The 115343-nt window shown below is 46.0% G+C and carries 110 protein-coding genes (2 of these 110 cut by a window edge); 42 read left to right on the top strand and 68 right to left on the bottom strand.

What is annotated here, in order from left to right; all coding sequences use genetic code 11:
* A protein-coding gene (locus AZI85_RS07555) for a L,D-transpeptidase family protein (protein WP_063243510.1) crosses the window boundary here: on the top strand, positions 1–472 show its 3' portion. The gene continues 530 nt to the left of window position 1, outside the view; the window shows 472 of its 1002 coding nt (coding positions 531–1002); its start codon lies beyond the left edge, outside the window; the stop codon is at positions 470–472.
* On the opposite strand, the gene AZI85_RS07550 is transcribed toward AZI85_RS07555, so the two are convergent.
* Entirely contained in the window at positions 473–1747 is a 1275-nt protein-coding gene (locus AZI85_RS07550) for an acetyl-CoA hydrolase/transferase family protein (RefSeq protein ID WP_063243509.1), read from the bottom strand.
* A 226-nt stretch (positions 1748–1973) separates the two neighbouring features.
* Here AZI85_RS07550 and AZI85_RS07545 point away from each other — a divergent pair, with 226 nt between their 5' ends.
* The 3 genes from AZI85_RS07545 to AZI85_RS07535 all read left to right on the top strand — a co-directional run bounded on the left by AZI85_RS07545 (position 1974) and on the right by AZI85_RS07535 (position 5745).
* Entirely contained in the window at positions 1974–3806 is a 1833-nt protein-coding gene (locus AZI85_RS07545; protein ID WP_063243508.1) for an NHL repeat-containing protein, read from the top strand.
* Positions 3807–3978: 172 nt separating this feature from the next.
* Entirely contained in the window at positions 3979–4773 is a 795-nt protein-coding gene (locus AZI85_RS07540) for a hypothetical protein (RefSeq protein WP_063243507.1), read from the top strand.
* A 6-nt stretch (positions 4774–4779) separates the two neighbouring features.
* The gene (locus AZI85_RS07535; protein WP_063243506.1) at positions 4780–5745 is read left to right on the top strand and encodes a hypothetical protein; all 966 of its coding nucleotides are present in this window, start codon (positions 4780–4782) and stop codon (positions 5743–5745) included.
* A 57-nt stretch (positions 5746–5802) separates the two neighbouring features.
* Here the strand turns inward: AZI85_RS07535 and AZI85_RS07530 are convergent, their stop codons facing one another.
* The 5 genes from AZI85_RS07530 to AZI85_RS07510 form a co-directional block, all read right to left on the bottom strand.
* A complete protein-coding gene (locus AZI85_RS07530; protein WP_063208920.1) occupies positions 5803–5991 on the bottom strand; it encodes a hypothetical protein in 189 nt (62 codons plus the stop codon).
* 90 nt (positions 5992–6081) lie between these two features.
* Positions 6082–6816 carry a rhomboid family intramembrane serine protease gene (locus AZI85_RS07525; RefSeq protein ID WP_063243596.1) on the bottom strand — a complete coding sequence of 245 codons (735 nt, stop codon included), beginning with the start codon at positions 6814–6816 and terminating at the stop codon, positions 6082–6084.
* A gap of 4 nt (positions 6817–6820) precedes the next feature.
* Positions 6821–7420, bottom strand: coding sequence for an HIT family protein (locus tag AZI85_RS07520; protein ID WP_063243505.1), 600 nt, complete (start codon positions 7418–7420; stop codon positions 6821–6823).
* A 3-nt stretch (positions 7421–7423) separates the two neighbouring features.
* Positions 7424–8392 carry a signal peptide peptidase SppA gene (sppA, locus tag AZI85_RS07515; protein WP_063243504.1) on the bottom strand — a complete coding sequence of 323 codons (969 nt, stop codon included), beginning with the start codon at positions 8390–8392 and terminating at the stop codon, positions 7424–7426.
* 99 nt (positions 8393–8491) lie between these two features.
* Positions 8492–10288 carry a 30S ribosomal protein S1 gene (locus tag AZI85_RS07510; protein ID WP_172795317.1) on the bottom strand — a complete coding sequence of 599 codons (1797 nt, stop codon included), beginning with the start codon at positions 10286–10288 and terminating at the stop codon, positions 8492–8494.
* 392 nt (positions 10289–10680) lie between these two features.
* On the opposite strand from AZI85_RS07510, the gene AZI85_RS07505 reads away from it, so the two are divergent.
* The 4 genes from AZI85_RS07505 to nrdD all read left to right on the top strand — a co-directional run bounded on the left by AZI85_RS07505 (position 10681) and on the right by nrdD (position 15116).
* Positions 10681–11970 carry a prenyltransferase/squalene oxidase repeat-containing protein gene (locus tag AZI85_RS07505; protein ID WP_253720897.1) on the top strand — a complete coding sequence of 430 codons (1290 nt, stop codon included), beginning with the start codon at positions 10681–10683 and terminating at the stop codon, positions 11968–11970.
* 114 nt (positions 11971–12084) lie between these two features.
* Positions 12085–12720, top strand: coding sequence for a Crp/Fnr family transcriptional regulator (locus tag AZI85_RS07500; protein WP_063243503.1), 636 nt, complete (start codon positions 12085–12087; stop codon positions 12718–12720).
* A 94-nt stretch (positions 12721–12814) separates the two neighbouring features.
* On the top strand, positions 12815–13261 hold the full coding sequence (gene nrdG, locus AZI85_RS07495) for an anaerobic ribonucleoside-triphosphate reductase activating protein (RefSeq protein ID WP_063243502.1): 447 nt from the start codon (positions 12815–12817) through the stop codon (positions 13259–13261).
* A 16-nt stretch (positions 13262–13277) separates the two neighbouring features.
* Entirely contained in the window at positions 13278–15116 is a 1839-nt protein-coding gene (nrdD, locus tag AZI85_RS07490; protein WP_063243501.1) for an anaerobic ribonucleoside-triphosphate reductase, read from the top strand.
* Here nrdD and AZI85_RS07485 read toward each other — a convergent pair.
* A complete protein-coding gene (locus tag AZI85_RS07485) occupies positions 15028–16179 on the bottom strand; it encodes an NnrS family protein (RefSeq protein ID WP_063243500.1) in 1152 nt (383 codons plus the stop codon). The genes nrdD and AZI85_RS07485 overlap by 89 nt on opposite strands.
* Before the next feature lie 134 nt (positions 16180–16313).
* On the opposite strand from AZI85_RS07485, the gene AZI85_RS07480 reads away from it, so the two are divergent.
* Complete coding sequence (locus AZI85_RS07480; protein ID WP_063243499.1) at positions 16314–17048, top strand: Crp/Fnr family transcriptional regulator; 735 nt, start codon at positions 16314–16316, stop codon at positions 17046–17048.
* Entirely contained in the window at positions 16987–17502 is a 516-nt protein-coding gene (locus AZI85_RS07475; protein ID WP_253720896.1) for a hypothetical protein, read from the top strand. The genes AZI85_RS07480 and AZI85_RS07475 overlap by 62 nt, the downstream gene beginning before the upstream one ends.
* On the opposite strand, the gene AZI85_RS07470 is transcribed toward AZI85_RS07475, so the two are convergent.
* From AZI85_RS07470 to nirK, 4 genes are all read right to left on the bottom strand, one after another.
* Positions 17499–17759: a DUF2249 domain-containing protein gene (locus tag AZI85_RS07470; protein WP_063243497.1), complete on the bottom strand. Its 261-nt coding sequence runs from the start codon at positions 17757–17759 to the stop codon at positions 17499–17501. The two genes, AZI85_RS07475 and AZI85_RS07470, sit on opposite strands and share 4 nt — an antisense overlap.
* 67 nt (positions 17760–17826) lie before the next feature.
* On the bottom strand, positions 17827–18366 hold the full coding sequence (locus tag AZI85_RS07465) for an SCO family protein (protein WP_063243496.1): 540 nt from the start codon (positions 18364–18366) through the stop codon (positions 17827–17829).
* Positions 18363–19124 (bottom strand): formylglycine-generating enzyme family protein, encoded by a 762-nt coding sequence (locus tag AZI85_RS07460; protein ID WP_063243495.1) that lies wholly within the window; start codon positions 19122–19124, stop codon positions 18363–18365. Before AZI85_RS07460 ends, AZI85_RS07465 begins: the two co-directional genes overlap by 4 nt.
* Before the next feature lie 7 nt (positions 19125–19131).
* The gene (gene nirK, locus AZI85_RS07455; RefSeq protein ID WP_063243494.1) at positions 19132–20541 is read right to left on the bottom strand and encodes a copper-containing nitrite reductase; all 1410 of its coding nucleotides are present in this window, start codon (positions 20539–20541) and stop codon (positions 19132–19134) included.
* 193 nt (positions 20542–20734) lie between these two features.
* Here nirK and AZI85_RS07450 point away from each other — a divergent pair, with 193 nt between their 5' ends.
* Positions 20735–23116 (top strand): MHYT domain-containing protein, encoded by a 2382-nt coding sequence (locus tag AZI85_RS07450; RefSeq protein ID WP_063243493.1) that lies wholly within the window; start codon positions 20735–20737, stop codon positions 23114–23116.
* On the opposite strand, the gene AZI85_RS07445 is transcribed toward AZI85_RS07450, so the two are convergent.
* Positions 23091–23777: an HAD family hydrolase gene (locus AZI85_RS07445; protein WP_063243492.1), complete on the bottom strand. Its 687-nt coding sequence runs from the start codon at positions 23775–23777 to the stop codon at positions 23091–23093. The two genes, AZI85_RS07450 and AZI85_RS07445, sit on opposite strands and share 26 nt — an antisense overlap.
* 195 nt (positions 23778–23972) lie before the next feature.
* Here AZI85_RS07445 and AZI85_RS07440 point away from each other — a divergent pair, with 195 nt between their 5' ends.
* A complete protein-coding gene (locus AZI85_RS07440; protein ID WP_063243491.1) occupies positions 23973–24344 on the top strand; it encodes a hypothetical protein in 372 nt (123 codons plus the stop codon).
* Positions 24345–24387: 43 nt separating this feature from the next.
* Here the strand turns inward: AZI85_RS07440 and cmk are convergent, their stop codons facing one another.
* Positions 24388–25041 (bottom strand): (d)CMP kinase, encoded by a 654-nt coding sequence (gene cmk / locus AZI85_RS07435; RefSeq protein WP_063243490.1) that lies wholly within the window; start codon positions 25039–25041, stop codon positions 24388–24390.
* 24 nt (positions 25042–25065) lie between these two features.
* Positions 25066–26187: a histidinol-phosphate transaminase gene (hisC, locus tag AZI85_RS07430; protein ID WP_063243489.1), complete on the bottom strand. Its 1122-nt coding sequence runs from the start codon at positions 26185–26187 to the stop codon at positions 25066–25068.
* A 93-nt stretch (positions 26188–26280) separates the two neighbouring features.
* Between hisC and AZI85_RS07425 the strand changes: the two genes are divergently transcribed.
* From AZI85_RS07425 to AZI85_RS07410, 4 genes are all read left to right on the top strand, one after another.
* The gene (locus AZI85_RS07425; RefSeq protein ID WP_063243488.1) at positions 26281–27648 is read left to right on the top strand and encodes a hydantoinase/oxoprolinase N-terminal domain-containing protein; all 1368 of its coding nucleotides are present in this window, start codon (positions 26281–26283) and stop codon (positions 27646–27648) included.
* Positions 27645–29042, top strand: a complete 1398-nt coding sequence (locus AZI85_RS07420) for a hydantoinase B/oxoprolinase family protein (protein ID WP_063243487.1) — start codon at positions 27645–27647, stop codon at positions 29040–29042. The genes AZI85_RS07425 and AZI85_RS07420 overlap by 4 nt, the downstream gene beginning before the upstream one ends.
* Before the next feature lie 53 nt (positions 29043–29095).
* The gene (gene msrA / locus AZI85_RS07415; RefSeq protein WP_081110947.1) at positions 29096–29674 is read left to right on the top strand and encodes a peptide-methionine (S)-S-oxide reductase MsrA; all 579 of its coding nucleotides are present in this window, start codon (positions 29096–29098) and stop codon (positions 29672–29674) included.
* A 95-nt stretch (positions 29675–29769) separates the two neighbouring features.
* Positions 29770–30636 carry a substrate-binding periplasmic protein gene (locus AZI85_RS07410; RefSeq protein ID WP_063243485.1) on the top strand — a complete coding sequence of 289 codons (867 nt, stop codon included), beginning with the start codon at positions 29770–29772 and terminating at the stop codon, positions 30634–30636.
* Here the strand turns inward: AZI85_RS07410 and ilvA are convergent.
* On the bottom strand, positions 30553–31767 hold the full coding sequence (gene ilvA, locus AZI85_RS07405) for a threonine ammonia-lyase (RefSeq protein WP_063243484.1): 1215 nt from the start codon (positions 31765–31767) through the stop codon (positions 30553–30555). The two genes, AZI85_RS07410 and ilvA, sit on opposite strands and share 84 nt — an antisense overlap.
* Positions 31768–32257: 490 nt before the next feature.
* Between ilvA and asnS the strand changes: the two genes are divergently transcribed.
* From asnS to AZI85_RS07390, 3 genes are all read left to right on the top strand, one after another.
* Entirely contained in the window at positions 32258–33649 is a 1392-nt protein-coding gene (gene asnS, locus AZI85_RS07400) for an asparagine--tRNA ligase (RefSeq protein ID WP_063243483.1), read from the top strand.
* 129 nt (positions 33650–33778) lie between these two features.
* A complete protein-coding gene (locus AZI85_RS07395) occupies positions 33779–34885 on the top strand; it encodes a hypothetical protein (RefSeq protein ID WP_063243482.1) in 1107 nt (368 codons plus the stop codon).
* A complete protein-coding gene (locus AZI85_RS07390; protein WP_063243481.1) occupies positions 34882–35307 on the top strand; it encodes a hypothetical protein in 426 nt (141 codons plus the stop codon). The genes AZI85_RS07395 and AZI85_RS07390 overlap by 4 nt, the downstream gene beginning before the upstream one ends.
* A gap of 2 nt (positions 35308–35309) precedes the next feature.
* On the opposite strand, the gene tpiA is transcribed toward AZI85_RS07390, so the two are convergent.
* The 8 genes from tpiA to tpx form a co-directional block, all read right to left on the bottom strand.
* On the bottom strand, positions 35310–36035 hold the full coding sequence (tpiA, locus tag AZI85_RS07385; protein WP_063243480.1) for a triose-phosphate isomerase: 726 nt from the start codon (positions 36033–36035) through the stop codon (positions 35310–35312).
* Between the two features lie 9 nt (positions 36036–36044).
* Entirely contained in the window at positions 36045–36449 is a 405-nt protein-coding gene (locus AZI85_RS07380) for an MAPEG family protein (RefSeq protein ID WP_063243479.1), read from the bottom strand.
* A gap of 2 nt (positions 36450–36451) precedes the next feature.
* A complete protein-coding gene (locus AZI85_RS07375; RefSeq protein WP_063243478.1) occupies positions 36452–37654 on the bottom strand; it encodes a phosphoglycerate kinase in 1203 nt (400 codons plus the stop codon).
* Positions 37655–37719: 65 nt separating this feature from the next.
* Positions 37720–38727 (bottom strand): type I glyceraldehyde-3-phosphate dehydrogenase, encoded by a 1008-nt coding sequence (gap, locus tag AZI85_RS07370; protein ID WP_063243477.1) that lies wholly within the window; start codon positions 38725–38727, stop codon positions 37720–37722.
* Positions 38728–38843: 116 nt separating this feature from the next.
* Positions 38844–39827, bottom strand: coding sequence for a beta-sandwich domain-containing protein (locus tag AZI85_RS07365; RefSeq protein ID WP_063243476.1), 984 nt, complete (start codon positions 39825–39827; stop codon positions 38844–38846).
* A gap of 48 nt (positions 39828–39875) precedes the next feature.
* Complete coding sequence (locus AZI85_RS07360) at positions 39876–41300, bottom strand: beta-sandwich domain-containing protein (protein WP_063243475.1); 1425 nt, start codon at positions 41298–41300, stop codon at positions 39876–39878.
* A 219-nt stretch (positions 41301–41519) separates the two neighbouring features.
* Positions 41520–43016, bottom strand: a complete 1497-nt coding sequence (locus AZI85_RS07355) for a beta-sandwich domain-containing protein (protein WP_063243474.1) — start codon at positions 43014–43016, stop codon at positions 41520–41522.
* 378 nt (positions 43017–43394) lie between these two features.
* Entirely contained in the window at positions 43395–43895 is a 501-nt protein-coding gene (tpx, locus tag AZI85_RS07350) for a thiol peroxidase (RefSeq protein WP_063208860.1), read from the bottom strand.
* Between the two features lie 345 nt (positions 43896–44240).
* Here tpx and AZI85_RS07345 point away from each other — a divergent pair, with 345 nt between their 5' ends.
* Complete coding sequence (locus AZI85_RS07345; RefSeq protein WP_172795316.1) at positions 44241–45095, top strand: S1 family peptidase; 855 nt, start codon at positions 44241–44243, stop codon at positions 45093–45095.
* Here the strand turns inward: AZI85_RS07345 and AZI85_RS07340 are convergent, their stop codons facing one another.
* The 5 genes from AZI85_RS07340 to AZI85_RS07320 form a co-directional block, all read right to left on the bottom strand.
* Positions 45096–45866, bottom strand: coding sequence for a TatD family hydrolase (locus tag AZI85_RS07340; protein ID WP_063208856.1), 771 nt, complete (start codon positions 45864–45866; stop codon positions 45096–45098). It abuts the gene before it with no gap.
* 14 nt (positions 45867–45880) lie between these two features.
* Positions 45881–46825, bottom strand: a complete 945-nt coding sequence (locus AZI85_RS07335) for an ATP-binding protein (protein WP_063243594.1) — start codon at positions 46823–46825, stop codon at positions 45881–45883.
* Between the two features lie 7 nt (positions 46826–46832).
* Complete coding sequence (gene tmk, locus AZI85_RS07330; RefSeq protein WP_063243472.1) at positions 46833–47468, bottom strand: dTMP kinase; 636 nt, start codon at positions 47466–47468, stop codon at positions 46833–46835.
* 12 nt (positions 47469–47480) lie between these two features.
* Positions 47481–48644: a hypothetical protein gene (locus AZI85_RS07325; protein WP_063243471.1), complete on the bottom strand. Its 1164-nt coding sequence runs from the start codon at positions 48642–48644 to the stop codon at positions 47481–47483.
* A 123-nt stretch (positions 48645–48767) separates the two neighbouring features.
* Positions 48768–49559, bottom strand: coding sequence for a metallophosphoesterase family protein (locus AZI85_RS07320; protein ID WP_063243470.1), 792 nt, complete (start codon positions 49557–49559; stop codon positions 48768–48770).
* On the opposite strand from AZI85_RS07320, the gene AZI85_RS07315 reads away from it, so the two are divergent.
* The 3 genes from AZI85_RS07315 (at position 49542) to AZI85_RS07305 (ending at position 51560) form a co-directional block, all read left to right on the top strand.
* A complete protein-coding gene (locus tag AZI85_RS07315; protein WP_063243469.1) occupies positions 49542–50453 on the top strand; it encodes a diacylglycerol/lipid kinase family protein in 912 nt (303 codons plus the stop codon). The two genes, AZI85_RS07320 and AZI85_RS07315, sit on opposite strands and share 18 nt — an antisense overlap.
* 97 nt (positions 50454–50550) lie before the next feature.
* Positions 50551–50772 (top strand): hypothetical protein, encoded by a 222-nt coding sequence (locus tag AZI85_RS07310; protein ID WP_063243468.1) that lies wholly within the window; start codon positions 50551–50553, stop codon positions 50770–50772.
* Positions 50773–50834: 62 nt separating this feature from the next.
* Positions 50835–51560 (top strand): hypothetical protein, encoded by a 726-nt coding sequence (locus AZI85_RS07305; RefSeq protein WP_063243467.1) that lies wholly within the window; start codon positions 50835–50837, stop codon positions 51558–51560.
* On the opposite strand, the gene AZI85_RS07300 is transcribed toward AZI85_RS07305, so the two are convergent.
* Complete coding sequence (locus AZI85_RS07300; RefSeq protein ID WP_155723959.1) at positions 51557–52021, bottom strand: hypothetical protein; 465 nt, start codon at positions 52019–52021, stop codon at positions 51557–51559. The genes AZI85_RS07305 and AZI85_RS07300 overlap by 4 nt on opposite strands.
* A gap of 143 nt (positions 52022–52164) precedes the next feature.
* Between AZI85_RS07300 and secG the strand changes: the two genes are divergently transcribed.
* Positions 52165–52554 carry a preprotein translocase subunit SecG gene (gene secG / locus AZI85_RS07295; protein WP_063243465.1) on the top strand — a complete coding sequence of 130 codons (390 nt, stop codon included), beginning with the start codon at positions 52165–52167 and terminating at the stop codon, positions 52552–52554.
* Positions 52555–52595: 41 nt separating this feature from the next.
* The gene (locus AZI85_RS07290; protein ID WP_063243464.1) at positions 52596–53402 is read left to right on the top strand and encodes a TonB family protein; all 807 of its coding nucleotides are present in this window, start codon (positions 52596–52598) and stop codon (positions 53400–53402) included.
* A 275-nt stretch (positions 53403–53677) separates the two neighbouring features.
* On the opposite strand, the gene AZI85_RS07285 is transcribed toward AZI85_RS07290, so the two are convergent.
* The 3 genes from AZI85_RS07285 to AZI85_RS07275 all read right to left on the bottom strand — a co-directional run bounded on the left by AZI85_RS07285 (position 53678) and on the right by AZI85_RS07275 (position 57271).
* Positions 53678–54685 carry a phosphatase domain-containing protein gene (locus tag AZI85_RS07285; RefSeq protein WP_253720895.1) on the bottom strand — a complete coding sequence of 336 codons (1008 nt, stop codon included), beginning with the start codon at positions 54683–54685 and terminating at the stop codon, positions 53678–53680.
* A 100-nt stretch (positions 54686–54785) separates the two neighbouring features.
* Positions 54786–56357, bottom strand: coding sequence for a penicillin-insensitive murein endopeptidase (locus AZI85_RS07280; protein WP_063243462.1), 1572 nt, complete (start codon positions 56355–56357; stop codon positions 54786–54788).
* Positions 56358–56413: 56 nt separating this feature from the next.
* Complete coding sequence (locus AZI85_RS07275; RefSeq protein ID WP_063243461.1) at positions 56414–57271, bottom strand: alpha/beta hydrolase; 858 nt, start codon at positions 57269–57271, stop codon at positions 56414–56416.
* 9 nt (positions 57272–57280) lie between these two features.
* On the opposite strand from AZI85_RS07275, the gene AZI85_RS07270 reads away from it, so the two are divergent.
* Positions 57281–58207, top strand: coding sequence for a CorA family divalent cation transporter (locus AZI85_RS07270; protein ID WP_063243460.1), 927 nt, complete (start codon positions 57281–57283; stop codon positions 58205–58207).
* Here AZI85_RS07270 and AZI85_RS07265 read toward each other — a convergent pair.
* The 10 genes from AZI85_RS07265 to AZI85_RS07220 form a co-directional block, all read right to left on the bottom strand.
* On the bottom strand, positions 58204–59025 hold the full coding sequence (locus AZI85_RS07265) for a class I SAM-dependent methyltransferase (RefSeq protein WP_063243459.1): 822 nt from the start codon (positions 59023–59025) through the stop codon (positions 58204–58206). The two genes, AZI85_RS07270 and AZI85_RS07265, sit on opposite strands and share 4 nt — an antisense overlap.
* A 38-nt stretch (positions 59026–59063) precedes the next feature.
* Positions 59064–60989 carry an Lnb N-terminal periplasmic domain-containing protein gene (locus tag AZI85_RS07260; RefSeq protein ID WP_063243458.1) on the bottom strand — a complete coding sequence of 642 codons (1926 nt, stop codon included), beginning with the start codon at positions 60987–60989 and terminating at the stop codon, positions 59064–59066.
* A 152-nt stretch (positions 60990–61141) separates the two neighbouring features.
* Positions 61142–61633 (bottom strand): DUF3015 family protein, encoded by a 492-nt coding sequence (locus AZI85_RS07255; protein WP_155723958.1) that lies wholly within the window; start codon positions 61631–61633, stop codon positions 61142–61144.
* Between the two features lie 121 nt (positions 61634–61754).
* On the bottom strand, positions 61755–62699 hold the full coding sequence (locus tag AZI85_RS07250) for a DUF429 domain-containing protein (RefSeq protein ID WP_063243593.1): 945 nt from the start codon (positions 62697–62699) through the stop codon (positions 61755–61757).
* Positions 62645–63637, bottom strand: coding sequence for a GHMP family kinase ATP-binding protein (locus AZI85_RS07245; RefSeq protein WP_063243457.1), 993 nt, complete (start codon positions 63635–63637; stop codon positions 62645–62647). The genes AZI85_RS07250 and AZI85_RS07245 overlap by 55 nt, the downstream gene beginning before the upstream one ends.
* Positions 63637–64629, bottom strand: a complete 993-nt coding sequence (locus AZI85_RS07240; protein ID WP_063243456.1) for a DUF4340 domain-containing protein — start codon at positions 64627–64629, stop codon at positions 63637–63639. Before AZI85_RS07240 ends, AZI85_RS07245 begins: the two co-directional genes overlap by 1 nt.
* On the bottom strand, positions 64629–66167 hold the full coding sequence (locus tag AZI85_RS07235) for a GldG family protein (RefSeq protein WP_063243455.1): 1539 nt from the start codon (positions 66165–66167) through the stop codon (positions 64629–64631). The genes AZI85_RS07240 and AZI85_RS07235 overlap by 1 nt, the downstream gene beginning before the upstream one ends.
* Positions 66168–66169: 2 nt before the next feature.
* Positions 66170–66943 carry an ABC transporter permease gene (locus AZI85_RS07230; protein WP_063208815.1) on the bottom strand — a complete coding sequence of 258 codons (774 nt, stop codon included), beginning with the start codon at positions 66941–66943 and terminating at the stop codon, positions 66170–66172.
* Entirely contained in the window at positions 66940–67881 is a 942-nt protein-coding gene (locus AZI85_RS07225) for an ABC transporter ATP-binding protein (RefSeq protein WP_063243454.1), read from the bottom strand. Before AZI85_RS07225 ends, AZI85_RS07230 begins: the two co-directional genes overlap by 4 nt.
* Positions 67882–68055: 174 nt before the next feature.
* Complete coding sequence (locus tag AZI85_RS07220) at positions 68056–69318, bottom strand: DUF814 domain-containing protein (RefSeq protein ID WP_063243453.1); 1263 nt, start codon at positions 69316–69318, stop codon at positions 68056–68058.
* A gap of 81 nt (positions 69319–69399) precedes the next feature.
* Here AZI85_RS07220 and AZI85_RS07215 point away from each other — a divergent pair, with 81 nt between their 5' ends.
* Complete coding sequence (locus AZI85_RS07215) at positions 69400–69669, top strand: DUF936 domain-containing protein (RefSeq protein ID WP_253696888.1); 270 nt, start codon at positions 69400–69402, stop codon at positions 69667–69669.
* Here AZI85_RS07215 and AZI85_RS07210 read toward each other — a convergent pair.
* From AZI85_RS07210 to AZI85_RS07190, 5 genes are all read right to left on the bottom strand, one after another.
* The gene (locus tag AZI85_RS07210) at positions 69666–70544 is read right to left on the bottom strand and encodes an RsmB/NOP family class I SAM-dependent RNA methyltransferase (protein ID WP_063243452.1); all 879 of its coding nucleotides are present in this window, start codon (positions 70542–70544) and stop codon (positions 69666–69668) included. The genes AZI85_RS07215 and AZI85_RS07210 overlap by 4 nt on opposite strands.
* A gap of 56 nt (positions 70545–70600) precedes the next feature.
* Positions 70601–72028: a sensor histidine kinase gene (locus AZI85_RS07205; RefSeq protein ID WP_063243451.1), complete on the bottom strand. Its 1428-nt coding sequence runs from the start codon at positions 72026–72028 to the stop codon at positions 70601–70603.
* A complete protein-coding gene (locus tag AZI85_RS07200; protein ID WP_253720894.1) occupies positions 72025–72726 on the bottom strand; it encodes a response regulator transcription factor in 702 nt (233 codons plus the stop codon). The genes AZI85_RS07205 and AZI85_RS07200 overlap by 4 nt, the downstream gene beginning before the upstream one ends.
* On the bottom strand, positions 72719–73384 hold the full coding sequence (phoU, locus tag AZI85_RS07195; RefSeq protein ID WP_063243450.1) for a phosphate signaling complex protein PhoU: 666 nt from the start codon (positions 73382–73384) through the stop codon (positions 72719–72721). The genes AZI85_RS07200 and phoU overlap by 8 nt, the downstream gene beginning before the upstream one ends.
* A 167-nt stretch (positions 73385–73551) precedes the next feature.
* Positions 73552–74607 carry a hypothetical protein gene (locus AZI85_RS07190; protein ID WP_063243449.1) on the bottom strand — a complete coding sequence of 352 codons (1056 nt, stop codon included), beginning with the start codon at positions 74605–74607 and terminating at the stop codon, positions 73552–73554.
* Positions 74608–74660: 53 nt separating this feature from the next.
* Here AZI85_RS07190 and AZI85_RS07185 point away from each other — a divergent pair, with 53 nt between their 5' ends.
* On the top strand, positions 74661–75581 hold the full coding sequence (locus AZI85_RS07185) for a Ppx/GppA phosphatase family protein (protein WP_063243448.1): 921 nt from the start codon (positions 74661–74663) through the stop codon (positions 75579–75581).
* Here the strand turns inward: AZI85_RS07185 and sixA are convergent.
* Positions 75578–76084: a phosphohistidine phosphatase SixA gene (gene sixA / locus AZI85_RS07180; protein WP_063243447.1), complete on the bottom strand. Its 507-nt coding sequence runs from the start codon at positions 76082–76084 to the stop codon at positions 75578–75580. The two genes, AZI85_RS07185 and sixA, sit on opposite strands and share 4 nt — an antisense overlap.
* A gap of 1 nt (position 76085) precedes the next feature.
* Positions 76086–78248: a polyphosphate kinase 1 gene (ppk1, locus tag AZI85_RS07175; RefSeq protein ID WP_063243446.1), complete on the bottom strand. Its 2163-nt coding sequence runs from the start codon at positions 78246–78248 to the stop codon at positions 76086–76088.
* A 77-nt stretch (positions 78249–78325) separates the two neighbouring features.
* On the opposite strand from ppk1, the gene thiL reads away from it, so the two are divergent.
* Positions 78326–79276: a thiamine-phosphate kinase gene (gene thiL, locus AZI85_RS07170; RefSeq protein WP_063243591.1), complete on the top strand. Its 951-nt coding sequence runs from the start codon at positions 78326–78328 to the stop codon at positions 79274–79276.
* Positions 79277–79357: 81 nt separating this feature from the next.
* Complete coding sequence (locus AZI85_RS07165; protein WP_063243590.1) at positions 79358–79897, top strand: PilZ domain-containing protein; 540 nt, start codon at positions 79358–79360, stop codon at positions 79895–79897.
* Here the strand turns inward: AZI85_RS07165 and AZI85_RS07160 are convergent.
* Complete coding sequence (locus tag AZI85_RS07160) at positions 79894–80793, bottom strand: LysR family transcriptional regulator (RefSeq protein WP_063243445.1); 900 nt, start codon at positions 80791–80793, stop codon at positions 79894–79896. The two genes, AZI85_RS07165 and AZI85_RS07160, sit on opposite strands and share 4 nt — an antisense overlap.
* A gap of 99 nt (positions 80794–80892) precedes the next feature.
* Between AZI85_RS07160 and AZI85_RS07155 the strand changes: the two genes are divergently transcribed.
* Complete coding sequence (locus AZI85_RS07155; protein WP_063243444.1) at positions 80893–81492, top strand: YceI family protein; 600 nt, start codon at positions 80893–80895, stop codon at positions 81490–81492.
* A 66-nt stretch (positions 81493–81558) separates the two neighbouring features.
* Here AZI85_RS07155 and AZI85_RS07150 read toward each other — a convergent pair whose 3' ends face one another.
* Positions 81559–84711: an efflux RND transporter permease subunit gene (locus AZI85_RS07150; RefSeq protein WP_063243443.1), complete on the bottom strand. Its 3153-nt coding sequence runs from the start codon at positions 84709–84711 to the stop codon at positions 81559–81561.
* Positions 84712–84919: 208 nt separating this feature from the next.
* Between AZI85_RS07150 and AZI85_RS07145 the strand changes: the two genes are divergently transcribed.
* Genes AZI85_RS07145 through AZI85_RS07135 form a run of 3 tightly spaced genes read left to right on the top strand, consistent with a single transcriptional unit; the run spans position 84920 to position 88053 of the window.
* On the top strand, positions 84920–85693 hold the full coding sequence (locus tag AZI85_RS07145; protein WP_253720893.1) for a hypothetical protein: 774 nt from the start codon (positions 84920–84922) through the stop codon (positions 85691–85693).
* On the top strand, positions 85687–87147 hold the full coding sequence (locus tag AZI85_RS07140) for a TolC family protein (RefSeq protein WP_063243442.1): 1461 nt from the start codon (positions 85687–85689) through the stop codon (positions 87145–87147). The genes AZI85_RS07145 and AZI85_RS07140 overlap by 7 nt, the downstream gene beginning before the upstream one ends.
* A 15-nt stretch (positions 87148–87162) precedes the next feature.
* Positions 87163–88053, top strand: a complete 891-nt coding sequence (locus AZI85_RS07135; RefSeq protein WP_063243441.1) for a hypothetical protein — start codon at positions 87163–87165, stop codon at positions 88051–88053.
* A 38-nt stretch (positions 88054–88091) separates the two neighbouring features.
* On the opposite strand, the gene abc-f is transcribed toward AZI85_RS07135, so the two are convergent.
* The 6 genes from abc-f to AZI85_RS07105 all read right to left on the bottom strand — a co-directional run bounded on the left by abc-f (position 88092) and on the right by AZI85_RS07105 (position 95789).
* On the bottom strand, positions 88092–89903 hold the full coding sequence (gene abc-f / locus AZI85_RS07130) for a ribosomal protection-like ABC-F family protein (RefSeq protein ID WP_063243440.1): 1812 nt from the start codon (positions 89901–89903) through the stop codon (positions 88092–88094).
* Positions 89904–89918: 15 nt separating this feature from the next.
* On the bottom strand, positions 89919–90779 hold the full coding sequence (locus AZI85_RS07125; RefSeq protein ID WP_063243439.1) for a trypsin-like serine peptidase: 861 nt from the start codon (positions 90777–90779) through the stop codon (positions 89919–89921).
* Positions 90779–92425 (bottom strand): hypothetical protein, encoded by a 1647-nt coding sequence (locus AZI85_RS07120; RefSeq protein ID WP_063243438.1) that lies wholly within the window; start codon positions 92423–92425, stop codon positions 90779–90781. The genes AZI85_RS07125 and AZI85_RS07120 overlap by 1 nt, the downstream gene beginning before the upstream one ends.
* Positions 92426–92583: 158 nt before the next feature.
* Complete coding sequence (gene aat / locus AZI85_RS07115) at positions 92584–93243, bottom strand: leucyl/phenylalanyl-tRNA--protein transferase (protein ID WP_063243437.1); 660 nt, start codon at positions 93241–93243, stop codon at positions 92584–92586.
* 6 nt (positions 93244–93249) lie between these two features.
* On the bottom strand, positions 93250–94320 hold the full coding sequence (locus AZI85_RS07110) for a PQQ-dependent sugar dehydrogenase (protein WP_063243436.1): 1071 nt from the start codon (positions 94318–94320) through the stop codon (positions 93250–93252).
* Between the two features lie 20 nt (positions 94321–94340).
* A complete protein-coding gene (locus AZI85_RS07105; protein WP_063243435.1) occupies positions 94341–95789 on the bottom strand; it encodes a RecQ family ATP-dependent DNA helicase in 1449 nt (482 codons plus the stop codon).
* Between the two features lie 225 nt (positions 95790–96014).
* Here AZI85_RS07105 and fusA point away from each other — a divergent pair, with 225 nt between their 5' ends.
* Positions 96015–98123: an elongation factor G gene (gene fusA / locus AZI85_RS07100; protein ID WP_063243434.1), complete on the top strand. Its 2109-nt coding sequence runs from the start codon at positions 96015–96017 to the stop codon at positions 98121–98123.
* A 428-nt stretch (positions 98124–98551) separates the two neighbouring features.
* Here the strand turns inward: fusA and AZI85_RS07095 are convergent, their stop codons facing one another.
* Positions 98552–98992: a pseudoazurin gene (locus AZI85_RS07095; RefSeq protein ID WP_253720892.1), complete on the bottom strand. Its 441-nt coding sequence runs from the start codon at positions 98990–98992 to the stop codon at positions 98552–98554.
* A gap of 206 nt (positions 98993–99198) precedes the next feature.
* On the opposite strand from AZI85_RS07095, the gene AZI85_RS07090 reads away from it, so the two are divergent.
* Positions 99199–99567 carry a fluoride efflux transporter FluC gene (locus AZI85_RS07090; RefSeq protein WP_063243433.1) on the top strand — a complete coding sequence of 123 codons (369 nt, stop codon included), beginning with the start codon at positions 99199–99201 and terminating at the stop codon, positions 99565–99567.
* 61 nt (positions 99568–99628) lie between these two features.
* Here the strand turns inward: AZI85_RS07090 and AZI85_RS07085 are convergent, their stop codons facing one another.
* Entirely contained in the window at positions 99629–100408 is a 780-nt protein-coding gene (locus AZI85_RS07085) for a S1 family serine peptidase (protein WP_063243432.1), read from the bottom strand.
* A gap of 175 nt (positions 100409–100583) precedes the next feature.
* Here AZI85_RS07085 and AZI85_RS07080 point away from each other — a divergent pair, with 175 nt between their 5' ends.
* Together AZI85_RS07080 and AZI85_RS07075 are read left to right on the top strand one after the other, a co-directional pair.
* Positions 100584–100814: a DUF883 family protein gene (locus tag AZI85_RS07080; protein ID WP_063208773.1), complete on the top strand. Its 231-nt coding sequence runs from the start codon at positions 100584–100586 to the stop codon at positions 100812–100814.
* Between the two features lies 1 nt (position 100815).
* Positions 100816–101265: a hypothetical protein gene (locus AZI85_RS07075; protein WP_253720891.1), complete on the top strand. Its 450-nt coding sequence runs from the start codon at positions 100816–100818 to the stop codon at positions 101263–101265.
* A gap of 73 nt (positions 101266–101338) precedes the next feature.
* Here AZI85_RS07075 and AZI85_RS07070 read toward each other — a convergent pair whose 3' ends face one another.
* On the bottom strand, positions 101339–101818 hold the full coding sequence (locus AZI85_RS07070; protein WP_063243431.1) for a hypothetical protein: 480 nt from the start codon (positions 101816–101818) through the stop codon (positions 101339–101341).
* A 96-nt stretch (positions 101819–101914) separates the two neighbouring features.
* Positions 101915–102709, bottom strand: a complete 795-nt coding sequence (locus AZI85_RS07065) for a dienelactone hydrolase family protein (RefSeq protein ID WP_063243430.1) — start codon at positions 102707–102709, stop codon at positions 101915–101917.
* Positions 102710–102934: 225 nt separating this feature from the next.
* Between AZI85_RS07065 and AZI85_RS07060 the strand changes: the two genes are divergently transcribed.
* Genes AZI85_RS07060 through AZI85_RS07045 form a run of 4 tightly spaced genes read left to right on the top strand, consistent with a single transcriptional unit; the run spans position 102935 to position 105843 of the window.
* A complete protein-coding gene (locus AZI85_RS07060) occupies positions 102935–103975 on the top strand; it encodes a CNNM domain-containing protein (RefSeq protein WP_063243429.1) in 1041 nt (346 codons plus the stop codon).
* A 2-nt stretch (positions 103976–103977) separates the two neighbouring features.
* Positions 103978–104292: a divalent-cation tolerance protein CutA gene (gene cutA, locus AZI85_RS07055; protein WP_063243428.1), complete on the top strand. Its 315-nt coding sequence runs from the start codon at positions 103978–103980 to the stop codon at positions 104290–104292.
* A gap of 33 nt (positions 104293–104325) precedes the next feature.
* A complete protein-coding gene (locus tag AZI85_RS07050; protein WP_063243427.1) occupies positions 104326–104841 on the top strand; it encodes an orotate phosphoribosyltransferase in 516 nt (171 codons plus the stop codon).
* A gap of 39 nt (positions 104842–104880) precedes the next feature.
* Positions 104881–105843, top strand: coding sequence for a hypothetical protein (locus AZI85_RS07045; protein WP_063243426.1), 963 nt, complete (start codon positions 104881–104883; stop codon positions 105841–105843).
* A gap of 46 nt (positions 105844–105889) precedes the next feature.
* Here AZI85_RS07045 and AZI85_RS07040 read toward each other — a convergent pair whose 3' ends face one another.
* The 7 genes from AZI85_RS07040 to topA form a co-directional block, all read right to left on the bottom strand.
* A complete protein-coding gene (locus AZI85_RS07040; RefSeq protein WP_063243425.1) occupies positions 105890–106687 on the bottom strand; it encodes a phosphatase domain-containing protein in 798 nt (265 codons plus the stop codon).
* Between the two features lie 200 nt (positions 106688–106887).
* On the bottom strand, positions 106888–107730 hold the full coding sequence (locus AZI85_RS07035; RefSeq protein ID WP_063243424.1) for a class I SAM-dependent methyltransferase: 843 nt from the start codon (positions 107728–107730) through the stop codon (positions 106888–106890).
* Positions 107730–108785, bottom strand: a complete 1056-nt coding sequence (locus AZI85_RS07030) for an alpha-ketoacid dehydrogenase subunit beta (RefSeq protein WP_063243423.1) — start codon at positions 108783–108785, stop codon at positions 107730–107732. Before AZI85_RS07030 ends, AZI85_RS07035 begins: the two co-directional genes overlap by 1 nt.
* Positions 108785–109894 (bottom strand): thiamine pyrophosphate-dependent dehydrogenase E1 component subunit alpha, encoded by a 1110-nt coding sequence (locus AZI85_RS07025; RefSeq protein WP_081110944.1) that lies wholly within the window; start codon positions 109892–109894, stop codon positions 108785–108787. Before AZI85_RS07025 ends, AZI85_RS07030 begins: the two co-directional genes overlap by 1 nt.
* Positions 109895–110370: 476 nt before the next feature.
* Positions 110371–112389, bottom strand: a complete 2019-nt coding sequence (locus tag AZI85_RS07015) for a S41 family peptidase (RefSeq protein WP_063243421.1) — start codon at positions 112387–112389, stop codon at positions 110371–110373.
* 122 nt (positions 112390–112511) lie between these two features.
* Positions 112512–113411 carry a hypothetical protein gene (locus AZI85_RS07010; protein ID WP_063243420.1) on the bottom strand — a complete coding sequence of 300 codons (900 nt, stop codon included), beginning with the start codon at positions 113409–113411 and terminating at the stop codon, positions 112512–112514.
* 79 nt (positions 113412–113490) lie between these two features.
* A protein-coding gene (topA, locus tag AZI85_RS07005; protein WP_063243419.1) for a type I DNA topoisomerase crosses the window boundary here: on the bottom strand, positions 113491–115343 show its 3' portion. The gene runs 868 nt beyond the window's last position; the window shows 1853 of its 2721 coding nt (coding positions 869–2721); its start codon lies off the right edge, out of view; it ends in the stop codon at positions 113491–113493.

The raw sequence follows: 115343 nt of genomic DNA, 5'->3' as shown, positions 1-115343 counted from the left end.
CGAAACACCTATCTTGATTTTTGATCACGTCAACTACCTTCCAAAAAGTGAACACGAAAAACGTCGTACGGAGTTGAGCGCATTCGTGGAAGAGTGGCGCAAGTCTTGGGAGAACCAGGACATTGAAAAATACATGAGCTTTTATGATCAAGATTTTAAAGCTCCGGGTTTTAACTTCAACACTTGGAAAAACCATAAAGCCAACTTGAAGTCGAAGTATGAATACATCAAAGTTCACCTTTCACAACCTTACATCGTTCAGCACAACGATCAGTTGTTAGTGAAAACTTTGCAGCGCTATGAATCTGACAAGCACGTCGATTACGGCGTAAAAACTATTTACGCGTTGAAATCTGGCGACTCTTACAAAATCATTCGTGAAGAGTGGGCTCCGTTCAGCCAAGAAAAAGTGGCTGCAGCGATTGCTCGCGACAACTCGATGACGGCGCAAGCCAACCAAGTTCAGCAGTAATTAATTGAATCCCAAAACTTTTCGTCCCTGAATTTCCAAAGTTTCGCGAAACTCGGGGGCGGCAATTGCGATCAAAGCTTTCACTCGTTCCTTCAATGTTTTTCCGTGCAAATAAGCGACACCGTATTCAGTGACGATGTAGTGAACATGAGCTCGCGTCGTGGTAACTCCCGCCCCTTCTTTTAGAAAGACGGAAATCTTACTTTGTCCTTTCGCTGTTTTCGATGGCAGCGCAATGATCGGCTTTCCGCCCGGCGAAAGTGCGGCGCCTCGCATAAAGTCCATCTGCCCGCCAATCCCTGAATAAATTCGTGAACCAATTGAATCCGCGCACACCTGTCCAGTGAGATCCACTTCGATAGCACTGTTGATCGCGATGACTTTCGGATTCTGACGAATAATATGGGTGTCATTGGTGTAAGTCGCGTCCATCATAACCACCATGGGATTGTTATCAATAAAGTCGTAGGTCTTCCGCGAACCCAGCGCAAAACTACTTACGATCTTTTCACGCAGGCGCGATTTAAATTTATTAGTGACTGCTCCTGTCTTATACAAATCCACTAAACCATCGGAAAACATTTCCGTGTGCACGCCTAGATCTTTATGACCCGTTAAAGCCCTCAAGGTGGCGTCTGGAATCGCACCAATACCCATCTGAAGGGTGGCACCGTCCTCAATCAATCCGGCGACGTTTCTGCCGATTTGCAATTCTGTGGAAGTCGGCTCGACCGGTTTCTTGATATAAAGCTCTTCTTCCACTTCTACGGCGAAGTGAACTTTAGAAAATTCAAACTGCGCATCCCCAAAGGTTCGTGGCATTTTCGGGTTCACTTGCGCAATCACTGTCTTTGCAGAACGAACCGCGGCGATGGAAACATCCACCGAAGGCCCCAAACTGCACATGCCATGCTGATCTGGCGGTGACACCTGAATCAGAGCCACATCGAGCGGCACGATCTGGTTATAAAACAAAGAGGGTATTTCACTTAAAAAAATCGGCACAAACGAAGGATTGATATTCCCTCTTGTCTTTCTGAGGTTGCCACCATTAAAAAAGCTATGTATCTGAAAACTTTTTTCGTGTTGAGGATCTGCATAAGAACAATCCCCTTCGGTGTGGATGGAGTACACCTTCACTCCTTGAAGCTCGGACGCTCTTAAAGTCAGCTGCTTTACTAATTGTTGCGGGGTCGCCGCCGCCGTGTGAATAAAAACATTGTCGTTGGATTTCACGACTTTAAGGGCTTCTTCTGCAGAGACAAACTGAGTCATAGGTGCACTTCCTTCACTTTGAATGTCGCACAAAACAGAATCCGTGAATATGATTTCGCTCAGGTTTGTCATAACTGAAAGCTACGAGCACAACACTGCGCAACACTTGTCTTGGTTTATGCGATCAAACAAATGGTTTCACAATGAGACATACCCAAAACCAACGGTAAATTTTAGGTGGAAAAAAAGACTCCGAAAAGAAATATGAACGCTTTTCAGGAGACTCATGCACGTCATTGGAAGTTTTATTGCTCTTTTCTTCATGGCCGCTCTTTTAGGTGGATGTTCACTCGATGTGACATTGCGTTCTTCTATCATGGCCCAACTTGATAGCGGGTCTGAACTTCCACCTTATGTACCGGCAGGAATTTTTCCCATTCAAAAAGAGAAATTTAATTTCGGTCAACCTTTAGATATCGGATTTACTTCTAGTGGCGAGCTTGTCGTCGGCACTTACAACAACATCGAAGCCGGAATTCAAAAATTCGATATGGGTACTGGAAAACGCACACTGAAGTTCGGTCCCCTGGGCACTATGAATGACAGCCAAATTTCGGGAGCCCGCCGCGTGCACGTGGATTCGTCAGATAACATCTGGGTTATGGATGCAAATCCCTCTATCCGCATTTTTAGTCCTTCAGGAACATTGATTCGCAAAATCGGCTCACAGGGAACAGGCCCGACACAATTTAGTGGTGCACTCGACTTTGTCTTAGACAAAAATGGCACCGTCTACGTCGCTGACACTTGGAATCATCGCATTCAAGTCTATGCAAACGACGGCACACACTTACGTTCCATTGGATTAGGGCAAGGTGCAGGAGATGGTCAAATGAATCAGCCTTATTCGGTGGACGTTGACCAAAATCTCAATGTCTATGTCGTCGACCACTTGAATCACCGAATTCAGAAGTTTGATTCTTCGGGCAATTTCGTTTCTAAATTTGGCAGTCATGGCACGGGACCTGGGCAGTTCCAATCGGCCATGCGCATTCGCATCAGCACCTCAGGAGATATCTTCGTGCCCGACTCCATACAGGGAATTCTTAAATTCGATTCCACTGGAGCCTACCAAACGACGTGGCTGGGCGTGGCACCGGGACACGCGGCGTTTGATTCACCCATGAATATCACCCTTGCTCCCGATGGAAAAATCTATGTCGTAGATCTCATCGATATGATGGAGTATCGCTTGGAAGTCCTAGATGCGACAGGTGCTTGGCAAGAAACTCTTACCAACTATAGCGACGCCGAAAAATTTTTCACGGCGCCGACGTCTTTGTGGATTGATAAAGATGATAATATCTTCGTTGCTGATTCTTACGATGGAACGAAGGACCAACGAATTGTAAAATTCGACAAGCTCGGAAATCACATCATAAACATCGGCTCTTTGGGTACTGGTCCCGGACAATTCACGAAGTGTGATGGTGTCGCGACCGATAGCGAAGGCCATATTTACGGTGTGGATTCCGGTGGCAATAAGATTAATAAATATTCTGCTGATGGAACTTATTTGACCAGCATCGGATCTCTTGGATCCGGCGACGGTCAGCTCAATCTTCCGATGGCTATTTTTGTCGATAAGAATGATGTTATTTATGTCGCGGATCAAGCGAACTCCCGCATTCAAAAATTCAGCTCAGCAGGTACTTACCTCGGCCAATTTGGGAACTCCGGTTCGCCTGTTCTTACGCAACCACAAGGGCTTTATGTCGATGAAGCCGGCACGGCGTACGTCATTGATATTGGAGTGAGTAAAGTTTTTGTTTTTGACTCAAGCGGAAACTATCTCCGCAATTTCAGCGTACCCACTAACACCCCCCACATCTATGTTGATAAGTCTGGAAAGATTTATATAACGGAACTCGTGGGCAGCTTTATCGAAGTGTATTCCAATGCAGGTGTCTTACAGAGCAAGCTAGGTGGAAAAGGCTGGGTACCCGGAAAATTCTATTATCCCTGGGGGATCGGCGCTGATTCGCATGGGAATCTTTTTATCAGCGATCTCTTCACTCGCCAAATCCAGCGGATCTCTCCGACAGGCATTCCTCTTTAATAAAGGTCTCATCTTGCTATTTCATATCGTAAGCCTGTCTAACTTTTAAAATCCCCTTGCCGCTCTTTGTTTCAAACCTAGATGCTGTCTCAGCCTGAGACAACGAATTCAAATATATCTCATTTAATTCGGTACACCCCTTGCTCCTTAGGAACCCAAAAGGAGAGACCCCATGTCATCTAAAATTATTTCGTTAACTGTTGCTGGTATTATCGGCCTGCAAAGCGCGGCTATGGCGCAAGATCGCACGGCAGGTATTGGTGATGAACAAATCCGTATCGCTCAAGAAAATGTAAGAGCTTTGAAAGCGGAAATCCAAAGCTTGGATAAAGCTTTAGGCGAAGCGCAAGCGGCGATTGAAAAACGTGAATCGCGCGGCACTTTTGCTAATGGCACGGCCATCGCCGGCGCTGCTGTGGGCTTAGGCCTTTCAGCTATTGCGGCTTTGACTATAAAAAAAGGAACTGGCGGTCAGGCTTTGAATGGGTACTTAACGGGAGCCTTGTCGGCAGTGATCTCTTTATCTTCCGCAGGATTGGGTGTGATCGGTCAAGCGCGCAAAACAGACGTAGATACTAAAGCTTTAGAAGAACAGCTAAAACTTGCAGAGACTCAAGTACAATCTGCGATCACTGTTGCCGACAAACAAACTTCAGCAGTTCTTAAACAGCTCAACTCTTCTTTAACAACGGTTCGTCAGTCATTGAATGAATACACGAACAGTGAAGATTCTATTTCTCAAAACAAATTGATTTCCCAAATCGCGCAAGCTTCCGGTGTGGCGATCACGGTTTACGGTATGACTCAAAGAGAATCAAAAGCTCTTTTAGTCGGACCTCTTGTGATGAGCGCCGGTAACTTGGGTCAGGTTCTTGGCGGTCTTTCAGATTCAGAAGCAGAAAAAGTAATCGCTGAAATCAAAGCGACTCGTCTTTCTTTGATGGCTGCGGCTGTCAACTTGGAGTAGTCAAGAATGTCTTTGATAACTCGCTTCTTAAGCGTGGTGATTTTTCTTGGCCTGAGCTGGGGCAACCTGGCCCAGGCAGCTCCTCGTTGCGAGTCTGTATTTCTTCCTACCGTCTTAGAAGTCATTCAACAGGTCGACTTCGCTAATAATAACTTTCTGACAAAAGGCTCTCACTCCGTTGAAGAAATCGGAAAAGATTTCTCGTGGCTTCGTCGTCGCAAATTGCGCAAACTCGTTAACAATACGGATCTGCAAAACTTTGCTTCAGACAAAGCTTTGGAAAGATATGCGATCGAACTGGGCACTGTCCTTTTCGGAAAAAAAGATGTCGTCGATCGTTGGATTCGTCAAAACAAAGATCAGCGCTTAGAAGAATCCACCGTCATGCTGATCAAAGAAAAACTTTTGCAAGAGGGCTTATTAAAGACCTGGCTTGAAGTTCGCGACCCGCGTGACGTCGGTATCGCCCGCAAAAGCTTAGATAAACTTTGGACTTTGCTTCAACATCGCGTTTTCGAATGGCTGCGTATTCCCTTGGCCCTGCCCTCAATGAAGAATGCGGAAGTGCCGCCTGAACTGATGTATAAAATCATCCGCGATGGTTTTAAGACTCATGCCGAAGAGGCCCGCGTCGCTTTACGCGCGCAAAGTCACATCGACGCCTACAATACTTTTAAGAAGGTTTACGGCCGCGTGATCTTCGGCGTCCTTTTCGCGCTCAACGCGCATAATGGCTACGAGCAGATACAAGACTATCACAATCGTCACGTCGATCAGACGATTCAACAAATTCAGGAAATAGGTCGACAGGCAGAAAACGCCGTGACTCAAATCAAGCGTGAACAATTCGATCAAGCTTACAAAAGTGCTGAAGCCGAATTCATCAAGAAATGGGGCGAAGAACCCACGCCGGCTGAAAAAGAAATCTTACGAAACAAAATCGCTGTCGCTTTGAATATGACGGCCCCTTAAAATTAAAAAGCCCCGCATTTAGCGAGGCTTTTTGAGTTCTAAGTCTTTAAAAAGATCTTAGTGAGATTCGTCAGAAGACGATGTGTTCTTACCGTCGATTGTGAATTTCTCTACGTTGTGTGCAAGATCAGGAAGAGACTCTAGGTGCTTTTGCAATTCTTCTTTCGACATCTCACCAACGTTCAAGTTTCTTTCAGTCAATCGTTTGTCGAACTTCAAATTTTTATTAGCTTGAGCCAATGACATTGCGTACCCCTTTTTGTGCGAAAACCTTTTATAGCGCACTTCAATCGACGAGTCCAGCCTCGGAAAATGGTACCAGGTACCTTTTTCCCGTTAATTCCAATATTTGGGCGGCTTATCGTTCTTTTCGTTATCCACCACCAGGCGCAGGTTGCGGCCCTTGGCTTTGGACTTCTTTTTCCACTCGTTACGGTCAAACCAGCCCTTGAATTTAAGGCATAGATAACCCGAAACCAAACCACCTAAATGCGCTAGGTAAGCGACCTCTCCCCCGCTGACACTTGAAGTCATCATGGAGGCTAACTGAACAAGACCCATCAAGGCCACGAAGTAGCGAGTCTTCATCGGAAAGAGCATAAAGAAGTAAACAATGCGCTCACCAAAGATAATCCCTTGAGCCAACAAGAGCCCAAAGACCGCACCCGAAGCCCCCACAACCGGCACAATCAAGCCCGTTTGAGAACCCGTCGCCAAAGCGTAGATCCAGATACCCAAGCAATAAAGAATCGCGGCCCCGATGCCCGAAGTGAAATAATAAATCAGGAAGAACTTCGTGCCCCAGCGTTGCTCAAGCTCGGCACCGAAGAACCAAAGCATCAGCATATTGAAAAGGATGTGCGTCACCTGCAAAGAGTGCAGGAACATATAAGTACCTAATTGCCAGATCTGGAATTCAAACAGAACCTTGCCCGGGAAAAGACCGAACAAAGAAGTGAACGGAACGCGCAAGAAGCCTTCCATAATCACTTGGAAAACAAACCAGATAGCCACATTGATGATCAGCAACCACTTCACTGCAGGAGTTAAGGGAGCTGTTTGAAAGGTCACGCCTCTATTCATATTTTCTTAAAATACCCGAAAGCTTATCGTAGGTCTGCTCCAGACTTTCAACCAAGACTTTGGTCTCTGCGATGAGCGGAAAGAAATTAAGATCCCCGGCCCAACGCGGGATCAAATGATAATGAAGATGTTCAGGAATTCCCGCACCGGCCACAGCCCCGTGATTCAAACCCAAGTTTATTCCACCCGGTTCGTAAGCATCGTTCAGCGCTTTCATGGCCAAACGAATGGTGTCTTGCAAATCGCGAAACTCTGCTTCTGACAATTGCAGAAGATCCCCGCAATGACGGCGAGGCAAAACCAAAAGATGCCCACTGTTGTAGGGGAATTTGTTAAGCACCACCATGGAATGCTCGGTTTGATAAACACAAAGAGTGTCAAAAGAGGGATCGTCTTTTGCGGCTTTACAGAAAACACAACCTTCCGGTTTGATCAGCTTACGCACGTACTTCATGCGATCAGGACGGAAAAGAACGTCGCGCTCTAAAGGCCAAACGTCCTTACCGATTTGCATTTTACCGGTCGCTGCCTTTGCGGTCTTCTTGCCGACCTTGGTTTTTGCCGATGCTTTCTTTTTTGCCTTTTTTGCCACCGATTACTCCCAGTAACCAGGCATCAATAACAACGGTTGATTCAAATATTTCGCGCGCAAGATGTATTTCATTGCGCCTTCCATATCTGGGCCGAAGGATTTTCCTTTAAGAAGATCGGTGTATTCAGAAAGACTGTTTAAGTCGTCTTCAGAGTCACCGCCACCAAGATCAAAAATGCTCATACGTTTTTTAGGAATTTCGAAAACATCAAAGTCATCACCTAGCTTCGCTGTTTCCGCCGCCAATTTAACGGCGTCTTCAAAGAAACCTACTTGATCGGCAAAACCCATTTTCACCGCAGTGGCACCGGTGAACACCCGACCATCCGCATATTCGCTGACAACCTCTTCTTTTAGATTGCGCTCTTTAGCCACCGTCGCTTTGAACTGACCATAGACTTCATCAATCATGCTTTGGAAAAGAGCTCTTTCGTCTTCACGCATAGCTCTGTACTCTGCACCGGAGTCTTTAAACTTTCCCGAAGTGATAGAGTAACGAGAAATCTTCGCCCAGTCGTAAAGCTTTTCGATGTTCGCAAACTCCATGATCACGCCGATGGAACCAATCAAAGCCCCTGGAGCCACCACGATTTTGTCACAGGCTACGGCAGAGTAATAAGCGCCACTGGCCATCACACCCGTTGTCACACAGATGACGGGTTTTTTAAGTTCTTCACGCGCGCGTTTGATCTCAGCAAAGATTTCTTGAGAAGGACCGACAGATCCACCCGGTGAATTGATAGAGATCAAGATCGCTTTTACTTTGTCGTCGTCTTTATATTTCTTAAGATTTTTAAGGAACTTTTTCCCATTCAGAATCACACCGTTCATTTCAAGGTGAAGAATGGAATTTTGGGAAAGGACTTTCTTTTCGGATTCGCCGAAAGAATCCATGCTCATTTTTAGTAGAGCTCCGATACCGACAAAAACTAGAAAAATGATAACAAGCTTTTTAAAGAAACTGCCCTTCATGATGCGCTCCCGTTCCGACGTCCCGAAAAAGAAAGAGGGACCTGTTTAGGGTCCCTCTTTATGACTTTTTAGTCAACGCCTCGGCGGTATGCGCCCAGACTATTGCTTGTCAGTTTTTACGTTTTTCAACTGGTCAGCAAACAAGTCACCGAAAGTAGACTTAGATGTTGCAGTCGCTTTTTTAACGTAATCGTCAACGTCCGCTTTTGCTTCGCGAAGTTTAACAAGCTTAGCTGACAAACCGATCTTACGAGCATCTTTGTCGATAGAGATCACTTCAGCTTTTACAGTTTGACCTGGCTTAATGAAGTCTTCAACTGAGTTGATTTTGTCAGTTGTAAGTTCAGAAATGTGGATCAAACCTTCGATATCAGACTCAAGCTCAACGAAAGCACCAAAATCAGCTGTTTTAGTTACTTTAACGTCGTGTTGTGTACCGATAGCGTATTTGTTCTCGATGTTAGACCAAGGGTCAGACTCAAGTTGTTTGATACCCAAAGAGAATCTTTCGTTCTCGATGTCTACACCTAGAACAACCGCGCGTACTTTTTGACCTTTAGTGAACATCTCACTTGGGTGATTTACGCGTTTAGTCCAAGAGAAGTCAGAGATATGAACTAGACCGTCAATACCTTCTTCAATACCGATGAAGATACCGAAGTCAGTTACAGACTTAACTTCACCCTCGATGATTGTTCCTGGAGGATAAGATTCCTTCATTTCAACCCAAGGATTAGTTTGAAGCTGTTTCATACCCAAGCTGATGCGGCGGTTTTCAGTGTCGACTTCAAGTACGACAACTTCAACTTCGTCACCAACGTTTACGATTTGAGAAGGATGTTTCACACGTTTAGTCCAAGACATTTCAGAAACGTGGATCAAACCTTCGATACCTTCGCCAAGCTCAACGAATGCACCGTATTCAGCCAAAGATACAACTTTTCCTTTAAGCTTAGTGCCTGGAGGATAAGAAGCTTTAACAGATTCCCAAGGATCAGAAGTCAATTGCTTCATGCCCAAAGAAACGCGTTCTTTTTCTTTGTCGTATTTAAGAACTTTAACTTGGATTTCGTCGCCAACATTCAACATTTCTGAAGGATGTTTTACACGGCCCCAAGACATGTCTGTGATGTGCAACAATCCGTCCATGCCACCAAGGTCGATGAATGCTCCGTAGTCAGTGATGTTTTTAACAACACCAGTAACGATAGAACCTTCCGCCATAGTATCAAGAGTTTGTGAACGGAGACTGTCACGTTCTTCTTCAAGAAGAGCGCGGCGAGAAAGAACGATGTTGCCACGTTTCTTATTGAATTTGATAACTTTGAATTTAAATTTCTTACCAAGGTAAACGTCCATGTTGCGAACAGGGCGTAGATCGATTTGAGATCCAGGCAAGAATGCTTTAACGCCGATATCAACGCTCAAGCCGCCTTTAACTTTAGCAACAACAGTACCTTCGATAACTTCTTCGTTCTCAGCTGCTTTAGAGATATCAGTCCATGCGCGAAGCATGTCAGCTTTGTCTTTAGAAAGAACGATCATGCCGTTTTCGTTTTCGATACGGTCGATCAAAACTTCTACTTTGTCTCCAGCTTTCACTTCACGAACACCGTCAACAATACGGAATTCATTGATAGCGATCAAACCTTCAGACTTGTAGTTGATGTCAACTAGAACGTAGTCAGACTGAACTTCGACTACTGTACCAGTAACAACGTCGCCGACTTTGAAGTCTTGCTCTTTCATAGATGCTTCAAATAGATTTTCGAAGTCACCTTTATCTGCTTTCGCATTCAAGATACCAGGATTTGCTGGAACCTTAGCGTCTTCAGCATCCAAGAAAGCTAGAACTTTCTGTTTTTCAAGCTCGGCTTTGTTTAATTGTTTTGTCATATTAGTTTTTGTAAACCTCCCACGTAGTAGAACCTCTGGGATCCTACCCGTAACCTTTCTTCACCTCTTTTGGGCGAATCAATGGTTTAGCGAGCTAAGGGGGCGAAAGTCAAAGGTTTTGCGCACTCTGTTAAGAGCGGCAAAAGGGGTCCTGCCGAGCGGAGGCTTAAAACGAATGTATTGCATTTGAAGCAGTTTCCGCCGCTCTCAAATTTGAATCCCCCGCCCGCTGATTCTTCGATTTTCCTAAAAACCCGCCGCCAGTGCGCCACTTCCGACGAGTGAGTCCTTCCGGATTGTCCCGATTCCGCGGTTGTTTGCCAGCAAGAAGACGCTCTTTTTCCTGACAAAGCCTCTGTTTTTGAAAAGCATATTTCAGATCAGGAGGCCTTGTGCACGGAAGCTTATTTGGAATCTTGTTATTGTTCGTTTCGCTGGGCGCGCACGCTCGTCCTTATTTTGATAAACAGATTTCATCTGCTTTGGAATTTATCGAGCACTATCAAACATCCGGCAAGGATGGTTACGATTTAGGACAGTGGCGAGCGCGTGTGACGTCCTATGTACCTAGCGCGATCGGTGTTGGTAAGTTCAATGTTCCGTTTGAAGAGCCTACGGCTTTTGTCGCCTCCTCCGTCGCCAATGTGCTCGCAGAAATTTATTTGCACGACTCACGCTATACATTGATTCCACCGATGATCGATAAAACCATCGAGGGCTTTCAAAAATACTATTGGGGTTCCTTGTTCAACTTTTATCCTCCAGCGACTTTCAAGGGCGTCCGAGTTCGACAACCGCGATATATGTATTTAGCACCACAGTGGAAAGGTTTTGCGAATATTCCTCCCGATGCGGATACGACGTCCGTGTCTTACACATTGATGCGTTATCGGGACATGATTGAAAATCGCGCCTCACCCGATCTTCCATCGCAAGTGATAAATGCTTTTTCTTACGCACGCGATTTAAACCGTGTGCCTCATGCTTACAATGCAGCTCAGGGACATTTCAAAACCGGTGCGTTTTTAACCTGGTTGTGGGATGAGAAAAATCCCGATATGCCTCGAAATATTTTTGCGGCTCCTCATCGCGGCACACGAATTCCATTTAATTTTAATGACGTTGACTGCGTGGTGAACGGCAATGTTTTAAAACTTCTGAAGCTCGCCCAAAAAACTTCAGGCCCGGGATATCGTGCTAGTTGCGATCATCTGAACCGTGTTGTCAGGAACAAACAGTTTTATTTCTGTGGAATGTACTATCCAAGCTACTATGCTCTGCCGTACACGATGGCGACAGCTCTTCAATCGGGAGTGTCTTGCCTAGAACCATCAAAAGAGCGGCTGATCAATTATATTATCAGCAAGCAGCGCAAAGACGGTTCCTGGCGCAACAGTTTCTTAGCGCGACCTGATTATGTGCACTCAACAGCCTGGGCCCTGAACACGCTCATCCTGCTTGGTGACTCCGAAAATGAACTGCATCGGGCGCGTGTAAAAAGAGGCGTTCGTTTTTTACTTTCCCAAGCACAAAAGGATTCAGCGGGTCGCACTTACTGGGCGGGACAAGTTTTTTATGCCGCCACTTTTATTGCGCGCTACCCGGTCGTTTGGCGGTCGTCGGCCTACACCACAGCTTTATCAGCGAAGGCTTTGCTTTTATCTGAACCCTATTTGAGATGACCTCCACCCAGGCTGGTAGATTCACTCAATTAGTTATCAAGCCCTTCTTATCAATTTCTATTCACAATAGAAATTGATAATGTAGGGATTCGGCGCCCCGTGAAGGAGACCTATATGAGCGAAGCAAATAAACTGAATTGCCCCATCTGTTCTTCGCAGGAAGAAAAAGTGATCTCGGATTTACTTTCTTTTATGAAGAAAAAAAAGTTCGTGAAAAATTCGCTCATCTTTGAAGCTGGTGAAGAGATCAATGGCCTTTATCTGATAACTAGCGGGTCTGTGAAAATTTCTAAGCTTTCTCCTTCAGGAAAAGAAATTGTCTTACAAATTCTGGGAGAAGGAAAAACCTTCGGCGAAGGCAGCGTGTTGGGTCAGGACCGCCACAGCGACACTTTTGTCGCAAATGAAAATACGGAAGTCATGTTCCTTCCAAAAAAAGAGTTTCAAAACATCATTCAGTCCAATCTTTCTTTGTACCAAGCCGTCGTAGGCTCGCTGATTAAATGGATGAACAATCTGGATGTGGTTATTGAAAACATCAACACCCCGTCTGCGAAAGACCGCGTGTGGCTTCATTTAGGACGTCTGCAAGAACAACAAAAAACGCCCGTGATAAAGTTGGACGGCAAGAAACATGATGTGGCTTTGATGTTAGGGCTTCGTCCAGAAACATTTTCCCGCGCTTTAGCCGAACTGGAAAGCGAAGGAAAAATTAAGATGAATCATAAGCAGATCCAACTGTTGTTATAAACATCACTAGATACAGTGATATCGGTCATATTTTCAAACAATAGGTAGTGATCATAAAAATCTAAGGTCTATCCTTTCTTTATGGAAGGTGACCATGAACATCTACAAGTACGACATCGTCTTTCAAGAAGTGCCCGACCAAATCAGCCTTGCCTTCTATGTCTGCGGCTGTCCCCTGAAATGCCCCGGCTGTCACTCTCCAGAACTCTGGACGGAAAAAACGGGTTCCCCACTCACGGTGGAGTTGTTGCAGCAGCTTTTGATGGAATATAAAAACAAAATCACCTGCGTTCTTTTTTTAGGTGGTGAATGGCACGCGAAAGATCTTATCTCGTTTCTAACTCTTTGCCAGCAGCAAGGGTTGCTCACCGCTCTTTACACGGGATTGGACGATGTTCCTTCGTCCCTTAAAGATCACTTGGACTTTCTCAAAGTCGGGCCGTGGCGCGCCGAGCTGGGCGGGCTGAACTCGCCGACGACCAATCAAAAATTTATCGATTTAAAAACCCAACAGACACTCAATCATCTTTTTCAAAGATAACAACCAAGGAGACAACATGCTTCGCTTGAACGAGCAACAGCTCAATACCAAAATGCAATTTATCGAAAACTACATCCGCGCCGCCAATGCCGCTGAAGGCTCTAAATTCGATGCCAATGCCAACGTCACTCATAAAAATATTGCGACCATGGAATCTGAACTGAATAAGGACATCAATATTCAAGTGAATCGCGCGTTGGTCCGCAAAAAAATTGAAAGTCTTTTCGGAACTGAACTTGCCGATGAATACATTCGTCAAATCGAAGCCCATGAGATTTATGTCCATGATGAAACTTCTCTTAAACCTTATTGCGCTTCTATTTCGATGTATCCTCTTTTGCTGGATGGATTGAAAAAACTTGGAGGAGAGTCTCAGGCTCCCCGACACCTAGAAAGCTTCTGCGGCTGTTTTGTAAATCTGGTCTTTGCTATTTCGTCCCAGTTTGCCGGTGCCGTCGCTACGGTCGAGTGGCTGATGTATTTTGATCACTTTGCGCGAAAAGATTATGGCGATAACTACTTAGAAACTCACACTCGTCTTATTAACAATCATCTGCAACACGTGGTGTATGCCTTGAATCAACCTGCGGCCGCTCGAGGTTACCAATCCGTGTTCTGGAATATCTCGCTTTATGACGAGTCGTACTTTAAATCTCTTTTCGCAGACTTCGTTTTCCCCGATGGCGACACACCTTGCTGGAAAACAGTCGAAAAATTGCAGGCACATTTTATGAGTTGGTTTAACCAGGAAAGAACCAAGGCGCTTTTAACTTTCCCCGTAGTAACGGCGGCTATGCTGACGGGCGATCAAGGCCCCCTGAATCCCAGCTTCGCTCATATGTGCGCGAAAGAATTGAGTGAAGGCAATAGCTTCTTTATGTACATGAGTGACTCTGCGGACAGCCTGGCAAGTTGCTGTCGCTTGCGCAATGAGATCTCAGACCGCACCTTCAGTTATTCGCTGGGAGCTGGCGGCGTCGCGACGGGTTCTATTAACGTGATCACTTTGAATATGAATCGCCTGGTTCAAAAGAATTTGGATTTGCTTGAGTCGGTTCAGAAAATTCAAAAGTACCAAGTCGCTTATCGTAAATTGATGCAAGATTATTTCGATAACGGTTTATTAACTGCGTACTCCGCGGGGTTTATCACGCTCGACAAACAATTTCTGACGATCGGTATTAACGGAATGGTCGAAGCGGCGGAATATCTGGGCTATCAGGTTTCTAACAATGCTCGGTATAAAGCTTTCTTGAAACAACAGCTGAAAACTATTTTTGACGCCAATCGTGCCGCTCGCAAAACTTATGGATATATGTTTAACACCGAGTTTGTTCCCGCAGAAAATCTAGGTGTGAAAAATTCTGCCTGGGATCGCGCCGACGGACTGACCGCCTCCAGAGACTGTTACAACTCGTACTTCTATGTCGTTGAAAACGACGACGTCAATGCGGTTGATAAAATGATTCTGCATGGAGCGGAAATGATGGAATATCTTGATGGCGGTTCCGCATTGCATTTGAACCTTGAAGAAAAGCTAACCGCTCAGGGATTTTACAAATTGATCCATGCTGCAGCTTTAACGGGATGCAATTACTGGTGTGTGAATGTCAAAATCACGATTTGCAACGTGTGTGAGGCTATCGACAAACGCACTCTGCACCATTGCCCTCAATGTGGCAGTGATAATGTCGATCACGCCACACGAGTCATTGGTTACTTGAAACGAATCTCATCGTTCAGTTCCGCTCGTCAGAAAGAAGCGGCTAAACGCTTTTATCATGCGAAGTCCCAACATGAAAAATCTTGGGCAGGAACACCCAGCCCCAGACCAGAGCTCCAGCAATCCACGTAACGGCCGCGTACAAAAGATGGGACTGGTAAATATGCGGAGCCAGTCCCGCAGAAAAGCGGGTCAATCCGGCGAAGAAAAGCAAGAAAGCTCCGAGCCCCAAAAGCTTGGAGCTTTTTTCTAAAATCATACTGTGCTTACCATGCGAAAGAATCACCCGCACTGCGATCATAAATGTCATAAGACCCATTCCGGAAGCATAAACTATGTGCAATATATGAATGCGGAACGACGGTAAAAAAACCAAGGCCCAGAACGCCAATAACAGTGACCACGCCGAGGACCACAGACCCCAAGTCTGCACACCCCTTCTTTGCGGGAACTTATATAACCTCCAGAATTTAAAACAAATCAGCGTTACGATCGCCGCGCGAAGAAGGGCTGCACCTAAAGTGTGGCCCTGGCTTTCACAGAAGTAGCTCAAAACAAAAAAGAACGAAAGCCCGGCAAACAACCAAACCTGGCGTGAAGTTTTATGCATCTCCGTGGGAAGCGGGCCCCAGCCGAGCAAAGCCGGAATCAATCGAGAGCCTACTCCTAAAATCAAACACATAATATAACATTGCAGAAAAAGACTTCGCCCCAATGAATAGAGGCCCGAAGGAAGGTTCACGAACTCTGCTAAAAATAGAATGAAAGTTCCGGCGATCGCTGAAAGCAAACCGGCCGCGACGAAAATAAAAGAATCCGGCGGATTGCTTTTTCTTTGTAAAAATCTGCGAGCGCTATAGAAAACTAAAAAGAAAAGACAGAGCAATACGGCACCATAAAAAGCCGCCTTCTGCGAAACCAGCAAGCTTGCAAACAAACCCGCAATGGCGATAAAAGAAAAATTTTGTTCGGCCCGAGTCGGCCCAAAAGTATTTGTGAAACGTGGGACAGCCGTCATAAGAAAACCGCATACAAAACACAGAAAAAATCCTCCCATCATAATCTCGGGATGACTAAAACCTGGATAATTGACTAGCTTCCAAGGAAAAAGAATCCACAAAACTACGCCCCAGATAGATAAAAGCCAGCCTGCGGGAAAGAAAATTCGATAAGCATCTAGTTGATTTTGTTCCATAATGAACTCCTGACTCCTCCTAGAATGGACGTCTTCCAAAAAAAAGAACATGATCCAGATCAAAATTAAGAAATATTGATCCCGATCATGTTGTTACCAGGACATCAATGTCAGCCTTAATACAAGGAGACACTATGAACGAGATAGTCCGACGTTTAAAATCTTTGGATGGATTCAACAAAGCCTCAGAACTTGAGTTGAAGCAATGGGCCTCGTTTATAAAATGCATCCGCCATTCCGCACGCGAGGTTCTGTACCGGAAAAATGACAAGATCACTGAAATCTTCATTGTTCTGTGCGGCTCGGTGCGCGTTTATGACTCCGTTTCTTCCTCTGAAAAAAAGATTTTTAACTTTCTTGGGCGTGGGGAATATTTGGGAATAGCGATGGCGGGTTTACCGGCCCCTAAGCATCCTGCGACAGTTCAGTGCATTGAAGACAGTACCTTCTTAAGCATCCCCCTTTCGGTGTATAACGATTTGCTAAAAAAAATCCCGGAAGTCCGGGATTTGGTAAATCGACAGATCTCTGAAAGATTCTTAGAGTTACAAAATGACATTTGTATTTCGCGGCAGCTAACCCCCACGAGGGTCGCCGACCTCTTAACTCGTCTTTTAAAGAAACAAGAACTCTTAGGTAGCTATCGTCTGCAAATTCCTCTGACCCGCACTGATATTGCTGAGCGCATTGGAGCTCAAAGCGAGACTGTGATTCGTATCTTAAGCCAATGGACAAAGCACGGTTGGATCCGCACCGACGATAGGCACCTTGAAATTTTGAACCCGCAGATACTGGAGGACATTCGCCATGGTAAAAATATTAGAAGAGCTTCGACAGCAGCATCAGACCCTGCTGAACATGATCTCTGAAGACAAAGATATTTTTGATATCATTAAGCTGGTCGAAGAAATCCATCATCCACTGGAAGAACAAGCTCTATTTCCCTTGATTGCGGATCATCCGTTACTCCAAGAGGGCGGGCCGTTATGCACATTCTTTCGCGGCATGGAATTAGACTTAAATCCGAAGTCTGTGGCTGAAGAACTCTTGAAGCGGGCCTATGCTCAGGGCTTGCCTCGCCCGCACGCTTATCCACAGTTTACGTGGCTCAATGAGCACAATCCTTTAAGCATGCCTATGGGGGAACACGTATTAAGCGACGAACTCGCCCAAGCCCTTCTTTTTTTGAAAGACCAATCCAACGAAAAACTTTATAAGGACTTTTTTGTTTCTTTAAAAAATGAGTACATCCGTCTGTTAAAGCTGCATATTGCTAAAGAAGACGGATGCCTTTTCGTCTTGTGTGAGAAGCTTCTGTCTTAGCCTCCGCAGAAACCGCAACAGCCTTCTTTTTTAAGTTTCGTCAGACGCAGCTTCCACACTTCGGGTCCTTTTTCTAAATACTCGGGTTGGAACTGTTCTTGGCGGTTTTCTTCAAATTGACGTAACAAAGGCACCGGATCGTGGTTATTGACGATGACGATACTTTCGCCCGCTTCCAGATTATCGAAGGTTTCAAAAATATGACTGTGACGTTGTTGTGGTGGAATTTTTTGGGCTTCAATTACAAATTCTTTCATGATGTCTCCTTGAACTCTAAATTAACCCTATTTAGAACTTCGGTTCCTTGATCACGATCAAAAGTCTTTACTTTTTTAACGCTTGCACCATGTCTGACGGTTTTCCGTCCGCACCTGTTTGCTGAAATTTAATTCTGCCCTTTTCGTCCAAAACAGAAATGATGAACGAGTGATCGTAATCTCCGCCTTCCATTTTTTTATACTTGATGCCTAAGACGTTTGCGACCTCGCGCGGCGCCTTATCTGTCTTAGAAGTCCATAAAGACCATTTTTTACTTAGCTTTTTATTGGCTAGATATTTCTGTAAAACAGCCGGAGTATCGCGCTCGTGATCAAAACTGATAAGCACGTAACGAACATCTGTACGTCCTTGTTTATCCATTTCCTTTTCAATGTTCTGCATTTGCGCCAAGATTAGCGGACATGTGTAGACACATCCTGTGTACGCCATTGAAATTACCACCGGACTTCCTTGTAAATCTGTGATTGCGACATTCTTATCCTGCTCATTGAGGAAAGTGGAGTTCAGGTTGTAGATGGAATCATCTGGGAATCCAGCTCCTGACAACAGACCTATGAACAACAATGGTAAAAGATATTTTTTCATAACGGCTCCTTATCCTGGGCACAACGAAATCCCAGGTTCTGCACTGTATAGGCTGCCTTAAGGCTGCTGCGAAATGCATAGCGCATAAAGGCGGCATAGTCTGAGGGATCTGCCGCGCCAGCACTGCCGGCACCGCAAAATAAATTCTTATCTAAAGCGGAATCCGCCCGTGATTCACCTGTGACGAGGGACGAGTTAAAGTCCTCGACCCACTCCCAGATGAGCCCGTGCAAATCATGTATTCCCGCAGAGTTCGCACGACGGCTCATCACGGCCGGCAGTGGCCACTCCGAGGATTTGCCATACCACTCTAAGATCAAGCTCTGAAGAGTCGGACCACCGGGAAAAGGAAAAAGAGCGACATATTCCCACTCCGCAATACTGGGAAGCCGTCCTCCCTTCCAGAAGCAATAGCTGCGGGCGGCATACCAACTTACTTGAACAACCGGCATGTTATTATAGCGAGGATCATCGTAAGAAAAATCCTTGCTCCAATGGTTCAAATAATTTTTGTCGGCAAAAATTTTTTTGGTTTGGGACTTAGACCATTCCGGATTCTTTTTGATGAACTCTAGGAACTCTTTATTCGTGACGGGATGGCGGTCTAAGTAAAAAGCTTTCACTGGAATGCTAGTCTTGTTTAAGACCGCCGGCATTTTGAATTCACCGGCGGGGATTAATACTCGGTCTGCAGCTCGTGCAAGGCAGGGAAGCATTATCATCATTCCGGCAAGAATCCATCTTTGATAATGCTTCATAAGACACCTATTTCTTTCTTGCGGCTTTCACTTCTTGTGGAGAAACCGATTTTTTCGAATTGCCCCAAACACTATAAACATAAGTCAAAACGTTGGCGGCTTCTTCATCACTCAACAACTGAGCCGGCATGACAGAGTTGTAGTCTTTGCCATTCACTTTGATTTCGCCTTCAAGTCCGTTCACCACAGCCGAGATCGCTTTTTCTTTATTGCTATTCAGGTAATCTGATTTTGCAAGTGGAGGGAATGCGCCAGGCAGACCTTGTCCGTTCGTTTGGTGACATGCAAAACAAGAAGACTCATAGATTCGTTTTCCAGCAGCGATGCGGTCTTCGAGAGTTTTAGCTGGAATCAGCTTAGGTTCTTTTGTGCTGATCTCTTGGATGACACCACCTTCTGGCAGGTAAATTCCGTCTTTAGTTTTACCGGAATAAACGTCTTTGTCCGCTTCCCCTTCGACTTTCAACATTCCCAAAGCACCTTTGTTAAAGGCTCTGAAGATCGAGTGATCCACCAGAATGTAAGTACCTGTAGTTTGCAGTTTGAAGTCGACGATGGCAGAGCCCCCTGCCGGGATCAAAGTCGTCTGCACGTTTTCATTGATCAGCTTACCACCTTCAACATAAATCTTGTCGAAGATCTCGCCGATAACGTGGAAAGAAGAAACTAAGTTCGGGCCGCCGTTACCGACGAACAGACGCACAGTTTCTCCAGTTTTTGCTTTCATCGCATTGTCACCCGCAAGCGCGCCCACACTTCCGTTAAAGACCACGTAGTCGGCTTTTTCCTCCACCGCTTTGGCCATACTGAAAGGTTGCAAACCTGGAGATCCATATTTGCCTTTAGTGTAGAATTCACTCTGCATGACATAGAACTCGCGGTCCACTTTAGGTAAACCGTCTTTGGGTTCGACTAAGATCAAACCATACATACCGTTGGCGATATGCATGCCCACAGGTGCGGTTGCACAGTGATACACATAAAGGCCCGGATTCAAAGCTTTAAAACTGAAAGTAGAACTGTGACCAGGAGCTGTAAAGCTTCCCTCGGCACCACCACCCTGACCAGTCACCGCGTGTAAATCGATATTGTGGGGCAATTTGCTGGAAGGATGATTGTGCAGATGAAACTCGACATGGTCCCCTTCACGAATGCGAATGAATTTACCTGGAACTTTGCCTCCGAATGTCCAGAATGTATAATCCACTCCGTCGGCCAGTCTCATTTTAATTTCTTTAGTTTCTAGATTAACAATAACTTTTGTCGCGTGCTTCCTTTGAATGGGAGGTGGCACAGCCGGCGCATCCGTCAATACGGCCACTTCTTCCCCTTTGATGTTTTCAGATGCCCAAGCCCCCTGAGCGGCGAGGCTTAGAATCGCCAGTGTTCCAATTGTGAACGTCTTCAGTGATGACATACATAACTCCTTGTCTGAAGGATCCGCTATGTCATCTGCTAAGAAAATGATCCGGGTCATTTTTCAAAAAATCCACCCTCCTTCCTGTATCAAAATAGGTCTGCCATCGCGAATGCACTTTAGCACAAACACACCCGTGATTAGACAAAACACTAACCCGTTTTTGTACCAGTGCTAGTATAGGGATATGGAGATGCAAACTGTTTGGAGTCCAGGACTTATTGCCCTATCGATTGTCGTGGCCACGATGGCTTCTTACGTCGCGCTGGATATTATTCTTCGCATACAGCAGACCTTAGGTCGCTCGAGTCTTTATTGGCTTTCGATCGGTGCCATCGTCATGGGTATCGGCATTTGGAGCATGCACTTCATCGGCATGTTAGCTTTGAAAATGCCGGGAATGGAGATGGCCTATGACGTCTGGCTTTCAATACTTTCCATTGTCGTCGCGATCAGTGCATCAGGCTTAGCCTTCTTCATCATCAGTCGAAAAAAAGTTCCTCTTTATTCCATCATTCTTGGGGGCTTGATAATGGCGGTGGCCATTGCAGGTATGCACTACATTGGCATGGCCTCTATGCGCATGCCTGCAAGAATCATTTGGGATTATACTTTGGTGGCGCTGTCAGTGGTCATTGCAGCGATTGCTTCTTTCGCTGCTTTAGGGGTTTCTTTAAAATTTAGAACTTCAAAAAGCCCTTTCACTCTTCACGTCTTTGCAAGCTTATTGATGGGGGCCGCCGTTTCCGGAATGCACTACGTAGGTATGGAGGCCGCCACTTTTGAACATCTTCACGACTATCCCTCTTTTGCAGGGGCCGTCTTAGGCACCAACACATTGGCATATGTGGTGGGTGGGCTGACTTGCATGATATTAATCATCGCACTCACCGGTTCTATTTTTGATCGTATTTTAGTTCGCCGTGAACAAGAAGCTGATGAGGTGATCCGCACTCGGGAAGCCCAGCTGCGAGAAGCTCAGGCCATTGCTCATGTCGGAAGTTGGGATTGGAATACGATTGATAATTCGGTTTCACTCTCAGATGAGATGTATTCCATTTTGTCGATGGAAAAAATCGGCTCAACAGTGAACATTCACGATATTTTTCGATTAGTCAGCCCCGAAGACCGTCATCGCGTCGAAGTGGCCTTTAAAGAATGTTTAATTCATAAATCCTATCTGGATATTGACTATAAGATCCTTCCGGCAAAAACGATTTCTCGTTTCGTGCAAAGTCGGGGGCGTGTTCTTTTAGACAACGATGGCAATGTCGTACGCATGCTGGGAACCACTCAGGATATTACCGATCGCAAAGCCATTGAAGAAAAGCTGATTCAAGCTCAGGTCGAGCTTGAACGACGCGTGGAAGATCGCACGGCAGAATTAAATAAGTCATTTGAAAGAGAAAAAAAGGCGAAAGAAGTCGCGCAGGCGGCCACTCAAGCCAAGATGCAGTTTTTAGCAAATATGAGTCACGAGATTCGCACGCCTATGAATGCGATATTGGGGTTTGCCGATCTTCTTTCCACAGAATCATTAAATGCCGAACAGAAAGAACACTTGTCGCGCATTCAGGCCAACGGCAGTCAGCTTTTACGTCTGATTGATGATATTCTGGATCTTTCAAAATTTGAAGCCGGCAAAGTCCCCATCGAAAAATCCGCATTCAGCTTTACGGAACTTATTGATGAAGTTGTCAGTTCTTTGCGGCTGTTAGCCGAGCAAAAGAAAATCCAAATCCACGTGATCAAACAAAGTTCTTTACCGAAAAAAATTTGCTCTGATCAACTGCGCTTAAGACAGATCTTAGTGAATTTGATTGGGAACTCCATTAAGTTTTCCGAAAAAGGAATTATCACTTTGCGCCTAAGAGCCGAGCACATCTATGACAAGAACGTCCTTTACGTCGAGGTCGAAGACACCGGAGTCGGTATTTCGGCCGACGGTCAGAAAAAACTCTTTCAACCCTTCAGTCAGGCTGACAGTTCGATCGCCAGAAAGTTTGGTGGCACGGGACTGGGCCTGATCCTTTCTCGCCATATTGCGAAGTCTTTAGGTGGAGATCTGATTCTAGAAAAGAGCGAACTGGGTAAAGGAAGCACATTCCTTCTTAGCATCACCTCTGAAGATGAAGATCACTTGCAGGGAATTAAGGAAGCCGAGAAGAAAAACGCAGCTACTCCTGATCCCGCCATCGTTGTCGACGGTCATGAAAAAAGTATTCTGCTGGCCGAGGACATGCCTGACAACGAACTCTTGATCCGACATTTCCTTAAAAACAGTCACTTCCGTGTTGAATCCGCCGTTAACGGCTATGAAGTCATTGATAAGGCATTCCAAGATAACTTCGATGTGATTTTAATGGACGTGCAGATGCCAGGTTTGGACGGTCTTGAGGCCACACGGCGTTTGCGTGCTCAAGGATACAAGAAGCCGATCATCGCTTTGACGGCACACGCTCTGCCCGAAGAAATCGACAATTCCATCGCCGCTGGTTGCGATGCGCATTTAACCAAGCCCGTAAATCGTGCGGCCCTGCTGCACAAGATTAACGATGTTTTGAATCACCACTGATTTCAGGACGACCGTTTTTCTCCAAGTGCCACAAAAAATCTTCGGGATCGCGATAAATAGCCACGGCTCCGGATAAATCTTTGGCGCTCCAGCCGCCGCAGGTCAAAGCGATGGTTTCGACGCCCGCTTTTTGGGCAGCGATAATATCATAAGGCGTATCGCCCAACATCACGGTATTGGAAGCCGGGATCTGCAGTTTCTTTAAAGCAGCCTGGATAATATCAGGTGCGGGCTTAGAAACTTCGACGTCATCTTTTGAAGTTCTTTGCGGCAAAAGATCATCAACGTGAGCCATCTTAAGCAAGCCTTGCAAATCTTCCTTTGAAGATGAACTTGCCACGACCATCTTCACACCTTCTTGCTGGAAAAACTGAATCAACTGACGAGTTTTTTTAAAGGGCTTCAAATAAGGCAAATACTCGATCTGAAATATTTCAGCTCTTCGACGAGAAATCTTTTTTCCTTTTTCACTGTCTTCTTCGATATCGCTGACCGCAGGCAAGAGGTTGTCTCCACCCATTCCAATTTTTTCGCGGACTTCGGCATAGGTCGTGACAATGCCATACTCCCCCAAGGCGCGAACCCAGGATTCGGCATGAGCGTGATTGCTATCGATCAAAGTTCCATCCACATCTAAAATAATTCCGCGAAGTGTTTTCATAGAACTATTAAAAAAGAAGGCCGTTTAAATTCCAAAACTCTTGGCTCGGCCCTGACTAAAAACAGGCGGGTCTTTGAGTTTTTTTCATGCCTGTGCAGGCGTTGGGCGTCACTTCCGCGACCTTCCCCCTTTATACGTCAGCTGACAGGGCACAGAGCTTGTATAGGGGATAAGTACAGTTTTTCGGAGGCCTCTATGACATTCAAATCTTTAAGCTTATTTCTTCTGACGGTGTCATTTGCCGGTGCGGCCTCTGCAACAAACGAAGTTGTCGTCAGCTGTCGCGATTACAATATTTCTTTAACGGATTTTGGTGATATCGCGGTTGAACCTGCGCAAAAAGCTGAAAGTCCCACCGTCATTGCCATTCACCACGAAAATCAATTGCTTAAAAATGATGGCGACGGTCTTCACATCGTAGGCAGTAAAAAAAGAATGGGTATGATCACAGCGAAACAATCGCTGGAAGTGAATTATAAAACAGGTCGTGGCATCTTCACGGATTACACTGTTATGCAGGGTCCCGCTAACGGCAAAAAAATCCTTCTGGAATCCTGCCGTCGCTAAAGCCAGAAATCCCCTGGCACCTTTTGGTTCTGGCACCTTTTGGTTAAATTTTGTTTTTGACGTATTCGACGACTTTGTCGACGACTTGTTCAAGATTGAGAGCTGTTGTATCCACAACCAACGCATCATCAGGAACAGCCATAGGAGCTACTTTGCGAGTAGAGTCTTGATGATCACGCTGTTGCTGCGCTTTAACCATATCGTCTTGAGCAAGGCCTAGCTCAGCCGCACGACGAGCGGCGCGGTGTTCACTGTTTGCAGTAAGATAAACTTTGGCTTCCGCTTCAGGAAAAACAACAGTTCCGCAATCACGGCCTTCAGCAACTAAACCTTGAGGGCCACTGCTGCAGTTTCTTTGTGCTTCCAAAAGAGCTTTGCGCACTTCGGGATAGTGACTGACTTTACTAGCGAAATTACCCACGTCTTCGTGAGCGATCAAATCTGTGACATCTTGGTCTTTAAAGAAAACTTTCGTGCGATCATGCTCCATACGCACGCTCCATACCGGATTGTGCGTCAGGTCTGTTAATGACTTCACGTCATCAAGATCGATTTGCAATTGAAGAGCGGCGAAGGCCAAACCACGATAGAAAGCTCCTGTAGAAACCCATTGCCAGCCCAAACGACGAGCAAGTTCTCTACTTACAGAAGATTTCCCAGAGGCCGCAGGGCCATCAATCGTAATAACCATTCCCATTTACTCTCCAACTAGGGCGCTGTCTTACGACAACGCCGGTATTTCTTTGAGCACTTCAGCCAAAGCTGCAATCGCCGCTTGGTTTTCATGATCAAGGCCTACACTCAAACGCAGATGCGTCTTGAACCCGTAGTTCAATAGCGGTCTCATAATAATCCCACGACGTAACAAGGCTTCATTCACCTTGGCGGCGTCGCGAAGGGTGTCAAACATGACAAAGTTCCCTTGAGATGGAATGTAAGGCAGGCCTAATTCTTCTAACTTCTTGTAGAAGTAATCAAGCCCTTTCCAGCAAATCTGCTGCGAACGCTCAATAAATTCTTTATCTTGCAGAGCCGCATTTGCCGCGACCTGCGCTAAATCGTTGACATTAAACGGTTTGCGCACACGGTTAAAGACCTCCACAACCTCCGGAGGAGCCACCATGGCGCCGATGCGGAAGCCGGCCAAACCGTAAATTTTTGAGAAGGTGCGAAGTACAATCAGATTTTTATACGTGTTGATGTATTTTTGAGCAGAAACATAATCAGAGGCGCGAACAAATTCATTATAAGCCTCGTCAAAAATAATCATCACATCATCGCGATTTCCTAGTTTTTCCAAGAAGGCTTCGACCTCTTGTTTGGGCGCATATGTTCCTGTGGGATTGTTCGGATTTGAAACAAACACCAGGCGAATATTTTGTTCAGGATGTGCAAAGAAATGTTCGGCAATGGCTGCTAAATCAAAGCGATAACCCTCTTTCATCGGCACTTTACGAATCACCGCGCGATTCGCGGGTGCACTGACCTCGTAAGCGTTAAAAGCCGCTACGGACGTTAAAACACCGTCTTGAGGCTCACAGTAAATGCGAGTCAAAAGATCAATCAGCTCGTCGCTTCCGTTGCCAATCGCCAATTGTTTGGTAGGCACACCCCACTCTTTAGAAAGAGTTTGCAAAAGCTCATAGTGAGAAGGATCTGGGTAAAGATTTTGGTGATCCAAAGCTCTTTTAACCGCATCCATGGCTTTCGGGCTGGGACCTAAGGGATTTTCGTTACTTGCCAGTTTATAAACTGTCGTTAAACCGTATTCGCGTTGCGTTTCTGAAATCGGCTTACCAGGTTTATAGGGAACCAGGTTTAGAATTTCGGGAGAAATCTTCACTTTAGAATCCTTTGCTTACAGACTTTATTTTGGTATACCTGTGCGTCTAGCTTTAACATATTCCAGAGTATTTTCAATAGAGAGCGTTTAAAAATGCAAAACCGTTTCTTGTTAGGGGTGAGCGTTGGTGAGTCCTTCGCTGAGTACTCGCTTCTGTCAGATACAAAACCAGTAGCGCAAAAAAGAGTTTATCTTGCGCGCGAAAGTCTTAAACAAAGCCTGTCCCAATTCGTTAGCGAACATGCAGGACAAAAACCGACTCAAGCTTTCGTGAGCTTGCGCCTGCCTAAAAAACTTTTGAGCTACGAACTCAGTGGCGCGGTCGCGCATATCACGACCGAGGGCTTCGAACACTGGTTGCACCTTTGCGCGAAATCACCAGAGCAAACTTTGACAAGCAAAGATCTGCTTTTTTCTGTGCGTGAGCGTGTTCTTGCTAATGGCACTGTTGAAATTCCCTTAGATACCAATGATCTTGAACCCGTGGTTGCCAAACTTCAGATGATGGGTTGCAAGAAAGTGTGTTTGCACTTCTTGCACTCTGCCACTCATCCGGCAAATCTTCAGGTCGCAAAAAACTATCTGCAAGAAAAGGGCTTGGAGGTCTTTACTCCGGAAAACAACGACAATCCTCATGAAGTCAGTCGTTGGAACAAGAATGCATTGAATGCGACGATCTCTAGCGTGTTCACCGATCGTAAAGCAGAAATCATAGCCGCTCTGGACGGTGCCGTTACTAAGGAAGAAATCTACTTCCTTAATTCTTCCGGTAAACTGTTCCAGGAAGATTCTTCTCAACACGTCAGCAGTCTTTTTTCTGCAGGAACCGCTTTAGGTCACTACTTCGGTGCCATGAAAAAAGCCGACGTCTTGTACTTGGGACTTGAAGGCTTCTTGCTGATCTCTGGCGCTTCTTGGAGTTCGGCGTGGGAAAGTCCTTGGGGCGCGGTGGAAGTACCGCATTTAAAGACGATCGAACTTGGAATCCAACCAACGTTGGGAATTGCTTTAAATACTTTTGGTCGCTTCGATTTCAGTAAAACTCAAGAGGGCTGGGAACCCGGTCCTATGTTCTTGGGTCGTGGGCAAAAACCTTCGCTTTTGGATTTATGGGCTGAAAATGCCAAGCTCACGAAACTTCCTGGCTTAGAAGACCGTTTTTCAGCGCAAGGTATTCAGCGCTTTAAGAATTCATTCTTTGCTCTTTCAAAAATCAGCCAAACTCGCGACAGCGATATTTCCCATTTGACGAAGGAAATGCAAAGTCTGACTTTGCAAAGACTCGCGATGGAAGCTTATCTCAACCGACAAAGCGCAAAGCTGGTTGTGACAGGTCCCCTAGCAACTGTCTTTGCCAATGCCTTCAAAAAAGATTCTCACACCGTTATCGAAACGGAAGAGTTCAGTGAATCTTATGCGACAGCTCTTTGTGGCCATCAAGCTTTGCAGGAGTCCTTATGAGTTATCAAATCGAACTTCTTCACTCTCTTTTAAACGACTTCCTGCAAGGCGAGTCGGCCCTTTTAACGACGGAAGGGGATGTCCTGGCCGTGAAAGGACAAGATCCTGTCACTTATGGCACTTTGACAACCGCCGCGAATACCGCCAGCAAATATTTGAAACTCGAAGAAGGCGACATCGCTCTTCTTAACGACCCTTATAGCGGTGGAAGTGTTCTTTGCGACATGACTTTTATCATGGCCGTGTCGGAAGATCTTTTGTGGGTGACTCGTCAGTCCGTGAATAAATCTGTTCGCATCACTAAATCTGTCGAAGAAGAAGGTTTGCGTATTCCGCCAACACCGCTTCGTCAAAAGAATCAAGTCAATGAAATGATCTTGGCAGCGATGCAAGCGCATCCGGCCTGCCCTCCTCAATTTGTGGAATGGATCAAAGCACAAATTCAAACTTTGACCGTAAAAGCAAAAAAACTGCATGAGGCCATCGAACTTACTGGTTTCACTATCACCGGCGAGCTGATTGAAGAGTATCTTGAACTTTCTAAACAGGCGGCCGTGCAAAGAATCAGTGAACGTGCTTCCGGCGAGGCCCGCGTCGACATCGTCCTGGATAGCGGCGAACTTCTGCGCATGAATATGGAAATCCATGACGGAAAAATTTCTTTGGATTTCAGTGGCACGACGGCGGCAAAAACGGTTTCGCTGACAGAGTCTGCGACTTACGGAGCCTGCTTCCATGCCTTGAGCCGTTTTTATGGCTTTGATCAATTTGCCAACAGTGGATCTTTCTCTATTCTTCAGATCACAAAACCCACGGGCTGCTGGCTGGTTGGAAAATATCCGGCACCTACTTACAAAGGTATGACTTGTGGTGTGGCCGCGATCAAGACGGCGATGGAGCTGACTTTATCGCAGATTCATCATAAAAATGAAAAGGCTTTATCTAGCCACTGCCCTCTGCACTTCGATCTGCAACACAAGGAACAGCATGCCTTGCTGACTTTACCAGGTGGCAAAGGCGCGCGTTCGGATCAAGAAGGCGAAGCGGCTCTTTTAAAACCTTTTTCCATTGAACAGATGGAACGTGACTTCCCGGTTAAAATCCAACGCGTGGACTCGCGCCACTCAGCGGGCGGAAAAGGTAAGCACAATGGCGGCCGCGGTATTATCGTAAAATTGGAAGTCCGCGATGAAGTCGAAGCGGCTTGGCTGACAGACCTCACCTTGCACCGCCCTCGCATTCCAAAAAACTGCAGCCATGGTGACGCCAGCGAGATGTCTTTAGAACGTGCGGGAGAACATAAACTCCTTCCCGTGTTGGGACAGCAGAAGTTTCAAGCTGGTGATATTCTCACATTGTGCTCGGGCTCTGGCGGCGGCTTCGGAAAAGAATAGTGTCAATTTACAGGGGCTAGTAAGCCCCTTGTGTTAAGTGCTAAGATAAAAGAATGAAATACCTAATAGCATTTTTATTGTTCTTTGGTCTTAGTACATCTTTAGCGAAAACGCAGAAGAAAGGCACTCCTATGGCATCAACTGAAATTTCCTATCTGGCAGGCGGTTGTTTCTGGGGCATGGAAGATTTGATTCGTAAACTTCCGGGCGTTGTAGAAACGGAAGTAGGATATATGGGTGGCGATACTAAAAACGCCACTTATAATATCGTGAAAACCGGCACGACCAATCACGCAGAAACAGTCAAAGTCGTCTTCGATCCTAAAAAATTGAAGTATGAAGATCTGCTTTTGTTCTTCTTTAAAATCCATGATCCCACGACTGTGAATCGCCAGGGTAATGACATCGGAACACAATATCGTAGTGCGATTTTTTATACTTCCGAGACGCAGAGGGAAGATGCTGAGCGCATCAAAGTCCGCGTGGAAAAATCTGCAGCTTGGGGACAAACTTTGGCAACACAGATCGTGAAGGCCGGTGAGTTCTGGAAAGCTGAGGAATATCATCAGGATTACCTCGAAAAGAACCCCGCTGGCTACACTTGTCATTTCGAACGCAAAATCCAGTTCTAGTAATATAGGTTACATTTCCGAAAGGCTCCCCTTTTCCTGGTGCAACTTGCGATTAGGCAAAGTATTGCTGAAGAGTAAGTAAGGAGGGGGACCTTATGAACACCACGATTGCTAAATTTTTTATCATCACGAGCGTCTTGCTATTTAAGTCTTTGTCATTCGCTGACGTGATTTCCATGCGTTCCGATTATTGGTGCCCTTACGTCTGCGATCCTCGCTCTGAAAAGCCTGGATACATGGTAGAGATCATTCAGCAGATCTTCGAAAAAAGAGGTCACACCGTTGATATGCGCCTTACTAATTGGGTGCGTGCCGTGAAAGAAGTGCGTGCAAATAAAGCACACGTCCTCGTGGGTGCTAGTCGTATGGATGCACCTGATTTCATTTTTACCAACAACACTTTAGGTATTATGAAAAATGCCTACTTCACAAAAAAAGACTCTAAGTGGAAATTTACGGGTCGCCACTCTTTACAGAATATGCGCATCGGTGTGATCAACGGTTACACTTACGGAGACAGCATTGATCAAATGATTCGCAGTCGCCATAAATCTTTTATTCCTTTTTCCGGCGAAAAACCTTTAGAGCAAATCATTCGTATGATTGAAAGCAATCGCTTGGATGCTTTCATCGAAAACCCCGTGGCTCTTCACCACGCGCTAAAAAAGTTTGGCGTGCCGGCAGAAAATCTGAAAGCCGCGGGCTGGGTCACTTCACAAGACCCTTATCTGTATGTCGGATTTTCTCCACATCATCCGCAGTCTCGCGAATACGCGGCCCTTTTAAGTCGTGGTGTCGAAGAACTTCGTCGCAACGGAGAGCTGCAACGGATTTTAGATAAATACCAAGTGGAAGACTGGGAAAAATCCAAGATCTCTTTAGGAGCCCTTGATGATTTTAGCCCCCGTATCCTCAAGAGCTCTTTTGATCTTCTCGACATGTTCAATGCTCGAAGTCTCTAGAACGAAATCGATACGGGTTTCGCGTAATGAAAGACCTTGAGAAACTCGATCGTGGCGCACTTCTAAGATATTCGCTTTTTGGGCAGCAATAGCTTGAGTCAAACGGCTTAAGTTGCCAGGCAAGTCATCTACGATCACCGACAGTTCGCAAAGACGACCGCGCAAGATTTGCCCGCGGTCGATGATTTTTGAAACGATATTCAAATCAATATTTCCGCCGCTGATAATCACGCAGCATTTTTTTCCAAGATTCAAGGAACGCGACATCGCAGCAGCCATAGCCGCGGCACCAGAACCTTCAGCCACGGTCTTTGCACGCTCCATCAAAAAGACGATGGCTTCGGCAATTTCGTCGTCACTGACAGTGACCACTTCATCCACATACTTCGAGATGAAATTGTCATACATGACTTGGGAAGGATTTTTAATTGCGATGCCGTCTGCGATGGTGGCTGCTCTTTTTTGCGGTGACATCGGCGGTTCTTTTCGGAACATGTTTGCCATGCCGGGTGAACGATCACTTTGCACACCGATCACACGAATTTTCGGGTTGATAGATTTGACAGCTAAAGAAATACCGCTGATCAATCCGCCACCACCAATCGGAACAATGATGGTGTCTAAGTCAGGAAGTCTTTCTAAAATTTCAATACCAATCGTCCCCTGCCCCGCAATCACGTAGGGATCTTGATAAGGATGTACGAAGGTGAAGCCATTTTCTTTTTCAAGCTTCTGAGCATGCTCGTAGGCTTCATCATAGATCTCACCCTTAAGGACAACATTGGCTCCGTAAGCACGTGTCGCAGAGGCTTTACTGATCGACGCGTTTTCCGGCATGACGATGGTGGCTTTGACTCCCGCAAGAGTCGCTGAATACGCCACGCCTTGCGCGTGATTACCCGCAGAGCTGGCCACAACGCCACGGGCTTTTTCTTCCGCCGTGAGATTTGAAATTTTATTGTAAGCACCACGAAATTTAAAACTTCCGGTGCGTTGGGTGTTCTCAAATTTGAAGTACACTTCTGCGTTCAGTAGTTTACTGGCGCTGACCGAGTGACTCAGTTCCGTGGAACAAATAACATCTTTGATTAGCTCGCGCGCTTTTTGAATATCTGCAAAAGTGACTTTCATTGTGAACTACGACTCCCAATATGCCGTTAACCCCCAGATCGGTGGATACTCTTTGTGTGGCAGAATGGATTCAGCATCCCCTCGCACACTGGAGTAAAAATTCGACTGGTCAAGGCCCATGGCCCTACTCTCGTCGAAAAAGTAAAACGGTGCAAGATGCTTTCCGCAAGACTCACAGGTGGTCACAAGTTCGTTTTCGGCGGAGTTCAAACCGCCACAACACTGACAAAGTCGATAATGGATTCTCTGCGCCAACGTACAACTCCTTTGTAGGTCCTCATCTAGGATACGTTTGCCTTAAAGCCCTAGCAAGATCAGGTCTCAATTTAAGCTATTGAAATTACGTCACATTTCTGTATATTGACTTTTCGCGTTACGACAATAAGAGCCCTCGTCACAGAAACCCGAAGAAGACCTCGGGATGTATGAAGAGGCGTTAGACAAGGCCCCGAAAGAACGGTATTTTATGAAACACTGTGAAAGGGCATCCATGGAAACGACTCTCGTAAAATCGCTATTTAGAGACACTGAAAAATACATCGATAAAGAAGTCCATCTGACAGGATGGGTTCGCAAAATTCGCGACCAGAAAAATTTTGGGTTTATCGAATTGAATGATGGCACCTTCTTTAAAGGTGTTCAGGTCGTTTTTGATACAAATCTGTCTAACTTTGAAGACGTCGCTAAGCTTTCAATTTCTTCGTCTATTTTAGTTACCGGCAAAGTAGTTAAATCTCAAGGTGCCGGACAGACGTTCGAAGTGATGGCGAGCAAAGTGGAAGTCATTCAAAAAGCCGACCTCGATTATCCTTTGCAAAACAAGCGTCATAGCTTTGAATTCTTGCGCGAGATCGCGCATCTTCGTGCGCGCACAAATACCTTCTCTGCGGTGTTCCGTGTTCGCTCTGTTTTGGCTTATGCGATTCACAAATTCTTCAATGAACAAGGTTTCGTCTATGTTCACACACCTATCATCACAGGTTCTGACGCTGAAGGTGCGGGTGAAATGTTCCGAGTGACGACGCTGAAATTGGATAAGCCACCAAGAAAAGAAGATGGCACCATTGACGCCAGCCAAGACTTCTTCGGTAAAGAGACAAACCTCACAGTGAGCGGTCAGTTGAACGGAGAAACTTTCTGCGCGGCTTTCCGTAACATCTACACTTTCGGTCCAACGTTCCGTGCGGAAAATTCAAACACCTCACGACATGCTGCTGAGTTTTGGATGATCGAGCCTGAAATCGCGTTTGCCGATCTCAGCGCCGACATGGAGCTGGGTGAAGCGATGATCAAATACATTATCCGCTACGTGATGGAACAATGTCCGGAAGAAATGGAATTCTTCAACCAGTTCGTGGAAAAAGGTTTGTTCGATAAATTGAATAACGTTCTGAACAACGATTTTGGTCGCGTGACTTACACCGAAGCGATTGAAATCTTGCAAAAATCCGGCAAAAAATTCGAGTACCCAGTTCAATGGGGCATCGACATGCAGTCGGAACACGAAAGATATTTGGCTGAAGAGCATTTCAAAAAACCTGTCTTCGTGACGGATTATCCAAAAGACATCAAAGCTTTCTATATGAAATTGAATGACGACGGTAAGACCGTGCGTGCAATGGATCTATTGGCTCCAGGCATTGGTGAAATCATTGGTGGATCTCAACGTGAAGACAACCTAGAGCTTCTTGAGCAACGCATGAAACAAGTAGGCTTGCATCCAGAGGAATATTCTTTCTATACGGATCTACGCCGTTACGGCAGCTTCCCGCATGCGGGTTTCGGCTTGGGCTTTGAACGTATGATGATGTACCTGACTGGCATGGGGAACATCCGTGATGTGATCCCATTCCCTCGTACTCCGAAAAATGCTCTGTTCTAATCTGTGATCTTCGATTTCTTATTCGCAAAGGCCTCGTAAGAGGCCTTTTTTATTTCCCTTAAGTCCAGTTTACCGCCTCCTAGCCTTTCGTTGATCGTGTGATCACCGAAAAGAGTTTCAGGAGTCAATTTGAGATTATCTAAACGATTGCTGCACATTCTATTGTCGTTCACGCTTTTCGCGTCGTCATCGTTCGCGTTTAGACCTGAAGAGCTGCAAGAGCTTGTCCTAACAGGTGATCTTTATGGTCGCTCCTCTGTAGATTTCAGAAAAAAAGCCCGCAACGTTCAATTCTTAGTTCCAGAGGGAACCGAAGGAACTGTTGTTGAAACTCGCAAACTCAGTCGCACCGGTTCTTATGGTATCAAAGTCAAAGTGACTAAGGTTGGCGGTAAGGGCGGTAAAAACGTTCCTAAAGTCGGCGATGAGACTTGGGTTTATTTCTCGCAAAAAGACCCTTGGTTGACGTTCAAGGACCGCCAAGGTTCAGAAGTGCAAGACCCTGAGTTGGCGTTAACTTCACGTGCGATCCAAGATGGAGCAGGTCTTCCTATTGAAGGAACGCAAGCCCTTCCACATCTTCCGACAAAAGAAGAAGTCTTGCGCGAACAAAAGCCTGAAAAACCTGAAGATCCTAATCTTGCAAAAAACACGGATCCTAAAAAAACCGAAGGTGATTTCTGTGCGACTTGTTCTTCGCAACAAAAGACACCGGCTGAAAAAAATCGCGAAGATTTAAACAAAGTCGGAAAAGCGAAAGTCACGACGAAACCCGAAGTGCCTGATCCCAAGTGGAGCAACTATCCGACGGTGTCTAAATACTCTACAAGCAAAGAAGTGGAAGCTTCTATTAAGTACGGTATGCGCAATAAAGAACGTCGCTCGAAAAAACTTTGTTATCGCTATGTGAAGCGCGCCCTTTTGGGTGGCGACTTGGTGGGCGACTATCTGCCAGGATCCAAGGCTCGTTATGCTGTCGGCGACTTAAAACGCCGGGGCTTCACAAACATGCTGGAAGATTCTCGCTTTAAAAATCTTATTAAGAGTCCGGCAGATGCTCCGAAGGGCGCAATCCTAGTCTACCGCAATACTCGTGATCGCAATCACGCAGGACACGCGGAGATTAAAACGGACTGGGGTAAAAATGGCGGTTACGTCAGCGATTTCTACCGCTCGACAAAACAACCGCTTTATAACCGCGAATTAATTGGTGTGATGATTAAGGAGAGCAAATGAGAACTCTAGTAGCGATTCTTTTCTCTTCTCTGCTCTGCTTTAACGCCTCTGCATCCACGCTTCAAGATTCTTTAAAGAAGCTTCAAGCCTATTCGGCGAAAGACTTTGAAGCCGCCAAAGATGAAGCTGCGGTGGGTGAAAAAACTCAAGAGATGTTAAAAACCGTTGAGCAAACTGTGGATACCGCAGTGGCGGCGAAAGAAAAAGTTTCTGAAGATGTTCTTAAAGAACTGGTTCGCGTGTCTGTTCTGACTTTTGAACACGATCCCTCTGAAGCGGCTTCAGAGATTTTACTGCCTTTGTATAAGAAAGAAAAAAAGGCTTTCGAAAAAGCCCTTAAGTCGTTACCTAAAAAAGAGGCCAAGGAATTGGAAGAATCCTTGATGAATGCGTCTCGTGAAGACGACGAAGGCAACGGTTGATTCTAAACCGTTGCGATATCAATGAAGGACTTCGGTTCTAGCGAAGCTCCACCGACTAAGAATCCATTCACATGAGGTTGCTTAATAAGACCTGCGGCATTGTCCGGCTTCACACTGCCACCGTAAAGAATCGGGCTTTGTTCGAAACCTAGTTTTTGCAAAATGCTGAAAACATCGGTGTGGGTTTCGGCCACTTGTTCCGGTGTCGCCACCTTCCCCGTGCCAATCGCCCAAACGGGTTCGTAAGCAATCACCACCGGTTTTGATTTGTCGGCTTTCGCTAAGCCTTGAAGCAATTGCGTTTCACAGACGCGGAATGTGTGCTTGGCTTCACGCTCTTCTAAAGTTTCACCAATACACAGCATGGGAATCAGACCTAGGCTTTGCGTGAAAGCGACTTTATCAGCAATCAAGGCATCGCTTTCGCCAAAGATCTTGCGACGCTCGCTGTGCCCAATAAGCACATAAGTGCCGCCCAGTTCCTTCACCACTTGTGCCGAGTTTTCACCCGTGAAAGCGCCTTGAGCCTGAAAGTAAGCGTTCTGCACGCCCCACTTGATGTTTGTTCCTTGCAAGCTGGTGCTGGTCGCCTCTAGTGAGATCGCAGAAGGAAAAAACACCACTTCACCTGTGGCTTTGCTGCTCAATTCTTTAAACTGCGTGAAAAATTCACGAGTTTCTTTGGGAGATTTAAAAAGCTTCCAATTGGCAGCAAAGATTTTTTTCATCGCGGACCTCTATTTAAAAAATTGAACGAACAACATCACCGAAGAACCCAGCATCACCACTCCCGTCAGCGTCATCCCTAAAGTGCGACCACGACTGACAGAACGTGAACCCCAAAGTCCCCACGCATGGGCTACCCGTGAAAGGATTAAAAGAATCCAGTAAGTGTGAAGAAAGACTGGTGTTGCTTTGTTGAATTCTAGCACAATCAGAACCAATGACAGAAAGGGCACGTATTCACCGAAATTTCCGTGAATACGTATGACCTGCTCCATAATTGAATTTTGCCCTGATCCCAATCCCACACGGTGTTTCCAGCGATTGCGGATTACGTTCACGGTCAGGGCAAAATACATCAGAACCAAAATGCCCAAATAAGGAAGTGCAAGATGGATCTGGGAAGAAAATAAATTCATAACTATCTTTTCGCTCTTAGGATCTCAAGACCTGGAAGCTTGTCCCCTTGAAGATATTCAAGAGAAGCCCCACCGCCTGTCGAAATATGAGTCATCTTGTCAGCAAAACCTGAAGCTTCCGCTGCCGCTGCAGAGTCACCGCCACCGACGATTTTAATCGCGTTGCTTTCCGCAATAGCTTGAGCCACACCGAATGTCCCTTTGGCAAAAGCCGGAGTTTCAAAAACGCCCATAGGACCGTTCCAGAAAATAGTTCCCGCTTCGCGAAGAGCTGTCGAGTAGTTTTGAATCGTTTTTGGACCGATATCTACGGCCAACTCGTCGTCCGCAATGACAACATCTTTCGTTGTGCGCGCACTCGCCGTGTCGCCAAAAGATTTTGTCGTCACGTGATCAACTGGCAGAAGAATCGTTTTATTACGAGCCTCAATACGCTCAATCATTTCTTTTGCGTATTTCAACTTGTCGTTTTCCACCAAAGATTTACCGACAGAGATGCCTTGAGCTTTTAAGAAAGTATAAGCCATCGCACCACCGATGATGAAGCCGTCAACAACGTCCATCAATCTTTCGATAACCGCGATCTTATCAGAAACTTTAGAACCACCCATCAAAGCCAAGTAAGGGCGTTTCGGATTTTGCAACAATGAATCCAGCATCGTGATTTCTTTTTCGATCAAGAAGCCAATGCCTTTGTCTTTCATCACTGATGGAAGAGCATGGATTGTCGCGTGCGCACGGTGAGAAGCCCCAAACGCATCGTTGATGTAGATATCGCTGTAATTGGCGATCTTTTGGGCGAACTCGATAGAGTCTTTCGTCTCCCCTTCTTCAAAACGCACGTTTTCTAAAAGGATCAACTGGTTCTTTTTCAAAGATTGCAAAAGATGCTTAGGAGCATCTGAATCCGGGTCTTCAACCAAGATAACTTCGGCACTCAAAAGCTCTTGCAGGCGTTTTGCCACAGGCTCTAGAGAAAACTCTTTGTCGTCTTTAGTTTTCGGACGGCCTAAGTGAGAAGCCATAACAAGCTTCGCACCTTTCTCCATGCAATACTTAATCGTCGGCAAAGACGCCGTGATACGATTTTCATCCGTGATTTTGCCGTTCTCCATTGGAACGTTCAAATCCAAACGAAGGAAAACAACTTTTCCTTCAAGTTCAAAGTCACGAACTGTTTTAATACCCTTAAGACCGTTAGCCATTCAAAAAATTCCTTTACTACTTCAGTTACGGCGCCGACAGGCGCCTCCACTCTGTGGGCCCTGCCCTATAGACCCTTCTTAGCCATGTAGTGAGCTACGTCCACCATGCGGTTTGAGAAGCCTGTTTCGTTGTCATACCAAGAAAGAACTTTCACCATACGAGGACCTACAACCATTGTGGAAGCAAGGTCTACGATAGAAGAATGTTTGTTGCCGTTGAAATCAACGCTGACAAGTTCATTGTGCTCTACTGCCAAAACGCCTTTCAAAGCGCCTTGAGAAGCCGCGATCAACGCTTCGTTCACAGATTCTTTTGTGACGTCTTTTTTAGCAGTGAACGTGAAATCCACCAAAGACACGTTCGGAGTTGGAACGCGAATAGAAATACCGTCGATACGACCTTTCAACTCTGGCAATACCAAGCCCACGTTTTTCGCAGCACCTGTTGTTGTCGGAATCATGCTGACAGCTGCGGCACGTGCGCGACGAAGATCTTTGTGAGGAGCATCTAAGATTTTTTGATCGTTCGTGTAAGAGTGAACTGTCATCATTGTGCCGTGCTCGATACCGAAAGATTCATTCAATACTTTTGCCAAAGGAGCCAAGCAGTTTGTCGTGCAAGACGCATTAGAAACTACGTGGTGTTTTGAAGGATCGTAAGATTCGTGGTTGATACCGTAAACCATTGTTAGATCCGCGCCTTTTTCTGCAGGGCCTGAAACCAACACGCGTTTTGCACCCGCCGTGATGTGTTGCATGAACTCTGCCTTATCTTTGAATGCGCCTGTGCACTCAAGAACCAAGTCTACTCCCCAGTCTTTCCAAGGAATTTCTGCGGGGTTGCGAGTTTTAGAAACGTGGATTTTTTTGCCGTTCACCACAAGGTCATGGCCAGAAACAGAGACTTCGCCCGGGAAGATGCCGTGAGCAGAGTCATACTTCAAAAGATGAGCATTACCTTCAATGCTATCTAAAGAGTTAATTCCGACAACTTCAAATTGTTCATAACCTGCACGGAAAAGAACGCGACCGATACGACCAAAACCGTTGATACCAACACGCAATTTAGACATGAGTGAGCTCCTTATTTTTAAACCCACTCACTATCGACTTTTAGAGACAAAAAAGCCAGTCTAGACACTCTTGGTCATAGACTGGCGTCGAGGAAGCTAGCAGCTCCGAAATGGCACTAGTAGCGAGAACCGCTCAGTGACGGATAAGCCTCATTCGAGATAGCTTTCACGATGATATCTGCACTTCCGCCCATAGACTCAGCGCGAAGATCGATCACTTGGACGCGGTCATTTAAGTTCAATCTTTCAGAAATGACAGCTCCACCAGAGTAGATCGTGCCTGTTTGAGTCAACTGACGGATCTGGATACGGTCGTTTCTGTCAGTGTAAAGAACCGCTTCGTGGATTCTTACGCCGGCAGCCAACGCGTGAACTTCGATCTGCTCAAGCGTCAATGGTTGTCTTAAAGTCACACGCACCCATTCGCCACCAGAACGACGAGTTACATTCACGATACGAGCCGAACCTTCATAACGAGCTTGGTATGAAGATGGAGGAGGTGGAGGCATTGGACGTGAAGGAACCTCAGGGTAACGTGGAGGTCTTGAAGGCTCTTGACGACCTGGACCGTAACCACCACCGTTGCCACCGCGACCACCGAAGCGAACTTCAGTTTCACGCACTTCATACCATGAACCATCCGGACGAGAGCACGCGATACCGCGAGTTTCTTCTGAACGGTTGTTCAAGTAAATAACCGAGTTGTATTCACGGCAGTATTCACCCGTGCGGTTGTTATAACCTTCACGAGTTGTTGTCACAGAACCGCGAGCGCCTGAACGACCACCGTGACGGCGACCATCCCAGTCTTCACGCTCACCCAAACGATTGCGAAGAGCACGGCGTTGAGCTTCTTCACAAGCGCGACGATCTGCTTCGTCCATGTCACGACCCAATTTACCACCAATCATTGTACCAGCGATGGCGCCGATGATGATGGCAGCTTTATTTCCATTGCCTTTACCGATTTGTGTACCGATACCACCACCGATCACACCACCGATGATGTTTCCGATGATTTCTTTATTCGCAAACGCCGGGCTAGCGTATTGCACTACGGATACGACTACCAACGAACCAAGAACCAGTTTCTTTTTCATGAAGTCTCCTTCGGGTTATAAATATGCTTTCTTGTTAACTAAAAATTTTTATCTTAAATCACTTGCTCTCACGATGCTGGAACCGGAATAACCGGCCAAAGCCACTCGCGCCATGCCGTTTGAATACACCGCAATCACCGTCGCACGATAATAACCGGAGTACAGGTAAGTTCTGCCGATTCGACTGTCGCGCACAGAGTAAGCAACATCACGCGTGTAACTTGAGCTGGATCCACTGTATCCATCCAGTTGGAAGGACATCATGCCGTTATCATAGAATTCCAAAGCACGGCCCGGGTAGCTGCCGGCATAAAGGATGTCTGCTCCCGCGCACATCGTGCGTTCGCGGTTGCAAGAAGATGACTTCGAAAAATCTCTTGCCATCGCGATGCTCACAGAACCGTTGATTCTTAGTTCAAGCATTCCGTTGTCGAAAGCCCCAAGAACACTGGCGCGATAAGCTCCGGCATACAGACCGGCATCACCCTGACAAATTGTACCTAGGCAGCGTTGCGCTTTTGCGAAATCGCGCATCGCCACAATAGAATTGCCATAAGCTTGCAAACGAACTGTCATAAGTGCATTCGAATACATTTTAACGACGGTGCCTTTGTACGAGCCGCCATACAGTCCTTCATCACCCACACAGATGCCCTTTAAGCAACGCACTGATTTAGCTATATCACTCGTCCCAGCTCGAGTCTCACCGTAACCATTAAGGCGTACACGAACTTCTGTTCCTGAGATATATGTCACCACGCCCGGGTAAGATCGCGCATAAAGAACTTCGTCGCCAACGCGGATGATATTGTCTTCATAAACCGGTGGACGATACGGATCTGGACGAGTCGCTCCTGGAGGTGGCGGAGCTTGTGGCACCGACGGTGTTGACGGACGTGTCGGCTCCACAGGTTGTGCTATCTGCTCTACAGACACCGTCATTTTTGGAACCGCATCACTCGCGATGGCTGTGACCATCACGTCGGCTTCAGCCGAATAAGATTCTGCCAAGATTTCAATGGCGGCGATGCGAGAGTTTGCTGTCAAATTTTCTGAAGAGGATAAAGATCCTGTCGTCAAAACGTCGGTTTGTGAAAGCTGGCGTACGTCAATCTTTTGACCTTGCTCAGTCACCAAAGAAGTTTTATGAACTTTCACCTTGCTGTTCGTGACTCGCAAATCAAGACGAAGCAAAGTCAAAGCTTGAGAAAGTTTTAAAGTGTGAAGGGTGCCGCCTGACTTGCGCGGAATTGAATTTAATGAAGCCGAACCCGCATACTGGGTTTGTACCGGAGCCGTATCAACCGGCTTCTGTTCAACAGGCGTCGTAACGACCGGAGTCTGATCGACAGGGACTGTGGGAGTGATATCCATATCATCAAAGCCCGGAAGATCATCAATAGTTTGAGCATAAGCAGAGTTCTGCACCACACTTAATGCCGCAAGCATTGTTACAATCAGACGACGGTTCATATAACGCTCCTAGTTTTCTAATCCGAACGGATATTTCCAAGGAACGTGCCTGCGGTTGCGTACGTAAGCTGTCATATATTGCATCTAAAGTTTCGACAGCTGTCTCAAATTTAGACAGGGACCGTTTTTGGGCGCCTCTCTGATTTGCAATCTTCGAAAAAGAAAAAGGGCTTCGTTTTGCGAAGCCCTTTTGGTTTTCTAAATATGTTCGGTTCAAATTTAGTTTCTAATGCCAGACAACTCAGAGGCTTTACGGTCGTATATCTTGCCATCGTCATCATCACGCACTTGGATCAGACCGTTAGCGTAAATTCTAACAACTGTTCCGGCATAATAGGTTCCATTGCGATACGGACCCGATACAACGCGGGCGCCCTCGCAAAGACCTTTCTTCTGTTCACAGCGAAGACGCTTAGAAAGATCTGAAGCTTTGCGTGCGTAAACCTTGCCGTCGTCATGGTCACGAACGTAAATGACTCCGTTAGAATAGATTCCAGTGATGACACCCGAATAATATTTGTTATTCGTAAATGGGCCAGAGATGACTTCCGTATTTATGCAAAGACCCGATGCCTGATCGCAGCGTAAAGATTTAAGAACCACTGAGGCATTGCGGTAGTAAACCTTTCCATCGTCAGCATCTCTCACGGCAATCAAGCCATTTGAATAACCACCCTCGACAACACCATTGTAGTACTTTCCGCTGAAAGGACCCGAGATCACGTTGTCACCAGCACAGTGTCCTGAAGCCGCACACTTAGAAGCCAACGCGATGATTTTGGTTTCACGACGATAGACTTTTCCATCATCATCGTCCGTCACAAAAACCAGACCGTTGACATATACTGAGTGAATCACTCCCGTATAAAACTTGTTATCAGTGAAAGGCCCTGACAACACTCTCACGCCCTGACAGTAAACACCAGAAACATCACAGCGAACTCGCTTGCTGACGATATTGGAATTTCGTGTGTACGATTTTCCATCATCGTTATCGCGCACTAGGATTTGGCCGTTATTGAATATCTCGACAACTTTCCCAAAGTAGTATTTTCCATCAGAGAAAGGGCCCGAGATCACATCGTCACCGCGATTCAGGCGCGTGTCCTGATAAACCGGTGGCCGAGTGGAATCCGGTCTTTGCGGCGTCGGTGGCGCTGGTGGCGTGGGACGCGTAGGTTGTACGGGTGCCGTGACAGTGCGAAGTTTCATGACGGGTACTTCCCTATCCGCAATCGCCGTCAAAAGAATATTGGCTTCAGCTCCATAGGATTCAGCCACAACTTCAATTGAAACCACACGGTCACTTTGATTTAAAGTTTCGGAAGAGAGCACATTCCCAGCCTCTAACACATCCGAATTTTCTAACTGTCTTGTATTCACGCGAGCGCCCGTATCAGTAACCAACGTCACTCGGTGCAATTTCAACTTCTGCGCGGTGACTCGTAAGTCGATACGAACTAAAGACAGCGCCTGCTTCAAGTCCACTGTATAAAGAGTTCCGTTTGACTTTCTTGAAATCGAGTTGATCGACACAGAGCCCGCAAGCAGATTCGATGCTTGCGTATTTTGTGTGGGCACCGCCGGGGTTAGCACCGGGGCCGGGGTTTGGGTGGTTTCTTCATCGAAACCGGGAAGATCTTCAATACCTGAGGCTTGCGCTAAGTGGGACGTCAGCAAAGACATCGCCATTAGCGTTTTTGTAAACGCTTTCATAGTGTTCTCCGACTTGTTTTCTTAACGTACAAATTTTTAGAGTCGGACCAGTTGCCCCAAGAAATTACAGCCAGCCCAAATTCCGAAGCCGAATATTCCAAAGATCATGCCGTTACGGGAAGTTCCGAAAGTGATGCAGATTTGTTTAGAAACACCCTGGGTCGTTTAAAACTTCGACAGCAGACAATTCGTGGCGGCGCTGATGCTCCCTAAGAGAGCAGAGGGATAAATGAGAGGCAAAAAGAAAAGGCCGATTTGTCGTCGGCCTGCAAACATGCTTGTAATACAATTTTTATCAGAACCACGAATAACAAGTCCCGTTCGGTTCTTGATGGTTCGTGGCCTTATTTTACGCCAGCGGCTTAAAGGGTGACCGACCTAAGAAACCACTGCTGCCAAAGCCGCTTCGTAGTTCGGTTCATTCACGATTTCAGATACCTGTTCGCAGTGAAGAACTTTGTTGTCCTCGGATAGAACCACGACGGCTCTAGAAAGAAGCCCCGCCAATGGAGAATCTTCGATTTGCAATCCCCACTCTTTACCAAAACCGCTGCGGAATGACGATACGGTTTCACAGTTCTTGATGCCTTCAGCGCCACAGAAACGCGCTTGAGCAAATGGAAGATCGGCAGAGATATTCAAAACAACCGTGTTGTTTAATTTCGCCGCTTCTTGATTGAATTTTCTAACAGACGCCGCACATGTGCCTGTGTCTACGCTTGGAAAAATATTAAGAACTTTCTTTTTGCCTGCGAAATTGGCTAGGGATACTTCTGAAAGATCGTTTTTCACAAGTTTAAAATCTTTTACTGTTGTGCCTTTTGCCGGAAGCTCTCCAGTTGTTTTCACTGGGTTTCCTTTAAGAGTGATACTCGCCATATTAGCTCCTTAAGTTAGATTGAAAAATGACATACTCACGTTAATCCTGCGTCTAATATCGCGCAAGAAGAATGCCTCGCGCTGTCTTACATAGGTACGTTTGACTGGCTGACGCCTTTGTCGATTTTTTCAGGATCGAACAGCAACTATCGAAAACAAGATACGAGGTGGAGACTAAATCTTGACGCATTTGCTTACTGCCACCGCGGCAGTAGATTTGTCCTCTAAAGACGCATCCCAATTCCGCTGAATAGTTTCACTTGTCTTTAAACACCTTACCACTTCGTCACCTGAGTTCATACTCTACCTCAGATATTTCTTGGACCCCCATGCAAGGAGATGATCTTGAAAAAGTCACTGTTTCTATTCACAGCATCCACGATGCTCATCGCCTGCTCGCCTGATATCAGTTCCCACGACGCTCTGACATCAGCGCCAGGCACATCCGTCATTGGCGGTCAGCCCATCACGGAAAGAACAACCGAGGCTTCGCGCAGTGTGATTCTTGTTGAGATGACAAATCGCTTTGGCCAAGGCTTAGGTTTTTGTACGGGCACATTGATCGGGCCCCACACGGTCTTAACGGCAGGGCACTGTTTCGATAAACAGCGCCTGCCGTCCCTTTCCGGAGTGAACATCATCTTCACGACGAAAAAATATTCTATGTATCAGCGCTCCGCGGTCGCTCGCAAAGCCAGCGACTGGGAAATTCATCCCGACTATAACAGCACTAAAAAATTATATGACCATGACATCGCCGTGGTTCGCTTTGAAGTCTCTATACCCGATGGATTTCAGCCGGTGGATTTCGATACTGACAGACGTACCGACTACTCTAATGAAGAAGTCTATGTGTATGGCTATGGACGCTCGAAAGATTATACGGGAAGAAAAAACCAGGACATCTATGCTTATCTTGGTCAGCTTCATCGTGGCATCTTGAAGATTGATTCTTCCTACCATCGCTCCGACGATCGCTATTGGACTGTCAGCGGTGCCGACACCTCTATCTGCCAAGGCGATTCCGGTGGACCGCAGTTTTATCATAAAGAGGGCGTACTAAAAATTATCGGAGTAAATTCGGCCGTGCTTGGGCCTAAACTCGCCAACGGACAGTATAGCTGTATGGGTATAACTCAAGCCACAAAAGTCGGTGCGGCTTCAGATTGGATCATCAAAGCCATCGACAAAATGAACTAACTACCATTTTATTTTGGGGAACATCTTCAGAGCATTGATACGCGTTTGCTCGCAGAGCTGTTCCTCAGAAATGCCTTTGAGTTCAGCCACGAACTTCGCCGTATGAACGACGTAAGCCGGTGTATTCTTTTTTCCGCGCATAGGAATAGGTGCTAAGAAAGGAGCATCGGTTTCAACGTGAATACGATCCAGCGGCAACATCTTCACCGTCGCGCGAAGACTGTCGGCGTTTTTGAAAGTCACAACTCCACTGATGGAAATATTGAGCCCCACATCCAAAGCCTGCTTCGCAAGCCACTCCGTTCCCGTAAAGCAGTGAACAAGACCCGTCACTTCGCCTTTAAATTCTTTCAAGATCTCAATCGTGTCTTCTTCCGCATCACGCGTGTGAATTTCAATTGGAAGTTTCGTGCGTTTCGCGATTTCCAACTGCGCGCGGAAAGCTTCTTTCTGCTGTTCGCGAGGTGATTGGTCATAGTAATAATCTAAACCGATTTCCCCAATCGCAACCACGCAAGGTTCACTGGAATGTTCTTCAATGAAGCGGCCCGCTTCTTCGGTATAAACTTTTCCGTCATGAGGATGAACTCCCAACGTGCAATACACATCGGGATAATACTTACGGGCGATGTCCAAAACGATGGGATGATCACCAGGCTCGGTACCAATAGTGATGATTTTACGAACGCCGGCAGCTTTTGCATTGGCAATCGCAGCTTCGACGCCCTCTTCGAGCATGTTTAAATGAGCGTGAATATCAATCCATTCCATAGGGCTAGTATACCCTAGGGACGATGGGTAATAAAGAACTCTTCCATAACCAATTGAGGATCACGGTTGGCGCCAAAGGACTGCTCTACCTGCAGGGACTTCTGCATTAAAGCCAACAAGAATTCGCGGTTGTATTCGGCCAAGGTCTTAATGATCGGCGCCTGATCCAGATTCGTGATCTGAGTTTTAGCACCTTCTTGAAGATAGATAGCATCCTTCATAAAGCTGACCCAGTAAGAAATCAGACGCTGCCCTTGCGCACGATCTTTGAATTCCGTGCGCCAAGTTTCATTCAAAAGAAAATCCGCGTCCGTCAAAAACAAGTTCAACATCTCGACGGATTTTTGACGAAGCTCTAATTCAGGGCCTTCTTGCAACTGCGCAAGCTTCTCGAAACTTCCACGAGCCGCACGCAAAGCCCAAGCTGGCGCCTTCACTTTTTTCTGAAGATCTTCCGACGTCAAAGGTTTGAACTGTACAATGCGAGAACGCGAGCGAATGGTTTGCATCAAACCTGCAACACTCGGAGCGATCAAAAAGAAGAAGGTTCCTTCAGGTGGTTCTTCCAGAGTTTTTAACAAGGAGTTCGCGGCCTGCGGATTTAAATTCTGCGCTTGATCGATGATGATCACGCGATTTCCGGAAAGACTTTTCAGACTGAGGAACTCAATCACCTCGCGGGCTTGTTCCATCTTGATTTGCGCTCCGGAAGGCTCAATGACTTTTAGACCTTCATGAGTTCCTTGCGCCATTCGAAAACACGATGGACATTTGCCGCAACCACGAGGACTTTGTGGGCATGCCAGTGCTTGCGCCAAGCCTTTGGCGGTGAGCTTTTTTCCAATGCCCGCAGGTCCGACAAAAAGATACGTCTGCCCGGGCTTTCCCTGTTCAAAGGAAGCGACGAGCTTTGCGATAATATCTTGATGTCCTAAGACGAAATCGAGCAGTCGAGCCATCAACAACCTATTTCAAAATATTCTTTTCGGCCAAAGCCTTCAGAAGTTGTTGGAAAAGAACTTCGGGAGTTTCTTGGGCATTGAGCACAAGCCATGAAGACGCTTCAGCGCGAGCTTGCTTTAAAAAAGACTGGCGCACTTTTTCATGAAAGGAATCTGCTTCAGATTCAATGCGGTCTTCACTTTCTCCGTTAGCAGCACCTCGGCCTTGACGGCGCGAACGAGACTCTTCGACAGAAAGATCCAAAAGAATGGTCAGATCGGCTTTAAGCCCGCCCGTAGCGAAGTCATTTAAAGTCATCACGTCTTTTTCGGAAATATCACGACCGCCACCTTGGAAGGCCACAGAGCTTGCGGTGAAGCGATCACAAAGCACCCAAGTTCCTTTGGCCAAAGCTGGACGGATCACTTGTTCGACGTGTTGAGCGCGACTTGCTTCATACAAAAGAAGTTCAGTGCGTGGAAGTGGCGAAGGCCCTTCCGTACGAAGAATCATATTGCGAATTTCATCCCCAAGAGGTGTTCCGCCTGGTTCACGAGTGCGTTGAAAAGCCACTCCACGACGCGCCAACTCCCCTTCAAGGGCCCGCATCAAGGAGCTCTTCCCAGAGCCATCCAATCCTTCAAAAACCAAAAATTTCATTAAGGCCAACTTCTAATTAAAGACTACACTGCAGCTACGGCCACGGCCGTACGAAAGAACTTTGTCAGATATAGCGCGATAGACGTCAACAAAACGCATTCCGACAAGGCGCATTGAACCGCGAACGTCGCCAAATTCGAGTCTGACGTAGCCCTTCACTAATGGGGACACCGTGACACGAATAAGACTGTGGCGTTCAAAACGGTTGGTGAAAGTCAATAAGTCCGCCAAAGGAGGCGGAGGAAGACCTAAACTCGAGCTCAATCCTGCCGAGAAATACTCAGGTGATGACACGCTATAACCAGGCACCGCCGGCGGATAAAACGAGCTGCCTTTTAAAGTGTCCGCGCCACTGCGACGACCTAAAGTAATACCTGCTTTACCCACAAGACCTAAAACCGAAACCGCCGCTTTTGTATTATCGAAGTTTTCAGAGTTGTGGAAAATTTCAAACACGAATGCGCGCTTGGATTTATTAAACGCGAAACTTAAGCCCACTTCTTCAGCACCACCGCCGCCTTTGCGCAATACGCCTGTTTCCGCCAAGGCGCCTACAGAGACGCTTAAACCAAATTCATTTGAATCAATAACCAAAGGAGCCTGCGACCATAATTTATAATCAATTCCTTTTAAAACTGCTTGAACCGCTTGATGACTGCGCACCGAAAAAGTTCTTTTTTCTGAAGGCGTCTGTTCAACCGTTTTACCAAAAGCCTGTTTCGTTTTTACCTTCACGAAACTAAACGCATCACCAACCAGGCTGCCCGCTCCAAATACAAACTTTGTAGAGTTCATAATCCGAGCTGCATTCGCTAAGAACATCAAACGCATTTCTTGGAACTTTTGTTTTCTATCTTCAGGAAGACTTTCATAGGCCAGCATCGGGTCGGCCTCTTCAATAGAACCACCGCGCGCAAGAATCTGCTGCTTTACTTTTTCGGGAAGTTTTAAACCTAAGGCCGCTTTCATTTCTTCGCGGTCAGGATAGCGATCAAATTCATAGATCTTATCTTCGGCTATTTTGATAAGCGTGCGCTCGTGCTCAGCCACCTGAGCCTTATCAAGCACCTTCTCTTCTAACTCAGTCTCAATACGAGACGGGTCTTCAGCCCATGAATAAGCTGAAGGCAAAAGGAAAAGCAAAGCCACCAATAAGAAGCGCCATTGTGTTTTCATACTGGTGGGACTTGGGTGCAAAGCCAAGACCGGGCTATTTTGATTACTAAGTATTTGATTGGACGAGAACTCACATGTCTAAGCCTTCGACATCGAACCAGCCCAGGGCACTAGGAAGCAGCCTCACAGATTAATAAATGGTTCCCATTTAACGGACTTGTGAACTTCGCCCTTCGGAATGACAAAGCCTTCTTCTGAGAGAAAATAAGTCTCTATATTCACGCCCGCATTTTCCGTGGTGATGATGTGGAAGCTATTCACCTCGCCACGCAGACGATCCGACGTTGCACTCCCCGCGGACACATGCAAAATCTGATGACGTTCTTCATCCTTCACAGTCGCGACCCAGTTTAAATGCGAATGCCCGCTCAGAACTAAGTGCGGTTTCAAAGCCAAAACTCTTTTGGCTAGATATTCAGGCTGAATGCGCGCCAAATCTTTCGGTTGAAACAGCGGATGATGACAGGCAATCACCCGCAGAGCCGAATCCGGCGCCTTAGAAAAAGCGCTCTCGGCGCGTTCGATATCTTTTTTTAGAATACGTCCTTCTACAGGACGAAAAACACTGGCGGTGCGAAATCCCACGATGACCATTTCCGGATCTTCAAAAGTGTCAGTCGTCACGCTGCGGATAAAACGATTGTAGTTTCTCAAAGGTTGCAACAGTCGCGCGACGAAATTGTACAAAGGAATATCGTGATTCCCAGGAATCGTTAATACTGGAAACGGAGATCGTTTGATGAACTCGGCCGCAGCTTGATATTGGCCTTTACGGGCTCTTTGAGTCCAATCCCCCGTCATGACGATCAAATCCAGTTTTTGCTGTTGAGCCGCCAAAAAACTTTCTAGCGCCTCAATAGCCGGAGGATGAATGCGCCCGAAGTGGAGATCAGAAATATGCAGAATTCTCTTCATCAACACACTATGAAAAAGATCCTGGTGTTGGTCAACCCCAAGGCTCGGCAGGGCCATCAGGTGCAGGAAGAAATCACAGCATGGTTGAAAGAAAACGGCTACGAGGTGTTGGATCACAATCAGAAATCTGGCAGATCCATGGTTGAAGTCATCGATCATTTTGCAAAAGAAAATCCAGTTGTCTTGGTCTCCGGAGGCGACGGCTCTGTGCGCGAGGCCTTACCCGCTTTGATTCGTCACAATCTTCCGTTGCTTTTGATTCCTTCGGGGACCGCGAATAACTTAGCTCGCACTTTGAATATCCCGACGAATATCAAAGACGCATTAGAACTTCTTAAAACCGGACAGATCCAGAGTGTGGACACGGGAATTGTGAACGGCATACCTTTTATGAATGTGGTAGGCTTGGGTTTAAGCACTCAAGTCAATCGCGTCGTCCAATCAGACCTGAAACGCTGGCTAGGAGTTTTTGCCTTTATACTCACCGCCATCAAGGTTGTTTTACGAATGACACCTTTCTGGGTTCAACTGGAGTTTGACGGAAAAATTCACAGCGCTTTTTCCTGGCAAGTCAGTATCTGCAACGGCAGAAATTACGGGAACGGACTTGTCATTCACAAGGATGCTTCTTTGGAAGACGGCACTCTGCATGGTTTGAGTACAGAATCCAAAAAGTGGTGGCATTCTTTCGTCTTAATTCCCGCATTGATCACGGGAAAATTTAAACGAGAAGACGATGTGACAAGTTTTTCTGGGCAAACAATCCAACTTCGCACCAAACGCACCATGCATGTCGACGTGGATGGCGATGTGCGCACGACAACGCCTTTAAAAATCCGCGTCCTGCCTCGATCTTTAAATATTTTTGCACCCATTGAATCCCCTCAGACCTAACTCTTATTTTGAGTTTCAATTGCATAATAAACAGGACCTTTTGCAATTTTGCCGCACGTATTTGCTAAAATGAGGAATGTCATTTGAGGAGGTTCCAATGGCTGATAAATACATCAACAATATTCAACCGGTCTTTACCACACCTCAAAAGCCGATCGATAGGCCCAAACAATTTCATACGATGGAAGGCCCACCGGAAGAATTCATCAATGAATATGATGGAAAAGGCAAAGTGCCAACTCCAGAAGAAAGTAAGTCCTCATCTTCTTCTCCAGGTGAAAACTTAGAGAACGAAGATAAAGACAACTTCTCTCATTAAAAAGGCGCGCAACGCGTGCGCCTTTTTATTGCCTTCAATGTTACTGCGGCATACAAATTCGTATGCGTATTTTAAATCTTTTATTCTTTCTTCTATTTCCTATTCTCGTCTCTGCGCAGACTTCGACTTCTGAACCTGCTGCTCCAGAGGCTGAAAGAAATCAGCTTGAAAAGATCGCCTCGTCAGCCTTTGGCATCTTGGATGAGTCGCGAGTGAACCGGGAAGAAAATAAATATTTTGTGATCGGCGACTATGCGCCATTTGATCTTTTAATTCCCAGCAAATGGGGTGTCACTGCGGGAATCAATCAAGACGCTTCCAAATCCTGGGAGCTTGAGTTCCTACAAGGTTCCTTAGCATTGCCTTTCTTCGTTGATGATCTGGGCAAGATGACCGAGCGCCGTATTTCTTTGATTCGTCGAAGCTATGGCAATAACAACAGTTTCCACTGGAGTTACGGCATCACTTATTTCTCTTTCAACGCACAACTAGGAAACGAGTTTGTCGACGCCATCAGTGGTTCGTACCCTGACGCCGAAGTCGTCGGCATTGAAGCTTGGGGTTTCAATCTTGCTTTCGGCAACCGATGGACAATTAAAAAGAACTTTACGATCGGCGTAGATTGGCTCTCATGGGCGCAGCCAGTTCATGTTTCCAAACGTGATGATGACTACATCAACTATGCTACGAACAACGAGTACAAGGATGAAGTGGATACGACTTTGAATATCGCCTCCTACTTTCCGCGCTTTACTTTATGTAAGATCCAATTGGGCTGGATGTTCTAATCTAGAATCCAGTTCTTATCTGACTTGTGAAATTTGAAAACACCCAGGGGCTGAGATTCGACTTCGCCTTTCTCCATGCCCTGCTGGACGATCAACCCGCGAGCCTCGCTAAAATTGAAGCGGCGGCTTTTGCTGGAGTCCACACGAGAAGCGATACCCAAAAGTGTGCGACGGAGTTTCATCGGGTAAGTCTCAACCACAACAGACACTGTGGCTAAGGTCTCTCCTTGAAACTTCACCTCTTCCACGGAAACTTTTGAGTTGTCTTGAATAAACTGAGTATAGGCTTGGTGCAGCCACGGGGATTGAGAAAGGCTGTCGTCGGCTTCTTGTTTAATTTGCTCCGAGAATTTCTTTTCGGCGAGCTCTAATGCCTTTGTTTTAAGCACTTTTTCATCCGAAGTGCAGGCTGTAAGGATTTGGAAGCTCAGAAGCAGAAGGACCAAGAGAGTTTTTTTCATAAGTTCTAGTTTATAGACTGGCTTAAATTTGAAAAGACCAGGCCATGACATAGAGCATCAATGCCGTGGATTTAGGGCACTTTGGGGTGGACGAAGACCCCTGTTTGTCCCTATATTCAGGGATCTTTGGGAGATACTAGAAAATGACTACTTTCATTGGAATTCTTCATATCATCGTTGCTTTGGTCTTGATTGTTCTTGTTTTGATTCAAGATTCTAAAAGTGATGGCGCCCTTGGAATGGGCGGCGCAAGCGGTTCGAACTCTTTGTTGGGTGCTACAGGCGCACAATCTTTGGCTGGTAAAATGACTGTTTGGGCAGCGATCTTTTTTGCGATCAGCTGTTTAACTTTATCTATTTTGACTTCTTCTAAAACAAAATCCGTTGTTGATTCTTTGCCTTTGCCAACAGCTCCGGCGGCGGCTCCTGCAACAACAGATGCTAATGGTGCAGCCGCTGTTCCTGCGGAAACTCCAGCAGCGACGGCAACTCCAGCTGCGACACCTGCAGCAACTGCAACTCCTGCTCAGTAATTTTAGTACATCTTCAAAAAGTTCTTCGCTATAGTTTCACTATGGCGAAGAACAACTGGTTGATTTCCACTCTGATTATTTTAGGTCTTGTAAGCGTAGGCCTTTCTCTTTTCGTAGCAACACAAACTGAAAAACAGAAGCCAGGCTCTCGCCCTTTAGCCCGCATTGAACTCAATCTGGGTAAAGTCTTTGTCTTGCGCAAAAACCTCACACAAAAAGAAACTCTCACGCGCAAATCCACGCTCTTCGCATTAGATTCAGTAGAGACTGGCGTAGACGGTGACGCGACCATGGAATTTGATTCCGCTTACCGCATTCGTATTCCCGAAAATTCTTTAATCACCATTGATGAAGAAAGTGATCGCATCGTTTTGATTTTAAAAAGAGGCGACCTGCAAGTAGAAAACTTCGGCCGCGAAGGCAGCGTCTACATTTCTAAGGACGGCGTCCGCTGGAACGCCACCGACTACGAAATGAATTACAAGAAACAAGCTCCGACAGAAACTTTGCCTGATCTAGCGCCAGCCGAAACCAGCCCGACACAGCCGACACCCAACATCCAAGAAGGCCTGACTTCCGAGTTCATTCAAGACACCTTGAAAACTCACCGCGGCTCTTTCTTCAAATGCTACACTCAGCTTCTGCAAAAAACTCCGGGAGTCACAGGCCAAGCCTCAATCACCTTCACCATCGAACGCACCGGCAAAGTAAACCAAGCCGAAATCGCCTCTTCAAGCATCAACGACGCCGGCTTCAAAAAATGCCTCCTCGAAGCCACCCGCCGAGTCGAATTCAAATCCTTCAACGGCGACCCCATCTCCACAGTCTTCCCTCTCCGCTTCGAATAACGGTACCCGTTTCCTTTTCAACACAAAGGGAAGCAGGTACCCAAAACGCACGAAGCCTAAAATGGATTCCTGTCGCAGTTATTTCCGATAACGTTAGACCTTAACGAAGATTTTTATAGCTAAGAGTTTTTTATAGTTCATACGAAGGACGGCCTTCAGCGGGGCCTGGATGGCCCGAACCGGCGAAGCCGGCGCTGACCGAGCCCGGACGGCGTGCCGTCCGCAGCTATGAGCTATAAAAAACTCTTAGCTATAAAAATCCCGCGTGCAAGCGCCTAACGATAGTCGTGAAGATAATCGATCCGCTCAGGAATCCAAGGCTCGTGGACTCCTTCCATCTCGTACACCCTTCCATCCTCAACAGTTTTTTCTTTAAGGGGACTTACAGAAGGTTCGTAAGAGTTGTGCAGCAATCCCTTTTCGTTGAAGAAAGGTTTCACCTCTTGATAGGCTCTTTCACCTAAGACACCACGACGGATAAATTCGTCAAAACTTTTCATCAGCTCTTCGGGTGTGTAGCCATAGTTGTAAATCATGTCTTGAATAACACCGTAGATTCCATCAAGGCCTAAGCGGTGATCTTGATAAAGATCTAACGCCACTTGAAAAGTATTGTACGTCGCTAACGTGCGGCGCCCAAACTTTAAGTAGTAATCAGGATCGGTGTCCGTCGCAAGATTGATATAGATTTTTTCGACAGGATCTTGCTCTGGAATATTCGCTTGCAAATCTAAGATTGTATTTACTTGCTCACCAGTCACATTCAAGCCTTCTAAGGTCGTGCGAATGTCGTGAGCTCCCAAACGTCTGGAACAAATATCCGAATAAAGATTGTAGATGATGGCGTCTGTTTCGCTGTCATCGCCCCAGCAGATTTGACGGACGTTCTCGGCAAGTCTTGTTCTTAACTGCATCAAGGCTTGAAGCTTGTATCCCACCTGCTTCGTCAAACGCCAGAAACGACCGGGACGAAGATTCGCCAAGTTGTCTTTATAAAAACAACCAAACGGGCGGATATTATCCAAAGAGAATTTCTCAGAGATGCGCTCTTCCATTTGCGGTGGGGATGCTGTGATAAAATAAATCGGAAAGTACATGTAGCCTTTTTGTTGCTTACGGTACTCCGACAAAGATTGCATCAGAACGTTGGTGCCAGGAATGTTTTTCTTATTCAAGGCGCGCTCAAGAATCGTGGTCATCAGACCCGATAGCGAATCAATGGTCGTGTCCAGATAGGTCTTATCCAAATCCCAGATAAAAACTTCTTCGTGACTCTTTTCCATCCCCTCCGATACATACCGGAAGAAAACCACGTCCCCATTCATTTCACTTCGATCGCGCCAATCAGCCATACCTAAAGTGTGTCAGCCTAAAGGGGATTCGTCAAAAACATCCCGAACCGTGAGCGGGCTCTGCCATTTGGCGGCAACGAACCTGGGCGCTGGAACACTTCACTCGTAAATGGAAGTGGTTGTGATGGTCGGTGTCGGCGATCAGACGGCGCAGGGTTTCGTAAGCTAGGCCTTCGTTTTTACCCTTTTGCAGCTCGCCATTTTTAATAGCTATATTACAGAGAGATTTCTTTAAAACCTTGTGAATAAAGATTCGGTCAATAAGGTTTGTCTTTACCACGTGTTTAAAGAGCTTCCATTGTTCTTCTTCCATCCAGTTCGCATGAGGTTTATCAACGGCCACGGCCGAAGCAAAGAAGCCTTGAAAAGATTTATTGTTAAAGAAAAGAGCCACGTCCGCATCCAAACCATTTTGATGTGATTTGTGGGATCCAAGTTTTCCGCCTTTTTCACGAGACAAATCCCCGATCGACATCACGTATCCAGGCATTTCCTTTTTTGTGAAAAGCCCCATTTGCGTCACGATATATCCCAACTCATTTGTTGCAAAGTGAGTGAGGCGCGCCGGACGCATAACTTTAAAACCTGTTGGCTCATGCGTCTCTTGGTAGCGCAATATATTCATCGCGTTTTCTAAACGACCTTGATTCACAGGCCCGATGGCCTGACTGACTTTTTTAATCTCAGGTTTTGAATCCGTTGCAGGTTCTTCTTTTTTTGGCTCCTCTTTTTTCGGTTCATCCTTCTTAGGAGTCTCAGGACGAGGTGTGGGAACAGGAATTTTTGGAGTTTCCGGCTTCGGTTCCTGTTTTTTGGGTTCGTCCTTCTTAGGCTCATCCTTCTTTGGTTCATCCTTTTTCGGAGTCTCTGCTTCTGGCTCCTCTTTCTTGGGTTCTTCCTTCTTTGGCTCTCCCGACTTCGGCTCTTCTTTTTTAGGTTCGTCTTTTTTTGGTTCTGGTTTTACATCCAAAAGATTTTCAATGTCTTCTTTGACACTGCCGACGTAATGACCCGGATCGCCTTCGACTTCGTCAGCGCCACCTTCAGACTCCAATTCATCTTCGGGCTCTGTCTGCTCAGGCGAAGTCGGTTCTTCTTTTTTCTCTTCTGCAGAATCTTTTTTGGGAGCTTCTTGATGCGACTCAATTTGGTGATGATAGATCAGACCATCGGCATACAAGTAAATATCGATGAAAGAAGAATGACAGGTGCCCTCTTCACTTAAGCACGTCGCTTTAGCAGCTAATTGCACACCTTGAGGCAAAGACACTTCTTTACGAGCGCTGCGCAGATTGATAAATCCGTCTTGATCGACCAAGCCCGCAAGGTCTACATCGATCATTTGCAACGACTGCCCACGAACCGGCAGATATTCAATTTTACCTTTAAGAGTCATCGCTTTGGTTGTCGCATCAAAGACAACACTGGTGTCCACTAGACGAGTCGCCCCGCTAGCAATTTTATAACCGTCTTGTTCCACCACCGTGGGGCGCGGAGGTTCATAAGTCGTGACCGGGGTTGAACCCTGGTCGCGCTGATCGGGAGCACAAGCTGTGATTATTAAGGGAAGCGTAAAAATAAGAGTAAAAAGACGGCTCTTCATCCTGCGCTCTCACTTGCAGGAAGCATGCTTTCTAAAATGCAATAATGGAGCTTTGACTACTTAGACACTGTCAAAGTTTTAGATAGGTAGGCCAATAATTGATCCCGAAGCTCGCCATTGCGAAGTTCATAGAGATCACCGTGATGCCCCCCTGGAATCACCCAAAATTCCTTAGGACTGCGCGCGGCCGCAAACATTTTCTCGGAGTTCTTAAGCTCCACCGCATAGTCGTCAGCGCCATGAATGAAAAGAAGCGGTAACGGAGAAATGTCTGCCAAAGACTTCGGTGCATAGTTGTCGCTGATCACAACATAACTGATCGGCTGAAGCGGCCACGTAAACCAGCGACGACTTAAAACATTGCGAGCCATTTGTTGGTAGGAGGAAAAACTGGCTTCAATAATGACGTTGCGAATAGGAACTTCATTTTTAATCTCCTCCACAGTTCTTAAGGCAACAATCCCACCTAAGCTATGACCGTAGATGATCAAAGGTCGAGAATCTTTTTTTAGATGCAACCACTCTGCCGCCGCCATCCCCGCTTCAACGGTGCTTTCTGGCGAAGGTTTTCCTGTAGAAAGACCATAACCTGGATAATCAAAAATAAAGTAGTTGTATCCCTTTGCCGGAAGCCAATGAAACATCAAAAAGTGAGACGTTAAGTTTTCGGCATTGCCATGGAAGAAAAGCAAAGTTCCTTTGCTTTCTGTCACCGTTGTCGCGGGAAAATACCAGCCATGAATCGTGTTTCCACTTTGTGTTTTCAAAAACACATCTTCCGGCTGCATTTTAATTTTCGCCGGATCAAAAAGTTTTTCCTTCATGGGAAAATAGAAATACGACTGGCAGCCCGTCAACGACAGCAACGCAATGCATTTCAAAAAGGTACGGCGAAGCTCAGAAAACTTTGTCATACTGGGATCATGAAACGGTTTGAGCATCAATGGCAAGATTTTAAGTGGGTCGATTGCGAAGCTCCTTCGCAAGAAAATTTCGTTCAACTTGCAGAAGAGTTTCCTATTCCGCTTCAGGTGCTTTCTAGCTGCTTAGATCCCGAACATCTGCCCACGGCGGAGTTCTATGAAAAATGCTTAATGATTATTTTGCGTCATCAGGATTTGCAGGCAAAGCCAAAAGCCGCGACCATGCAAGAACTGACAACAAAGCTCGTGCTTTTTATCGGAAAAGACTTCGTTCTTTCCGTTCATCGCTCGGCTCTTCCCTGCACTTCAGAGAAAAAAGACAAAGCGGCCTTTGAAAAGCACACGCTGAATTCTTTGGTCAAGAATCTGGTTCTACAGACGATAAAAAGCTTTGATGCTCCTTTAGATCAACTGGATTCTAAAACGGATATCATTGAAGAGCGGGTCTTTGCTTTAAAAAGAAGAAATATCCTGCGGGAGGGTTACACGATCAAACGCAAGGTCTCTTCCTACCGCAAAGTTTTTAAATTCACGGCGGATATACTGAACAAAATCAGTACTGAAGTGACAATCCCTTTGCGCGATCTGAATCACGTGCGCGAGCCCTTAGACAAACTGATTTTCTATGCGGATGGCATTCATGAAGAGATCACAGGTCTTTTAAACCTTCATCTGTCATTGATGTCGCAGAAAACCAATGAAGCCTCTTATCGCACCAATGAAGTTATGCGCGTCCTTACCGTGTTCTCGATCTTCTTTTTACCTTTGAATTTTATAGCCGGTATTTACGGAATGAACTTCGACAATATGCCCGAGTTGCACACTCAAAATGGATACTATGTCATTTTGAGCGTGATGCTTTTAGTGGTGACCGTGATTACCTACTGGATCTTCAAGAAAGGTTGGCTTAAAAAAGACAATCTTTAGGTATAAGCCTTGGCCTGAACGAAAGAATAATAAAACACGGCGTTCGGGTCACTCGCCACCTTCGCCATTTCATCTTTCATTCCCTGAACGATTTCGTCCGACACATAGTCGGCTTCGACCAACTGATCGCTGGCGCTTAAAAGTAATTCCGTCCAGTATTCAATACAGTCTTTACGCGCTTGCGGAGAACGATTGTCTAAGTACCAAGTTTTTACTTCCGTTTGAATATCCTTATACCCTAGCTGCATCAGGAAGTTTCCTAACTTTGCTCCGACGAAAGGATCGCCTTTTTGGGTCAGTTGATATTCGTTAAATGCCATCCAGTATTTGGAAACATTGGGAGAGTAAGGATCTAGAAAGAACGAAGCATTCATCACCTCGGTGATATAAATCACCGAGCCGGGACGAAGCACGCGACGAACTTCTGATAAAACACGAATGGGGTCCGGAACATGCTCTAAGATCCAACATAAGAAAGCCCCGTCAAAGGCGTTCGCAGAAAACTTCATGGAAGTCGCATCCATCTCTTGCAACTGGAATCGACCATTTGCAAAAGGCATTTGCGAAAGATGATATTGGGCGGCCTCCAACTGTTTGGTGCTGCGATCAATACCCGTTAATTTCAAATCAGGAAAACGGCGCAGAATGATTTCACTTTGCGCGCCGACACCACAGCCAACTTCCAAAAGATTTTGCACGGAAGCTAGATTGATATTTTGATAAACCGTGTATTCACCGAAACGAGCCTGCTTGCGCAAACGCTCTTGTTCATCTTTTGAAAAACCGTGCAAGTAAGGAAAGGCCGTGGACTGCGACATACAAAAAGCTCCCTGAAACAGTGGAACAACGAGAATCGTCAGTAATAATTAAACAGCTGAAGACTCGTTTCCTCAAGGAATCTCTCGTTGCGATAAGACGCGCGCACCCCGAAGGACTTTGTGAAACTGTATTGCGTTTCTATTTGGCTTCTAAAGTAATCCTGCTGATTCCACGCTGAGTCACGACGATAGTAAAGGCCCGCTTGCCACAACCACCAGGCATTTACTTTATAGTGAACTTCAAGAAGAGGTCCGGCGCCCACCCAGAAATTGTTATCTGCCAAAGAAGGTCCATAGTGCACCTCGCCTTGAACCTGAGCCGTGATGTCAAAAGTGCCATAGTCAAATGTCCATCCACCGCCCAACTTCATAACACCTTCATGCGTGGGCAGAAAATTTTCATTGCGAGTTCTTTCGATGCCTAACTTAAATCTCCACGAATGATCCGGAATTAATTTGGACCACGGACTGGCAGAAACAAGTTCAAAGGCGGCGAAATTTTCAAGCTCAAAACGCTTTTCATCCGGATTGCTGTAAGAAGACCCGTAAGAAAAACCCAAATCAAAAAACGTGATTTGTGAGTAAGTCGGATATCCCCACGCGGGATCTAAACGATCATGCAAAGCAAACCGATGAGTCAGAAGTGCCAGATCCTTATCTGAAGTGTCGTGCAAATACCCAACACCCCAACGGCCCGACGGATGCGCTAAGTGGGGGCGATCCTCTGGCGCCGGATCGATTTTAATAATTTGTGGCTCAACGGCGATCTCACTGCGTTTTCCTAAAACGCGCATCTTAAGCTGCGCTTCCCGTCCTGCCTCTTGCACTTCTTTCGAATATTGAAAGTCAATGAAGTCGATAAATGCATCCAAGATCTTGGCTTGCGACTCTGGAGTTCTGTCTTGAAAAGACTTTCCATAGACGATTTCGTCTTGCGCGCGAATCTGATGAACAAGTTCCGCAAATTCCTTTTGTTCTTCTTTATTCAGAATTTTCCCACGCTCGAAGTAAACCTGCCGAATGGACGGACGGTACTTATAACTCTTAATCAAAGAGGTTTTTATCCAAAGAACACGAATCGTATCTGCGGGAATCACGTAATGATCTAAGTGCGCTAAGATATCAACGTTGGGATCGGCGGCTTCTAAAATAGAAAGCATGTGATACGAACAGTTTTCAGTCAGATACCAGTAATCAATCTGCGCCGGCCCTAATTCCCACACGTGCGCAACCAGCATAGAAACTGCGCGCGGCTTGATATCCAGTTCGTATTCCCAAAGATCGCGAGACTCGGCATTATTATACTCGCGCACCTTATAGTAATAAGGAATCGCACGAAACTGCCCTGGGAAAAGACCGAAAAGACCTTTGAAACCATAAAGAAAAGCATTATTCGTGTCGGCTTCGGCAGCGTAGTTCAGGCCGTAATCCAAAAGCTCATGGCGTTGACCATCTTGTTCTGCGGCTTTATTTACGCGTAAAAACGTATGGCCGAACGCAGATGAAGGATTGTTTAAGTAGTAACTTGAAAAGACCAATGAAACCGACTCACCTTGCATACCCTTGGCAAAAGCCAAATAGCGATCGCACTTCAAATCTTTCCAAAGAATATTTTCATTTTTCAGATGATCTTTCAGCCACTGATAACGAGCCGGAAATTTACATTGCGCATGCTCATTCACATCTGCGGGCGGTTCCTGAAAAAAAGCCTGAATTGTCGCTTCGAGCTCGGCGTGGGGATCTTTCTTTCCCTTTACCGACAAGAAAAAATTCGGACTATCAATCTGACTTTCGGTCACAAAGAATGTATCGCGTTCAAAATGAAGCAGCTTTTGCCACTGGCGATCCTCAGCCAGCTTTTTTGTTTGAGCGATTTGCAGCACCTTCGCCGCGGAGGATGAATCTGGGACTGACGATGCGGACCAAGAATTTAAAAAAAGAAACGGAAGTACTGACAAAAGCATAGAACCATCTTTCTGGCTCTGTACAATTTTGACAAGAACTATCCTTCAGAGAGTTCTTTTTAAGCTCTACGTAAAAATCTGTGACGGAAAAATAAAAAACGCAGTGACCAAAGCCACTGCGTTTTTATTTCTTCACTAAAGGAAGCTAAAAACTAAGCGCCGCAAACGTTGTTTTGAGCAACAACTGCGTTGATGTTTGCTTCGATAGCTGCTGGTTGCATGTTTGTTTCAACGAAGATTTTGTTGTAGTTCTTCTTCATTACAGGAGCAAACGCTGAAGAGTTGCAACCCATCAAGTTAGCAAGACCTGCCAAAGTTTCACCTTGTCCACGAGCTGCGTCGTTAGCCAAAGCCAATTTGTTCACTTCGATGAAAGCAGGAACTTCGCGACCTGATTTGAAGATACCATCTTGTTGGCAGTTCAATGTACCAGTAGAGATACCGAAAGTTTGAGAACCAGAAGTTCCGTTTGTAGTAGCCGCAAGAACTTGGTTGCCATCAGAACCCATTACGATAGAACCGAAACCACAACCTGCTGAACCATAACCTTGGCCAGAAACTTGTGACAAAAGACCGCCCTTTTTTTGAGCGTGAGCAACACCAGATACCAACAATGCTACAAGAACTACATTTACCAATTTCACTGAAAACCTCCGTGTGTGATTTGGTTAGACATCCAAAATTGTGAAATGACTTTGATGCGGAGGCAAACAAAAACGGGGCTAGTTCAGTAAATGATCCCTAAAAAACTTAAAGAATTATGTTTCAAAAAGAATCCCACTTGATCGAAGGCCTTGGAAATTCAATCCAGTCTTCGCGGCGAGGGAATCCCTCAGGTCGAGGTTCGGTCAAGCCTTTGAATTGCAAGAAGGCCGTGAGCGCGCAGATGAAAGACTCAAAGGCGTGATTATTTTCAATCATCAGTTTGACGTCTTGATCATAGACGAAGGCCACGTTGTGAGAGCTTAAAGCATTCAAAATTTCCCGACGACTCTCATCCCCGCCAATCGAGTGCTTATGAAAACGCAAGTGACTCTTCATCACATTGAGCGAACGTCCCACTCTCCAAACTGAAAGCTTGGGAAAGACTTCAAAGCAAGGCATGACCAATCGGCGCTTGATAAACATCGCCCGCGCTAAAAGCGGAGCCGTATTTGCGCCCATGGCATGCTGAAGATTGAAGGGCTCTTCCAGTTCCGTCGACAGATACAGTTCCACGCAGCGTTGGGTGTAAGGCGTGAACAGCTTTCGCGGTTTTTTCTTTTTATGCAGTTTGCGAGTGTAATCCCACATCCACTTCACATGCTCTTCGGGGCAGCCTTCGATTCCAGGACAGTGAGGGACACAGCGCAAACAGAATGGTGGATTGAAAGGCACATCGAAAGCGACACTTTCGATTTCTTGGTGGTACTGCTGGATAATTTCGAGGATCTTAAAGTCCGCCGAATGCACTTCGTCGCTTTTTATTTTTTCAACCAGACGAGAAAGAAAAACTTTCTTGTGCTTAGGATAGTATTCAAGAACAGAGACGCAGGCTTTATCGGATTTACCACCACTTAAAGAAACCCCAATAAAGCGATGCACCTCACCCGCGTGAGATGCAGTCGAAGAAGCCGCCGTTTTTTTAGCAGCAGACTTCTTCGTCGTTTTTTTCTTTACAGAGGATCGACGGGTTTTGCGTCCATCACCTGAAAGCCGGCTTCTTGGCATGCTTGAGCGACCCCTTTGCGTTTGTCAGGAGGACACCAGACCAGAACACAGCCACCGCCCCCTGCTCCACAAATTTTAACAGCCTCAGCCCCATTTCGCAAAGAGACTTCCGCAAGCTTATAGATCTCAGGACTTGAAAACTCAGGCGCCAGGCGCACACGGGCGTCAAATTCGCGTTTAAAAAGCGTGCCAAGTTCATTCCAGTTGCCAGCTCGCACCGCGTGCTCTGTCTCAATAGCCACAACCTTGAGGTCATGCAAAGCTTGCAGAGTGGGCGCGTCTTTTGCCACTGAATCCTTCATCACTTCAAAGTTGTTAAGACCAGAGTGATGAGCCTTCCCCGTATAAACAAGCATGAACTTTTCGGCCAGAGGAGAATGGCTGACTTTCATAACGTCTTGCTCGACACCGTCATAACTGTAACGAAGAATATTCAAGCCCCCAGAGGCGGCCGGATAGTAGTCTTGAGTGCCCGTCGGAGTATTTAAGATTTCAGCTTCAATGTTATGAGCGGCATGCACCATTTGATGAATGTCTTTAAAAGGTCTTCCGCAAAACAACGAAAAAGCTTTCATAAGACTGATCGTTAAGCTCGAGCTTCCGCCCAAACCACCACCCACAGGACTGTCGGACGAAGTTTTTAAAGTGAAACCCTTTGTCGGCATCCAATATCGAAGCTGCGTCTGCAGCAACACCATACGCGGATCCGTGTCAGAAAGAGCATCGACTAAATTCGTGTAAGCTTTTTTCAACTTCAAATCGACCGATTCAAGAACAATCGTTGAATCATCATGAGGAGTCAGTTCTGCCGTTGTATAAATATCAATGGCGACATTGACCGTGGAAGCTCCATTAATAAATAAATACAAAGGCCACAAATCCAGTGTGCCCCCTGCTAGATCCACGCGTGTCGGAGATTTAACGACAATCTTTTGCATTACTTCTTTTCTTTCTGGCCAGCCATGGCTTGTTGCTGATCTTCACCTTCTTTGGTTTCCGGCTTTGAAGGTGGAGTTTCTTTTAAGTCATCCGGTGACATTTTAATAAATCTATCTAAAGCACCCGCCTCCATCTTCATCTGGAATGCAGGATCACTTACCTTTGCGTAAATCAACAGATCAGGAGCTTGAGTTACTTCAGCCTTCCAGGCTTTATCCGCAATTTGTAAATCCATTGTGAACAAAGACTTTCCTGCGGGGATTTTCTCTTTTCCGCCAAGAATCTCTGCCGCTTTTGCTTCTGAGATGGCTGTTAGCACTTCCCGAACTTTGTTTTGATCAAGCTTATAGTCTTTCTTTGCACCCACAAGCTGCCAAACACCATCGACTCTTTTAAGTTCCATTGTGCCTTTGGAATTTTTAAGTTTTAGAACATCGACGCTCGCAATTTTGTGACGAAGGAAGCGGCGGTCTCTGAAATCCGATGCCGTTTTATTGGCGCGATTCTGCCAAACAGAATTCACGATCAGCACCCGGTTTTCATTTCCGCGACGAGCAAAGACGTTTTCTTCAAAATTTCTTTTATTGGAAATCTGGAAAACATTTTCTTTGCCATCGGTAGTTTTAAATGTGATCTGTGCCAAGGGTTTATCCAGACCGTACATGGCCCAGTCAATATCGCCGCCCTCGCGTGCGACCTCAATCACTCTTTCGGGAAAGACATTTTTAACAAAGTCATCCGCAACCGCATTATCTGCAAGATCTTTTAAAGGTTCGATCAATTCCCAGCCATCCACACTGCGCTTAAGAACGATCTTTTGTTCACCCTTGAGAATCTCAAAAGAGTCCACGTGTTCAAAGTTCACGGTCATCAGGCGTGCCTGCTCCATATTCTTATCTTCGTTTTTTTTATCGCGAAGATAATCCCAGTAAGCGTAACCACCCAAAATCAAAAGACACAGAACAAGAATCGTACGACCTTTGAGTTTCATTAGGCATTTCTCCTTCTAAGATAAAGACCTACGCTGGTCCCTAGCAGTAGCAATGGCAATGGAATAATAAAGGCGAATAAGAACACACCGAACTTTGTTTCTGTTAGCAGCATTTGCGTCGCTGCCGGATCTTTAGGGGTGATGCTGATCAAGTTTTCTTCTTTAGCCAATGCCGCGATCGAGTTCAAAACCAAATCACGATTCAAGTTTTGGTAAAGCATCTGATTCGACATAAAGTCGACGTCGCCCGCAATGATCGCGGAAAACTGCTTTGCATCCTCTGGTGTCCCAGGAAAACGTCCAACGACTTCATCAACCAGAGTGAAGCTGCCCTCAGGACCGTCGCCGGAAATTTTCATGCTTTGGAAAGCCATGCTGTTGGCCGGCGTTTTTACGATCTCGTCCACAATCATGGTGTCCGGCACTTTGCCTTTTTTCAAAGACTGAGGATAGCGGAACAATGTCACTTCACTACGAGCAAAACTTTTCGTGATTTGATTTGTTTGCGAGAACACGCCACCGACCGTAGGACCTTGGTTGATACCACGACCCATGACAGTATCGACGATCGTCATCACGTAATTGTTTTCAAGCTGCACGCCCAATTTTCCAACAAGGCCTTCAAGGCCGGCGGAATTTTGAGATTCTAAAGCCAAGAAAAGGCTTCCACCTTTTTTTAAGTATTCTTCCAAGGCCGTGATCTCAAAAGCTTGAAAGCCCTGGATAGGACCTGCGATCACGATCACGTCGGCGTCTTCAGGAATCTTTGGATTCTGAATCAATGGAAGCTCTTTCACGACGTAACGATTGTTCTCAAGCATCAGCTTTAAAGAGCCAAGTCCCAAGCCTTCTTTGCTATCATTTAGATCTTTTTCACCGTGACCGACCGTGAAGTAAATCGTCTTTGTTTTTTCGCGAGTCACCTTTACCAGAGCACTTGTAAATTCCTGTTCATCAATACGCTCAACACGGTTGCGACGACCTTTGTAATCTAAAAAGACTACGCCGCTTCCTTTATCCACGCCGTACTCTTGTGCTAAGTCCGGGCGTTCGTTGACCTCGACAAAGTCCAACTGAACTTTGGAACTTTGATCTTGGTACTTTTTAATCAATTCGCGGAACATACGACGGTTTTCTTCGTTTCCTTCCACACCTTTTTTGTAGAAGAAAAGAACTTTCAAATCAGAATCTAAGGATTTGATCAGCTTCACCGATTGTTCTGACAAAGTGTTAGATTGTGCAGATGAAAAGTCCCATGTTTTGTAGTGTTTAACGCCCAAGTAGTTCACAAGCGCAAGCACTGCAACCATAAGAACAATCAAGACCCCCATGCTCATGCCTTCTTTGGTCGTCTTCATCACGAAGAACTCTTTAAAGAAAGCGCGATCCTTCGCTATGCCCAAGCCCAGGAAGAAGACCGCCAAGCCCAACGCCAGCCAACAAAACGGCACCCAATCACCAATCAGGTAACGAGTGATCGACATGGACACTAAGGAAATACCAGCGAAAAGAAATGAGATTTTACCAAGTTTGCTCATGTTTATCTCCAACGTGAGGATTCAACGACGCGCTCTGCAAGGAAGCAGAACAAAACGATGATGCTTAAGAAAAACACCAAACCATTGGTGCGAACTGTGCCTTCAACTAAACTGGAAAGATGGCTGCTTAAAGAAACATGCTCAAAAACTTTACGAGCCGTTTCACCGTCCACCACCTCTGCGCCAATCCCGATAAACCAGATCGACACGTTGAAAATAACGGAAGTCACGTAAGCGACGATGCTATTCTCGGTTAAGGATGATGAAAATAAATCCATCGCCGCATACACACCACCGACTAAGAAAATTCCAAAGAAAGCGATCACTAAAGGCATCCAATTGATGGTCGCCAACGTCGATGTCGCCAACGGATAAAGAACTGCCAGGAATACAATACCTAGAACAGCCCCTAAGGCGGCAAAGTATTTTCCTAAAACGATTTGCAAAGAAGTCACCGGCGACGTCAAAAGCAAATCAAAAGTGCGAAGCTTCTTTTCTTCGGCGAAAAGCTTCATCGTCAGCGCAGGTACCACGAAAATCAAAAGCAGATTCAAATAAGAAAGCTGTCTTAAGAAAACACCGTAATGGATATTCAATTGGTTCGTCGGAACCCCTTGTTGCATCACGTAGTTTGTTAAAAGCTGCGCGAATAAGTTTAACTGAATAGGATACACCCAGCTAAAAATCACACTGACAAGAAAACAGATCACCCAGAAAGTAGGATTGGCGTAAAAGCCTTTGAGTTCTTTTTTAAGGATTGTCAAAGTTCCATTCATACTTCACTTCCTTGCTCTTTACCGTAAGTCAATTTCAAGAACACATCTTCCAAGTCCACTTTGGAAGGGCTGAGTTCTAGCAAGCCATAACCTTTTGTGACCAAGCGAGACGAAATCGCTTCGACCACGTCTTCGCCCCCTTTCACATCAATATTCCATTCTCTTTGGGACGTTCCCGAGTTGAAAGCCACCACTTGCTGGATATCACCAATCACGGCTTTCATATCTTCCACGTCTTTACGCAAACGGATGTGCAAACGGCTTTGGCCCTTATCCATCGTCGCTAAATTATGAATGCTGTCTTCGGCAACGATCTGCCCTTTGTTGATGATAATCACCTTTTCACACGTTGCTTCCACTTCCGGAAGAATGTGGGTGGAAAGAATGATCGTGTGCTGGCCTTTAAGCGCTTTAATCAAATCGCGAATCTCTGCCACTTGCTTCGGATCAAGTCCCACCGTCGGTTCATCCAGGATAAGAACCTCGGGATCTGAAACAATGGCTTGCGCGATACCCACACGCTGTTTGAAACCTTTTGAAAGATGCTGGATCAAACGCTTTTGCACGTCTTTCAAATTGGTTTTTTCGATCGCCATATCAACGGCTTTTTCGATTTTGTCTTTAGGAACTTGTTTTAAAGCGGCGACGTAGCGCAAATAATCACGTACATACATATCGCCGTACACCGGAGGTGTTTCAGGCAAGTAGCCAATGCGTTTCTTTACCTCTAAAGGATTTTCGAAAACATCGAACCCGGCGACAGACGCCGTCCCGTGACTCGGAGCCATGAATCCAGTGATGATTTTCATCGTCGTGGATTTCCCCGCACCGTTAGGTCCTAAGAAACCAACAACATCCCCTTTTGAAATGGAAAAGTTGAGTTTATTGATGGCACGTCTTGGTCCGTAATCTTTCGTGAGATCTCTGACTTCAATCATGGTGAATCTCCTCTGCTGCAAAAATAAAACTTAGAGTTCCGTCAGGAAAGTTTTATCAAGGCGCAAGGAGGAAGCTGTACACCGTACAGCGACGACGCGGCAACGCAGAGAAAACTTTCCTGACGGGACTCTAACAGAAAATTTTAGACTGAGGCTGGTGTCAGTCAAGACCCCTTAAGCATGACGCAAGGTAAAACTCAGAGTTCTCTCGGAATGATAAGTCACGCGACCTAATTTATCTCCCTTGATAGGGCGAACGAAGCGGCATTCAACGATCACGACAGCGACTTTTTGCCCCACCATCAGGGACTTGGACGATAAAGACTCTTTAGCCACCCATTCGGCGACTTCTTGAATGTCATTTTCAGAGATCAATTGATCTCGCTGACGGTGAATGATGGCGTGCGCCCCCGGATAATCGCGCAAATGCAGCCAATAATCCCAAGCCTTGGCCTGGCGAAGCAGTGCGAGGTTGTCCGCAGCCGATTTTCCACAATAAGCCAAAGCGCCGTTGTCTAAGTGAAGCTTACGACCTCGAGCGTCCGCTTTGTGCATAAGATCAACCAGTGCTGGCTTTTTTTCTTTTTCCTGGTATCGAGTCTTTTCAAGTTTGGCAATTTCAACCACCAACTCATCGAACCGCTCTTTGGCGCCGTCCTTCTTGCCAGCCAACTGCTTGGCTTTTGAAAAGCAATGCTCAATATTCCAACTCAAAGATTCTTTATCATTGATGCAGGTTTTTAGATGCTCGGGTACTTGCAACGTCCCGTGAGTTTTCAGATAAAGCCCGGCCTCATACCAAAGATCCTCTTTATCACTTTCAATCTGCTTTTGGATCTCCGAAAGAGCTTTGCGCTTTTTGATCAGATCTTTTTCTTTTTGTTTTTCCCATTGAGACACGGGATCTAAAGAAGATTTCTTCTGCGTTCCTTGTTCCTGCAACCACTCTTCATGAATGGCTTCAATCGTGCGCGGCGCCGGCGGATTTTCCACAACCGGCGGAGGAGTCAGATCCAAAGGCCTTTCCCAAGCAATCTGCTTTCCTTGAGCTTTCACGATCAGATTGCACTGCTTCGGAATCATGCGAATTTCCAACTCACAATCCGAAGAGGAATTCCTGAGTTCCAGCTTCACCACGCGCCCAAATTCTTCTTGGACACTCATTCCAGTCAGGTAAAGATTCTTCGCATGAGAGTTCAGGAAAAGCCCGACAGGCTTTGCTTTCGGTCCTTTCTTAAACGGACACTCTTCTTCAAAAAGCAGCAGCATCGGGGCATTGGGAACAAGGTCCAGGATCATCCAGAAATGCACGTCTTTACGAAAACCCAAAGCCAGACCTCGGTCATTAACCAGGACATCCTGCAACTGGGCACCGTCTAAAATTGGTGCGAAGTAGTGAACAAATTGCTGCAATTCTTGCTGAGTCAGGGCTTTCATCAGTCTATTGAAACATCCTTTGGACCAAATTTCTATGGGTGATGCTCAGGTTCGTAAGGGGAAATCCGATAGTTGTTTTGTATGAACACAGATTTGCTATTAAAAATGATCGAAACGCAGCTTCAAGAAACCAAGAACATGCGTGAAAAGACGCCCGACTTCATCAACAAGATCGTGCATCTTTACACCCTTCAACTGATGAAACAAGGAAATATCCCCTTGGATTTCATGGAAGACGTTCTTGCCGACGTAGAAGCTGAAACGATCGAGATCTATCGCAAAAAAACTTACGGCTATTTGACTTTAGAAGACTATCGCCGCCACAAGTTTCGTCAAAAAAACGACAACTAAGTTTTCTCTATAATTGAAAAATAAAGCGGGCCAAAACCGCATTGATCCGGCAAGTAGACCACGCCGAATTCAGTGCGCTCTCCGCCCACACCTAAAGACGCCTCCACTAATCTGACGGCGTCTTTTTTCTTTTTAAGAAGCTTCTTGATGACTTCATCATTTTCCGCCGGACTAATGGAACACGTCGAATAAACGATACGTCCACCGGGCTTCACGGCCAAGAGTGCGGCTGCCAACAAAGAGTACTGACGTGATGCCAAGTGCTCTGTTCGTCGCGGGCTCCACTCTTCTTGCGCCGTTTTGTTTTCTAAGATGTGACGCTCGCCCGAACAGGGAGCATCCAATAAAATACGATCGAAGCTTTCTGGCTCTTTCAAACCAAATTGCACACCGTCTTTACCCGTCACCCACACGCGATCACGCACATCGCGCGGAACATACTGTTGAATTACTTTTTTTAGACGCTCGCGACGCTCTGGAGAAAGGTCATTGCAAAAGATCTCGCCATCGTCTTTCAAGGACTCAATCAAGACCAGGCTTTTACCCCCCGGAGCTGCACACATATCAAGAACGCGGTCGCCTGACTGAACATCCAAAGCTCGCGCGACCATGACGCTGGCTGGATCCATGATGTAAATATCTAGAAGTTCATCTGCATTGCGCTCGGGCTGCACATGCTGGCCAGAAGGAATCCAATAACAGCCGGAAAGCTCTGGTTTTTCAGGGAACGAGCTCCATTTTTTTACCGAAAGATCTTCCACAGGGCTTAAATTATTTTTACGCGCGACTTGCTGTTCGCCCTTCACCAAAGCTTCATAAAGTGCGGGCCAACGTTCCCCATAGATTTTCTGGAAATGATCAAAAAATGACTGCATCGACGCATTATAAAGCGCGTCGACGCTGAAGGCAAGGCACGAGGGCCTACGAACCACTAGGTTTTAAGAGGGAAAGTACAGATAAACTCGCAACCTTTGTCGCGACCGCTTTTTACGGAGACCGTTCCGCCATGGCTTTGCATAATATGCTTCACAATAGCCAACCCCAATCCGGTGCCGCCGGCATCGCGAGTCCGCCCTTTATCTATACGATAAAAACGCTCAAACAAACGATCTAAGTGCTCTTCAGGAATTCCCTGGCCATCATCGATCACTCTTAAAATGATCGCGTCTTTTCCGGCTTCCCAACGGATTTGAACCGTTTTACCAGAAGGAATGAATTTTATGGCATTCGAAACCAAGTTTCGCAAAACTTGTTCGACCTTGTGAGCATCCGCCATGAACGGTGGAACGTCGCCTATCACGCGAATGGCGATATTCTTTTCAGCCGCCAGCACAGCCATTTCAGCAAGAATGTGCTCCGAAACTTGAAGCGGATGAATCATTTCTAATTTCAGTTCTGCGTGCGATTCTAAAGTGCTTAAACTTAAAAGGTCGTTCACCAAATCCATCAAGCGATCAATATTCCTAGAAACAATATCTAAGAATTTTCCGGCTTGCTGGATCTGCCCTGTCTTCACGTCTTCTTTCAAAGTATCGACATAGCCCTTGATAGATGTCAGCGGAGTGCGCAATTCATGGGACGCATTTCCGACGAAGTCGATGCGAATCTGCTCAACTTTTTTAAGCTCAGTGATGTCATGGAAGATACCCACCACGCCATAAATATTCTTCGTTTTTTCATTGCGGATTGGATTGACCGAGACCGCAAAATAGCGAGGTTGATTATCCACCAAGGTCGGAAGCTTCACCGTGAAACGCTGCACTTTCCCCTCTTGGATCGTCTTACTAAAACCTTCTAAAACATCCGAAGAACGAATGGCGTCTTTCAAACGCAGAACAGTGGAATTGACTGAATTTGGAGAAATAAATTGTGCTGCAAACTGAGAATTAAAATAAAGAATTTTCTCATCCAAGCTGACGCTGACTAAGCCCTCGGCCACCGCACTCATAAAAGCTTGAGATTCCTCTTGCGCCTGCAGGTATTGAGCTTTGCGTTTTTTCATCTTGCGATGAATATGATTTAAAGCCACGTCCAATTCAGAAATATCATCGACTTCATCATCCAGAAGGTCGTCTTCTTGAGGATCGACTAAACTTCCATAAGTGCGCTTACTGGAAATGCGCAAAGCCTTGAGAATCATACGATGAATAGGTCTTGCGAAACGATACGAAGTCAGAGCCGCGACGATAAGACTGAAAAGAAAGAAATTCAGCAGAGCTTCGTTGTAAACAAACGGACGAACGCGATAGCGAACATCAATGATAGAGATGATGGCGACAAACACAATATTGAAAGCCACCAATTGAGTAAAAAAGAATTTCCAATATACGCGCCAAGGGAATCTTACAAATCGCTTCATGCGATATCTACTTTAACCCTATATCCCACGCCTCGGATAGTCTCAATGCGGTCTCCCCACTCTCCTAACTTCTTGCGTAATCCAAAGACGTGGGTATCAATGGTGCGTCCAACGACATTGATGCCTTCGCCCTGGATATTTTCAATCAGTTGCTCGCGGGTCAAAACAACACCTTGGTTTTGCACCAAAGTCCCCAAAAGCTTGAATTCCGAGGGAGTAAGATGAAGAGGCTCCCCGTTATAGGAGATCTCGTAAGTTTTAAAATTTATACGCAATCCTGACAGCAGAACGTCGTTCTGATCCGCAGGCGGTGAAGCCGTGACTTGAGTACGGCGCAGAAGAGCTTTGATACGAGCCAAGAAAACAGACGGGTTAAAAGGCTTCGTCAGATAGTCGTCGGCCCCTTTTTCAAGACCGGACACGATGTCATTAGGCTCGGCTTTAGCCGTCACCATCAAAACCGAGGCCTGAGGATTTTTAGCTTTGATTTTATCGACGATTTCAACACCGCTCAGACCTGGCAGCATCCAATCAAGAACATAGACATGAAAACTTTGGCGGTTCATTTCGTTCAGTGCTTCTTCAGCCGATGAACACTCCGTCACGCGATAGCCTTGTCTTAAAAGATGCAAGGCCATGAGCTCGCGGATTTCTTGCTCATCTTCTACCACTAGCACTTGAATCGAATTGTCAGCCAAACTTGCCCCCGTGTCGCACGTCTTTACCAGTAAACGCAAAAATCACGTCTTCAGCGATATTTGTCGCATGATCACCTAAACGTTCCAGATTCCTTGCGATTAAAATCAAATCCAAACCCGCCTCGACATCTTCCGAGTGCGATTTCATGTGGGCCATGCAGTCTTTAAAAACTTTATTCTTCAAATGGTCGACTTCATCGTCCATCATCAGAATCTTTTTAGCCTGCTCCACATCTCCACGAACAAAACAGTCCAAGGAGCCCTTCACCATTCTTCCTGCAATCTCAGACATCTTTTGAATGTCACCCAACTGCGCCGGAATCGGTTTACGACCTAGATAGTCTTTACCAGTGTGAGAAATATTCACGGCCTGGTCGCCCATGCGTTCAAGGTCGTTATTAATTTTAATAACCGAAAGGATCAAACGCAGATCCTTCGCAACCGGCCCTTGTTTTGCCAAAAGCTGCATGCACGCATTATCGACTTTGATATGATCTTCGTTGATCAGTTTCTCAATCGCGTGAACGCCTTCGAACAATGAAAGGTCTTTCGACAACAAGGCCGCCGTTGCTTGCGCTAGGGATTTTTCAACGTGACCACCCATAAGAAGAATCATCTTTTTTAGGTCTTCAATGAGAGTATCAATTGCTCTTTCCATGGCATTCCATTCCAGCACTTGGCTTTGGTTATAATTATTTACGAAAGAAAAGCACCGCTTAACACGGCATCTCTAGGGATTCTAACAGAATCCTAACACAGTTAAGAAGTCATTTCATAATCCTCGACGCCTCTGTAACGCTAAGGCGTGGGATTAGGGAACTCTCTTTAAAACAGAACTTGCGCTGCCAACTCGACTTTAGAGCGATCTCTCACTCCCGGTGCGTAGTTTTCAGCATAACGAGTATAATCGACCGCAAAAGCCGCCTTGATATCTTCGCTCACTTGATAACCCAAAGAGGCTAGAATCGTTTGTAAATCCTTGCCATCCTCATTGGCCATCGCATCCAAATAGTCATAACGAAGCAGCACTTCCGCTTTGGGACCCGTGCTAATCACAGTATAAACACTTGCCGCCCGACCTTCCACGGATTGCCCCAGGAAGTCGGTCACGTCCACGGACTCGGCGATTTTCAAATCACTGATCGCGTCCGCAGGGTCTTTCGTCATCAGAAGTTCAAGACCTGCGATAAAGCTGTCTTCCTTGTCGTACTCAAGTAAAGCCTGAATACGCTCTTTCACGGCAGCACTTCCTGAATACTTGTCATAACTTCCGCGCACGTAATTGAAAGACAGACTTAAAGGAGACCACAGTGTGAAACGCGCAAACAACGCGGCTTCTTTCTGCGAACCTTCTTCCTTTTCGTTGGCGCCTTCGCCGTTAGCCAATGACAAAGCCCACTCTCCCCAATCTGCCGGCAACTGGGACATAAACGAAACACCCAAATCCGAATAGTTCAGGTATCTCCACTTTTCTGTGATAGCCCAGGCATCAGTTCCTAAAAAACGATAACCGTATTGCTCATATTGAGCTTCTTGCCATGTTTGTGGAATTAAACCGGCGCGAAGTGCGTGCATGCCGCTAAAGACGCTCACCAAATCCAAGTAGGCTTCACGCACACGCACTTCAAAACGCTCGTCAGAGTTTATTTCTTGCTCTGAGCCTTCGAGTGTTAATACCAACAAATTATCATCCTTCAAGGGAGCCTCGAAGTTTAAAAACAAACTGGGAATGTTAAAAGCACTATTGCCACGCTCTCCCGTCGGAAGATTCCAAACAGTGGCGGAAATATCCACCTCACCCGAGATTTCTAAGTCCGACAAAGCGTTTGCCTGCGAAGAGGCAAAAAGCAAAAATAAAAAGGCAAAACTGTATTTTTTCATGCCTCTTATGCTGCCAGTTTTATATACTATTGCCAAGGATGGAGAAGTTTATCGTGTCACGTCGTTTGTCTGCTATTGATATTGGTTCTAACGCAATTCGCATGATGATTGCTGATGTTTCTGAAAACTCTCCGACGTTGCATGTGGTAAAAAAATTTCGCGCGGCGGTTCGCTTAGGCCACGACGTCTTCACAGAAGGTTTAATTACGCCTTCAACAATTGAAAGCGCCAAAGCCGCCTTCCACCAGTATGCTGAAACCAATAAAAAGGAACACGTCGTGCGCTGCCGAGCCGTGGCCACCAGCGCCTGCCGGGAAGCTAAAAACCGTCAGCATTTTGTGGACGAAATCTTTAAAAGCTCGGGCATTAAAATTGAAATTATTGATGGCGGCGAAGAAGGCCGCCTGATTCACCAGGCGGTTCGTAACGAAATCGATTTAGACAGCAAAAAAAGCATGCTGATTGATATTGGCGGCGGCAGTGTCGAGGTCACTTTTTCTAAAGGCGATAAAATGATCGCGACCAAGTCTTTTCCCATGGGAACAGTCCGCATTTTAGAAAATCTGACAAAAAGAAAGCTCGATGAAAGCCATCTCAACATTGTCTTGGGAGAATTCCTGGCTGACTTGGGCGAGCATATTTATAAAAACTGCGATCACGATCCCGTGGATTTTGCCATCGGCACCGGTGGAAACCTAGAATGCTTAGGAAAATTGAAGGTGGATCTTTTAAAGAAGACGCCACACACCTTTTTAACTTTGCCAGAGCTTTCAGAAATTATTGCCAAGCTGCGTGCTCTTAAGGTGAAAGAACGCATCGAAAAATTAAAACTTCGTCCGGACCGAGCCGATGTCATCGTCCCTGCAGCAATGCTGGTTGAAACCATTATGCGCCAAGCAGAAACGCAAAAGATTCTCATCCCAAGTGTGGGCCTGCGCGATGGGTTGATTTGGGATATGGCAAAATCCCGTTAATCGACTAAAAATTTAGGTGGAATTGAATAGAGCAACTGCGCCCCGCCCGCTTCGGCGTGAGCAAAGGACTCAAGCTCTAATGCAATAATGCCGCTTTTTTTAAGGTCAATAAAGCTTTCGGTTTTTCCTGTTAACATGTAGCTAGCAAAAGAACTTAAATGAGGCTCATGTCCCACAATGGCAATGCGCTTCGCATGACGAACTTGCGTGCGCATCCATTTCAAAAAAGCCTGGGGCGGACTGTGAGGGACTAATTCCGGTGCTTCAACGACTTTAGTTTCAAAGTAAATTTGCGAGATGATTTCGGCGGTCTGCCTTGCGCGCGTTAAAGGACTGGAAACAATAAGATCCAATTCCTTCACGTGGTCGCGAAGTTCAACACAGACTTTTTGCATCTTTTTTCGCCCTTTTAAAGTCAAAGGACGAAAATGATCTTCCAAGCCTTTCTTTTTAAACTCTTCGCGCTCTTCCGCAACAGCATGTCGAATGATGATAAGTTCCACGTTAATCGGCCCCTGAGTGACTATCCTCAACCAATGTAACGCGAGCTTTCGCCATTTGCATCAAAGTTTGGTGAATTCCCGGATCTGTAGAGTTGCGTCGTGTATAAGTCCCGTCCGAATTCATGTGCCATGATTGACGCTGCTCTTTTACACAGAGATTTAAAATCTCCCAGCACTTTTCTTTTAAATTTCGATCTAAAATAGGCACTATAGCTTCTACGCGGGCATGCAGATTGCGATACATCCAGTCTGCTGAGCCTAAATAGAACTCTCCATCAACGGGATCTTTAGCGCCATTTCGGAAATAGAAAAGACGTGAATGCTCTAAGAATCTGCCAATGATGGAACTGACTCGAATGCGCTCACTCATTCCAGGCACTCCCGGGCGTAAGCAACAAAAACCTCTGACAATCATGTCAATATCGACACCCTTTTGCGAAGCCGCGTACAGAGCGACCGCGATGTCATTTTCTTCAAAGTTATTAAACTTCGCGATAATTTGCGCGGGCTTGCCGTGTTTTGCATGTTCAGCTTCACGCTCAATCATCGCTTTAAAGCGAGTGAACATATTCACTGGCGCAATCAAAAGATTCTGATAGTTGCTCTTTAAGGAACGACCGGTCAGATAGTGGAAAAACTCAACAATGTCGCTGGTGATTTCTTCGCGAGCCGTCAGCAACCCTAGATCCGTGTAAAAACGCGAAGTCGTGACATTGTAGTTCCCAGTCCCGATGTGCGCATAGCATTTTAGACCTTCTTGCTCTTGGCGAACGACCAATGCGGTTTTTGCGTGAGTCTTTAACCCCACTACTCCGTAAACAACGTGAACGCCCGCATTTTCAAGCTCTGTCGCCCAATAAATATTTCTTTCTTCATCGAAGCGGGCTTTGAGCTCGACTAAGCAGACAACTTGCTTTCCCTGTTCAGCAGCTCGGATCAAGGCTTTGATGAAAGGACTGTTGTCGCCCGTACGATACAAAGTCATTTTGATCGCCAGAACCTTCGGGTCCTCAGAGGCCACCCGAATGAAATTTTCTACAGAAGCTTTGAAGCTTTCGTAAGGATTGTGCACCAACTGATCCGACATTTTGATTGCGTTAAAAATTCCGGCTCCGTCTTCAGCAAAGGCTGGCGACACAACGGGGGTGTACGGCTCAAACTTTAATTTTGGAAGATTTAAGTCGGCAATGATTCCCAGATCCGTAAAGTCGAGCATGCTCGGCAATTCGTAGATGTCATCTTCTGTGAGCTCTAACTCTTCCATCAAAAACTTCAGCATCCAAGGATCTGGTTTCGGCCCATGCTCTAGGCGCACGACTTCGGCAAAACGACGTTGACGAAGTTCTTCCTCAATCGCCTCTAAAAGATCTTCAGCATCTTCCTGGTCCTGATCAGAGTCGGCATTGCGTGTAAGACGAAATGGCATGACATCCAAAACTTGCATCGAAGGAAATAGATCCGCCAGGTTTTCTTTGATCACTTCTAACATACTGACGAAACGGTACACCGAGGATTCAGGGTCTACGCGAATCCACTGCGGTAATACCTTAGGAATTTTTACGCGCGCAAAAAGTTTGTCTTCCGTGTGCGGGTGCTTCAAAGTCACACCCAAAGAGATCGAAAGATTTGAAATAAACGGAAAAGGATGGCCCGGATCGACCGACAAAGGTGTCAGTACCGGAAACACATTCTTGTGATAATACTTTTTGACCTGCTCTTTTTCTTTATCTGAAAGCTCACTCCATGTAAGAAGAAAAATTTCCTCTTTTTCTAAAGCGGGCTTCAAGCTTTTGCTAAAACAGTGCGCTTGGTCCTGCAACATCGGATTTACGTAAGAACGAATTTCCTGCAACTGATGCAAGGGGGTTTTTCCATCGGCTGACTTCGGAGAGATGCCGTAAGCGACGTGACGTTTTAATCCGCCCACACGCTTCATAAAAAACTCATCTAAGTTAGAGCCTGAAATACTTAAGAAACGCACGCGCTCTAAAAGTGGATTGCGCACATCTTCCGCTTCCGCCAAGACACGGCGATTGAAATTCAGCCATCCGATTTCACGACTTGAAAATAAACTTTCAGATGACAGAGGATGTTCAACAACCTTCGGCTTGCGCGTGGACTGTTTCTTAGATGTTCTTTTCGGCGAAGCTTTTGGCGTGTTCAAAGAATCCTCCTTGACTCTTGCTTCGTATATTTCACAATAAAGCCAATTTTTTGGCAATGTCTTCCCAGGAAAACGGCATGCGCAATACTCCAAAAGAATGGTCACTCATAGATAAGATTCGACAAAGGGTCCAGCGTCCAAATGACCACACTGTCGTTCCTTTGGGCGATGACGCCTTTGTTTTTAAAAATTTCCCGGGCTATTCCGTGATCTGCCAAGACATGATGGTTGAAAACGTGCACTTTCGACTCGACTACTGTACCGCCGAAGACTTAGGTCACAAAGCTTTAGCCGTTAATTTAAGCGACATCGCGGCGATGGGAGCCCGACCTCACTTCGCGCAAGTCTCACTAGCCCTTCCCAAAAAAATAACGGAATCTTGGCTTGACGCTTTTTACAAAAGCATGAGCGAAATGGCTGATAAATGCGGCTGCGAAATTGTCGGCGGCGATCTGACTTTTTCAGATGACAAGTTAGTGATTGATGTCAGCGTACATGGTTCCTGCGAAAAACCACTGACTCGCAAAGGGGCCTGCGTCGGAGACCTTCTTTTAAGCAGCGGACCATTGGGACTTTCGCACACAGGACTCTTAGCTTTACAAAAAAATCTTGAAGGCTATGCAACCGCAAAGACAAAACATCTGCGCCCTGAACCCCGTTTGGATTTAGTCCAAGATTTGATCGCTCGTCGCTTCGAAGTTCACGCCGTGATGGATTGCAGTGACGGTTTGGTGAACGATGCTCTTCGTTTACCGCCTGAAAATGCCGGCATCACATTCTTCAAAGAAAGTCTGCCTTTGCATGAAGAGACTTTAGAACTTGCAAGAAAACTAAACATCCCTGCTTCCGACTTTGTCCTTTGGGGTGGTGAAGACTACGAACTTCTTATCGCCATCCCTGCCGACTGCTACGGGCACTTTTCTAAATGGCATATGGTGGGGCAATTCACATCGGAAAAAGGTGTGTTTTTAAGTGACAAAAACTCGAAAGAAGAAATTCCAGAGTTCAAAGGCTGGAAACACTTTTAATTGAGCGTCTCAGAGTGAGAATCGCCCGGTAAAGTGGGAAAGCTTCTTCAGACGTCGGGCTCTTTTTCCGAAAAGTTCTGTATGACGAGTCTTGCACGCTATCATGGCCGATCCCCGCGATACATCCTCGACACTGAGGACGAAAGTCTTATTCGCGTCGCAGGTCCCAAGCAAGTTCCTTGGGAAGAAGGCACAGAAATTAAGAATGTTTCTTTAACGGGTTTGGCGTTCACGGCGCCCGATGATCTTTGCCCGCTTTTGGGCGAAGTCGTGAAGATTCAATTTGTGCCTCCGGGTGCAAAACAGATGGCGTGTTATGGTATCGTCACTCGCTTGGAAAATATTTCTGAATCTCGCACCCTTGTAGGCGTTCACTTCTATAAGCTCGAGATGTCGCAAAGAATTGTTCTGGCTCAAGGCTTGGCTCGCAAATTCAAAGAAAACCAAGAGCGCAGCGAGATCGATGGTCTTTTAAATCGCACACGCCCGAAAGTAAGTTTAGCGAATCTGCCCCAACTCGTGATGATGGGGCTTTTGGCGACTTTGTGGTGTGGAGCTATCTGGAGTCTCTTGCGCTTTGAATACGTCGGACTTTATAAAAAGCTTCTGGGTCTTTTCTAAGACTGCGCTAAAGTTTCCTTCAATCTTTTTGCAATAAACTCTGTGAATTTTTTGATCTTCAGCGGAACTTCTTTTTGATCCGGGGTCACGATATTAATGGGCACTTCAGGCCCCCGCAAATTCTTGTGCACGTGAACAAGCCTTCCTGAGCGCAAATGATCTACACACAGGAATTCCGGCACGAACGCAAGACCCTTACCTAAAAGAGCAAACTCCACCAAGGCCCCTGGATTGTTCGCCCGAAAGACATAATTCGGCTTGATATCGATCTTTTTGGAATCAGACGCGCGCACGACTTCAATGCCCCGGCCCGACATTCCAACAAAGGGCAGATGACTTAATTGCGAAACCTCTTCCCAACTGCGATAGCGTTCTAAAAATCCTGGCGTCGCGACGAAAATATTTTTTACCGATCCCACCTTGCGGGCTCTTAAAGAACTGTCCTTCAAAGTACCAACACGGATCGCAACATCGACAGATTCCTTCACAAGATCAATATAGGCTTGGCTGAGTTGAAGTTCGAAGAAGACGAGAGGATAGGTTTTTGAAAACTCGTCTAAAAGTGGCGGCAAGTTCTTGACCCCCATATCGTCGGGAGCGGTGACTTTGATTAAACCCGAAACTTCCGCCGTGGCTTCACTGACTTCGTTCGACAGATTTTCCAAACCTTCAATAAGACCTTGAGCGCGCTCGTAAAACTGCCGGCCTGTTTCTGTCAGTTGAAATTGCCGCGTTGTTCGATAGATCAGCTGCACACCCAGGTCTTTTTCTAACGCCGCAAGCTTACGACTGATGCGTGACTTTGGCTGGTGCATTAACTGCGCGGTTTTAGTGAAGCTTCCGGTCTTCACCAGTCTCACAAAGGTACGGATTTGGTTTAAATCTAATTGTTCCATATACGCAACAGTCTATCGCAATACTGTCACCTTACGCAATAATCAAAATCACACGATACTAAGCAAGTCTTTTACAGACTTCTTAAAGGAGAACTACAGATGAAAAAGCTAGTATTAAGTGCGTTGATGACAGTGATCAGTGCTTCCGCGTTCGCAAAAAGCATTCCGGCTGGGACTTATACAATTGACACAGCCCACTCTAAAGTCGGTTTCGAAATCCCCCATTTGGTGATTGCAACAGTTGAAGGCCGCTTTACCGGTTTTGATGGCGCGATCGTGATTGATCCGAAGCTTGAAAAATCAAAGGCCAATTTGAATGTCGATGTTGCGACCATCAACACGGACAACAAAGACCGCGACGATCATTTAAAAAGCCCGGACTTCTTTGACGTGGCTAAAAATCCGAAAATGACATTTGTTACCAAGAAAGTCATCGGCACAGCTGATAAATTGAAACTCGTTGGAGACCTGACTTTAAAAGGCAAAACGAAAGAAGTGACTTTAGATGTAAAATATCTAGGTGACGTGAATGATCCATTCGGAAATCACAAAGTGGCTTTTTCAGCCAGCGGTCTTATCAACCGTAAAGACTTCGGTTTGACTTGGAGTAAAGCCGTTGAAGCCGGTCCGGTCGTTGGTGACGAAGTTACTTTGATTATTAAAATCGAAGCGAACAAACCTATCGAGAAAAAAGGCTAAGAGTTTTTGATTTCGCCAAATAAAAAAGGGAAGCAAATGCTTCCCTTTTTTTTGCGCCTTAAAGACCTAAGCGTCTAAAGCTTCATTCCCCACAGCTGCAAAAGCCTGCTTCGTTTTCTCTCGCACTTCATCGCGAGTTTTAAATTTATCCATCAAAGAATAAACCACCGGGACCACGAACAAAGTCAAAGCTGTCGAAACAAATACGCCCCCGATCAGACAAATCGCCATCGGTCGCATTGTTTCTGAGCCGGCCCCGGTCGCGGTTGCTGAAGGAATCGCGGCGGCAATCGTCGCAATGGATGTCATGAGGATCGGACGAAGACGAATCGGACACGCCTCAATCAAAGCGGCGTTGGCTTCATTAGTTCCCCGGTCGCGCACCGTGTTCGTAAACTCGATAAGAAGGATCGAGTTCTTTTTTACGATCCCCATCAAAAGCAGCAAACCGATCATCGAGAACATGTTCAGCGATTGCCCCGTAATCAAAAGCGCGAAGAAGGCTCCACTGAAGCTGAACGGCAAAGCCATCAAGATCGTTACCGGATCAATGAACGAGTTGAACTGACTTGCTAGCACCATGTAAGCAATGATCAGGCCCAAGACCAAGGCGAAGATCAAACTTTCAAAAGACTCTTTAAAGGTCTTAGAACTTCCACCCTGATCGATCATATAACCGGGCTCTAACATTTTCTTCGCGGTGGCTTCGACAAAGTTCATCGCCGCTTGTTGCGATACACCCGGCTTCATATTTGCCGTGATTGTGATCGCACGTTGACGGTTGGAACGCGAGATCGATTGAAGACTTGAGCCTTCAACCTCTTTCGTCACACGCGGCAGAGGAATCAAATTGCCGCGGCTGTTACCTACGAACAAAGTTTTAATTTCGTCCATAGGTTTACCTTGATCTAAAAGCTTCACCTTGATGTCGTAACGGTGACCGCCTTGAGGATACTCCCCGACTTTCACTCCGCCAATCAGCGCATTCACCGTTGAACCGATCGAGTTGATACTCACACCATGCTGAGCCGCTGCCACGCGATCCGGCTGCACCTGAATTTCTGGCATACCCAAAAGATAGTTGGAATCCACGTCGACCATCAGGCCGCTGTTTTCCATCTCTTTCATCATTTGCTCGGTGTATTTTGCAAGTTTGTCCCAATCTGAACCCAAAAGTGTGAACTCAATCGGGTAACCACGACCGCCCGAGAAGCCCTGTTGAGACAAGTCCATAAGAACCGGGCGCACATCAGGAATCTTTGCTAACTCTTTACGCGCAATCTGCATAAATTCTTGCTGAGAAAGAACCTTACCAGAAGCCGGATCTTTTCCACGCTGAGGTTTTTCTTTCAGTGTCACGAACATCATCGTCGTGTTGGCATCAGAAATACCGCCGCCAAAGCCACCGATCGCCGCATATACTTTTTCAACTTCAGGACGAGCCATCAGCCACTGTTCGGCCTTCAAAGTTTGTGCGTTCGTGTAAGCTAAGGATGTCCCAACCGGTAAAATCAAACGAGCGATAAAGATACTTTGATCTTGTGCTGGCGACATTTCTTTATTCAAGAATTTGATCGACACAAAAGACACCGCCACGAACACCAAAGATCCAGCCAGGACCTTCCAACGATGTTGAAGGCAGATGCGCAACCATTTGTCGTAAGAAACTTTGAGACCTTCCATGAAGGCTTCGAAAGCGCGACCGATCTTTGTCGTTCTTTCACCGTGATGAACAAAACCCGCACAACGCATGGGCGTGATCGTCAATGATTCTACCAACGAAAGGAAAACCGCGATCGAGATCGTGACCCCGAACTGCATAAAGAACTTTCCGATGATGCCTTTCATGAAGGCAACCGGAAGGAAGATCGCGATAACCGCAGCCGTCGCCGCCATCGCCGCAAACGAAATTTCGCGGGCCCCCAGAATCGCGGATTCAATACGACCCCGTCCATTCTCGTTATACCGGAAGATATTCTCTAGAACCATGATCGCGTCGTCGACGACGATACCAATCGCAAGTGTAAGACCTAATAGAGTGAACGTATTTAGCGTGTACCCGAGGAAATACAAACCGATAAACGCACCTAAAAGTGATGTCGGAATGGAAAGAAGAACGTTGAAAGTCGCCGACCAGCTACCCAAGAAAAGCCAACACACCAAAGAGGTCAGTACCACAGCTAACATCAAGTGCTTATTCAATTCATGCACGGATTGCTCGATGAACTTTGTACTGTCAAAGTTCACGTGGATTTTCATACCCTCTGGAAGCTGAGGTTGAATCTCTTCAATTTTTTCTTTCACCGCACTCGCTACGGCCACGGCATTTGTACCACGTTGTTTACGGATACCTACACCGAGAGCCGGCTGACCGTTAAAGCGCGACATTCTGGTGATTTTATCAAGTCCCATGCTGGCATCCGCGACTTGATTGATTTTCACCATGTTCGTCGGATCAGCCACTGTCACACCGGCGCGACGACTGATGACGATAGAACGGAATTCCTCTTCAGTTTTCGCTTCACCCATCGTACGAACGTTGAAAGTTTTTTTGTCGGTCTCGATATAACCACCCGGAAGCTCCGAGTGCTCATTGCGAACTGCATCCATCACGTCGTTAACAGAAATATTGTAACGAAGAAGATCTTTTGGGCGCACATGCACACGCATCACCGGATCCGTGTAACCACCTAAGAAAATGTCACCGACACCTTCAACCGTTGTGAAGCGGTCGCGCAGATAATCGCGGGCATAGCTCATCAAAAATTCGGGATCGTTTTTATCGTAAGTCAGAGCCAACCACAAAATGGGCTGGTCATCAGGATTCGTTTTTGAAAGGGTCGGAGGATCCACATCGTCCGGTAAAAGACGTTGAGTCGCCGCGACCTTGGCTTGCACATCTTGCAAAGCGACGTCGATATTGCGATCAAGGTCAAACTCCACCGTGATTGACGCATTTCCCGTCTTACTGCTGGATTTGATCGACTGAATACCTTCGACGGTCATGAGGGCACTTTCGATAGGATCCACGACTTGCGTTTCCATCACCTCAGGTGCTGCACCGTCCAATGTGACACTGACGTTCACTGTAGGAAAATCGACGTCAGGCATTTGGCTCACGCCCATTCTTGAGAATGAGATCAGTCCGAACATCATCAGACCAAACATCAACATCCAGGCAAAAACGGGATTTTTAATCGAAATATCAGAAAGTTTCATTCGGACCCCTCATAGAAAGAAATCTAGGTAAATCCTGTAAAATAGTCATTACGAATTTAGCAATGGCACGCCCCTGCAAGGCCTTGAAATCAAATAAAAATTTGGTCCCCTTAGGAGGCTCATCGAAGTGTTGACACCGCCACGGTGGGGGGCTATTCCTGACGCCGCATTTAAATCTAAGGCCAGTCGGTTTTTTAGGGGTGGGATTATGAAACTATCGCTTCTTTTAGCTCTTTCACTTTCCGCAAGCATTTGTGCGGCTCAAGGAAAATCCAAAGTGCAAGCTCCGGCAGCTCCAGAGCTTACGATGCGTGAAAAAGCCATCGCCGAATCTCAATCAGAAAGTAAGAAACAAGTTTCTGCCAGCGACGCTCAAGTTTCAGGAATGTTGACGTTGAAAGATCCGCGTCCTGAAGTCGTGACTCGTTCATGGTCTTACTTTGCAGCGTTCACCGGTCAAACTTTCCAAGCCGAGGGGACTGTTTCTAAAGAAGGTTCGGGCGTTTTCAATTTAGGCAACAATAGCCAAACATTTATGCCCGGCCTTGAATTGGGTGTGATCAGCACACCTCTACAAACTAAAGCTCTTCTTTGGAAGTTCGGCGTTCGCGCGAAAGCGGGTTTCACTTCGCAAGAAACAGATGTGAAGTTGGAATCTGGTTACGAAATCAACGACGCTCGCTTGAACACGACAGTTTTCAGCGGTGGACCCGTGGTCGCCATGTCTTGGGATCGCTTTGACTGGTTGTCTTTGACGGTATCTCCGCAATTTGGAAGTGTTATCTACACACAATCAAGCTCTAACGATTTTGCGGCTTTCTCAAAACAAGCCAGCTTTGATTCTTGGGGTTACGGACTTGATGTGGCGTTTTCAAAAAAATGGTCCGTATTTACAGAGTATTCTCAAAAAAGTCTTAAAGGCAGCAATGAAATCGCGCTTCAACGCGACAACTTTGAATTAGGAACAAAAGTCACATGGTAAAAACATTTCTTGCACTTCTTAGTACGACAGCAATGCAAGGAGCTTATGCCCAAGCTCCTAAGGAAATCACTTTATCTCAAAAAACGGTGGCGGAACTTGTCTTGAAGCAAGGACCGAAAACCAAAGAAGTGAATCTTCGCTACCAAACCTTGCGTTTAACTCCTGTTCAAGCGCTTTCCGCGTATGACTGGAACTTAGCGATTGAAAGTGGTTTCGAATACGATAAATCCGTAGGTCTTTTACAAACATCAGATCCTGTGAACTCAAAATACGAGCGCTATAAAACAACTGCGAGCGTGCAAAAGAACTTCACATCGGGAACTCTTTTGGGAATTGAGCTCAGCCGTCTTTCACAAAAAGTGGACACGGAAGGCTTTGCTTCCAATCCCCCTCCGGCACAACAAACATTGGACAGTGCGGGTCTTATTCTTGAGCAAGCCCTTTTAGGAAACTTCTTCGGGGTCGCGGACCGTGGCACCGTGAATGCGGCGGAACTTACTTATGAAGCGCAAACCGTGGCTCGCGCCAATGAGTTGGAAGACGTGGTTCTTGATGCCATTCGCCAATTCTGGAACTCTTATGTTGCACAAGAGAGCTTCAAAGAGGCTGTGAACTCTCGCGATCGCTATAAAAAACTCGTCGATGCAGTAAAAAGAAAAACGTCTTTGGGTTACTCGAACCCGGGCGACCTTCCTCAAGTACAAGCTGAATTCGAAACACGTGAACAACGTGTAAAAACGACGTCTCGTGATTACTTGAATGCGGTAGAAAATCTTTTGACGCTTTTAAACCTTGAGCCGGGCATGAATGTGAAGTTTGAAATTCCAAACGACATTCCGGCTGTTCCAAAGCTTGTGGAAAAGAAAGTCGAAGAGCTTCGTTTGATCCGTGCGCAAAAACTGAGAGTCGACGCGGCTAAAGAATCTTTGGTTGCTGCCGAATCTTTGTCTTACCCGGATTTGGATTTCGTAGGTCGCGTTTACACAACAGGTGTCGATGAAGACGCCGGAGATTCTTATTCAGAAGTGGTTTCAGGAACTCAGCCTAAGTACTACATGGGACTTCGCTTCCGTTACTACTTCGGATCTGATTTGCAAAACGAAACAGTTATCAATCGTAAGATGACAAAAGACCTTGAAGAAACGCGTTTGCACCGCGCCCTTCTTGAAGCTCAAGATCTTGAGTTCCAAGCAGAACGTAAAGTGCATGCAGCTTATGCGATCGCGACCAGCACGAAAAAACAACGTGAGTTCCGCGAACGCGCTTCGCAAGAGCTGAACCGCTCTTACAATCAAGGCCGTACCGATATTCAAATTTTAATTACAGCTATGAACAATTACTTCGATTCTGAAGTGCAGTACTTCCGTTCTTTGGGTGATTACGCCATCGCCTTGAACGAATGGGCCGCAGCCAGAGACGAACTCATCCCTGACGAAACAGCATCAGGGAAGTAAAAACTTGGGGGAATTATGTTGAAAAAACTGATCCTAGCAACAGCGCTTCTAGGAGTTGTTGGTTGTGCTTTTAATAAAGACAATCCAAACAACAACGCGACAGAAGTTTCTGACAGACAGAAGCAGTTAAACACTTACAACCGCGTGACTGGTTTCTACACTGGCAAGCTAACAACGACAGCGACTCAGCAAGATGTCGAGCTTCGTCTTTTCACTTTGGAAGATGAGTCCGGCACAAATGCTAACGGTGAAGAACGTTACCGCATTGTTTTGCGCGGTAAATTCCAATTCAACAGCAACAAGTTGCAATTGGTAAACATGAAAGCGCGCTTCATTCCTGAAACTTCAGAGTTGATTCTAAGAAACGAAGCTACAAGCCCAGGCATTGACGATGTTCATACGATCAACGCAAAAGTTGTGGGTCAAAAAATCGTGGGTGAAGTGAAATCCGTTTCCGGCGTGATCGGTGTTCTTGATTTGACCCTGGCTTCAAACCAATCTTCAGCTCCAGGCAACACGGAAGAAAATGAATTCTATGAAAGACTTCGTCGTCAGTACGAATCTTTTGCGGGAACTTACGTTGGCAACAGCGTGAAAGACGGCAAAGCGGCTTTCCAATTCCAAATCCGTTTGCAAGTGGTTAAAGAAGGAATCGTTCCTAAAATCATCGGCGAGCTGACTCGTTCTGATGATCCAAAGAACACAGCGACATTGACGTTAACAGGCCTTTACCGCGGTGAAACGACGCCACCAAGCCTGGTATTGACGGGTATTCCTCGTTTGTTCCCTTCATCACCTTACAAGGCGACGATTGACGGTGTCCTTGATGGTGACACTTACAAAGGAACTTGGGTTTCCAATGTTAATGGTTTTGAAGGCGAATTTGTCTTAAACAAAATCAAATAAGAAATAAAAAAGGGAGCTTCTAAGCTCCCTTTTTTTATTTATCCGCCAGAACTCTTCTTTTCAAGTTCCGCCCAGCGAGCATAAAGCTTTTCAAGCTCAGCCTGAACCTTTGAAATCTCGACGTAAAGCTCTTGAACCTTCGACGCTTGACTGACGACTTCGGGCTTCCCCGATTCAATCTGCAATCCACTCAGCTTTTCTTCTAAACCTAGAATCGTGCCTTCCATGTTTTCGAGTTCGAACTTTTCTTTGAAAGACAGCTTTCCGGGTTTTGCGGCCGCTTTGATCTCTTCGGCTTTGGCTTTCTTTTGCTCTAAGGCCTCAAGCTCTTTTTGCTCTTCGTACCATTCTTCCCATTGCAGATAGCCAGCGAAGTTTTCAAGGCTCGTCGTCCCATCAGGCTTTTTATGAAAGGCAAGGATGGTTGAAGCCACTTGGTCCATAAAGTAACGATCATGCGTCACTAAAATGACGGCACCATTAAAATCTTTCAACGAGTCTTCTAAGACCGTCAAAGTGCCGACATCTAAATCATTCGTCGGTTCATCCAGAATCAGAACTTGGGCTTCATTCAGCATCAGCTGCGCCAAACGCAGACGACTCTGCTCCCCGCCCGAAAGTTTTTCTACAGGAAGATCCATTTGTTGGCGATTGAATAAGAATCGCTCCAGATAACTGCGCGCAAAGACATACTGACCTTGATAGTGAACGTAATCACCTTCTGGACAGATGTTCTTAAGAACGGATTCTTTTGGTTTCAATGTCTCACGATTTTGCTCGAAGTACGCGACTTTCAATTTATCAGCGCGAGCTACACGTCCGGTGTCAGGAAGCTCTTCTCCTAAAAGAATACGGATTAATGTCGACTTACCAGAGCCGTTGTCTCCTAAAAGAGCCAAACGAGTTTTTGGGTTCACTAGGTAAGAGAAATCCTTAAACAGCACGCGCCCATTGTAAGCCTTCGTAATATGATCGACTTCCATGAGCTTCTGAGGATTTCTTTCCGCATCTTTGAATTCAATCTTCGCCACGCGCGCGGCATTTTTAGCGGCGAGTTCCTGAACATCGTCTTTCAAATCGCCCGCTCTTTCGATGCGCGCCTTTTGTTTGGTTTGACGAGCTTTCGCTCCACGACGAAGCCATTCGGTTTCGCGACGAAGAGTGTTCTTTAGAACGACTTCTCGCTGCTCTTGCGCTTGCAGCAACTGATCCTTGGCTTCAAGATATTCTAGATACCCACCTTTGACCGACAAAAGATAGTTGGGATTTTTTGGATCTAGATCAAAAATTTTATTCGTCGCTCTTTGTAAGAACAAGCGATCATGCGTGATGATCAAAGTTGCAAAAGGTGCGCGCGAAAGAAATTCTTCTAACCAAAGAATACTTGTGACATCCAAGTGATTCGTTGGCTCATCCAGCATCAATAGTTCCGGCTCTAAGACAAGCTCCCGAGCCAAGGCCACGCGTTTACGCCAGCCCCCAGAAAGTTCTTTCACCAAGAAGTTTTCACCAAACTGAGAAAGCTCTAACCGAGCCATCCACTCATAACCATCGGCCAAGGATTCATGATAATCTGCGCACTTGCTTAAAATCGCATCGAGGATTGTTTCATCGTCTTTAAAAAGTGGCGTCTGCTCAAGAAATCCCAGGCGCAACCCTTTTTTTGCCGTAACATCACCAGAGTCTGCTTCCATTTTTCCCGCAAGAATGCGTAAGAGCGTCGATTTACCGGCTCCGTTAGGACCGACAAGACCGACACGCTCCCCTTCTTCGATGCCCAAACTGACATTCTTAAAAAGAGTTTTTCCAGCGAAAGCTTTTTCTAATTTATAGGTACTGATAAGAAGCATGGACCTAAAGTACGTCTATTTAGGCAGGTCCGCTAGGATTTTTTCGATAGGAACAATAAATTCGCCCATACAGGCTTTTTCTTCACAGATTTTCAGATTGTCCTGGGACGGATCATTGCTATCTGTTTCAAAATCGCGCTCTCCAGAAGAAAGAAGTCCGATAAGCTCGTGCGTTTCAGCATTGAACACGGGCGAACCAGAGTTCCCTTCAAAAACATCCAGGTTGGAAATTATTATTGCAGGCTCATTCCAAAGTTCGCGAACTGCGCCTTCCGCATACTTTTTAAAACTTCCCAATGGATAACCTAAAGAATAAATTTTATCCCCGACCTTGCGCTGACTTTTTGAAATCTTCGCCACAGGAGATTCGACTTTCTTGTTAAGACGAATCAGTGCGTAATCCAAACCGACTTCTAAAGAATCCTTTTTAGCGACCACTTCTTTGCACTCTACCATCGCCGCAGGATCTAAAGATTCCTTCTGATAATTAAAAACCAACGTGATGTTTTCACATTTGATACGCTCAACACAATGACCGGCCGTCAAAACAAGATCCGGCGCAACCAGAACACCAGAGCAGAATGCCAATGAAGGTTGCTCGACCCAAGTTAGTCCCAAGAATCCAAAAACGTCTTGGACAGTCTGAACTTTGTCGTGTTTTAAAAGACTTGTGGCCATAGGTTTCGTCATCAAAGCCACACTAGTCTCGGAATTTTTAGTGCTTAGTGAAACATCTTTAATAGAATCAGCGCCATAGATAACATGCGACCGAGACTCTTTGGCAGAATCTAAAAGAGATGTGGGTGCGGCATCAAACCCGCACCCTGCCATCTGAATAAGAATGATTCCTAAAAAGGCTTTCGCCCAGTTACGCATTAGTGTCCTCTTGTAAAGTCCATCTCGCCTTGGTGAGCTTCTGGCAAGTGACCTTGTGTCCAACGCTCTTCAATATTATCTTCGCCGACCATTTCGTCTTTCGTTCCTACATTCATCACTTTGTAAGTCGCCGTCGCTACTTCTTTGCCGTTAAAGTCAAAGATCGCCATACGAACATCCGCAGTTTCACCGGCTGGCGTGATTCTGCGAACTTCTGAAAGTTTCGTTTCCAAACCTTCAGACACCACAGTTCCATTCACCGTCACTAGCTGAGTCAGTCCACGGCGTGAGGCATCGCGACCTGAGAGAGCGAACTTCATCACATTTTCATCCGCCGTCATATCCACATCCAAATCCCAGTGGCGAGCCAAAGTGACTGATTTAGGACGAGGAAGTTTAGCAAAGTTTCCTTTTTTATACGCTTCAATTTCTGAAGAGGATTTGCCGTTCATGAAATTCATAAGCTCTGCATAGGTCACACATTTCACTTCCGGTTTACCGCAAACTTCGTTAGCGAATTCGAAGAAAGTTTCAAAGTAAGCGCCACCCATCCACTGAGAGAAGTGGTGTCCGATGTGAATCGGCGCACGATTTCCGTAATAGTTACGATCAAAGTAAGCGCGATACAAATTCATCATATTCGCCTTAGCTTTGGCTTTTTGTTTTGCCGAAACCATGTTCAAGCAATCACGAGCTTTGTTGGCTTTCACTTGCTGGCCATTTGCATCGCGCTTCATAAGACTCATTGTCTCTGGTTCTTCAGTAAGCACGCGAGCAGAGTCACGCACACAGAAGTTGTAATCCATCGAAATCCAACGACGAGCACCACCTGGCTCTAGGATTTCCGCTAAAGGAAAGTTCCAAGTGCCGTACTCATTACGTTGAGGCCAGTAGTTTTCGTAATTCGTTTTCGATGTGTCGTACTGAATGCCGTACTTAGGAAGATTGGGCCAAAGACCATCACTGATACCTAGTACTGGAGCTCGGAATCCTTTGATTTCGTCGCGGAATAAAAGACCGCGGGATTGTTTCGCCGTAGGACGAAGACCGTTAAATCTAAAGACGTTATCTAAAATGCTATAGAATTGCTCGAACTCAGATCTCCAGTCAGCTTCTGACCAACGCAGATCCCATTTCCAAATAATTTTATTATTTTCATCACGATCACATTTGCGTGTCAGTTTGTTCATACTGCACTGAGCGTAGCCCGCATCAAAGTGTCCCACCGCATGAGATCCGATTTCGTGACCTTCAAGATAGGCATCATTCATATGATCAATACGTGTGGAGACATCGGCGTTGTCGTCGCCCCAGCCAATCGCTGAACCACGATTTTTCACCGCCACTGTTTGCCCATTGCGAGACTCAAGACGGCTTCCAGGAGGCTGATAATTGCTTTTAGAATCTGGAGTTAAGAAATAAACAGGATTGATAAAATAAGTAAAACGACTGTCGACGCCATGGCTTTTCTTAAGCTTCGTGAAATCACGCGAATACTGCCATACATCGTTATTATAAGAGCCATCAAATGCCAATAAAACGAATTGTGGAGGTCTTTGAGTGCTTGAAGACGACTGGGCCATTGCCACTTCCTGAGTAAGCATGCCTAAAGCCATCAAACCTTTTGTAATCCATTTTTTCGACATCTCAGAACCTCCCGCCGTATCGTTCATTACACTCGTGAGTACTTTTGCAACGGGTGTGCCGCTAGAAACCGGCCTCTGGAGGCCTTCAAGATGTCGAGAATTTAATCAAGGAACAATTAACGGTTCACACGTCTCAGATTGAGACAGTCGGTCAGAAACTAGGTAAAACCCAAGTCTCGGTGGCGCTCTTCTAACATTTCCAGATAAGTTTCACGATCCACGTATTTTCCTCCCATACTTTCCACCACGGGAGTCACCATCTGAACATCGATCCATTTATGCCCTTGCCCCTCTAAGAGCTCAATCAAAGCCCACAGAGCGATCTTCGAGGCATTTGGCTTTTTATAGAACATGCTTTCGCCGCTGAACACGCCTTGAACCAGAACGCCGTAAATGCCGCCGATCATAATGTTGTTCTCGCGCACTTCAACACAAAGACAGAAACCTTCTTTATAAAAATCCAAGTAAGCTCGGCGCATGGCCGGAGTGATCCATGTCCCCTCTTGCCCTGGGCGAGGCTGCTTAGAGCACTCTTCAATAACTTGGTGAAAAGCCGTGTTGACCGTGATCTGCATTTGCGGATTTTTGCGACGAAAGCGGCGCAGACTTTCGGGAACTTTGAAATCTTTAAATTCTAAAACGCCGCGTTTTTCGGGAGAGAACCAAAGCATTGGCAAACCCGGTTGAGGCCAGGGGAAAATCCCCCGCGAATACGCGGCAAACAAAGTGCCGACATCAAGTCGTCCGCCGACAGCGATAATTCCCTCTGCCAGGGTGTCACGGGGATCTGGAAACTCTACCGAAGAACGCATGTGCATGAAAAATTATTTTCCTTGATAAGTGATTTGGTAAATCACACCTGCTTTGTCGTCCGAAACTAAAATCGAACCATCTTTCAACACTTCGATATCGACTGGACGCCCCCACGCCGAATCCCCTTGCAACCAGCCATCGGCAAAAATTTCAGTCTTCTGAGCTTTTGAACCGTCTAACTTTACGAAGGTCAAACGATAGCCTTGCGGAGTTGAACGATTCCAAGATCCGTGTTCAGCAAGCAGGATGCTGTTTTGATATTCTGCGGGAAACATTTTTCCCGTGTAAAAGCGCATTCCCAGCGGCGCAACGTGCGCTCGCAACTCGACGACCGGAGCGGTGTAGTTTGCACAGTTTTTACCTTTCCCAAATTCAGGATCTAAAATGTCTTTTCCATGGCAGTACGGAAAACCAAAGTTTTCGCCCACTTTCGTCAGACGATTGACCTCACAAGGTGGACGGTCATCGCCCATCCAGTCACGGCCGTTATCTGTGAACCAAAGTTCTTTTGTCGTGGGATGAAAATCAAATCCCACGGTGTTGCGCACACCTTGCGCCACTTCTTCTTTGCTGGTGCCATTTAAGTCAATGCGGTAAATGCGCGCGTAATCTTTTTGCGGATCACAGATATTGCAGTTCGCCCCTACAGGAACATAGAGTTTTCCATCGGGACCAAAACGGATGAACTTCCAACCATGATGAGTGTCGCTTGGAAATTTCTGGGAAAGAGTGCGAAGAGGCTTCAACGGCTTCGTGATGGGTTTTGAAACATCGTATTCATTGATCTTACTGATTTCCGCGACATAGAGTTTGCCATCGCGATAGGCCACTCCATTGGGAGAATCTAAACCTTCTGCCACCACCGAAGTTTTTCCATTTTGCACGACATAGACTTTATCACCCGTGCGCGAGCCGACAAAGACGCGACCGTCATCAGCCTGTGCCAATGAACGAGCTCCAGGAACCGTGGCCCACACTGAAATTTTAAAACCTTTCGGCATCTTCAATTTCTCTAGCGGTAATTTCGCCGCCAATGAATTCAAAGAAATAAGAAATAAAATCCCAAAAACTAAAAGCCTCATTATTCCTCCAATTCCAATCTCTAACTCGCAACGACGGTTTTGCAGACGTCACACTTTCCGCAACGCTCGTCATGGATATGCCCAAAGTAAGCGTAAATCAGGTTCATTCTGCAAGTGGTGTCCTGGGATGCCCACTGCACCATTTTCAAAAGCTTTGTATTCTGCGCTTTCAATATCTCGACGCCGTTTTCCGTCTGAAATTGTTCCTCGGTCGGCGCATGCACACAGGTGTATGGAAATGGATCGTCCGATTTTTCCAAGCATCCCCAACGCTCTAAAATACTCACCGCCGCCTCGGACCGGAAGTCGCGACGATTGCGGAAGTTCATCTGTTCGCGCAGAAAATCAAAGCCACCTTGATCGACCTGCATCCGTTTTTCTTCGATCAACTGATAGATTTTACGAATGAAATCCGGTTCAGGATGCGACCACTTTAAAAACTCCATCTGAATGGTGACATCATCTTGATCGTAGAGCAAATGACAAGAGGCCTCTTTGCCATCTCTGCCTGCGCGCCCCACTTCTTGAAAATAAGATTCCAGAGCGCTCGGGGTTTCCATGTGAACTAGAAGTCGCACATTCTCTTTGTCAATTCCCAAACCAAATGCCGGAGTGGCGATCATCAACGGATTTTCTTCATCGATAAAGCGAGTTTGATTGCGCTTGCGATCCTGAGGCGAAAGATCACCGTGATAAACCAAATGCGGGATGTTCATTCGGTGCAAAGCCGAAGACACTTTTTTCAAAGTTTGAATGAGCGAACAATAGATAATCGCTGCACCCGGATTCTGATGACGAAGTCCCACGATGCCGCGGATCTTTTCATCGATGCCGTAGATATCATGAACGTTCAGACTTAAATTCGGTCTTTCAATTCCGGCAGAAATAATCGGCGCCTCGGGAATAAAAAGTTTCGCCAAAATATCTTTTTGAACTTCCGGTGTTGCCGTTGCCGTCAGCGCCAACGTTGGTGGATTGCCAAGAATTTTACGAAACTCCCCCACTCGAGAATAATCGGGTCGGAAGTCATGCCCCCATTGTGAAATACAGTGCGCTTCGTCCACCGCCAACAACTGGATCTTACGGCCTTCGATGGCTTTTAAAAATTCGGGCTTGCGAAAGCGCTCCGGGGTCACGTAAAGCAGCTTGTAATCCCCTTTGGCCAAACGCGCCTGACGCGCCTCCCTTTCATCTTTTCCTAAAGTGGAGCTTAAAAAGGTCGCTGGAATCCCGAACTTTTCGGCCTTAAAAACCTGATCCTGCATCAAGGCGATCAACGGAGAAATGACCACCACCAGGCCTTCGCGGAGTTTTGCCGGGAACTGAAAGCAGAGACTTTTTCCCATTCCTGTGGGCATTAATGCGAGTAAGTCTTCGTTTGCCCAGACTTTTTGCAAGATGTGCTCTTGCTCGCCCCGGAATGAATCAAAGGGGAAGGCGGTTTTCAAAAGGCTTTTTAAATCGGTCATGTTTTGAGGTTATCATAGGGGGCTTTTAGGAGAAGGTTTTACCCCCTGCCAAAAGAATTTTGTGGCATTGCGTCGTAAGGGTGGCGTAGAATCTTCTTTTGCACTTATTTGTAATTGATGGTACTTCGAATACTTTCATAAAAGTTAACAAAATCAGTGGCTAAAATCGACTCCGAAACGGAGTTTGGATAAATCACTTAACGACCAAATACGAAGGGTAAAGATATGTCCAAAAAGTGGAATATTGATATGGTCAGAAACATCGGTATCTCGGCTCACATCGACTCGGGTAAAACGACGACTTCTGAGCGTATTTTGTTCTATGGAGGAAGAATCCACGCTATCCACGAAGTTCGTGGTAAAGACGGCGTTGGTGCAACAATGGACTCCATGGATCTAGAGAGAGAAAAAGGTATCACAATCCAATCTGCTGCGACTCAGGTTCAGTGGAAGGATTATACAATTAACTTGATCGATACACCGGGGCACGTGGACTTCACAGTTGAAGTTGAACGTTCTCTTCGCGTTCTTGACGGTGCGATCTTGCTTCTTTGCGGTGTTGCCGGCGTTCAATCTCAATCCATCACTGTTGACCGTCAGATGAAACGTTACAACGTACCTCGTTTGGCTTTTGTTAACAAATTGGACCGCCAAGGTGCGAACCCTTACCGTGTTACTGATGCTTTGATCGAAAAATTGCGTTTGAACGCAGTTATGATCCAAATCCCAATCGGTTTGGAAGATCAACATCGTGGTCACGTTGATTTGACTGACATGAAAGCTTACATCAACGAAGGTGACAACGGTGAAACCGTTTCTGTTCAGGACATCCCTGCAGACCTAGTTGAAACAGCTAAAAAATACCGTCAGATCATGATCGGTAAATTGGCTGACGTTGACTCTGCTATCGAAGAAAAATTCTTGATGGAAGAAGAACCAACAACTGAAGAGATCCGTGCGGCTATCCGTAAAGGAACTATCAGCTTGAAGTTCGTTCCAGTTCTTTGCGGTTCAGCGTTTAAGAACAAAGGTGTTCAACGTTTGATGGATGCGGTTACTTACTACCTTCCTTCTCCTGCTGAGAAAAAAGAGCAAGCTCTTGATCTTACTAAGAACGAAGAAAAGTTCGACCTATTCCCAGACAGCACAAAACCATTGGTTTCTTTGGCGTTCAAACTTCAAGAAACTCCATTTGGTCAGTTGACTTACATGCGCATTTACCAAGGTAAAATGGGCAAAGGTGATTTCATCATCAACCAATCTAACAAGAAATCTGTTAAGATTCCTCGTTTGGTTCGTATGCACTCTGATAAAATGGAAGACATCGACACAGCTTACGCTGGTGACATCGTTGCATTGTTCGGTATCGACTGTGCGTCTGGTGACACTTTCTGTGACGACAAAATTGAAGCTTCTATGCAATCAATGCACGTTCCTGATTCAGTTATCAGCTTGGCTGTTGCTCCAAAAGACAAAGCCGGTGCTAATAACTTCTCTAAAGCGTTGCAAAAATTCCGTAAGGAAGACCCTACTTTCCGCGTTCACCGTGACGAGGAATCCAACGAGACTATCATCTCTGGTATGGGTGAGTTGCACTTAGAGATCTACATCGAACGTATGAAACGTGAGTTCAACTGTGAAGTGATCGTGGGTCAACCACAGGTTGCTTACCGTGAGACAATCTCTCAAGAGGCTGCTTACGATTACACTCACAAAAAACAAACGGGTGGTTCGGGTCAATACGCGAAGTGTGTGGGTAAAATCCTTCCACTTGCACCACAAGAAGACGGTTCAACGTTTAAATTCGTTAACAACGTTGTCGGTGGTCGTATCCCTAAAGAATTCATCCCAGCTGTTGAAGAAGGTTTCAAAGAGCAAACTGTTAAAGGTCCTCTTATCGGCTTCCCAATCGTGGGTGTTGAAGTTCACTTGGATGATGGTGCATACCATGACGTCGACTCTTCATACATGGCGTTCAAAATCGCTGGTATGGCGGCTCTTCGTGAAGTGTACCCTCAAGCAAAACCAACTGTTCTTGAGCCTATCATGAAGCTTGAGACGACAGTTCCAGACGAATACCAAGGTGCAGCTGTTGGTCAAATCAACCAACGCCGCGGTACTATCGTAGCTACTACAGCTTTCGAAGGTAACTGTGTGATCGAAGCCGAAGTACCACTAACAGAAATGTTTGGTTACTCTACGGATCTTCGTTCTGCTACTAAAGGTAAAGGTGAGTTCTCTATGGAATTCGCGAAGTACGCTGCTGTACCTCGTAATATCCAAGAGGAACTTGTTAAGAAATACCAAGCTAAGCGCGCAGCTGAGCAGAAGTAATTCTTGGTTCTTTTTTGAATCACAAAGCCCCGTGGAAACACGGGGCTTTTTTTTTGCCTTCTTCGGGCTGTCGTTGCGAGATTGGAAGAGGGTTTAGGGGTTAGCACTTCGTGCGGCACGCCTTCGTGGCTCAGTCGGCGCCAACGGCTTTGCCGTTGGTTCGGGCCGTCCAGGCCCCGCCGAAGGCCGCTCTACGTGTTAACCCCTAAACCCTCTTCCAATCTCGACGAAATTTCGGGTAGGCAAAATAAAAGTCCCTGGTGTTGGGTGTTTTGAGTTCAAATTTTTGGAATTACTTCTGTAAATTCAGCCTGTGTTTTTTTGGGGTAGAGATTCTGATTTTTTATCAGCGCTCGTCGTGTCGTGATTGATTGTTTATCTAAAGAACCGGATGGGAGGCTGAACCATCCGGCTTTTTTTTCTTTTTCTTATTTTACTTGGGCTAGGTATTTATCGAGGCGATCTTTGTGCATCACGAATTGGGGTGATAAGGATTGTGCGCTCTTTTTTACTTCGCTTAGATTTTTTGGGGCTCCTACTTGGATGATTCCTACCATAGCCATTGGTAAGTGGGCTTTGCATTCGTAGAGGTAGACGCCCTCTTCGTTAACTTTCACCGTGATGGACTTGCCTACGGCGGCTTGGAAAGGTTTTGCTCCTGTGGGGATGGATACTGATGAGACGTCGTGGGCTGGATCTGTCGGGACGAACTTGATGGTGTCGCCTTTGTTGGCTTTTAGGTAGCCGGGTTCGAAGACCATGATTCCGTCTTTGCCGTTGTTTAGCATTTTGATTTCATGAGTGGCGGCTTGAGCGCCTTGAGTGATGAATGCGTAGGATAGTGCTGTTAAGAAAAAATATTTTTTCATAAACTCCTCTTTCTTTGCCGAGGATGTCACTCCTAAAACTATTTATCGTCAATAAAGGGACCTGAAAAATACACCTGGATCTTAGACGTTTCTCATTAGGATTTCGTTCGGCTTTCACTTGGTTGGAAGGACGCTAAAAATTATATTTTCGAGTGCCCTTTTTGTATGTTTTGACATTAAGGTTTTAGTTTTGCTTTCATAGAGACATGCAAATTCTTTTTGTCATTTCTTTTGGTGTCCTGGGAGTTTTGAGTCGTTATGGGGTTGATCGTTTGATTGCTCCTTCTTCGGCGGGATTTCCTTTAAGCACTTTTACGATCAATATTCTGGGATGTTTTGTTGCGGGTGTTATTTATGCTTTGGGTGAGCGTGGGATTATGTCGCAGGCTTTGCTAACGGGATTGATGGTTGGCTTTTGTGGTGGGTTTACTACTTTTTCGGCTTACTCGGTTCAGTCTTTGGATTTACTTTTTAAAGGGAAGGCTTTTTTGAGTCTTAGTTATTTGATTGCTAGTCCCTTGTTGGGATTGCTTTCGGCTTTTGTGGCCGTTCTTCTGACTCGTCGAATGATTTGATTTTTTGTTTCTTAATTTGGAAATAAAAAGGGAAAGGTTTGATCCTTTCCCTTTTTATTTTTTAGCGAGCTGTTTGCTCAATCCATGTTGTGGCTTCGCTGACTTTTGCGTAAACGCCTGGAAGGTTTGCTCGAGCGCAGCCTTCACCCCAGCTGACGACTCCAATAAGGACACTTTGTCCCATCATGCCGCCTCTGGCGATCAGTGGGCCTCCGCTATCGCCTTGGCAGGAGTCTTTTCCACCACGAGCATAACCTGCGCAAAGCATGCGACTGGTGATGTTGTTTTTGTAGTTCTTATTGCAAAGCTCGTGCGGAACTAAAGGCACATCTACTTTTTGCAGACGTGATGGCAAGCTGTAAGAGTTTTCTCTAGTTGCACCCCAACCCGCAACCGTCGCCACGATTTCTCCGTCCGAAGCGTCTGGAACTTCGATTTCTGTCGTGTTGATGGCGATCGGCTCATAAGTGGAATCTTTTTGCAGCTCGATCAAGGCGTAGTCGAAGTCGGCGTTGTTATCATCATATTGTGGATGCGGGATCACGCGCTTTGTTTTAATGACTTCTGCTTTTGAGATTTGTTTTTGATCATGCAAACCGATGGCGACACTTCTTACGGTAGAACCTTTTACACAATGAGCAGCCGTCAGCACCCAGTTTTTGCGAATCAACGATCCGCCGCAGAAATGGCCTGTTGAACCCTGCAAAGATACGATGAATGGAAATTCACCGGGAGTAGCTTCGACTCCACCTACGATTTTCGATTGAACGTCATTGCTGGCCCATGAAGTGCCCGTTGCCAGAATAAGTGCTGCTAAAACAAGATGATTCAAAAACTTCATTACGTTCCCCTCTTGGTAATGAGTATTAAGACTTTTCTCAGTTTTGCAGCTTGGATGTCTTACGACAAAGGTTTGAGGCAATACCAGACCTTGGTAGAGCTTCAATCCAGCACATTAAATCGGAGGACTGAATCTGCCGAAATAGAGAGGTGTTTATTCAACCTAGGACGGCAGCATGGATCGCAGTGAATTGATTGCGGAAATTAAAAAACAACTGCAAGAAGAATTGCAGCACTACAAAAAGTCTTTGGAAGACAAAATTCCTGACGAACAAAAGAAGCAGGCCAAAGAAGCCAAGGACGTTGCAACGGCTTTTGTAAAAGAAAATCCGTGGGCCTCGGTAGGCATGGCGGTGTTAGCAGGGTTCGTTATTGCGCGTATGATTTATAGAAGGAAGGACGATTAGTATGATGAAGCTTCTCTTACCTCTTCTTTCATTTTTCATGGGCAGTGCGAAGAATCTTTTTAAAGAGCCTGGGGTTGCTTTGACTCAGCAACTTGTTTTGCATTTAAGATCTCTGGGTTTGATTATCACTTCGTGCATTGGAGCACTGGCGCTTTTCTGTGTGGGACTTTCTTTGTTGATTTCTCGAATCGCTGGTCAGTTTGACAGTGATGAAGCTTTTTATTTTTCAACAGGTATGTGGATCTACTTGGGAATGACGTTGATCTCAGCCGCCGTTTTAATTTACAGCCTTCGCCGTCAAACATGGCTTAAAGCGATGGACTTTGGTGAAAAACCTCCGAGTAGCCAAGGAAAAAGTGGTGCGCTGGAAAGCGCCGTCGCTTTATTAGTGATGGATTTTGTGGAAGAACGCCAGAGCCGAAGGAAAGAAAAAGAGTCTGAAGCTTCTTAAAAAATGAATGCTCCAAATAAAAAAGGCTGACATAACGTCAGCCTTTTTACTTCAATAATCTTGAAGTTAGATATTATAAAGGCCAGCGATTGCAGAACTCGTTGCTATCAGAAGAAATCGCTTTACCTGTCACCTTATCCACCACCGTCGTAACGATAGTTGTGCAAGTCTCAGAAGCGCTGATATCTTCTTGAACTGTCGTTGTGTAAACGATCACATCACCACGATCTTCTTTTTTTACATTTGTAGTTACAGGATATGTTTTACCAGACGGAACAGAAAAGATCTCACCGATCATACCACCACCGTCATTGTATCCACCACCATCGAAGTAGCCGCCGCCTTCGCTGCGATCGTTGCCTTCGTAAGTTTCTTGACGAGGATCTACTTCTTCACCACCGCCATCACGTTCGTCGCGGTCTTTGGGAGCTGGTTCTGATTTACCTTTTCCTTTTTTTGCGGAAACAACGTCTTCCGCCTGAGATGCAGTAGCTACAGCAGAATGAGCTGTGAATGACAGAGCAATAAGTGCTACGAATAATACTGATTTCATGAATAACCCCTTTGATATCGAAAGGAGTCTTTACCACAAAAAAAGGCCTCCGCCAGGGGCAGAAGCCTTCCATTTGAAAAATTTCACGTGTGTCGACTATTTAGTCACAGGGCTGACTTCATTCATGAAATCCATGAAGGCCTGCCACGATCTGCGGTCGGCAGCTTCGTTATAAGCCACGCCCTTAGAGATATCATTTCCTGCGTCTTTCTGTGTGAACGCGTGAACGGCGCCAGAGTACGCGATGAATTGATAGTCCGCCTTAGCTTTATTCATTTCATCCATGAAAGCTTCGACTTCAGGACGAGGTACGTTGGGATCAATGGCCCCATGAAGAACTAAGAGTTTTGGTTTGATACTTTTGGTATCCTGAGGTTTTGCTGTTTTTAAGCCTCCATGGAAGCTGACAGCGCCCGTCACCGGAAAGCCTGCTCGAGCTGCTTCTAAAGCGCCCGTTCCGCCAAAACAATAACCGATGATCACGATATTTTTAGCGTCTACTTTTTTATCTTTAGCGATGTAATCCAAGGCGGCTTTGATTCTTTGACGATATAGCTTCATATCTCCGCTGCGATACTGACCCGCAGTTTTACCGGCCTCTTCAGGACTGGTGGGACGAACATCTTTGCCATAAATATCGATTGCAAATGCGACGTAGCCTTTTTCCGCCAATTGTTGAGCGCGCATTTTTTCGTAGTCTGTTAAACCCATCCATTGGTGAACAATCAAAACTGCGGGACGCGCCGTTTTTACATCATCATTGTAAGCAACGTGCCCCTCTAAAGCTGTCTTTCCGTCTTTGTATTCCACTGTTTCTGTTTTGATCGCAGCAAAGGATGATGCTGCTGTAAAAAGCCCTACAAGGACTAATGCTGATGCCAAGCCTTTCATTCGAACTCCTTTTCTATGACTAAAGTCTATGTAGACTCTGCGGTGTCGTCAAAAGAGAGCTTATAAAATTGCGCTGACGCAAAAGCGCGTCCTTTGGGGTGCAAACAGGACTGGGTTGCAAGTTGCGTTATAGACAGGCTCCTCAGCACCTGTGTTACACTTAAACCTCATGAACCATTGTAGGCGTATGCCCATTATCTTAATCATCTCAGACGACTCTCATCTATGACATTGATCATCGTTTTATTCTTCACCACCATTGGTATTTCATTTCTATGTTCCATGCTCGAGGCCGTCCTTTTAACTTCGACCTCTGCGTACATCGGCGTTTTAGTAAAAGAAAACAGACGAAGCGCGAAACTGCTTGAGCATCTTAAAGAAAACCTAGACCGCCCTATTTCAGCCATTCTGACTTTGAATACGGTTTCTCACACCTTGGGTTCTGCGGCCATCGCCTATCAGATCCAAGTGCAGTATGGCGAACATGCAGTGACGATTGCGTCGTTTGTATTGACCTTCTTGATCTTGGTTCTTTCAGAGATCATTCCTAAATCCATCGGTGCTGCTCATTGGAAGGCTCTTCTGCCTTTTTCTGCTTACACCATTCAGCTGATGATCATTCTCCTTTATCCACTGGTACTAATGTCTGAATACTTAGGTAAATTATTTCAGAAGTCTTCAGAAGATCCCGAAGTCACTCGCGAAGAAATCCTGATGACGGCAGAGATCGGCGTTGAAGAAGGAACCTTGAAGGGTAAAGAGTCGAACATCATTAAGAATCTTTTGATGCTCGATAAGATTTACGTTTCCGATATCATGACTCCGCGATCTGTGTTTTTTGCTCTTGAAAAAGATCTGACGGTCGAAGAAGTCTTTACGAAATACCGCCCCATTCGCTTTTCTCGTATCCCGGTCTATGCCGGAAGCCTGGATAACATCACCGGCATGACTTATCGCTATAAAATTCACGAAGCCTTGTCGAACGATCAACACGACAAAAAAATTGGCGAAATGGTGACTCCGATTTCTAGCATCCCTGAGCGCATGACAGTTTCACAGGTGCTGGATTTCTTCATTAAAGAAAAAGAGCACGTCGCTTTAGCTGTCGATGAATACGGAATTGTCGCAGGTCTTGTCAGCCTTGAAGACGCGGTGGAAACTCTTCTTGGAGTTGAGATCGTCGATGAGCTGGATAACGTCGAAGACATGCGTAAGTTTGCCTTAGAACAGTGGCAGCTGCGCAAACAAAAACTCCGCCGGAGTTAATTATGATCCTTCTTTATGTTCCTTGTCCTGACAAAATCACGGCGCAAAAAATCGCTCAATCTTTATTAGAAGAAAAGCTTGTGGGCTGTGCGAACATCATTCCCGGAATGGAATCGATGTATTGGTGGGAAGGAAAAATCGAGACAAGCTCCGAGTATATCCTGATCTTAAAAACCTTGAAAAGATCTGACGCGCAGGAAAGAGTCACAAAAAGAGTGATGGAGCTGCATCCGTATGAAGTTCCTTGTGTGATGACTCTCCCCGTCCTAGGAATCAATGAATCCTATAAGAAGTGGCTTGAAGAAAGCATGAAGTAGCCAATATGATGGCCTAAAACCGCAGGAGCCATCATGACCAAGCAAGAACTCGCTAAAAAGATCTACGACGTTGCGCACTTGACCGGAGAATTCAAACTTCGTTCAGGCCAAGTTTCGAACGAATACTTTGATAAGTATCGTTTTGAGGCACAACCCGCTTTGCTTCGTGAAATCGCAAAACACATGGCTCCAATGATTCCTCCCGGAACAGAAGTTTTAGCGGGACTTGAAATGGGCGGCATCCCGATCGCGACCGCTTTATCTTTAGAAACGGGCTTGCCCTGCGTTTTCGTTCGCAAAGAAGCCAAAGAATACGGCACCTGCCAGTTTGCTGAAGGCTTAGACGTCAAAGGCAAAAACGTTTGTGTGATCGAAGACGTCGTCACAACCGGCGGCCAAGTGGTTTTATCCACAGCAGATTTACGCTCTATCGGCGCAAACATCAGCCACGTTTTATGCGTGATTCATCGTGGCCCCGTATTCCCAGAACCTAAACTTACCGAAGTGGGCCTGGCCCTAAGTCCACTCTTCAAGAAATCCGATTTTTAGCCGATAAAAAGGACTGGTTTACCTACCAGGAGAATCCGAATGAAAAGGCTTCTATCAGTCCTTACAACGGCGGCCCTCTGCTTGTCTTCCGCAAGCGCGCTGGCGAAGTATGATAAATTCGAGTGCGTTACGAACGACTCTTTACAACTGAGTTCGCTGGAATGTGTTGCCTGTGGAATCTCCAAGTACTACTCCGATCAGGGAATTGATTTTCAGCCTTCACATCGATGGTTGGCTCTTCTTGCTACGGTTGTGCGCGAAGAGAAGTTAACTTCCAAAGGGGGCCGAGGTCCCGTCTCAGACTTAGACGCAAAAACCGTTTTTCTACAAAAAGTAATTAATCGTGTTCAAGCATACGGCGTATGCTCCGAATTTACCGTTAAGAATATAGACTCTCGATCCCGTGAAATGCACGACATGTCAGCCAAAGATTGGGGAGTTTTTATGCATTTCATTAGTAAAGACACCATTCCTGACGAAAAACATTATGATGAATTAGCGGAGTCACTAGGATTTAAATCAAACAGACTCCTCTCGGTAATTGGAAAAAATGGTCCGAAGGCAAGCCTCGATTATCTATTCGAGAATCATGAAAAAGACGAAGTGTTTTTAGATGACAAACGAAAGCAATTTAAAGAAAAGCTTAACCAAGCCTTGGAGCCTGACTACACGATTTCGGGCGACAAAAAAGAAAAAGCTTTAGACTTCATTCGTTCTGGTGATAAAGGCCAAGGATTGAGAGGTTGCTTAGCCGAAATTAAGGAAAGATTTTTCAGAAAACCTCTATCGGATAAAGAGACACATAAGATGTGTGCGGTTATCGCGAATTCTTGCGACATCGCACGAGGAAATTCTCTAACAAGAAAAGATGATTTCTGTGTTCTTAACGGGATGGGACTTCGTCCCGCTTCAACAACTCAGCCACCTCCATTTGGCGGCAACGGCGGCGGACGAATGCCTCCTCCACCAAGACCTGCAACTTCAGGAAAAGGTATCAACTAAAAAAAGCCCTCGAGAGATCGAGGGTTTCTTGTTTTTTGCGAACGCTTTATTCTTGCGAACAGCGGCCGGCGATGGCGGCTTTGATAACTTCTAGCTTTTCTGTTGTGCCTTCGACATCCCATTGCCATTTGAAGTCGCGGCAGTCTTGCCAGCTTGGGAAAACCATGTGGCCGTAGTTTTCAGAGCCATCGTCGCGCTTGAGGCGTTTGTAGACGACTTTTTCGATGCGGTTGTAGGATCTGACAGGCAGGATTTCTCTTTGAATTAGATCAATTGCCAGTTCTACGGAAGTCACAAAACCGATTTGGCCTTCCATCGTCGGATATTTGGAATCTGCAAGTTTTGAATAGGCTTCACGAATATACTGAACCGCCGGAATATGCGGGTGCTCTTTCACCATTTGATCATACACCGCAGCGTCGAACTGGCCATTATCGCCGAAGTAAATTACAAGCTCAGGACGCTTCTTCGCCAACAGTTCACGAATCACTTTTTGTTTTAACTCCGGATCTTGAGCGATACCGGGATTCGTGTGCAGCTTTGTAAGTGGAAAGTCATTTTCTTCCAAAAACTCTTCGTGCTTATCGGCCATAAGAATTCGCGGAGCCAAACTGACGTAATGGAATTCGATATTGCGACCGTATGTCTTTTTCAATTCCTGATAAAGATCGGTCATCCCCGCGAAGCGACTGTCGTCATCGAAGAAAGAAGTTGCGGCACGTTTTTTATTTAAAACATTGCTGACTTTGATGGTGTCGTCGATATCCGAAATGACCAGCACTTTCGCTAAAGCCATTTGCGAAACCAAGCTTAATGACAACACCAATCCTGCCACTATTTTCATACGACGTCCTTTCTAAGATCGCGAACATTCATACTCTTAACTTACGAAAAGCCTTACCCGGATAAGCCGACTAAAAAGTAGACAGCAAGCGCCAGCCTGCGTCCCTTAGGGACTTCAGATAAGTTTTAGAGCATTTGAATGTCACGATTTTGAAAAGAGCAAAGAAAAGACCAAAAAAAAAGCGGGTCTCCCCGCCTTTCCTATTTTTCACCTACGACGTAGGCAATCCAGCTTTGACAAGCTTCTCCGTGATCCACACGGGTGAAGTTTCCGTCTCCAGAACCGTCTTTCGCGGTTCCTTCCCAATAGACATGCGTCTTTCTGAAGCCCGCCTCCATCATAATGTCGCGGATTTCAGGGATCGTCCAAATTCTCCAGTCATACGTGAAAACTTGTTCGATCTTCTTCCCGCCCACGCGGAAATGGATGTGAAAAAGAGCTTCGTTGGTCACAGGATCAAAGTTTGTTTGATCCCAATAGTACGTGAAGCCTTCATGCTTAATCGTGTCTTCAATAGCGTCGTAACACTGACTGCCACCGAAAATATCCACTAAGAACATGCCATCTTTATTCAAAGACTTTAATGCATTCACGAAATACTTTTTGATCACTTCACGTTGTTTAAAGCAGAAGTAAGAAAAGTTCATCGCGGCGATAACATCGGCCTTAGGCAAGTTCGGATCAAGAACATTGCCCTCAATCAACTTCATACGACGTTGTTGCTCAGGACGAAGTTTCACAAGATAGTTCTGACGTCCGTAAGCCATGGGTTCTGGATCTAGATCAATCCCCACCGACTCGTGACGAGGATTCAGTTTAATCCACTCTGTCGACAACGCGAAAGTTCCGCAGAAGTCTTCACGGAATGTACGCGGGTTTTTCCCTTTCAACTCTTTGTAAGTATCACGGATAAAAACCACATCGTTTTCAGCGGACTGAACAGCCTTACGATAAAGTTCGTATTTGTCGAAGTGAACCTTCGAACTTTTCTTGTTCACACGACGGCGAACTTTTTTCTTATGAGCCAGATCCATTTTTGCCATTAAGGTACTTCCGCCACGACTTCGCGAATCGCCGTCTCAATATCATGCAATTGAGGAACGGAATTCTTTTCTAGATTTGGATGTAAACCAATGCCCGGCAAGTTTTTACCTGCAAGAACACGTGGACGCGCCATCAATTGATAGAACAACTCTTGAGTTGCACGGTAAGCCAAGTGCTCACCGAAGTTTGTCACTTCAGTGTCTTCGTTCACGAAAAGCACACGACCCGTTTTTTCGATAGACGATTTAATCATCTGCCAATCATACGGATAGATAGAACGAAGATCGATCACTTCAACCGAGATGCCTTCGCCCGCAAGTTTGTGAGCCACTTCATCACAAAGATGAACCATGCGGCTGTAAGTAACAACCGTGATATGCTCACCTTCATGCGTGATTTTACCCTTACCGATAGGAACGATGTACTCTTCCAAATCCGGCCAGCGAGGTTTCCAGCCTTCGGCGTTTTGCACGGGCTTATCAATCATCGCTTTTAATTCTTTTTCGTCTGATGGCTCACCCGGGATCAACTCGTCACCCTTATGGCGCATCAAAGCTTTTGATTTAAGATACAAAACAGGATTTGGATCTTTGATCGCCGCTAGCATCAAGCCGTAAGCATCCAAAGGATTCGAAGGCATCACGATCTTCCAACCTGGAAGACGAGACGCCCACGCATCAAAGGAGTGAGAGTGGTACACAGATCCAAAGATCCCCGCGCCCACCGGAGTCATCACAACCATTGGCAACTGAACTTGACCGTTCGTACACCACAAAGTGTTTCCAGCAATTTTTAATAGATCGATCGTGTTGAAGATATAGTCCGCGAATTGGATTTCAGCCACACACTTGTCGCCACCCATCGCGATACCCATCGCCATACCGATGATACCACGCTCATCCAGCGGAGAATTCCACGCTGTCTTAAGACCTTGAGTCGCCGTGAAAACACCACCGAGTGGCGCTCCCACGTCTTGTCCGAAAATATCTTTTACGCCCAAATTAGTTTCACCGTAGTGAAGGGCCATTCTGATAGCTTGTGCTACGCTTGCCATTAGAATTTTCTCCAGTCTGCATTTTCGCTATCAACGTAAACATGTTCCCAAACGGATTCTGGTGTCGGCACAGGCTCCGTACGAGCTTGCTCTTGAGCCGCAACACCTTCTGCTTCATAGATTTCCCAGATTTTCTTCGCCGCTTTTTCAGTCAAGATTCCAGCGTCGATCAGGCGATTTTCAAAAGTGAAAACAGGATCTACCATGCTAGCTTTTTTATTAGCACCATCTGCCGAAGAGTGGCCGTACAAACGACTGACGTGAGCCTCAATGAACGAAGGCTTCCCTGTTTTACGGATGTATTCCATCTCTTCTTGCATCGCCAAGTAGGTCTCAACAGGATCATTCCCGTTGATCACACGCGCACGAATGTTGAAAGCCTTCGCGCGATCCGCAATATGCGTTTCACCGTGCTGACCTTCAAACGGAGTTGAAATACCGAATTTATTATTTTGAACAGTGATAAGAACCGGAAGCTCTTGCCCCTTACGAGAAGCCAAGATCAGGGCTGAAGCGAAATCACCTTCCGCCGTCCCCGCATCACCACCAGTCACAATCGAAAGAGCTTTTTTACCAAAGCGCTTTTGCACGTGAGCCGTACCACAAGCCAAAGGATACTGAACTTCGATAGGAGAAGTCACAGGAGCCACGTTCCACTGAGGGAAACAATAGTGATTGGCAAAGTTACGACCACCCGTCGAAGGATCTGTTGCACGATTCATAATCAAACGAATCGAGTCCACCATATTCATCCCCAAAGCCACCATCGTCGGAGTACAACGGTAGTGCAAGTGGAACCAGTCATAAGCAGGCCCTTGCCCCTTACGAGCCAACAACCCGAGCGGAACACCAAAAGCTTCCTCTCCAGGTCCACCGATCCAGAAATAAGCTTCACCAGCTTTGTAGATCTTAATCAAACGCTCTTCAAGAACGCGTGATTTCACCATCAAATCATGAATACGAAGTAAAAGATCTTCCGACAACCCACCAAAGTTATCCGCTTTGGCCGAAGCTTTCTTAGAACCCTTAACAGCCGTCTTAGCCGAAGCCTTCACAGACTTCTTAGCCGCAGACTTACTGCCAGCTTTCACAGTGGTCTTTTTAGACATGAACTACCCCTTAAAATAGGACCCAAATTGCCGCTCTATCTAAGCGAAAAGAGAAGCTTTTGTCACGGCCAAAGAACCCCAAAAACCCGCTGAAAACCAATTAAACCGCCTCCCCACCTAAAAAACACCGGAAAGGACGCTTCATTCCCCAAAAAAAGGAACCACCCAAAGAAAAATTCCGGGATTTTCTTTGAAAGAAGGAAAGGAATTCCAGCACAGATTTGCGGTGGCAAGGAGGGAGCCAGCTTAGGGACCCAAGCGCGAAGTGCGGCCTTCGCCGGCGCAGGATGCGCGAACCGCCCCAACGGGCGGCGGCGATGAGCAAGGACGCGTGCCGCACGAAGCGATTGGAGCCCTAAGCCTGGCCCCCTCCTTGCCACCGCAAATCCGTCGCTCGAAGCCCTCCCCCTCCGTTCGAAGCAAAAAAAAAGCCCAGAATTTCTTCTGGGCTTAACAACAACGAACGTGGAACGAAGCTACTTGGCGCTGGCTTGTTTGGGGGGCACGAGAGCTTTCCCCTCTTGCAGCTGAATCAAATCAAGAAGTACATTTTCCGCTTCCTGAATATCAGGTCGCTTCAAGTACTCTTCATTTTTCTTAGCCTTACTAGCAGTCTTTTTCGCTTTTTCTTTTTTATCTTTTTCGTTCTTATCTTTTAGCACTTCGCTGACACGGATTAATTTTCCGCGCGCTTTGGCTTTGTTCAACTCATCAACGATCTTTTTGAATTCATCGTTTTTAGCAACGCGATCCGCAGATCTTTCTTTCAATGACTTGATCCAATCAGACTTCAACTCTTTCCAAGTACCAGGGCCTTCTTTCACGTAAGCATCTGGAGACAAGAACGCCTCGATAGTTTTTGGAGGCAAAGAGTAATCCATGTACTTCTCACCGATATCATCAGTGCTGAACGGACCCGGAAGAACTACGTCGGCATCAACACCACGGTGCTGCGTCGATTTACCACCAGGAATGAAGAACATACCTACAGTGACTTTGATCGCGCCCAAGTTATTCGGGATCGGAAGAACGGATTGAACAGAACCTTTACCGTAAGTGTGGTCACCACCGACGATCACGGCACGTTTATAATCTTGCAAAGTCCCTGACACGATCTCTGAAGCCGAAGCAGAAATACGGCTTGTCAACACAACAAGCGGGCCGGCCCAGTCTACGGCTGGATCTGTATCACGCAATGCAGACTCAGCACGTCCTTCATTTTTAGAAGACTGTTTTACGACGTTTCCAGTTTGGAAGAAAAGACCAGCGATCTTCACGGCGTCTTCTAAAGATCCACCACCATTATTGGAAAGATCTAGAACTAAGCCATCGACTTTTTTATCATTCGCCTCTTTGATCAGCTTTTTCATGTCGGAAGCTGACGAGCGACCGCCACGGCGAGAATCCGCGTAAAAGGATGGGAAGTTGATGATTCCCAATTTCTTTTTCTGACCGTTGATTTCTTTATCTTGATAAATGATAGAAGCGGCTTCGTCTTCAAGGTTTACTTTTTCACGAGTCAAAGTAACATCGAAACGATTTTTCGCATCACCGGATTTACGCAAGATCGTCAAACGCACTTTCGTGCCTTTATTACCACGGATTTTTTTAACAACGTCTTTTAAATCCATGTCGATCACGTTTTCCATCGGTCCTTTTTCCTGACCGACAGCGATGATTTTATCTTGAGGCTCAATCAAACCTGATTTCGCAGCAGCTCCGCCCGGAACCAGTTGTTCAACAACCGTGAAACCATCTTGAGAAGAAAGAGTCGCCCCAATACCTTCCAAAGAAAGACGCATTTGGATTTCGAAATCTTCAAGCACATCACGAGAGAAGAAACTAGAATGTGGATCCAAGGCTCTAGCAAAAGAATCAAGGTAGCCAGAGAACAAATCATCCAAAGAAGTTTCTTGAGTTCTCTTCACCGCGCGCTCGTAGTTTTTCGCAACATTCTTTTTCGCTTCTTCAAGCTTCATGTCTGTCGCTAGGTAGTTCCCGATTTGGAACTGGATGTATTTTTTCAAATACTCGTTCGCTTCAGTGGCATCTTTAGGCCATGGTTTTTTATCCGGATCGAAAGTGAATTCTGTTTGTGCATCGAATTTAAATTCTTTGCCTAGGTATTTTTTTGCGAACTCCGCACGATCTTGCACTCTTTGCAAAACGATTTTCTGAGTGGCTTCCAAGAATGAACAGTCACGGTTTTTAGTTTTATCAAAAACATTGCCCGCCGTTTTTTTAATGGAATCAACATCAGCTTGTGTCAGATAAATTTTTGAAGGATCCAAACGTTTAAGATATTGATCCATCACGCGAACTTGCAATTCTGTATCGCGGTTAGAATATTTCACGTGATTCGCTAAGAAACCTTGTTCGATCACAGTGAGATAGCGGCACTCTAAGCCCTCTTTTAGCTGTGCAGATGCCAAAGAGGAAACGGCCAAAGAGCCGGCAATAATGAAACCTTTAACGCCATTTGAGAATGAACTCATGCTGATCCTTCCATGCAGCTTCCCCTCTAGGAAGCCATACTGATTTCACTAGATTATCAAAGATTTAAAAGGAGGCATGCAATTTATGAAGGACGTTATAAATTAGGACTTGTTATTTATTTTTAAGACTTTTGTCGATCTTCTTCAAAGAATGACAGTTGTGAGAGGTTCTCCACTTTTTCACCGCGCAGACCGCCCAATTTTATCTCATGCTTCACGAAGTTTCCGTGTTGAGTCTCAATCAGGAAGAAAGACATCTCGGGGAATCTCGCCTTAAGTCGAGTCATTTCTTCGGCAATAAGTTGGATATTCTTTGGGTCGTCATCCGACATACCGAAGCGGTGATGAGGATTGTAACCATAAGTTTCGATCGCCTTTTCCACACTCGCACGAATGGCGCGTTGCTTAAGTTCCGCCGTGCCTTCTTTAAGTTCTGCATCACCCAAAAGTGCACGCGTCTCTTTGTGACTCACGGGATAGACACTGAGGTAGTTGGGCTCCAAAGGAAGAAGTTTATTTTGAACGAAAACGCGGATCCCGTCTTTCAAAGTTTCGGGATGGTGTCCGCGGGCAGTAATAACAGACAAGGGACGCTGATTGAAGGTCGCGTGATAGAAACACTCCCAAGAAGGACCTTTCCACTGGAAGTCCGGAAAACCTAAAGCCTCTGCCACGTCTTGCACGAAGATTTGTTTCTTACCTTGAAGCTTTTCGATGTCTTCGATGTGATGATCACGAAAATTACGGAACGTTCCCGTCGTGTCACAGAAATCTAAATCATAGTCCGCATAAGGACCGGATTTACCGATGCTCTGATGATACTGAGCAAAATCTCCGCTAGAGATTTTCACTTCATGACGATCCGTTTTGTGGAAAAGAATCAAAGGCGTGGTCAAGAAAGCAATGTTGTCGTCGAAGTCGAAGAAATAGAAACTACGACCGCCCAGATGAAAGTTTCTATCTTTCTCTGGGGACCGGTTGATCCCTAATTCTAGCTGTCCCTTACGGGAACTGTTACTCATACGAACTCCAACGCTTAGACCGAATAACGTGGAGCAAATTTAGCAAAGAATCCCCCTTCGGAAAAGGGGGATGAACAAATTACTTCTTTGACTTGCAAGTGACTACTTTTTTGACACCTAAGACCTGCGCTTTTTCTTTCGCGGTCTCAGCTTGCTTTAAAGACTTTTTCGGAGCTGCTTTGGGAGCTGCGGATTTGGCTGCGCCCGAGCTTTTACCCTTCGCTTTGGCTTTTCCTTTGCCCTTCGCGGGTCCGCCCTTTTCATTGATCAGAGCGACAGCTTGTTCCAAGGTCACTGTATCCGGAGTCGTTCCTTCGGGAAGGGACACGTTCACTTTTCCGCATTTGATATAAGGCCCATAAGGTCCGTTATAAACTTGGACTGCGTCCGTAGTCTCAGGATAAACACCAAGTTCTTTCAAAGGAGCTGCTTTTCCGCGACCCTTTTTCGGTTGGCTTAACATCTCAAGCGCGCGCTCAAGCGTGATGGTGAAAATGCTTTCGCCTTTCGGAATCGAACGATAGTCCCCGTCATGCACGATGAAGGGGCCGAAGCGACCCAAGCCCGCTTTGATTTCTTTGCCTGTACCTGGATGAGTGCCCAAAAGTTTTGGCAATGATAAAAGCTCCAAAGCCATTTGCAAATCCACTTGCTCTGGCTGCGTGTTCGGCGGAAGAGACGCACGTTTCGGTTTGTCATCTTCAGGACTCACGTCACCTAATTGCACGTAAGGACCATAGCGGCCATTTAAGACATAAATCGGAAGACCGGTCTTAGGATCTTTACCCAAGGCATCCGCACCATTGATTTTTTGATCAATCAACTTTTCGGCGATTTCAGGAGTGATATCGGCGGGAGATTCATTATCAGGCAATGAAGCACTGACATCTTCTCCATCACGTGTCGTTGTGACATAAGCACCGTAACGACCAACGTGGAATTTATATCTGTCCATGCCTTCTAACGTCATCGTACGAGCTTCATCAGGATTGATTTTTTCTTCCTGAGTATCCACCAAAGCACGCAGACCCTTCGGGCCTTTGTAAACAGAGGCTAAATACTTTTCCCAGTCTAAATCGCCATCGGCGATATTATCCAAGCTTTGCTCCATTTCAGAAGTAAAACCCAAATCGACGTATTCAGAAAGATAGCTGCTCAAAAGCTTTGAAACAATCATTGCCGTAAATGTTGGAACAAGAGCCGTTCCATTTTTACGAACGTAACCACGATCAATGATAGTTCCGATAACAGAAGCGTAGGTAGATGGACGGCCAATGCCTTCTTTTTCCATCGTTTGTACAAGGCTGGCCTCGGTATAACGAGCTGGTGGTTTTGTTTCATGCGATGTTGGATCGAGCTTCGCGCATTTCACAGCGTCTTTTGTTTTCAACGCTGGCAAACGCACTTCGCGCTCTGCCAAATCTGCTTCAGGATCATCACTGCCTTCTACGTAAGCACGAAGGAAACCGGCAAACTCAATCGTCATACCGGAGGCACCAAAAAGAGCTTCACCGACTTGAATTTTAGCGCTGACTTGTTTCTGACGGGCATCCACCATTTGCGAGGCAATCGTACGTTTCCAAATCAAATCATAAAGACGGAATTGAGTTCCTGTTAGACCCGTTTCATCCGGATCCATAAACTGATTTCCTGCAGGACGAATCGCTTCATGGGCCTCTTGCGCGCCTTTGACTTTTTTAGCCGCGTAAGTGCGAGGTTGCGGAGGCAAATACTCTTTACCATACTTGCTGCCGATAGAATCACGAGAGGCGGTGATGGCTTCGTTCGACAAGAATGTAGAGTCCGTACGCATATAAGTGATGAAACCCTGCTCGTAAAGTTTTTGTGCCACTTGCATGGTTTCACGCGAACTCAAACCTAATTTTCTGTTCGCCTCTTGTTGCAAAGTCGAAGTGATAAATGGCGGAGCCG

Origin of the sequence: Bdellovibrio bacteriovorus (assembly GCF_001592755.1) — a bacterium.
GTDB lineage: Bacteria > Bdellovibrionota > Bdellovibrionia > Bdellovibrionales > Bdellovibrionaceae > Bdellovibrio > Bdellovibrio bacteriovorus_E.
The sequence above is the reverse complement of the archived record's forward strand: the minus strand, read 5'-3'. Positions and strand labels throughout refer to the sequence as shown.

Bases quoted from the DNA above. Each gene is read 5' to 3' on its own strand.
- AZI85_RS07550 (WP_063243509.1), bottom strand. From the start codon at position 1,747: ATGACTCAGTTTGTCTCTGCAGAAGAAGCCCTTAAAGTCGTGAAATCC.
- AZI85_RS07545 (WP_063243508.1), top strand. From the start codon at position 1,974: ATGCACGTCATTGGAAGTTTTATTGCTCTTTTCTTCATGGCCGCTCTT.
- AZI85_RS07540 (WP_063243507.1), top strand. From the start codon at position 3,979: ATGTCATCTAAAATTATTTCGTTAACTGTTGCTGGTATTATCGGCCTG.
- AZI85_RS07535 (WP_063243506.1), top strand. From the start codon at position 4,780: ATGTCTTTGATAACTCGCTTCTTAAGCGTGGTGATTTTTCTTGGCCTG.
- AZI85_RS07530 (WP_063208920.1), bottom strand. From the start codon at position 5,991: ATGTCATTGGCTCAAGCTAATAAAAATTTGAAGTTCGACAAACGATTG.
- sppA (WP_063243504.1), bottom strand. From the start codon at position 8,392: ATGAAGGGCAGTTTCTTTAAAAAGCTTGTTATCATTTTTCTAGTTTTT.
- AZI85_RS07510 (WP_172795317.1), bottom strand. From the start codon at position 10,288: ATGACAAAACAATTAAACAAAGCCGAGCTTGAAAAACAGAAAGTTCTA.
- AZI85_RS07500 (WP_063243503.1), top strand. From the start codon at position 12,085: ATGAGCGAAGCAAATAAACTGAATTGCCCCATCTGTTCTTCGCAGGAA.
- nrdG (WP_063243502.1), top strand. From the start codon at position 12,815: ATGAACATCTACAAGTACGACATCGTCTTTCAAGAAGTGCCCGACCAA.
- nrdD (WP_063243501.1), top strand. From the start codon at position 13,278: ATGCTTCGCTTGAACGAGCAACAGCTCAATACCAAAATGCAATTTATC.
- AZI85_RS07485 (WP_063243500.1), bottom strand. From the start codon at position 16,179: ATGGAACAAAATCAACTAGATGCTTATCGAATTTTCTTTCCCGCAGGC.
- AZI85_RS07480 (WP_063243499.1), top strand. From the start codon at position 16,314: ATGAACGAGATAGTCCGACGTTTAAAATCTTTGGATGGATTCAACAAA.
- AZI85_RS07475 (WP_253720896.1), top strand. From the start codon at position 16,987: ATGGTAAAAATATTAGAAGAGCTTCGACAGCAGCATCAGACCCTGCTG.
- AZI85_RS07470 (WP_063243497.1), bottom strand. From the start codon at position 17,759: ATGAAAGAATTTGTAATTGAAGCCCAAAAAATTCCACCACAACAACGT.
- AZI85_RS07465 (WP_063243496.1), bottom strand. From the start codon at position 18,366: ATGAAAAAATATCTTTTACCATTGTTGTTCATAGGTCTGTTGTCAGGA.
- AZI85_RS07460 (WP_063243495.1), bottom strand. From the start codon at position 19,124: ATGAAGCATTATCAAAGATGGATTCTTGCCGGAATGATGATAATGCTT.
- nirK (WP_063243494.1), bottom strand. From the start codon at position 20,541: ATGTCATCACTGAAGACGTTCACAATTGGAACACTGGCGATTCTAAGC.
- AZI85_RS07450 (WP_063243493.1), top strand. From the start codon at position 20,735: ATGCAAACTGTTTGGAGTCCAGGACTTATTGCCCTATCGATTGTCGTG.
- AZI85_RS07445 (WP_063243492.1), bottom strand. From the start codon at position 23,777: ATGAAAACACTTCGCGGAATTATTTTAGATGTGGATGGAACTTTGATC.
- AZI85_RS07440 (WP_063243491.1), top strand. From the start codon at position 23,973: ATGACATTCAAATCTTTAAGCTTATTTCTTCTGACGGTGTCATTTGCC.
- cmk (WP_063243490.1), bottom strand. From the start codon at position 25,041: ATGGGAATGGTTATTACGATTGATGGCCCTGCGGCCTCTGGGAAATCT.
- AZI85_RS07425 (WP_063243488.1), top strand. From the start codon at position 26,281: ATGCAAAACCGTTTCTTGTTAGGGGTGAGCGTTGGTGAGTCCTTCGCT.
- AZI85_RS07420 (WP_063243487.1), top strand. From the start codon at position 27,645: ATGAGTTATCAAATCGAACTTCTTCACTCTCTTTTAAACGACTTCCTG.
- msrA (WP_081110947.1), top strand. From the start codon at position 29,096: ATGAAATACCTAATAGCATTTTTATTGTTCTTTGGTCTTAGTACATCT.
- AZI85_RS07410 (WP_063243485.1), top strand. From the start codon at position 29,770: ATGAACACCACGATTGCTAAATTTTTTATCATCACGAGCGTCTTGCTA.
- ilvA (WP_063243484.1), bottom strand. From the start codon at position 31,767: ATGAAAGTCACTTTTGCAGATATTCAAAAAGCGCGCGAGCTAATCAAA.
- asnS (WP_063243483.1), top strand. From the start codon at position 32,258: ATGGAAACGACTCTCGTAAAATCGCTATTTAGAGACACTGAAAAATAC.
- AZI85_RS07390 (WP_063243481.1), top strand. From the start codon at position 34,882: ATGAGAACTCTAGTAGCGATTCTTTTCTCTTCTCTGCTCTGCTTTAAC.
- tpiA (WP_063243480.1), bottom strand. From the start codon at position 36,035: ATGAAAAAAATCTTTGCTGCCAATTGGAAGCTTTTTAAATCTCCCAAA.
- AZI85_RS07380 (WP_063243479.1), bottom strand. From the start codon at position 36,449: ATGAATTTATTTTCTTCCCAGATCCATCTTGCACTTCCTTATTTGGGC.
- AZI85_RS07375 (WP_063243478.1), bottom strand. From the start codon at position 37,654: ATGGCTAACGGTCTTAAGGGTATTAAAACAGTTCGTGACTTTGAACTT.
- gap (WP_063243477.1), bottom strand. From the start codon at position 38,727: ATGTCTAAATTGCGTGTTGGTATCAACGGTTTTGGTCGTATCGGTCGC.
- AZI85_RS07365 (WP_063243476.1), bottom strand. From the start codon at position 39,827: ATGAAAAAGAAACTGGTTCTTGGTTCGTTGGTAGTCGTATCCGTAGTG.
- AZI85_RS07360 (WP_063243475.1), bottom strand. From the start codon at position 41,300: ATGAACCGTCGTCTGATTGTAACAATGCTTGCGGCATTAAGTGTGGTG.
- AZI85_RS07355 (WP_063243474.1), bottom strand. From the start codon at position 43,016: ATGAAAGCGTTTACAAAAACGCTAATGGCGATGTCTTTGCTGACGTCC.
- tpx (WP_063208860.1), bottom strand. From the start codon at position 43,895: ATGGCGAGTATCACTCTTAAAGGAAACCCAGTGAAAACAACTGGAGAG.
- AZI85_RS07340 (WP_063208856.1), bottom strand. From the start codon at position 45,866: ATGGAATGGATTGATATTCACGCTCATTTAAACATGCTCGAAGAGGGC.
- AZI85_RS07335 (WP_063243594.1), bottom strand. From the start codon at position 46,825: ATGGCTCGACTGCTCGATTTCGTCTTAGGACATCAAGATATTATCGCA.
- tmk (WP_063243472.1), bottom strand. From the start codon at position 47,468: ATGAAATTTTTGGTTTTTGAAGGATTGGATGGCTCTGGGAAGAGCTCC.
- AZI85_RS07325 (WP_063243471.1), bottom strand. From the start codon at position 48,644: ATGAAAACACAATGGCGCTTCTTATTGGTGGCTTTGCTTTTCCTTTTG.
- AZI85_RS07315 (WP_063243469.1), top strand. From the start codon at position 49,542: ATGCAGAATTCTCTTCATCAACACACTATGAAAAAGATCCTGGTGTTG.
- AZI85_RS07320 (WP_063243470.1), bottom strand. From the start codon at position 49,559: ATGAAGAGAATTCTGCATATTTCTGATCTCCACTTCGGGCGCATTCAT.
- AZI85_RS07310 (WP_063243468.1), top strand. From the start codon at position 50,551: ATGGCTGATAAATACATCAACAATATTCAACCGGTCTTTACCACACCT.
- AZI85_RS07305 (WP_063243467.1), top strand. From the start codon at position 50,835: ATGCGTATTTTAAATCTTTTATTCTTTCTTCTATTTCCTATTCTCGTC.
- AZI85_RS07300 (WP_155723959.1), bottom strand. From the start codon at position 52,021: ATGAAAAAAACTCTCTTGGTCCTTCTGCTTCTGAGCTTCCAAATCCTT.
- secG (WP_063243465.1), top strand. From the start codon at position 52,165: ATGACTACTTTCATTGGAATTCTTCATATCATCGTTGCTTTGGTCTTG.
- AZI85_RS07290 (WP_063243464.1), top strand. From the start codon at position 52,596: ATGGCGAAGAACAACTGGTTGATTTCCACTCTGATTATTTTAGGTCTT.
- AZI85_RS07285 (WP_253720895.1), bottom strand. From the start codon at position 54,685: ATGGAAAAGAGTCACGAAGAAGTTTTTATCTGGGATTTGGATAAGACC.
- AZI85_RS07280 (WP_063243462.1), bottom strand. From the start codon at position 56,357: ATGAAGAGCCGTCTTTTTACTCTTATTTTTACGCTTCCCTTAATAATC.
- AZI85_RS07275 (WP_063243461.1), bottom strand. From the start codon at position 57,271: ATGACAAAGTTTTCTGAGCTTCGCCGTACCTTTTTGAAATGCATTGCG.
- AZI85_RS07270 (WP_063243460.1), top strand. From the start codon at position 57,281: ATGAAACGGTTTGAGCATCAATGGCAAGATTTTAAGTGGGTCGATTGC.
- AZI85_RS07265 (WP_063243459.1), bottom strand. From the start codon at position 59,025: ATGTCGCAGTCCACGGCCTTTCCTTACTTGCACGGTTTTTCAAAAGAT.
- AZI85_RS07260 (WP_063243458.1), bottom strand. From the start codon at position 60,989: ATGCTTTTGTCAGTACTTCCGTTTCTTTTTTTAAATTCTTGGTCCGCA.
- AZI85_RS07250 (WP_063243593.1), bottom strand. From the start codon at position 62,699: ATGCCAAGAAGCCGGCTTTCAGGTGATGGACGCAAAACCCGTCGATCC.
- AZI85_RS07245 (WP_063243457.1), bottom strand. From the start codon at position 63,637: ATGCAAAAGATTGTCGTTAAATCTCCGACACGCGTGGATCTAGCAGGG.
- AZI85_RS07240 (WP_063243456.1), bottom strand. From the start codon at position 64,629: ATGAAACTCAAAGGTCGTACGATTCTTGTTCTGTGTCTTTTGATTTTG.
- AZI85_RS07235 (WP_063243455.1), bottom strand. From the start codon at position 66,167: ATGAGCAAACTTGGTAAAATCTCATTTCTTTTCGCTGGTATTTCCTTA.
- AZI85_RS07230 (WP_063208815.1), bottom strand. From the start codon at position 66,943: ATGAATGGAACTTTGACAATCCTTAAAAAAGAACTCAAAGGCTTTTAC.
- AZI85_RS07225 (WP_063243454.1), bottom strand. From the start codon at position 67,881: ATGATTGAAGTCAGAGATCTCACGAAAGATTACGGACCAAGACGTGCC.
- AZI85_RS07220 (WP_063243453.1), bottom strand. From the start codon at position 69,318: ATGAAAGCCCTGACTCAGCAAGAATTGCAGCAATTTGTTCACTACTTC.
- AZI85_RS07215 (WP_253696888.1), top strand. From the start codon at position 69,400: ATGAACACAGATTTGCTATTAAAAATGATCGAAACGCAGCTTCAAGAA.
- AZI85_RS07210 (WP_063243452.1), bottom strand. From the start codon at position 70,544: ATGCAGTCATTTTTTGATCATTTCCAGAAAATCTATGGGGAACGTTGG.
- AZI85_RS07205 (WP_063243451.1), bottom strand. From the start codon at position 72,028: ATGAAGCGATTTGTAAGATTCCCTTGGCGCGTATATTGGAAATTCTTT.
- phoU (WP_063243450.1), bottom strand. From the start codon at position 73,384: ATGGAAAGAGCAATTGATACTCTCATTGAAGACCTAAAAAAGATGATT.
- AZI85_RS07190 (WP_063243449.1), bottom strand. From the start codon at position 74,607: ATGAAAAAATACAGTTTTGCCTTTTTATTTTTGCTTTTTGCCTCTTCG.
- thiL (WP_063243591.1), top strand. From the start codon at position 78,326: ATGCGCAATACTCCAAAAGAATGGTCACTCATAGATAAGATTCGACAA.
- AZI85_RS07165 (WP_063243590.1), top strand. From the start codon at position 79,358: ATGACGAGTCTTGCACGCTATCATGGCCGATCCCCGCGATACATCCTC.
- AZI85_RS07160 (WP_063243445.1), bottom strand. From the start codon at position 80,793: ATGGAACAATTAGATTTAAACCAAATCCGTACCTTTGTGAGACTGGTG.
- AZI85_RS07155 (WP_063243444.1), top strand. From the start codon at position 80,893: ATGAAAAAGCTAGTATTAAGTGCGTTGATGACAGTGATCAGTGCTTCC.
- AZI85_RS07150 (WP_063243443.1), bottom strand. From the start codon at position 84,711: ATGAAACTTTCTGATATTTCGATTAAAAATCCCGTTTTTGCCTGGATG.
- AZI85_RS07145 (WP_253720893.1), top strand. From the start codon at position 84,920: ATGAAACTATCGCTTCTTTTAGCTCTTTCACTTTCCGCAAGCATTTGT.
- AZI85_RS07140 (WP_063243442.1), top strand. From the start codon at position 85,687: ATGGTAAAAACATTTCTTGCACTTCTTAGTACGACAGCAATGCAAGGA.
- AZI85_RS07135 (WP_063243441.1), top strand. From the start codon at position 87,163: ATGTTGAAAAAACTGATCCTAGCAACAGCGCTTCTAGGAGTTGTTGGT.
- abc-f (WP_063243440.1), bottom strand. From the start codon at position 89,903: ATGCTTCTTATCAGTACCTATAAATTAGAAAAAGCTTTCGCTGGAAAA.
- AZI85_RS07125 (WP_063243439.1), bottom strand. From the start codon at position 90,779: ATGCGTAACTGGGCGAAAGCCTTTTTAGGAATCATTCTTATTCAGATG.
- AZI85_RS07120 (WP_063243438.1), bottom strand. From the start codon at position 92,425: ATGTCGAAAAAATGGATTACAAAAGGTTTGATGGCTTTAGGCATGCTT.
- aat (WP_063243437.1), bottom strand. From the start codon at position 93,243: ATGCACATGCGTTCTTCGGTAGAGTTTCCAGATCCCCGTGACACCCTG.
- AZI85_RS07110 (WP_063243436.1), bottom strand. From the start codon at position 94,320: ATGAGGCTTTTAGTTTTTGGGATTTTATTTCTTATTTCTTTGAATTCA.
- AZI85_RS07105 (WP_063243435.1), bottom strand. From the start codon at position 95,789: ATGACCGATTTAAAAAGCCTTTTGAAAACCGCCTTCCCCTTTGATTCA.
- fusA (WP_063243434.1), top strand. From the start codon at position 96,015: ATGTCCAAAAAGTGGAATATTGATATGGTCAGAAACATCGGTATCTCG.
- AZI85_RS07095 (WP_253720892.1), bottom strand. From the start codon at position 98,992: ATGAAAAAATATTTTTTCTTAACAGCACTATCCTACGCATTCATCACT.
- AZI85_RS07090 (WP_063243433.1), top strand. From the start codon at position 99,199: ATGCAAATTCTTTTTGTCATTTCTTTTGGTGTCCTGGGAGTTTTGAGT.
- AZI85_RS07085 (WP_063243432.1), bottom strand. From the start codon at position 100,408: ATGAAGTTTTTGAATCATCTTGTTTTAGCAGCACTTATTCTGGCAACG.
- AZI85_RS07080 (WP_063208773.1), top strand. From the start codon at position 100,584: ATGGATCGCAGTGAATTGATTGCGGAAATTAAAAAACAACTGCAAGAA.
- AZI85_RS07075 (WP_253720891.1), top strand. From the start codon at position 100,816: ATGATGAAGCTTCTCTTACCTCTTCTTTCATTTTTCATGGGCAGTGCG.
- AZI85_RS07070 (WP_063243431.1), bottom strand. From the start codon at position 101,818: ATGAAATCAGTATTATTCGTAGCACTTATTGCTCTGTCATTCACAGCT.
- AZI85_RS07065 (WP_063243430.1), bottom strand. From the start codon at position 102,709: ATGAAAGGCTTGGCATCAGCATTAGTCCTTGTAGGGCTTTTTACAGCA.
- AZI85_RS07060 (WP_063243429.1), top strand. From the start codon at position 102,935: ATGACATTGATCATCGTTTTATTCTTCACCACCATTGGTATTTCATTT.
- cutA (WP_063243428.1), top strand. From the start codon at position 103,978: ATGATCCTTCTTTATGTTCCTTGTCCTGACAAAATCACGGCGCAAAAA.
- AZI85_RS07050 (WP_063243427.1), top strand. From the start codon at position 104,326: ATGACCAAGCAAGAACTCGCTAAAAAGATCTACGACGTTGCGCACTTG.
- AZI85_RS07045 (WP_063243426.1), top strand. From the start codon at position 104,881: ATGAAAAGGCTTCTATCAGTCCTTACAACGGCGGCCCTCTGCTTGTCT.
- AZI85_RS07040 (WP_063243425.1), bottom strand. From the start codon at position 106,687: ATGAAAATAGTGGCAGGATTGGTGTTGTCATTAAGCTTGGTTTCGCAA.
- AZI85_RS07035 (WP_063243424.1), bottom strand. From the start codon at position 107,730: ATGGCAAAAATGGATCTGGCTCATAAGAAAAAAGTTCGCCGTCGTGTG.
- AZI85_RS07030 (WP_063243423.1), bottom strand. From the start codon at position 108,785: ATGGCAAGCGTAGCACAAGCTATCAGAATGGCCCTTCACTACGGTGAA.
- AZI85_RS07025 (WP_081110944.1), bottom strand. From the start codon at position 109,894: ATGTCTAAAAAGACCACTGTGAAAGCTGGCAGTAAGTCTGCGGCTAAG.
- AZI85_RS07015 (WP_063243421.1), bottom strand. From the start codon at position 112,389: ATGAGTTCATTCTCAAATGGCGTTAAAGGTTTCATTATTGCCGGCTCT.
- AZI85_RS07010 (WP_063243420.1), bottom strand. From the start codon at position 113,411: ATGAGTAACAGTTCCCGTAAGGGACAGCTAGAATTAGGGATCAACCGG.